This window comes from Halanaerobaculum tunisiense (assembly GCF_054657635.1).
On the sequence record NZ_BAAHYI010000010.1, the window covers coordinates 1 to 91109 of the forward strand.

At 35.5% G+C, this 91109-nt stretch carries 89 protein-coding genes, 8 tRNA genes, 2 pseudogenes and 2 riboswitches; of the genes and pseudogenes, 79 read left to right on the plus strand and 20 right to left on the minus strand.

Annotated elements, in window-relative coordinates:
- The first annotated feature begins 90 nt into the window (after nucleotides 1-90).
- From nikR to ACYQ3D_RS09270, 14 genes and pseudogenes are all read left to right on the plus strand, one after another.
- Complete coding sequence (gene nikR, locus ACYQ3D_RS09205) at nucleotides 91-504, plus strand: nickel-responsive transcriptional regulator NikR (RefSeq protein WP_459838032.1); 414 nt, start codon at nucleotides 91-93, stop codon at nucleotides 502-504.
- A gap of 25 nt (nucleotides 505-529) precedes the next feature.
- The gene (locus ACYQ3D_RS09210; RefSeq protein WP_459838033.1) at nucleotides 530-1612 is read left to right on the plus strand and encodes an iron ABC transporter substrate-binding protein; all 1083 of its coding nucleotides are present in this window, start codon (nucleotides 530-532) and stop codon (nucleotides 1610-1612) included.
- A gap of 9 nt (nucleotides 1613-1621) precedes the next feature.
- Nucleotides 1622-2680 (plus strand): FecCD family ABC transporter permease, encoded by a 1059-nt coding sequence (locus ACYQ3D_RS09215; protein WP_459838034.1) that lies wholly within the window; start codon nucleotides 1622-1624, stop codon nucleotides 2678-2680.
- A complete protein-coding gene (locus ACYQ3D_RS09220; RefSeq protein ID WP_459838036.1) occupies nucleotides 2677-3438 on the plus strand; it encodes an ABC transporter ATP-binding protein in 762 nt (253 codons plus the stop codon). The genes ACYQ3D_RS09215 and ACYQ3D_RS09220 overlap by 4 nt, the downstream gene beginning before the upstream one ends.
- 261 nt (nucleotides 3439-3699) lie before the next feature.
- Nucleotides 3700-4110 carry a tRNA (N6-threonylcarbamoyladenosine(37)-N6)-methyltransferase TrmO gene (tsaA, locus tag ACYQ3D_RS09225; protein WP_459838038.1) on the plus strand — a complete coding sequence of 137 codons (411 nt, stop codon included), beginning with the start codon at nucleotides 3700-3702 and terminating at the stop codon, nucleotides 4108-4110.
- A gap of 2 nt (nucleotides 4111-4112) precedes the next feature.
- Nucleotides 4113-4913 (plus strand): ATP-dependent sacrificial sulfur transferase LarE, encoded by an 801-nt coding sequence (gene larE / locus ACYQ3D_RS09230; RefSeq protein ID WP_459838040.1) that lies wholly within the window; start codon nucleotides 4113-4115, stop codon nucleotides 4911-4913.
- Nucleotides 4914-5361: 448 nt separating this feature from the next.
- Nucleotides 5362-6123, plus strand: coding sequence for a nickel pincer cofactor biosynthesis protein LarB (gene larB, locus ACYQ3D_RS09235; protein ID WP_459838041.1), 762 nt, complete (start codon nucleotides 5362-5364; stop codon nucleotides 6121-6123).
- 120 nt (nucleotides 6124-6243) lie between these two features.
- Nucleotides 6244-7442: pseudogene (gene larC / locus ACYQ3D_RS09240) on the plus strand (nickel pincer cofactor biosynthesis protein LarC).
- 119 nt (nucleotides 7443-7561) lie between these two features.
- Nucleotides 7562-7663, plus strand: a riboswitch (purine riboswitch).
- A gap of 105 nt (nucleotides 7664-7768) precedes the next feature.
- Nucleotides 7769-9319: a glutamine-hydrolyzing GMP synthase gene (gene guaA, locus ACYQ3D_RS09245; RefSeq protein WP_459838042.1), complete on the plus strand. Its 1551-nt coding sequence runs from the start codon at nucleotides 7769-7771 to the stop codon at nucleotides 9317-9319.
- Nucleotides 9320-9407: 88 nt separating this feature from the next.
- Nucleotides 9408-10715 carry an NCS2 family permease gene (locus ACYQ3D_RS09250; RefSeq protein ID WP_459838043.1) on the plus strand — a complete coding sequence of 436 codons (1308 nt, stop codon included), beginning with the start codon at nucleotides 9408-9410 and terminating at the stop codon, nucleotides 10713-10715.
- Nucleotides 10716-11561: 846 nt separating this feature from the next.
- A complete protein-coding gene (ltrA, locus tag ACYQ3D_RS09255) occupies nucleotides 11562-12668 on the plus strand; it encodes a group II intron reverse transcriptase/maturase (protein WP_459835761.1) in 1107 nt (368 codons plus the stop codon).
- Between the two features lie 337 nt (nucleotides 12669-13005).
- Nucleotides 13006-14583 (plus strand): alpha-glucoside-specific PTS transporter subunit IIBC, encoded by a 1578-nt coding sequence (locus ACYQ3D_RS09260; RefSeq protein WP_459838044.1) that lies wholly within the window; start codon nucleotides 13006-13008, stop codon nucleotides 14581-14583.
- A 39-nt stretch (nucleotides 14584-14622) separates the two neighbouring features.
- A complete protein-coding gene (locus tag ACYQ3D_RS09265; RefSeq protein ID WP_459838046.1) occupies nucleotides 14623-15117 on the plus strand; it encodes a PTS sugar transporter subunit IIA in 495 nt (164 codons plus the stop codon).
- Between the two features lie 30 nt (nucleotides 15118-15147).
- The gene (locus ACYQ3D_RS09270) at nucleotides 15148-16476 is read left to right on the plus strand and encodes a 6-phospho-alpha-glucosidase (protein WP_459838047.1); all 1329 of its coding nucleotides are present in this window, start codon (nucleotides 15148-15150) and stop codon (nucleotides 16474-16476) included.
- Nucleotides 16477-16533: 57 nt separating this feature from the next.
- Here ACYQ3D_RS09270 and ACYQ3D_RS09275 read toward each other — a convergent pair whose 3' ends face one another.
- Nucleotides 16534-17292, minus strand: coding sequence for a MurR/RpiR family transcriptional regulator (locus tag ACYQ3D_RS09275; protein ID WP_459838049.1), 759 nt, complete (start codon nucleotides 17290-17292; stop codon nucleotides 16534-16536).
- A gap of 178 nt (nucleotides 17293-17470) precedes the next feature.
- On the opposite strand from ACYQ3D_RS09275, the gene ACYQ3D_RS09280 reads away from it, so the two are divergent.
- From ACYQ3D_RS09280 to ACYQ3D_RS09315, 8 genes are all read left to right on the plus strand, one after another.
- Entirely contained in the window at nucleotides 17471-18046 is a 576-nt protein-coding gene (locus ACYQ3D_RS09280; RefSeq protein WP_459838051.1) for a TetR/AcrR family transcriptional regulator, read from the plus strand.
- A 291-nt stretch (nucleotides 18047-18337) separates the two neighbouring features.
- Nucleotides 18338-18595, plus strand: a complete 258-nt coding sequence (locus ACYQ3D_RS09285) for a hypothetical protein (protein WP_459838053.1) — start codon at nucleotides 18338-18340, stop codon at nucleotides 18593-18595.
- 137 nt (nucleotides 18596-18732) lie between these two features.
- On the plus strand, nucleotides 18733-19371 hold the full coding sequence (locus tag ACYQ3D_RS09290) for a flavodoxin family protein (RefSeq protein WP_459838055.1): 639 nt from the start codon (nucleotides 18733-18735) through the stop codon (nucleotides 19369-19371).
- A 255-nt stretch (nucleotides 19372-19626) separates the two neighbouring features.
- The gene (locus tag ACYQ3D_RS09295; protein WP_459838057.1) at nucleotides 19627-19932 is read left to right on the plus strand and encodes a YerC/YecD family TrpR-related protein; all 306 of its coding nucleotides are present in this window, start codon (nucleotides 19627-19629) and stop codon (nucleotides 19930-19932) included.
- Nucleotides 19925-20869, plus strand: a complete 945-nt coding sequence (locus ACYQ3D_RS09300) for a DUF4380 domain-containing protein (protein WP_459838058.1) — start codon at nucleotides 19925-19927, stop codon at nucleotides 20867-20869. Before ACYQ3D_RS09295 ends, ACYQ3D_RS09300 begins: the two co-directional genes overlap by 8 nt.
- A 187-nt stretch (nucleotides 20870-21056) precedes the next feature.
- Nucleotides 21057-22298 (plus strand): TIGR00341 family protein, encoded by a 1242-nt coding sequence (locus tag ACYQ3D_RS09305; protein ID WP_459838059.1) that lies wholly within the window; start codon nucleotides 21057-21059, stop codon nucleotides 22296-22298.
- Nucleotides 22299-22383: 85 nt separating this feature from the next.
- Complete coding sequence (gene cysK, locus ACYQ3D_RS09310) at nucleotides 22384-23304, plus strand: cysteine synthase A (protein ID WP_459838060.1); 921 nt, start codon at nucleotides 22384-22386, stop codon at nucleotides 23302-23304.
- A gap of 107 nt (nucleotides 23305-23411) precedes the next feature.
- Nucleotides 23412-23609: a DUF2061 domain-containing protein gene (locus tag ACYQ3D_RS09315; RefSeq protein ID WP_459838062.1), complete on the plus strand. Its 198-nt coding sequence runs from the start codon at nucleotides 23412-23414 to the stop codon at nucleotides 23607-23609.
- Nucleotides 23610-23617: 8 nt separating this feature from the next.
- On the opposite strand, the gene ACYQ3D_RS09320 is transcribed toward ACYQ3D_RS09315, so the two are convergent.
- Nucleotides 23618-24292, minus strand: a complete 675-nt coding sequence (locus ACYQ3D_RS09320; RefSeq protein WP_459838064.1) for a mechanosensitive ion channel family protein — start codon at nucleotides 24290-24292, stop codon at nucleotides 23618-23620.
- Between the two features lie 816 nt (nucleotides 24293-25108).
- On the opposite strand from ACYQ3D_RS09320, the gene thiS reads away from it, so the two are divergent.
- The 12 genes from thiS (at nucleotide 25109) to ACYQ3D_RS09380 (ending at nucleotide 37987) form a co-directional block, all read left to right on the plus strand.
- Nucleotides 25109-25321, plus strand: coding sequence for a sulfur carrier protein ThiS (gene thiS, locus ACYQ3D_RS09325; protein ID WP_459838066.1), 213 nt, complete (start codon nucleotides 25109-25111; stop codon nucleotides 25319-25321).
- Nucleotides 25275-26111: a HesA/MoeB/ThiF family protein gene (locus ACYQ3D_RS09330; RefSeq protein WP_459838067.1), complete on the plus strand. Its 837-nt coding sequence runs from the start codon at nucleotides 25275-25277 to the stop codon at nucleotides 26109-26111. Before thiS ends, ACYQ3D_RS09330 begins: the two co-directional genes overlap by 47 nt.
- Nucleotides 26111-26521 (plus strand): M67 family metallopeptidase, encoded by a 411-nt coding sequence (locus ACYQ3D_RS09335; protein WP_459838159.1) that lies wholly within the window; start codon nucleotides 26111-26113, stop codon nucleotides 26519-26521. The genes ACYQ3D_RS09330 and ACYQ3D_RS09335 overlap by 1 nt, the downstream gene beginning before the upstream one ends.
- Nucleotides 26522-26539: 18 nt before the next feature.
- On the plus strand, nucleotides 26540-28876 hold the full coding sequence (locus tag ACYQ3D_RS09340; protein ID WP_459838069.1) for a sulfurtransferase TusA family protein: 2337 nt from the start codon (nucleotides 26540-26542) through the stop codon (nucleotides 28874-28876).
- Between the two features lie 146 nt (nucleotides 28877-29022).
- Complete coding sequence (locus ACYQ3D_RS09345) at nucleotides 29023-30234, plus strand: O-acetylhomoserine aminocarboxypropyltransferase/cysteine synthase family protein (RefSeq protein WP_459838072.1); 1212 nt, start codon at nucleotides 29023-29025, stop codon at nucleotides 30232-30234.
- 149 nt (nucleotides 30235-30383) lie between these two features.
- Nucleotides 30384-32078, plus strand: a complete 1695-nt coding sequence (locus ACYQ3D_RS09350) for an adenylyl-sulfate reductase subunit alpha (protein ID WP_459838074.1) — start codon at nucleotides 30384-30386, stop codon at nucleotides 32076-32078.
- Complete coding sequence (locus ACYQ3D_RS09355; RefSeq protein ID WP_459838076.1) at nucleotides 32062-32397, plus strand: 4Fe-4S binding protein; 336 nt, start codon at nucleotides 32062-32064, stop codon at nucleotides 32395-32397. Before ACYQ3D_RS09350 ends, ACYQ3D_RS09355 begins: the two co-directional genes overlap by 17 nt.
- A 222-nt stretch (nucleotides 32398-32619) precedes the next feature.
- Nucleotides 32620-34752, plus strand: a complete 2133-nt coding sequence (locus tag ACYQ3D_RS09360) for a heavy metal translocating P-type ATPase (protein WP_459838077.1) — start codon at nucleotides 32620-32622, stop codon at nucleotides 34750-34752.
- 83 nt (nucleotides 34753-34835) lie between these two features.
- Nucleotides 34836-35078 (plus strand): TIGR03905 family TSCPD domain-containing protein, encoded by a 243-nt coding sequence (locus ACYQ3D_RS09365; RefSeq protein WP_459838080.1) that lies wholly within the window; start codon nucleotides 34836-34838, stop codon nucleotides 35076-35078.
- 93 nt (nucleotides 35079-35171) lie between these two features.
- Nucleotides 35172-35279, plus strand: a riboswitch (SAM riboswitch).
- Between the two features lie 95 nt (nucleotides 35280-35374).
- On the plus strand, nucleotides 35375-36427 hold the full coding sequence (locus ACYQ3D_RS09370) for a methionine ABC transporter ATP-binding protein (protein ID WP_459838083.1): 1053 nt from the start codon (nucleotides 35375-35377) through the stop codon (nucleotides 36425-36427).
- Between the two features lie 4 nt (nucleotides 36428-36431).
- Entirely contained in the window at nucleotides 36432-37070 is a 639-nt protein-coding gene (locus ACYQ3D_RS09375) for a methionine ABC transporter permease (protein WP_459838160.1), read from the plus strand.
- Nucleotides 37071-37174: 104 nt separating this feature from the next.
- The gene (locus ACYQ3D_RS09380) at nucleotides 37175-37987 is read left to right on the plus strand and encodes a MetQ/NlpA family ABC transporter substrate-binding protein (protein WP_459838086.1); all 813 of its coding nucleotides are present in this window, start codon (nucleotides 37175-37177) and stop codon (nucleotides 37985-37987) included.
- Nucleotides 37988-38048: 61 nt separating this feature from the next.
- On the opposite strand, the gene ACYQ3D_RS09385 is transcribed toward ACYQ3D_RS09380, so the two are convergent.
- Complete coding sequence (locus tag ACYQ3D_RS09385) at nucleotides 38049-38531, minus strand: cell wall hydrolase (RefSeq protein WP_459838089.1); 483 nt, start codon at nucleotides 38529-38531, stop codon at nucleotides 38049-38051.
- A 176-nt stretch (nucleotides 38532-38707) separates the two neighbouring features.
- Here ACYQ3D_RS09385 and ACYQ3D_RS09390 point away from each other — a divergent pair, with 176 nt between their 5' ends.
- The 6 genes from ACYQ3D_RS09390 to ACYQ3D_RS09415 all read left to right on the plus strand — a co-directional run bounded on the left by ACYQ3D_RS09390 (nucleotide 38708) and on the right by ACYQ3D_RS09415 (nucleotide 46843).
- A complete protein-coding gene (locus ACYQ3D_RS09390; protein WP_459838091.1) occupies nucleotides 38708-38992 on the plus strand; it encodes an ArsR/SmtB family transcription factor in 285 nt (94 codons plus the stop codon).
- Between the two features lie 101 nt (nucleotides 38993-39093).
- Nucleotides 39094-41595, plus strand: coding sequence for a CoA-disulfide reductase (locus ACYQ3D_RS09395; RefSeq protein WP_459838093.1), 2502 nt, complete (start codon nucleotides 39094-39096; stop codon nucleotides 41593-41595).
- Between the two features lie 231 nt (nucleotides 41596-41826).
- Nucleotides 41827-42063 (plus strand): glutathione S-transferase N-terminal domain-containing protein, encoded by a 237-nt coding sequence (locus ACYQ3D_RS09400; RefSeq protein WP_459838095.1) that lies wholly within the window; start codon nucleotides 41827-41829, stop codon nucleotides 42061-42063.
- 265 nt (nucleotides 42064-42328) lie between these two features.
- A complete protein-coding gene (gene glgP, locus ACYQ3D_RS09405; RefSeq protein ID WP_459838161.1) occupies nucleotides 42329-43993 on the plus strand; it encodes an alpha-glucan family phosphorylase in 1665 nt (554 codons plus the stop codon).
- A 33-nt stretch (nucleotides 43994-44026) separates the two neighbouring features.
- Nucleotides 44027-44212, plus strand: coding sequence for a chemotaxis protein CheW (locus tag ACYQ3D_RS09410; RefSeq protein ID WP_459838096.1), 186 nt, complete (start codon nucleotides 44027-44029; stop codon nucleotides 44210-44212).
- Between the two features lie 114 nt (nucleotides 44213-44326).
- Nucleotides 44327-46843, plus strand: a complete 2517-nt coding sequence (locus ACYQ3D_RS09415; protein WP_459838098.1) for a bifunctional aconitate hydratase 2/2-methylisocitrate dehydratase — start codon at nucleotides 44327-44329, stop codon at nucleotides 46841-46843.
- A gap of 58 nt (nucleotides 46844-46901) precedes the next feature.
- Here the strand turns inward: ACYQ3D_RS09415 and ACYQ3D_RS09420 are convergent, their stop codons facing one another.
- Nucleotides 46902-47843 carry a hypothetical protein gene (locus ACYQ3D_RS09420; RefSeq protein WP_459838099.1) on the minus strand — a complete coding sequence of 314 codons (942 nt, stop codon included), beginning with the start codon at nucleotides 47841-47843 and terminating at the stop codon, nucleotides 46902-46904.
- Nucleotides 47844-47949: 106 nt separating this feature from the next.
- Here ACYQ3D_RS09420 and ACYQ3D_RS09425 point away from each other — a divergent pair, with 106 nt between their 5' ends.
- The 3 genes from ACYQ3D_RS09425 (at nucleotide 47950) to ACYQ3D_RS09435 (ending at nucleotide 50596) form a co-directional block, all read left to right on the plus strand.
- Nucleotides 47950-48891: an AEC family transporter gene (locus ACYQ3D_RS09425; RefSeq protein ID WP_459838101.1), complete on the plus strand. Its 942-nt coding sequence runs from the start codon at nucleotides 47950-47952 to the stop codon at nucleotides 48889-48891.
- Nucleotides 48892-48936: 45 nt separating this feature from the next.
- The gene (locus tag ACYQ3D_RS09430) at nucleotides 48937-50094 is read left to right on the plus strand and encodes an MFS transporter (protein WP_459838102.1); all 1158 of its coding nucleotides are present in this window, start codon (nucleotides 48937-48939) and stop codon (nucleotides 50092-50094) included.
- 79 nt (nucleotides 50095-50173) lie between these two features.
- The gene (locus ACYQ3D_RS09435; RefSeq protein WP_459838104.1) at nucleotides 50174-50596 is read left to right on the plus strand and encodes a CBS domain-containing protein; all 423 of its coding nucleotides are present in this window, start codon (nucleotides 50174-50176) and stop codon (nucleotides 50594-50596) included.
- Between the two features lie 72 nt (nucleotides 50597-50668).
- Here ACYQ3D_RS09435 and ACYQ3D_RS09440 read toward each other — a convergent pair whose 3' ends face one another.
- Nucleotides 50669-52087 carry an aminotransferase class V-fold PLP-dependent enzyme gene (locus ACYQ3D_RS09440; protein WP_459838106.1) on the minus strand — a complete coding sequence of 473 codons (1419 nt, stop codon included), beginning with the start codon at nucleotides 52085-52087 and terminating at the stop codon, nucleotides 50669-50671.
- A 116-nt stretch (nucleotides 52088-52203) separates the two neighbouring features.
- On the opposite strand from ACYQ3D_RS09440, the gene ACYQ3D_RS09445 reads away from it, so the two are divergent.
- On the plus strand, nucleotides 52204-52389 hold the full coding sequence (locus tag ACYQ3D_RS09445; RefSeq protein WP_459838108.1) for a ferredoxin: 186 nt from the start codon (nucleotides 52204-52206) through the stop codon (nucleotides 52387-52389).
- A gap of 34 nt (nucleotides 52390-52423) precedes the next feature.
- On the opposite strand, the gene ACYQ3D_RS09450 is transcribed toward ACYQ3D_RS09445, so the two are convergent.
- Entirely contained in the window at nucleotides 52424-53578 is a 1155-nt protein-coding gene (locus ACYQ3D_RS09450) for a YecA family protein (RefSeq protein WP_459838109.1), read from the minus strand.
- A gap of 163 nt (nucleotides 53579-53741) precedes the next feature.
- Here ACYQ3D_RS09450 and queG point away from each other — a divergent pair, with 163 nt between their 5' ends.
- A complete protein-coding gene (gene queG, locus ACYQ3D_RS09455) occupies nucleotides 53742-54857 on the plus strand; it encodes a tRNA epoxyqueuosine(34) reductase QueG (RefSeq protein WP_459838111.1) in 1116 nt (371 codons plus the stop codon).
- Here queG and ACYQ3D_RS09460 read toward each other — a convergent pair.
- Nucleotides 54838-55134 (minus strand): hypothetical protein, encoded by a 297-nt coding sequence (locus ACYQ3D_RS09460; RefSeq protein ID WP_459838114.1) that lies wholly within the window; start codon nucleotides 55132-55134, stop codon nucleotides 54838-54840. The two genes, queG and ACYQ3D_RS09460, sit on opposite strands and share 20 nt — an antisense overlap.
- 456 nt (nucleotides 55135-55590) lie before the next feature.
- Between ACYQ3D_RS09460 and bioB the strand changes: the two genes are divergently transcribed.
- The 10 genes from bioB to ACYQ3D_RS09510 all read left to right on the plus strand — a co-directional run bounded on the left by bioB (nucleotide 55591) and on the right by ACYQ3D_RS09510 (nucleotide 64296).
- Entirely contained in the window at nucleotides 55591-56559 is a 969-nt protein-coding gene (gene bioB, locus ACYQ3D_RS09465; RefSeq protein WP_459838116.1) for a biotin synthase BioB, read from the plus strand.
- Between the two features lies 1 nt (nucleotide 56560).
- A complete protein-coding gene (locus ACYQ3D_RS09470; protein ID WP_459838117.1) occupies nucleotides 56561-57052 on the plus strand; it encodes a hypothetical protein in 492 nt (163 codons plus the stop codon).
- Nucleotides 57042-57884: a 6-carboxyhexanoate--CoA ligase gene (locus tag ACYQ3D_RS09475; RefSeq protein WP_459838119.1), complete on the plus strand. Its 843-nt coding sequence runs from the start codon at nucleotides 57042-57044 to the stop codon at nucleotides 57882-57884. The genes ACYQ3D_RS09470 and ACYQ3D_RS09475 overlap by 11 nt, the downstream gene beginning before the upstream one ends.
- On the plus strand, nucleotides 57884-59050 hold the full coding sequence (gene bioF, locus ACYQ3D_RS09480; protein ID WP_459838121.1) for an 8-amino-7-oxononanoate synthase: 1167 nt from the start codon (nucleotides 57884-57886) through the stop codon (nucleotides 59048-59050). The genes ACYQ3D_RS09475 and bioF overlap by 1 nt, the downstream gene beginning before the upstream one ends.
- 38 nt (nucleotides 59051-59088) lie before the next feature.
- Complete coding sequence (bioD, locus tag ACYQ3D_RS09485; protein WP_459838122.1) at nucleotides 59089-59808, plus strand: dethiobiotin synthase; 720 nt, start codon at nucleotides 59089-59091, stop codon at nucleotides 59806-59808.
- Nucleotides 59809-59929: 121 nt separating this feature from the next.
- Nucleotides 59930-61291, plus strand: coding sequence for an adenosylmethionine--8-amino-7-oxononanoate transaminase (gene bioA, locus ACYQ3D_RS09490; RefSeq protein ID WP_459838123.1), 1362 nt, complete (start codon nucleotides 59930-59932; stop codon nucleotides 61289-61291).
- Nucleotides 61292-61434: 143 nt separating this feature from the next.
- Complete coding sequence (locus ACYQ3D_RS09495; protein ID WP_459838125.1) at nucleotides 61435-61953, plus strand: nitroreductase family protein; 519 nt, start codon at nucleotides 61435-61437, stop codon at nucleotides 61951-61953.
- A 99-nt stretch (nucleotides 61954-62052) separates the two neighbouring features.
- Entirely contained in the window at nucleotides 62053-62244 is a 192-nt protein-coding gene (dmpI, locus tag ACYQ3D_RS09500; protein WP_459838126.1) for a 4-oxalocrotonate tautomerase DmpI, read from the plus strand.
- A 253-nt stretch (nucleotides 62245-62497) separates the two neighbouring features.
- The gene (locus ACYQ3D_RS09505) at nucleotides 62498-63607 is read left to right on the plus strand and encodes a DUF362 domain-containing protein (protein ID WP_459838127.1); all 1110 of its coding nucleotides are present in this window, start codon (nucleotides 62498-62500) and stop codon (nucleotides 63605-63607) included.
- 182 nt (nucleotides 63608-63789) lie between these two features.
- Nucleotides 63790-64296 carry a flavin reductase family protein gene (locus tag ACYQ3D_RS09510; protein WP_459838128.1) on the plus strand — a complete coding sequence of 169 codons (507 nt, stop codon included), beginning with the start codon at nucleotides 63790-63792 and terminating at the stop codon, nucleotides 64294-64296.
- A 44-nt stretch (nucleotides 64297-64340) separates the two neighbouring features.
- Here ACYQ3D_RS09510 and ACYQ3D_RS09515 read toward each other — a convergent pair whose 3' ends face one another.
- Together ACYQ3D_RS09515 and ACYQ3D_RS09520 are read right to left on the minus strand one after the other, a co-directional pair.
- Complete coding sequence (locus tag ACYQ3D_RS09515) at nucleotides 64341-64781, minus strand: MarR family winged helix-turn-helix transcriptional regulator (protein WP_459838129.1); 441 nt, start codon at nucleotides 64779-64781, stop codon at nucleotides 64341-64343.
- 88 nt (nucleotides 64782-64869) lie between these two features.
- A complete protein-coding gene (locus tag ACYQ3D_RS09520) occupies nucleotides 64870-65493 on the minus strand; it encodes a DUF4397 domain-containing protein (protein WP_459838130.1) in 624 nt (207 codons plus the stop codon).
- A 107-nt stretch (nucleotides 65494-65600) separates the two neighbouring features.
- Between ACYQ3D_RS09520 and ACYQ3D_RS09525 the strand changes: the two genes are divergently transcribed.
- From ACYQ3D_RS09525 to ACYQ3D_RS09540, 4 genes are all read left to right on the plus strand, one after another.
- Nucleotides 65601-66353, plus strand: coding sequence for a gamma-glutamyl-gamma-aminobutyrate hydrolase family protein (locus ACYQ3D_RS09525; protein WP_459838131.1), 753 nt, complete (start codon nucleotides 65601-65603; stop codon nucleotides 66351-66353).
- A gap of 36 nt (nucleotides 66354-66389) precedes the next feature.
- The gene (locus ACYQ3D_RS09530) at nucleotides 66390-67892 is read left to right on the plus strand and encodes a Na+/H+ antiporter NhaC family protein (protein ID WP_459838133.1); all 1503 of its coding nucleotides are present in this window, start codon (nucleotides 66390-66392) and stop codon (nucleotides 67890-67892) included.
- Nucleotides 67893-68069: 177 nt separating this feature from the next.
- Nucleotides 68070-69371, plus strand: coding sequence for a deoxyguanosinetriphosphate triphosphohydrolase family protein (locus tag ACYQ3D_RS09535; protein ID WP_459838135.1), 1302 nt, complete (start codon nucleotides 68070-68072; stop codon nucleotides 69369-69371).
- 16 nt (nucleotides 69372-69387) lie between these two features.
- The gene (locus ACYQ3D_RS09540; protein WP_459838138.1) at nucleotides 69388-70281 is read left to right on the plus strand and encodes an MBL fold metallo-hydrolase; all 894 of its coding nucleotides are present in this window, start codon (nucleotides 69388-69390) and stop codon (nucleotides 70279-70281) included.
- A gap of 79 nt (nucleotides 70282-70360) precedes the next feature.
- Here ACYQ3D_RS09540 and ACYQ3D_RS09545 read toward each other — a convergent pair.
- Nucleotides 70361-70437: transfer RNA gene (locus ACYQ3D_RS09545), tRNA-Ile, on the minus strand.
- 174 nt (nucleotides 70438-70611) lie between these two features.
- Here ACYQ3D_RS09545 and ACYQ3D_RS09550 point away from each other — a divergent pair.
- From ACYQ3D_RS09550 to ACYQ3D_RS09585, 8 genes are all read left to right on the plus strand, one after another.
- Complete coding sequence (locus ACYQ3D_RS09550; protein ID WP_459838139.1) at nucleotides 70612-71100, plus strand: superoxide dismutase family protein; 489 nt, start codon at nucleotides 70612-70614, stop codon at nucleotides 71098-71100.
- A gap of 87 nt (nucleotides 71101-71187) precedes the next feature.
- The gene (locus tag ACYQ3D_RS09555) at nucleotides 71188-72270 is read left to right on the plus strand and encodes an NADH:flavin oxidoreductase (protein ID WP_459838140.1); all 1083 of its coding nucleotides are present in this window, start codon (nucleotides 71188-71190) and stop codon (nucleotides 72268-72270) included.
- A gap of 265 nt (nucleotides 72271-72535) precedes the next feature.
- Nucleotides 72536-73408, plus strand: coding sequence for a DUF362 domain-containing protein (locus ACYQ3D_RS09560; protein ID WP_459838141.1), 873 nt, complete (start codon nucleotides 72536-72538; stop codon nucleotides 73406-73408).
- An 88-nt stretch (nucleotides 73409-73496) separates the two neighbouring features.
- Entirely contained in the window at nucleotides 73497-73844 is a 348-nt protein-coding gene (locus ACYQ3D_RS09565; RefSeq protein ID WP_459838142.1) for a hypothetical protein, read from the plus strand.
- A 60-nt stretch (nucleotides 73845-73904) separates the two neighbouring features.
- Nucleotides 73905-74372: a 2-thiouracil desulfurase family protein gene (locus ACYQ3D_RS09570; RefSeq protein WP_459838143.1), complete on the plus strand. Its 468-nt coding sequence runs from the start codon at nucleotides 73905-73907 to the stop codon at nucleotides 74370-74372.
- 4 nt (nucleotides 74373-74376) lie between these two features.
- On the plus strand, nucleotides 74377-74835 hold the full coding sequence (gene trmL / locus ACYQ3D_RS09575; RefSeq protein ID WP_459838144.1) for a tRNA (uridine(34)/cytosine(34)/5-carboxymethylaminomethyluridine(34)-2'-O)-methyltransferase TrmL: 459 nt from the start codon (nucleotides 74377-74379) through the stop codon (nucleotides 74833-74835).
- A 51-nt stretch (nucleotides 74836-74886) separates the two neighbouring features.
- On the plus strand, nucleotides 74887-75057 hold the full coding sequence (locus ACYQ3D_RS09580) for an aminotransferase class IV (protein WP_459838162.1): 171 nt from the start codon (nucleotides 74887-74889) through the stop codon (nucleotides 75055-75057).
- A gap of 218 nt (nucleotides 75058-75275) precedes the next feature.
- Entirely contained in the window at nucleotides 75276-75599 is a 324-nt protein-coding gene (locus tag ACYQ3D_RS09585; RefSeq protein WP_459838145.1) for a thioredoxin family protein, read from the plus strand.
- A gap of 43 nt (nucleotides 75600-75642) precedes the next feature.
- On the opposite strand, the gene ACYQ3D_RS09590 is transcribed toward ACYQ3D_RS09585, so the two are convergent.
- The 7 genes from ACYQ3D_RS09590 to ACYQ3D_RS09620 all read right to left on the minus strand — a co-directional run bounded on the left by ACYQ3D_RS09590 (nucleotide 75643) and on the right by ACYQ3D_RS09620 (nucleotide 76490).
- A tRNA-Tyr gene (locus ACYQ3D_RS09590) sits at nucleotides 75643-75729 on the minus strand.
- Between the two features lie 24 nt (nucleotides 75730-75753).
- Nucleotides 75754-75829, minus strand: a tRNA-Thr gene (locus ACYQ3D_RS09595).
- A gap of 4 nt (nucleotides 75830-75833) precedes the next feature.
- A tRNA-Asp gene (locus ACYQ3D_RS09600) sits at nucleotides 75834-75910 on the minus strand.
- A 233-nt stretch (nucleotides 75911-76143) separates the two neighbouring features.
- A tRNA-Glu gene (locus tag ACYQ3D_RS09605) sits at nucleotides 76144-76219 on the minus strand.
- Between the two features lie 4 nt (nucleotides 76220-76223).
- Nucleotides 76224-76299, minus strand: a tRNA-Lys gene (locus ACYQ3D_RS09610).
- A gap of 31 nt (nucleotides 76300-76330) precedes the next feature.
- Nucleotides 76331-76407, minus strand: a tRNA-Arg gene (locus ACYQ3D_RS09615).
- A gap of 6 nt (nucleotides 76408-76413) precedes the next feature.
- Nucleotides 76414-76490: transfer RNA gene (locus ACYQ3D_RS09620), tRNA-Pro, on the minus strand.
- A gap of 226 nt (nucleotides 76491-76716) precedes the next feature.
- Here ACYQ3D_RS09620 and ACYQ3D_RS09625 point away from each other — a divergent pair.
- Complete coding sequence (locus tag ACYQ3D_RS09625; protein WP_459838146.1) at nucleotides 76717-77328, plus strand: dimethylsulfonioproprionate lyase family protein; 612 nt, start codon at nucleotides 76717-76719, stop codon at nucleotides 77326-77328.
- A 36-nt stretch (nucleotides 77329-77364) separates the two neighbouring features.
- On the opposite strand, the gene ACYQ3D_RS09630 is transcribed toward ACYQ3D_RS09625, so the two are convergent.
- The gene (locus ACYQ3D_RS09630; RefSeq protein ID WP_459838147.1) at nucleotides 77365-78318 is read right to left on the minus strand and encodes an L-lactate dehydrogenase; all 954 of its coding nucleotides are present in this window, start codon (nucleotides 78316-78318) and stop codon (nucleotides 77365-77367) included.
- A gap of 156 nt (nucleotides 78319-78474) precedes the next feature.
- On the opposite strand from ACYQ3D_RS09630, the gene ACYQ3D_RS09635 reads away from it, so the two are divergent.
- From ACYQ3D_RS09635 to ACYQ3D_RS09675, 9 genes are all read left to right on the plus strand, one after another.
- Entirely contained in the window at nucleotides 78475-78918 is a 444-nt protein-coding gene (locus ACYQ3D_RS09635) for a Fur family transcriptional regulator (RefSeq protein WP_459838163.1), read from the plus strand.
- A 22-nt stretch (nucleotides 78919-78940) separates the two neighbouring features.
- Nucleotides 78941-79852 (plus strand): UV DNA damage repair endonuclease UvsE, encoded by a 912-nt coding sequence (uvsE, locus tag ACYQ3D_RS09640; RefSeq protein ID WP_459838148.1) that lies wholly within the window; start codon nucleotides 78941-78943, stop codon nucleotides 79850-79852.
- A 145-nt stretch (nucleotides 79853-79997) separates the two neighbouring features.
- Complete coding sequence (locus ACYQ3D_RS09645) at nucleotides 79998-80510, plus strand: NADH-quinone oxidoreductase subunit NuoE family protein (RefSeq protein ID WP_459838149.1); 513 nt, start codon at nucleotides 79998-80000, stop codon at nucleotides 80508-80510.
- Between the two features lie 14 nt (nucleotides 80511-80524).
- Complete coding sequence (locus ACYQ3D_RS09650) at nucleotides 80525-82327, plus strand: NADH-ubiquinone oxidoreductase-F iron-sulfur binding region domain-containing protein (RefSeq protein WP_459838150.1); 1803 nt, start codon at nucleotides 80525-80527, stop codon at nucleotides 82325-82327.
- Between the two features lie 32 nt (nucleotides 82328-82359).
- Entirely contained in the window at nucleotides 82360-84180 is a 1821-nt protein-coding gene (locus ACYQ3D_RS09655; RefSeq protein WP_459838151.1) for an NADH-dependent [FeFe] hydrogenase, group A6, read from the plus strand.
- A 264-nt stretch (nucleotides 84181-84444) separates the two neighbouring features.
- Entirely contained in the window at nucleotides 84445-84843 is a 399-nt protein-coding gene (locus ACYQ3D_RS09660; RefSeq protein ID WP_459838152.1) for a secondary thiamine-phosphate synthase enzyme YjbQ, read from the plus strand.
- A 104-nt stretch (nucleotides 84844-84947) separates the two neighbouring features.
- The gene (locus ACYQ3D_RS09665) at nucleotides 84948-85709 is read left to right on the plus strand and encodes a histidinol-phosphatase HisJ family protein (RefSeq protein WP_459838153.1); all 762 of its coding nucleotides are present in this window, start codon (nucleotides 84948-84950) and stop codon (nucleotides 85707-85709) included.
- A 90-nt stretch (nucleotides 85710-85799) separates the two neighbouring features.
- A complete protein-coding gene (gene typA, locus ACYQ3D_RS09670) occupies nucleotides 85800-87614 on the plus strand; it encodes a translational GTPase TypA (protein ID WP_459838154.1) in 1815 nt (604 codons plus the stop codon).
- A gap of 260 nt (nucleotides 87615-87874) precedes the next feature.
- Entirely contained in the window at nucleotides 87875-89056 is a 1182-nt protein-coding gene (locus ACYQ3D_RS09675) for a pyridoxal phosphate-dependent aminotransferase (RefSeq protein ID WP_459838155.1), read from the plus strand.
- Nucleotides 89057-89085: 29 nt separating this feature from the next.
- On the opposite strand, the gene ACYQ3D_RS09680 is transcribed toward ACYQ3D_RS09675, so the two are convergent.
- Both ACYQ3D_RS09680 and ACYQ3D_RS09685 read right to left on the minus strand, forming a co-directional pair.
- A complete protein-coding gene (locus tag ACYQ3D_RS09680) occupies nucleotides 89086-89562 on the minus strand; it encodes a sporulation membrane protein YtrI (RefSeq protein WP_459838156.1) in 477 nt (158 codons plus the stop codon).
- A gap of 1 nt (nucleotide 89563) precedes the next feature.
- Complete coding sequence (locus tag ACYQ3D_RS09685; protein ID WP_459838157.1) at nucleotides 89564-89875, minus strand: YtrH family sporulation protein; 312 nt, start codon at nucleotides 89873-89875, stop codon at nucleotides 89564-89566.
- Between the two features lie 591 nt (nucleotides 89876-90466).
- On the opposite strand from ACYQ3D_RS09685, the pseudogene coaD reads away from it, so the two are divergent.
- A pseudogene (gene coaD / locus ACYQ3D_RS09690) lies at nucleotides 90467-90630 on the plus strand (pantetheine-phosphate adenylyltransferase); the annotation flags it as partial.
- Nucleotides 90631-90667: 37 nt separating this feature from the next.
- The gene (locus ACYQ3D_RS09695) at nucleotides 90668-91090 is read left to right on the plus strand and encodes a MaoC family dehydratase (RefSeq protein WP_459838158.1); all 423 of its coding nucleotides are present in this window, start codon (nucleotides 90668-90670) and stop codon (nucleotides 91088-91090) included.
- Nucleotides 91091-91109 lie beyond the last annotated feature (19 nt).

Here is a 91109-nt window from a genome sequence, read left to right on the forward strand (position 1 = left end):
TTTGCAGGAGTTACTAATTACTTATAGAAAAATATGGTTAGTAACACAAAATTATTTTTTGTGTTACGAGAAATTTTAAGGAGGGCCAACATGTCAAATTTAAAACGGTTTGGGGTAGCAGTTGATGAAGAATTATTAGATGAGTTTGATCAACTGATTGAGGATAAATATATTAATCGTTCGGAAGCAATTAGAGATTTAATCAGGGCTAAAATTATTGCCGAAGAAGCAGAAAATAAGGATCAGGAAGTCATTGGCTCCTTAACTTTAATTTATAATCATCAGCAGCGGCAATTACCAGAGAAACTAGTAGAAATTGAAGATAATTATAATTGTCTATTTAAATCGAATCTTCATTTATATTTAGATGATAAACATTGTTTAGAAGTAATTGTTATGCAAGGGCCAACTCAAAAAATTCAAAAGGTAGCTAATAAGTTAGGGGGCTTAAGAGGAGTTAAACATCATAAATTAACTATGACTACTGTTATGAGTTGTGAGTAAAGGCTGAATATAGGGAGGATAAGTGATGAAGAAATCGATTGTTCTAATTTTAGTAGTAGGATTATGTTTAGTTGGAGCAGGCTGTGTTACAGAAAAAATTGAGCAAAGGGAAACAATTAAAGTTACAGACCTATTAGGTAGAGAAGTTAAAGTTCCTAAAGATGTAGAAGAAATTGTAGCAGTTGGGCCTGGAACTTTAAGATTAGTAACTCATCTCCAAGCTGTAGATAAAGTAGTAGGAGTAGAAGAAGCAGAAAAACGAAATGATTGGGGGGCAGCCTATAATTTAGCTCATTCTAAACTAAAAGAGTTGCCTACCATTGGGCCACGGCATGGTGGAGATGCTGAATTAATAGTAGCTCAGGATCCAGATCTGATCTTTTTTTATGGTGCTAAGGGGACAGCTAATGACTTACAGCAGAAGACAGGGATCCCAGTAGTAGGAGTTAAGTATATCGATGTTGGCCCGGAGAGAGAGAAATATCTGTATAAATCTTGGCAGTTAATTGGTAAGTTAGTAGATAAGCAGGATAGGGCTAAAGATTTAATCGATTATACAGAAAGTTTAATTGCTGATCTTAAGCAAAGGACGCAAGATATTTCTACTTCAGATAACAAGAAAGTGTATGCTGGCGGGATATCATATCAGGGAGCCCAGGGAATTGTATCGACTAAAGTTCCGTTCCCTCCATTTACATTTTTAGATGCTAATTATGTAGCTAATAAACTGAAGTATGAACAGGTTAATTCAATTATGGTTAGCCAAGAGAAACTATTAGATTGGGACCCTGAATTGATTTTTGTTGATGAAGCTAATTTAAATTTGATTAAGCAGGATTTAGAGAATCATCTGGAGTATAAATCTTTAACTGCTCTAAAAAATAATCAAGTTTATGGTTTATTACCGTATGCTTTTTACCATCGTAATGTAGCTACAGTATTAGCTAATTCTTATTATATTGGTAAGATTTTGTATCCTCAGCAATTTGACGATATAGCTGCTAAACAAAAAGCAAATCAAATTTATAATCAGTTTCTTGGTCAGCCAGTTTATGATGCTTTAGCTAATAAATATGGTGGATTTAAAAGACTAAATCAGTTAGATTAAGAGGTGGAAATGTTGGCTAAGAAAGAAATTATAAACGACTATCAAACATATAGTAACCACAAGTTATTATTGGGAATGATAATCCTGGTTTCTTTAGTAGGAGTAATTATTTATTCTATTGCAGTAGGAGCAGTTAAGATACCATTATCTCAGGTGATATCAATTTTAGCAGGCCAGAATATAGCAAAGTTTACAACAATCATTTGGAATATAAGGTTACCCCGGGTTTTAACAGCAATTATTGCAGGAATGGGCTTATCTATTTCCGGAGCAACAATGCAAAGTATTTTAAAGAATCCCTTAGGTTCCCCTTATACCTTAGGAATCTCTCAAGCAGCAGCTTTTGGGGCAGCCTTTTCTATAGTTGTTCTGGGAGCTGGTTCTAGCAGTGCAGATGCTGTAGTGCTTAATAGTCCGTATCTAACTACTATATCTGCTTTTGTAGCTGGTTTAGTATCGACTGGAGTAATTATTGCTTTAACTAAGTATAAAAATGCTACTTCTGAAACAATGATTCTAACAGGGGTGGCTCTTGGTTCATTATTTACAGCTGGAACAACAGCTTTACAATACTTTGCTAGTGATGTTGAAATTGCTTCTATTGTTTTTTGGACTTTTGGTGATGTAGGAAGAACTACTTGGAATAATTTAGTGCTGATGTTGGTAGCAGTAATTCCAGCTAGTATTTATTTTGTGTATCATAGTTGGGATTATAATGCACTAGACTCAGGGACTGAAACAGCAAAAAGTTTAGGGGTAGATGTAGAGAGAGTAAGATTAATCGGGATGGTGTTATCATCTTTGGTAACTGCCTTGCTAGTTTCATTTGTAGGAATTATAGGATTTGTGGGGTTAGTTGCTCCTCATATTGTGCGCAAATTAATTGGAGGAGAGGAAAGATTTTTAATTCCTTTTTCTGGCTTAGTTGGAGGTCTTTTATTATTGATATCTGATACTGTAGCGAGAACTATTATTGCTCCTATTGTTCTCCCAGTAGGAATTTTAACTTCTTTTTTAGGAGCTCCATTATTTATCTATTTAGTATTAAAAGGGAGGCAGTATTGGTGAGATTAAAAATTGAGGGAGTAGAATTTAATTATCAGAGTCAATCAGTTTTAAAAGGAATTAATTTAGAATTAAAGCAGGGAGAAATTTTAGGATTAGTTGGCCCTAATGGTTCAGGGAAAAGTACTTTATTAAAGTGTGTTAATCGGATTTTAGAACCACAAATTGGTAGTGTTTTAATTAATAAGACTGATCTTAAAAGTTATAGCAGCCAAGAATTGGCTAAATGTGTAGGTTATGTACCGCAAGAAGAGACTAAGAAGTTTCCAACTACTGTATTTGATACTATCTTGATGGGGCGTAAACCATATATTAATTGGAAGCCTAAAAATAATGACTTACAGGTTGTCTCAGAAATTATAGATACACTAAATTTAAATCAATTAGCCATGCAAGATATTAATCAACTAAGTGGGGGCCAACAACAGAAAGTATTAATCGGTAGAGCTTTAGCTCAAGACCCAGATATCTTACTGTTAGATGAGCCAACAAGTGATTTGGATTTAAAACATCAGTTAGAAATTTTAAATATTATTAAGGAGCAATCTAATCAGGGTATTTCTGCTGTCATAGCAATGCATGATTTAAGTTTAGCTGGGAGGTATAGTGATCAAATTGTAATGTTAGATGAAGGGGCTATTTTTGCTGCTGGGGGATTAGAAGTGTTGACTAGTAAGAATATCCAAGAAGTTTATCAGGTAGAGGTTAGTATTACTAAGCATAATGATAATCTTTTGATAGTCCCAGAAAAACCATTGTAATTTTTGTTTAAGGATAGGTAGGTTGTGTCGTCTTCCGGTATAATTTTTTGTTCATTACATTCTAATTAAAAAGGAATAAGCGAAATAAATGGTAGATTTCGCTTATTCAATTCCTTTTTAATTTCCATTTCATATTCGTGAACAAAAAATTATAAATGTCAGTTAACACAACCTATCTATCTAGAAAAATATATATTAAGTTAACGCGTATGATTGTCAATTGTACATTGTTAATTGGATTAATAAGGGGGAGGGATTTAGATGACTAATTTTGAGCAGATTGGAGTTATTAAAAGTAAATTTACAGAACCTGTTGGCCCAGAAGAAATGCAACAACAGGAAAGTACTATTGTAATTAATCCTGAGTATGAAGCTGGTTTATATAAGATTGAAGATGTTGATTACTTACAAGTGATTTTTAATTTACATCACGCTGAGGGATATACTCTACAAGGGCCTAGAAGATATGGAGAGGAAAGAGGAGTGTTTGCTTCGCGGAGTCCTAAACGACCAAATTCTATTGGCGTTACTACAGTAAAATTATTAAACAGAGATGATAATAAGTTACTAGTTACAGGTTTGGATGCTATTGATGGTACACCAGTACTTGATTTAAAACCTTATGCAGTAATGATGGATCAGGTTGATAGATTTTCTAATAAGGAGGAATGAAGATGAATTTAGAAGAAAAACATGACAAGTTACAGGAGATTATTGAGGATTTAGGTAGGATAGTAATTGGTTTTTCAGGTGGCGTAGATAGCACTTTATTAGCTAAGGTTAGTTATGATGTCTTAGGTAAGGATGCTTTAGCTGTAACTGCTGAAGCACCACTTTATGCTCAAAAAGAGATTGATCAGGCGAGAAAGATGGCTCAAGAGATCGGGATTAAGCATCAGGTAGTTAGTATTGATGATGAGTTGATGGGTTTAGTTAAGGATAATCCAACTGATAGATGTTATCATTGTAAGAGCAAAATATTTTCTCAGGTTAAAGAGTTTGCCGGTGAGCGGCCAGTAGCTGATGGAACTAATGTAGATGATTTAGGTGATTACCGGCCTGGATTAAGAGCTATTGACGAATTAGATGTGCGAAGCCCACTGAAAGAAGCAGGTTTAGGGAAGGAAGAAATCAGACAATTATCTAAAAAGTTAGATTTATCCAGTTGGGATGATCCGTCTTTAACTTGTTTGGCTACTAGATTTCCTTATGGCGAGGAAATTACTGAAGATAAGCTGGAGTTGTTAGAAGAAGCCGAAGTTTATTTAGATCAATTAGGCTTTGAGCAATTTCGAGTTAGGTATCATGGAGATTTGGCTAGAATAGAAGTTGGCCCTGAGGAGAGACTTAAGTTATTTGACTTAGGAAAAATGGATCAGATTAATGAGAAATTGCAAAGTTTAGGTTTTAATTATGTGACAATGGATCTAGGGGGCTATCAAACTGGTAATATGAATAAAACAATTGAGGAGTAATTGATATAATACTTCACTTTTTAATAAAAAGCTAGCAATAAAAATTCAACAGCTAGTTCGGAAAAGCTACAAAGTAGCTTTTTTCCGAGTAACTTTTATCAAAATATAAAAGTTACCAAAAAATTTCAAGGGTAGAACAATCAATGATTCTTACGGTTAAAGAGTTACTGGAGATATTAAAAGATACTGGAACATATATCACTCTCTTATTTTAACCACAAGTCGCGGATTGTTCTACTTAAATCAAACAGCACAATCTTTCGCAATTACTAAGTAAGAGTTTCACAACAATATTTAAATTTTTTAGTAACGAATCTTAGCGAGCTGGAGTAAAAATAAGGCTTGAATTATCTAATTTGCAGAACATTAAATTTTATTCAGTAATTTCAATTGTCAATTGTATATTGTTAATTGTAAATTATAAATTGATTGCTAGGGAGGGCCAACTTTGCAAAATAATGAGATAGAGCAATTACTAAAGGAAGTACAAGCTGGAAAAGTAGATGTTGAGCAAGCAATGGATAAATTACAAGATTTACCTTTTTCTGATTTAGGTTATGCTAAAGTTGACCATCATCGTAGTCTGCGTAATGGTTACCCAGAAGTAATTTATTGTGAAGGGAAAACCCATGAGGAAGTTAAGGGGATCACTGCTGAGATGTTGGAGAAAGGAAGTAATGTTTTAGCTACTAGAGCTAGCCAGGAGATATATGATGAATTAACAGACTTAACAGATCAAATTGAATACCATCAACGGGCCAATATCATTGTTATTCAACAACAAGAAATTGAATTAAGTGCCAGTCACATTTTAGTTGTTACTGGTGGTACTTCCGATATTCCAGTGGCCGAAGAAGCTGCTATTACAGCAGAAATGATGGGTAGTCAAGTGGAAAGGTTATATGATGTAGGAGTAGCAGGGATTCACCGGTTATTAGGCAATAGAGATCAACTTGAAGCAGCTAATGTAATTATTACAGTAGCTGGTATGGAAGGGGCCTTAGCTAGCGTAGTTAGTGGTTTAGTAGATCAGCCTGTTATTGCTGTTCCAACTAGTGTTGGTTATGGAGCTAACTTTGAAGGAGTAGCAGCTTTACTGGCGATGTTAAATAGTTGTGCTAGTGGTCTAGGAGTAGTTAATATTGATAATGGTTTTGGGGCTGGTTACTTAGCAAATACAATTATTCAACAGATAGAGCAGGCGAGATAGTCATGAGCTATGAGTCATGTGCTATTAGCTGTGAGGAATAAAAGCTAAGAGCAAGGTTAAGGTTGAGATTAAGTTTTAGTTTGAGTCTGAGTTTAAGAATAGTAAGTAAGGAGTGATAGAATGGATAGAATACTATATTTTGATTGCCTAGCAGGTATCAGTGGTGATATGACGATTGGTGCTTTGCTTGATTTAGGAGTTGATGAGGAAGTATTACAAGCAGAATTGGCTAAGTTAGAAATTACAGGTTATGAATTACAGATAGAAAAAAAACAGAAGCAAGGAGTGACTGGGACGGATTTTAAAGTCCAGATTGAAGATCACCACCATCATGACCAAGATGAGGAACACTATCATCCCCATCGGAATCTAGCTGATATAGAAGCAATAATAGAGACTAGCAACTTAAATCAACAGGTAAAAGAATTAAGTCAGAAGATGTTTAAGCTAGTAGCCCAGGCCGAGGCTAAAGTACATAATAAAGATCTTTCTGAGGTGCATTTTCATGAAGTAGGAGCAATTGATTCAATTGTTGATATTATTGGTGTAGCTATCTGTATCGATCAGTTAGACATTGATCAGATTTATGCTGCCCCCCTTCATGTAGGAACTGGTTTTGTAGATTGTGCTCATGGTAGGCTTCCTGTTCCTGCGCCAGCTACTCTAGAGATTTTAGAGGACGTTACAGTTTACTCTACAGGAGTAAGAAGTGAGTTAGTAACTCCTACTGGTGCTGCTATAGCTAAGACTTTAGCTGCTGAATTTAAGCCTGTTCCGGAGATGGAGATTGAACAAGTAGGTTATGGGTTAGGAGATAAAGACTTAGAGATTAGTAATTTATTACGAGTAGTAGTGGGTAAAAAAAAAGAACGACTAAACTAATGATGTTAGAAACGAATATTGATGATATGAATCCTGAAATTTATTCTTATTTGTATCCGAGATTATTTGAAGCAGGAGCCTTAGATGTTTACCTGACTGATATTATGATGAAGAAGAACCGACCAGGCAGTAAAGTTAATGTCTTGTGTCAGCCCGAGGATGTTTCCTCACTAGAAGAAATTCTATTTAGAGAAACAACTACTTTTGGGATTCGCAAGTATCAAGTAGAACGGAAGGCACTAGAACGTAAGTTCCAGCAATTAGAGACGAAATTTGGGGAGTTAACAGTCAAGTTAGCTTACTACCAAGGAGAATTAATTAAGTATGCTCCTGAATATAAGGAATGCCAAACACTAGCCCAAGAGTTAGCAATACCAGTTAGGCAGGTATATGATGAAGTAATGGCTACAGCCCAGGAAAAGTTAGCTAAGGAGTAGAATCATCTTGACAATAATCTTTTTTTAATTTATACTACTGACGTAAGTCGTTAATAAGTGTACCTTTAAATTAAGTATAAGTTCGTATTAATAGTCAATAAATTTTTAGTAGTAGATGAAACTTGATACTAGTACTATTTCGTATATCTTTGAGGATAGGGCTCGAAAGTATCTACCAGCTAGCCGCAAACTAGCTGACTACGAAATAGAATTCTGTAAGGGAAACTATTGTTAGTTGGCCCTATAGAATTCTATTTCCCAAGTATATTCCTATTCCAGGATATAACTTGGGGTTTTTTGTTTATAATAAGACTAGGAGGGACAAAATGGCATATAAAACAGATCATGAATTAATTTTAGTTTTAGATTTTGGCGGCCAATATAGTAAATTAATAGCTCGTAGAGTAAGAGAATGTAATGTTTACTCCGAAGTAGTACCCTATGATATTTCTATAGAACGGATTAAAGAACTGAATCCAGCGGGAATTATTTTTTCTGGTGGACCAGCTAGTGTTTATGGTGCAGATGCTCCTTATGTTGAAGAAGAAATTTTTAAGTTAGAGATTCCTATTTTAGGAATTTGTTATGGAATGCAGCTAATGAGTCATTTATTACCAGGTGGAAAAGTAGAGCAAGCAGATGAGCGAGAATATGGTCGAGCGATGTTAACAGTGAAGGAAGAATTAGATTTGCTATCTGATGTAGGACAAGAGCTAGAATGTTGGATGAGTCATGGAGATAGAGTGACTGAAATGCCAACAGGTTTTGAGATCATTGGTTATACAGCTAATTCTCCTGTGGCAGCAATTGGGAATCAATTGTTAGGTTTTTATGGAGTTCAATTTCACCCCGAAGTTGTACATACTCCCCAAGGGACAGAAATCATTAATAATTTCTTATATAATGTATGTGAGTGTAGTGGAGATTGGACTACTTCAAGCTTTATTGAAGAAACAGTAGCAGATATTAAAGAAGAAGTAGGCGATAAACAAGTGATTTGTGGTTTGTCAGGTGGTGTTGATTCTTCTGTTGCAGCTGCTTTGGTTCATGAGGCAATTGGAGATCAATTAACTTGTATTTTTGTTGATCATGGCTTATTAAGAAAGGATGAAGGAACAGAAGTAGAGGAAACATTTGGCCAAGAATTTGATATGAATTTAGTTTATGTTGAAGCTCAGGAGAGGTTTTTAGACAAGCTAAATGAGGTAGGAGATCCCGAAGAAAAACGAAAGATAATTGGTAATGAGTTTATTAGAGTTTTTGAAGAAGAAGCCGTTAAAGTTGGTGATGCTGGGTATTTAGTCCAAGGAACTATTTATTCTGATGTGATTGAGAGTGGTGGTAGTGATGCCTCAGCAACCATTAAGAGTCATCATAATGTTGGTGGTTTACCAGAAGATATGACTTTTAAATTAATTGAGCCATTACGAGAATTATTTAAGGATGAAGTACGAGAAGTAGGAGCAGAACTAGGTTTACCTGAGGAGATTGTCTGGCGGCAACCATTTCCGGGACCTGGTTTAGGAATTAGAGTTTTAGGAGAAGTCACTAAAGATAAATTAGAAGTGCTAAAAGAAGCTGATGCTGTTTTTAGAGAGGAAATTAAGGAAGCAGGATTACAGCGAGAAATCTGGCAGTATTTTGCTGTGCTACCTCCAATGAAGAGTGTAGGGGTGATGGGGGATGAAAGAACATATACACATACTATAGCTTTACGAGCAGTAAAAAGTAAAGATGCTATGACTGCTGACTGGGCTAGAATTCCTCATGATGTATTAGCAAATATTTCGCAACAGATTACTAATCAAGTTCCTGAAGTTAATCGAGTTGTCTATGATATTACTTCTAAACCTCCTGCTACCATTGAGTGGGAATAGAGAAATCTTTAATTTCTCTATTCCACGGAGAGTCCTGATTTTTAGGACTCGTAGGGACTAAAATTTTATACTTAAGAAAGGGATTTATATGTCTGATTTATTAAATACTGTATTTGCTTTAGAAGAACATAATACTGATGTTAGGACAGAAGTAATGGCTGGTTTAACTACTTTTATGACTATGGCGTATATTATCTTTGTTAATCCAGGAATTGTATCCGAAGCAGGAATGCCTTTTGAAGCAGTAATGATTGCCACAGCAATGTCGGCGGCTTTTGCTACATTATGTATGGCTTTCTTTGCTAATTATCCTTTTGCTTTAGCACCAGGGATGGGCTTAAATGCTTATTTCACTTATACTGTTGTGTTAGGTATGGGACTTAGTTGGCAGGAAGCTTTAGGAGCTGTCTTTATTTCGGGAATTATCTTTTTGATCTTAACTTTGACGAAGGTAAGACAGACAATCATTAATGCTATGCCGCAAACATTAAAATCATCAGTAAGTGCAGGTATTGGTTTGTTTATTGCTTTTATTGGCCTCCAAAATGCCGGGGTGGTAGTTAATAGTGATGCTACCTTAGTTACTTTAGGTAATTTAGCAGACCCTAGTTCTATCTTAGCTATTGTAGGGTTAATAATTACTGGTTTATTAATGGCTAAAGATGTGAAAGGAAGTATCTTAATTGGAATTATTGGTACTACTATATTAGGTATTCCGCTGGGAGTAACTAGTTTACCCTCAGCAATTTTTAAATTGCCTAGCTTTTCTGATTGGGCACCTGTTGTTTTTAAAGCTGATATTGCCGGAGCATTAGATGAAGGAATTTTAACGATTATCTTTGCTTTTCTATTTGTTGATTTATTTGATACTGCTGGTACTTTAGTAGGGGTTAGTCATCAGGCTGGTTTCTTAGATGAAGAAGGAAACTTACCTAAAGCAGATCGTGCTTTATTAGCTGATTCAATTGGAACAATTGGTGGTTCAATGATGGGAACACCGACAGTTACTACTTATGTTGAATCGGCTTCAGGAGTAGCTCAGGGAGGTAGAACTGGATTAACAGGTGTTACAATAGCTTTCTGCTTTATTTTATCTATCTTCTTTACTCCAGTAATTAAGATTGTGCCGGCAGCTGCTACAGCTCCAGCGTTAATTATTGTTGGTTCTATTATGTTAGAGAATGTAACTGAGATTAATTGGGATAATATTGCTGAATCATTACCTGGTTTTGTAACAGTTGTTGCTATGCCTTTTACTTATTCTATTGCTACTGGGATTTCTTTAGGCTTTATTTTATATCCAATTATGAAGTTCTTCCATGGTGAAGGTGAAGACGTACACTGGATTATTTATCTATTAGGAGCTTTATTTATAGTTAAATATATCTATTTATAAGTGTCAGTTAGGGCAGAACAGTAATGTTCTGTCTTTTTTTATGTGTTCTCTGTAGATTATGAAAATAGTAGATGAGAATTCTATCCATGCTGTTTTCGTCGTATCGGTGTGTGAAACCAATAGTAACAGGGTGTCTATCGTGAGATAGAATCTGAAGAGTTTGAGGTGAATAGTCAGCCTAAAACAATATGTGAACCGTCGGTGGCATTTAGTAGTGGCGATTCACCATAAAAATGAAGAAGTCCAATGTCGACTTGGGGGATGCAGGTGGCTCTGGATAAAAAGCGAGATAACGAGAGTGTCCATGTCGAATTACTAGGTGTGATTATGGTTGGGATGGCTATAATAGTTTTCGTAATTGACCAGAGGAGTCTCTAATATAGTTCTGTATAGAAATCTATAGAGATAAATGATGGTATAACCTAAAATGGGAAAGCCAGAGTGAGGATATATTAGAGTTCAGAAGCTATCATAGTAGCGAAAAAAATCAATGAAAGTTGATTACAGTGAAGGATAGTCAGGTTATTGAAGTTAAGAATAGACTGTCAATGATATCTTAATAAGAATGGTTTAGACGCTATTAAAGATAGTGAGCTCTAAAAGAAATATAGACAGGAAATAATAACTGAAAATATGATGAATTTAGGAAATACCATGACTTAAGTAGTAGTGAACTAAGAGGTGCGATTGGTGAGAGCCTAAAGACGTGCTTAGGAGTACTATGAAGATAAGGGTTAAGATATCGAGACAGGAAAGAAAGAACTGGTAAGTAGTGAAATTAGGATAGGTGAAAAAAATTTTCGAACCTTATACAGTCTGAAAGATTTAATCACAGATAAATGGCGAATGCATAAGGCAGGACAAAAAGTGCTGGCTAATGGTGGTTGTGGTGGAATTGATAATGTAAGTATCAATGAATATAGAAATAACTATAAACTGAATATGCAAGAATTATATAGGCAGTTAAGAGAGGATAGATATGAGCCACGACCAGTACTAAGAACGTATATCTCAAAAGAAAATGGAGAAAAGAGACCACTAGGGATTCCAGTAATTAAAGATAGGATTGCCCAACAAGCAGTCAAACAAATCTTAGAAATATACTTTGAGAGATTGTTTTGTGAATGTTCTTTTGGATTCAGACCTAACAGATCAACCCATGATGCAATAGAGAAAATAGAAGAATATAAACAGCAAGGTTACGATTGGGTAGTAGATGCAGATATAAAATCTTATTTTGATACTATAAACCATGATTTATTAATGGATTTTATAGTAGAATATATAAGTGATGGATGGGTATTAGACTTAATTAGATCGTGGCTAACTGCAGGAGTCATGACCGAAGAAGGAAGAAAAGAGACTAAAGAAGGAACACCTCAAGGAGGTGTGATCTCTCCTTTATTAGCTAATATCTATTTACATTACTTTGATAAGAAGATGACTCGAAGGGGATATAAACTAGTTCGCTTCGCTGATGATTTTGTAGTATTGACCAAAAGTAAAGATAAAGCCAAAAGAGCATTACAAGTAACTCGTCAGATAATAGAAAATGAATTAAAATTAAAACTCCATCCTGAGAAGACAGTGATAACAAACTTTTATGATGGGTTTAAATTTCTAGGATTTAGATTTCATCATTGGTATTATAAAAGTCCAAGAGATAGAGCAATAAATAACTTTAAAGATAGAATAAGAGATATAACTAGAAGAAATAGACCTCAGAAATTGGAAATAATAATTGATGAGTTAAATTTAGTACTAAAAGGCTGGGGACATTACTTTAAAATAGGCAATATCAAAACATTATATAGGAAATTAGATAAATGGATAAGAATGAGAATACGTTCTTTCATAGAAGGAAAGAAAGCGATAATTCATCAGAATTATCGCTTATCGAATAAGTTTTTAAGAGAAGAAGGACTAGATTCACTGCTTACTGATGTGCTGTAATCGAGAGTGAAATATACATCTATGGTAACATAGAGTCGCTGACTTACTCTCTGATATGGAGCACCAATAACCGAAAGCTGTATACGGGAAAACCGTTCGTGCAGTTTGATAAGGGGTCCCAGCTGTGAAGCTGGTCCTACTTTATTTTTTGAACTTTATAATAGAGGATTAGTAGCTTGAGGAAATACTTCTGTGAAATTTCACACCTTTTGTGAAACTGCACAGAAGGTGTGATTAGATACTAAAGCGTTTAATTATATTGTAAGGGATCAGTTTATCTGCTATCATATAACCAACAATTAAAGGATTCATAAAATTAATACAGGAGTGATACTTTATGAAAGAGAAGATCCAACGTTTTGGGGCTGCAATGTTTGTACCAGTCTTATTATTTCCCTTTGCCGGGATAACTGTTGGATTAGCTATTTTATTTATGAACCAGGAGATTATTGGTTCAATAGCTAACCCAGATGGTTTATGGTATCAGATCTGGTTTATTATTCAGGAAGGATCTTGGACTGTATTTCGTCAGTTACCTCTATTATTTGTGGTAGGGTTGCCAGTGGCTTTAGCTAAAAAAGCTCAGGGACGTGCTTGTCTAGAATCTTTGGTTTCTTATTTAACTTTTAATTATTTTGTTAATGCCATGCTTACTTTATGGGGTTCTAGTTTTGGGGTTAATTTTTCAGTTAGTGCTGGTGATAGTTTTGGTTTAGCTGAAGTTGCGGGGATTAAAACCTTAAATACAGGTATGATTGGAGCTATTTTGATTTCTGGGATTGTTGTTTATCTGCATAATAGATATTTTGATACAGAGCTACCAGAGTATCTAGGAATCTTTCAAGGATCTTCTTTTGTTGTAATTATTGGATTTTTCGTAATGCTTCCTGTTGCTTTAGCTACCTGTTTATTCTGGCCAAAAGTCCAAACTGGAATAGCTTCTTTACAAGGATTTTTAGCTAGTTCTGGTGTGATTGGAGTCTGGTTGTATACATTTTTAGAGAGAATTTTAATTCCTACAGGACTACATCACTTTATTTATGGACCTTTTATTTTCGGGCCAGCAGTAGTGGAAGGTGGGATTTATTCTTATTGGGCTCAGCATCTATCTGAATTTGCTCATGCTACTCAGTCACTTAGTGAAGTATTTCCAGAAGGTGGATTTGCTTTACATGGGATGTCTAAAGTCTTTGGCGCACCAGGAATTGCACTTGCATTGTATGCGACTGCTAAATCCCACAAGAAGAAAATGGTTGCTGGTTTATTAATTCCAGCTACTTTGACTGCAGTGCTAGCAGGAATTACAGAACCACTTGAATTTACTTTCTTATTTATTGCTCCTGCTTTATTTGCTGTTCATGCAGTTTTAGCAGCGACTTTAGCGGCTGTAACATTTGCTTTTGGAATTGCCGGTAACTTTGGTGGCGGATTGATTGAATGGCTAGCTCAAAACTGGCTACCATTATTTACGTATCACCCAGGAACTTATATAACTCAGATTATTATTGGTTTATCTTTTACAGCAATTTATTTCTTTGTCTTCCGGTATTTAATCTTGAAATTTGATCTTGCTACTCCAGGCCGTGAAGCAGAGGATGAAGAAACAAAGCTGTATACCAAAGAAGATTATAAAGAAAAACAAGATTCTTCGACAGAGGATGAAACTAATAATTCCAGCCGAGATAGCAAAGCCCAAGCTTTCTTAGAGGCATTAGGAGGCAGCGAAAATATTGCTGATGTTACGAATTGTGCTACCCGATTGCGGATTTCTGTCGAAGATGAGACTAAATTAGCGGATAATAGTGTCTTTAAAGATGCAGGAGCTCATGGAGTAGTTAGAGATGGGAAAGCAATCCAAATAATTGTTGGTTTATCTGTCTCTCAAGTGCGAGATAAATTTGAAGAATTGCTTTAACAGAAAAGTAATGTTGACCTAGAGAAGGAGGTAGGGGAGATGTTTAAAGAATTATTTTCATCTAAATCTGATGTTGTAGAGATCTGTGCCCCTTTAAGTGGAGATATTATAGATCTAGAAGAAGTACCTGATCCGGTGTTTGCAGAGAAAATGGTAGGGGATGGTTTTGCTATTATTCCCAATAGTGAAAAATTATTATCGCCAGTTAAAGGTAAGGTCAAAAAAGTATTTCCTAGTAAGCATGCTATCGGAATTGAAACTACAGAAGGGTTAGAAATTTTAATTCATGTAGGATTAGAAACTGTTGAATTAGAAGGAGAAGGTTTTGAAGTCATAGTTGATAGTGGAGATTTAGTAGAGGTAGGAGATCACTTATTGAATTTTGATATTAATTTTATAGAAGAAAATAATAAAGAAATCGTAACTCCAGTAGTAGTTACAAATTATGAGGATAAAGTAAGTAAATTGACTCTAGTTTCTAAGGCAGAAGTTACTAGTCAAGATTTAGTTTTAAAATGTGAATTAAATAAATAATTTAAGTTATTTAATAAGGAGGAGATAGTTATGAAGAAGAAATTTTCTATAGTGATTGCTGGTGGCGGAAGTACATTTACTCCAGGGATTATATTGATGTTATTGGATAATCTAGATAAATTTCCGATTCGTAAAATTAAATTTTATGATAATGATGCAGAACGACAGGCAACTATTGCTCAGGCTTGTGAAATTATTTTAGAAGAACAGGCCCCTGAGATTGAATTTTCAGCTACAGTGGATCCAGAAGAAGCTTTTACAGATGTGGACTTTGTGATGGCTCATATCCGAGTTGGGAAGTATCAAATGCGGGAGTTAGACGAAAAGATTCCTCTAAAGCATGATGTTGTCGGCCAAGAGACATGTGGGCCAGGAGGAATTGCCTACGGGATGCGTTCTATCGGGCCAATTTTAGAGATTATAGATTATATGGAGGAGTATTCTCCTGATGCTTGGATGTTAAATTATTCTAATCCAGCTGCTATTGTAGCAGAAGCAACTCGGAGATTACGTCCTGATTCTAAGATACTAAATATCTGTGATATGCCAGTGGGGATTGAGACTCGGATGGCTGAGATTGCCGGATTGGATTCTCGGAAGGAAATGAAGACTCGATATTATGGCTTAAATCACTTTGGTTGGTGGTCCAGTATTACTGACCAAGAAGGTAATGATTTAATGCCTCAGATCCAAGATCATGTGGCTGAGTATGGTTATACTACTCAGAATGGAGATATTCAACATGATGATGAGAGTTGGAATGATACTTTCCTTAAGGCGCGAGATGTCTATGCAGTAGATCCCACTACCTTACCAAATACGTATCTTAAGTATTATCTCTTCCCGGATTATGTTGTAGAGCACTCTGATAAAGAATATACTAGAGCCAACGAGGTAATGGATGGTCGAGAGGATTTTGTATTTGGTGAAGCTAAGAAGGTAATAGAAAATCAATCGACAGCAGGTTGTGAGCTAGAGATTGACGAACATGCTTCTTATATTGTTGATTTAGCGCGAGCTATTGCCTATAATACTCAGGAAAGAATGTTATTGATTGTAGAAAATCAAGGAGCAATTGAAAACTTTGATCCAACAGCAATGGTAGAGATTCCTTGCTTAGTAGGTAGTAATGGGCCAGAGCCACTTGCTATAGGAGAGATTCCTCGGTTCCAAAAAGGCTTGATGGAACAACAAGTAGCAGTAGAAAAATTAGTAGTAGAGGCCTGGGAAGAAGGATCTTACCAGAAATTATGGCAGGCAATTACTCTATCTAAAACAGTTCCTAGTGCAGAAGTTGCTAAGGATATCTTAGATGATTTAATCGAAGCTAATCAAGATTATTGGCCAGAATTAAAATAATTTATAATTGGTTAGTACGAAGCCAGGAATGTTCCTGGCTTCGTACTAGTTTTATGATTAATTACCTTCTTGTTCTTGGAGATAATTAATATACTGTCTAAATAGTACTTCAATAAGAATAAAAAACATAGAAAAAGAATGACTTTCCTTGTCTTTGTAATTCCAGGGCGAGGACATGACATACAGGTTATGGTCTGTCATTTGCGCGAGTTGATTGTTATTCAGCCTGGTAATCGAAATAGTATTAATCCCCTTCATAGTGATTTCATTAAGACAACTTTGGAAAGCGATTGTATTGCCGGAAAGAGAAATAAAGATGACTACATCTTCTTTAGTTATACTAGGAGTAATAACCTCTAGTTCTCGATGCCGATCAATAATATGAAAAAAATTATGGGTGATTAAAAAGGTGCGTTTTAATTCCTGAGCAATATTCATCTGAGCAGCCCCGGTACTATAGACAAAAACTCTTTCTGCTTGATAAAGTACTTCACAAATTTCTGTAAAGTCTCTTTCCTTGATTAGTTTAATAGTTTCTGTGATATCATTATAAAGATGTTGGGTATAATCTGTTTTTTCTTGCTCGTTTTCTTCCTCTTCCCACTTTAAGTAAAACTTAAATTCACTATATCCTTTAAATCCTAACTTTTTAGCTAACCGAAAAATAGTTGTCCGCGAGACATTACACTTATCAGCTAAAGGATTAATTCCTAGCTGAGAACATTCTTGCTTATGGTTGAGGATATACTCTAAGATATATAAGTCATTTTCATTTAATTGGTCATAATGATCATTAATTATTTCTTGTAATCTCATAATCTAATCTTCCTCCTTTTAGTTTAGTAACATTATATCATATAGTTTTAGACTTAAAAGGATAGCGTAAAAAAGAAATCTCGTAATTTAATGACGGAATGCGGAGAAGTGACATATAAAAAAATTTGACATTTAAGATGACCAGTCATATAATATTTTTATGGAGGTTATAATTACTATGAAAAAAAAGGAAACTAAAAAAAGAGAAATAATTGAAAACTCATCTCAGCTAATGCATTTGTATGGTTATAATGGGACCAGTGTCAAAGATGTAACTGATGTAGCAGGTATACCTAAGGGATCATTTTATAACTATTTTACTGGTAAAGAAGATTATGCTAAAGAAGTAATCCATTATTTTGCTGACCATGAAAAATATATTGAAATTTTAGATGATCAAAGTAAGCAACCTTTAGAGAGGATAGTTGCTTTATTTGAAAAGAAAATAAATGATTTTGAAAATGAGGGTTTTAAGTGTGGGTGTTTTGTTGGAAATTTAACTCAGGAGATGGGCGATGTAAGCGAGGTAATAGCCCAAGCAACAGAGGAGTTTTATCAAGAGTTAACTGAAAAAATTGGTCAGTGTTTAAAAGAAGCAGAAGAAGTTGGTGATTTTAATTCAAAATTAGAAAGTGAAACTATTGCTAATTTTATTGTTAATGCTTGGCAGGGAGTGTTATTACGGATGAAATCACAGCAAGGGAGAGAACCGTTAGATGGTTTTATGCAAGTTTTAAAGGAAATTTTGTTATAGTTAGTAATTAACCAGACTAGTTAATTAGCAGTTTTTCTTTATCATAAGCTGATGTATTTAAGGTCATAGGATTAGAAAAAAGCGGTGATTCTAATTATAGTGATCGTGAGATGAGCTAAGAGGAAGCTAAAAGATATTTAAATTCAGCTATAGTTTGATTAATTTTAGAACAAGGTATAGTAGAGGAAGAAGTTTATTTGTTTTAGGATTACCGTTGTTAGAAAAAATATTCTAATAATGAGCGCTATCAAAAATTTTAATTAAAAATTTAAAGGAAAAGGAGAGGATTGAATGAGTATTTTTGAAATTATTATGTTGGTTTGTTTTGGCGCAGCTTGGCCAATGTCTATTTATAAAGCTTATAATTCTAGGAATAATTCAGGTAAGAGTTTATGGTTTTTAATTATTATCTTTACAGGTTATATTTCAGGTGTAATACATAAGTTGTTATATAGTTTTGATTATGTAGTTTTCCTATATTTGTTGAATGGATTAATGGTTTTAGCAGATATGATATTATATTATAGAAATTGGAAACTGAATCATTAATAAATAAAAGTATGGTTTGACCACAAGGTTCTTTTTATAATTATTACTGGGGACTGGTTATTTAGTTAAAGTCGATGGCCAGTCGTTTATTTCATTTTTTAAGACGACTGGTCATATTAAATAGAAAGGGTGTTATTATGAAGGTAGTTGCATTTAATGGAAGTGGAAGAAAAACAGGTAATACTAATTATGCATTAGAAATAGTAGGAGATGAATTAGAAAAAGAAGGGATTGAGGTAGAATTTATTCAAGTTGGAAATAAAAATGTTAGAGGGTGTGCTTCTTGTTTTCATTGTATGGAGAATAAGACGGGCCAATGTGTAATAAAAGAAGATAAGGTAAATGAATGGATAGCAAAGATAAAGGAAGCAGATGGAATAATTTTAGGTTCTCCTACTTATTATGGGAATATTTCTGGGACTATGAAGAACTTTTTAGATAGAGCATTTTTTTCAATGGAGTATGGGTCTGAAGAACCAATTTTAAAGTATAAAGTTGGGGCTGCAGTGGTGGCTGTAAGACGTTCTGGAGGTTTTAATACTTATAATGCATTAAATGATTATTTTTTAGGTAGTGAAATGATAGTTCCTGGGTCGAGTTACTGGAATATTATTCATGGTATGATGCTTGGAGAGGCTAAAGAAGATGAGGAAGGAAAGCAAACTATGAGAGTTTTGGGACAAAACATGGCTTATCTGCTTAAGATGAAAGAGGCAGCTAAGGATCTAAAAGTTCCTGAACATGAATCTAAAAAAATGACAAACTTTATAAGGTAGAAAACTGGTAATCTAGGAAAAATTAAATAAAAATTATGTAAGGTTTTCCAACAACTCATTAGTTGATATAATCATATTGAGTTGCCTCCTTTGGTTTTGTTTTGTGTAGCTTACTTAACATGATACCAAATGGAGGCAACTTTTTATATTTTATTGGAGATTTTAGTTATTCAACTTAAATATTATTTTGAACAATGATTTTATGCCTTTAATGTGTTAAAATATAGTAGAAACAAGTAGTAGGAGGTGACTAAAATGAATAATAAATTTAAAGATGAAGCTACTGAAAGACTGTTTAAGGCTATTTTATCTTTGGAGAATAAAGAAGAATGCTATAAGTTTTTTGAAGATATATGTACTATTAAAGAGATTAAATCTATGGCACAGCGTTTAGAAGTGGCAAGAATGTTAAAGGAAAATGCTACCTATAATGAGATTGCTGATGAGACTGGAGCTAGCACTGCTACTATCAGTCGAGTTAAGAGATATTTAGATTATGGTGCTGATGGTTATCAATTAATTCTAGGGCGCTTGGATAAAGAAGATGATAATGATGAGTAAAGATTTAGAGCTTAAATCAATTACTTATCAAGGTTGGAATGCTTATGAGCTGAAAAATAAGTATTTAAGTATAAAAGTTGTTCCTCAAGTTGGAGGTAGGATTATTAGTTTCTCTAAAGGGGAAACAGAATTGTTATATACTATGCCTAAATTAAGAGGAAAAAAATTTGCCCTAGATGAAGTAGAGGATATTGAAAGTTATAGAGAGGATTTAGATTATTTACCTATAGGTGGCTATAAGACTTGGTTAGCTCCACAATCAAAGTGGGGTTGGCCTCCCTATCTTGATTTAGCTGTTGGTGAATATCAAATAGATTACTATCAATCAAATAATAAGATTGAGTTTAAGATGATCAGTCCAATTTGTAGAGAAAGTGGAATGCAATTAATTAGAAAGATTATTTTAAATAAAGATGATGATAATTTGAAGTTAAAACAAAAGATGAAGAATTGTCAAGCCGATAGTAAAGAATATGGATTATGGGATGTAACACAAGTTTTAGGCTCAGGAAAAGTAGTGTTTCCTATTTCTAATGAATATAAGTTAGAGAATTTAATGGAAACTAATGGGAAAGATTTTATGACTCTTATGAAGATTGATGGAGAGTTATATGCTATAATTGAATGTCCAGGTGAGGTAGAGTTTAAGTTAGGAACTTATTTCTCTGCTGGCTGGTTGTTATCTATAGTTGAAGATAAAGGGCAGAAGATTGGTTATTTAAAGCAATTCCCAGTTTTTTCTGGAGCTGAGTTTGGACATGGTTATGCCCTAGAAGTTTTTGATACATATAAGTTTGACTATTTTGAAGTTGAGGTTCATGGGCCAATGACTAGTTTAGCTTCCGAAGAAAGTGCTGGTTTTGCTGAGGAGTGGCAAATTTACACTTGGGAAGCGGATACTAGTCTAGAGGAGATGATTAGAGCAGTTAGTCTTTAGTCGTGTGTCGTTAGTTTTGAGTCGTGTGCTGTGTGCCATGTGCTATGAGCCAATTCAAAATCTAAAATAAAAGTTATTTGGTGCAGGCTGATAGCTATGGAATGAACAATATACTAGTAATATTTTAGCTCTTAGAGTGGTACACTAGAAGATAGCTAACTAAGTATCTTCTAGAAAGGAGCTAAGTATGCAGATTGTCCATGCTACTTTTGAACCAGGAGAAGGAACAGAAGCAGTAAAGACATTATCGAATCTAGGTGTTGATATTGAGGATTATAAATTAATCCAATCTCAGACAGGGGATTTATTGATTATTAATCTACTGTATGGAGATGCTGATAAGTTACTGGATAGATTAAAGAATAAATTTAATTTTTCCACTAACGAAAATCGAAGTTTGATTATTTTTACTCCTGATACTGTTATTCCTCGAAACGAAGAAAAGTTAAATAAATACGAGTATAGAGCAACTCGGGAGACAATTATTACTTATGCTAAAGAGAGTAGTCAAGTAGATCCGGAATTTATTATTTTGGCTATAGTGGCTTCCATTATTGCTTCGTTAGGTTTGATCTTGAATAACACCCCAGTAATAGTTGGTTCGATGATTATTGCTCCTGTATTTGGCCCGATTGCTGCGATGGCAATTGGGATTGTTTTAGGGGATTGGAAGTTGTTTAGTAAAGGAGCAGTTTCTGAAGGGCTCGTGATTGTTACTGCTATTGTGGTTGGTGGTATTTTTGGGTTATTAATTCCTAATGTAGCAGTTAATAAGGCTATAGAGATAAGAATGTTTCCTACTATTGCTGACTTATTAATTGCTTTTGCTGCAGGAGGAGCAGGAGCTTACTCGCTAGTGACTAATGTTAAGTCGCAACAATTAGTAGGAGTAGTTATTGCTGCTGCTTTGATACCAGTAATGGCTACTTTAGGAATTGGTGTTGCCTTATGGCATTTACCAATGGTCTTAGGTTCTAGTTTATTATTATTTGGGAATCTATTCAGCCTTTTGTTAGCAATTATAACTATTTTTTATATTAAAGGTTTAAAACCTCAGTGGTGGTATAAATCGACAGCTAAAAAGATGATTAAAAAGAGTCTGATTTTTTTGATTATTGCGGTAATTGTACTAACTATTCCTTTATCGCTAATTACCTATCAGCAATTGATCAAAGAACAGCCAGCTGATATAGTACGTAAGGTCTATCGCGATCATTTTAAAGACCAGTTAGAAGACAGATTAATTACTATAGATGTTGATGCGAGAAATAAGCAGGCTAAATTAGTCTTTTATGCTCCGACGGAAATGAAAGAGGAAGTACTGAATAGATTAGCTACTAAAATCAAGCACCGCTTAGGTAGTGATTATGAGATCAACTTTGAAGTGATACCTACTAGGTTGCTAGAGCCTCCCTTCGAGACATCTTGACAAGTGGAGAAAATATTGGTATACTAAAAATATCAATTAAACATATAAATTTACTAGGTTTTTAATAAATGAGGAGGTTATAAGCATGATTGTAGATGATATTACTGAATTAGTCGGTGAGACGCCATTAGTTAAATTAAATAGAGTTGTTCCTGAAGATGCTGCCGAGGTAGCAGTTAAATTGGAGTCTTTTAATCCGGGACATAGTGTTAAAGATAGAATTGCTTTGAGCATGATTGAATCAGGAGAGGAAGCAGAAAAATTGCAACCAGGTGGAACTATTGTCGAACCTACAAGTGGTAATACCGGAATCGGTTTAGCTTGGGTAGGAGCGGCTAAAGGATATAATGTAATCTTAACAATGCCGGATACAATGAGTAGGGAACGGAGAAAATTACTAAAAGCTTTTGGAGCTAAATTAGTGCTAACTCCTGGAGAGGATGGAATGCCGGGAGCAATTGATAAAGCTAAAGAATTGGTAGCAGATAATGATAATTACTTTATGCCTCAACAGTTTGAGAATCCAGCTAACCCGGAAGTTCATCGTGAGACAACTGCTCAAGAGATTTTAGCAGCTACTGAGGGAGAACTTGATGCTTTCGTAGCCGGAGTAGGAACTGGAGGTACTATTACTGGTATTGGGGAAGTTCTCAAGGAAGAGCTTTCTGAGGTAGAAATTATAGCAATTGAGCCGACTGGTTCAGCTGTTATCAGTGGTGATAATCCTGGGCCACATAAGATCCAAGGTATTGGGGCCGGATTTATTCCGGAAGTATTAGAAGTGGAAATTTTAGATGATGTAGTACAGATAGAGAATGAAGCAGCTATGGAGATGACTCGCCGATTAGCAGTTGAAGAAGGAATCCTTGTTGGTATTTCCTCTGGAGCTGCAGTAGCAGCAGCTATTAAAGTAGCCCAGAGATTAGATCAGGATCAACGAGTAGTAACTATTGCTCCTGATACGGGAGAAAGATACTTAAGTACCCCATTATTTAAAGAAGAATAGTTTTTAATTGAGGACACAAGTTATTGTGTCCTTTTTTTTATGGGCCATAATTTTAGTTAAGTAGCATATTATTTAGTAAGGAAGATTAGGTTTAGCTAAGGAGGGGATTGATAATCGGTAGTTTAAGAGTGATTTTAAAGACAGTAAGTTGGCGAATAACAGCTACCAGTAGCACTTTGTTAATTATATACTTATTGACAGGAGAGCTTAAAGTTGCTGGTTCAGTTGCTTTAGTTGAAGCTGTTGCTAAAACAGTTATTTATTTTGTTCATGAAAAGTTGTGGGATAAAATTAAAATTATTTGAATAAAATCCTATTGTAAATGGAGGTTATGTTGCGGATAAGGAATTTCTATATCATGTTTTTGAAAAGACTTCCAAATACCTAAGCGGATATTACTTTTAATATTATCTAATCCTTTCTCAGGATCTGTAATCCAAAATCTTAATTTTAAGTTAACAGAACTATCTCCAAATCCAGTTAATAAACAAGATGGATTTTGCAGCTCAGTAACCCGAGGGTTATTGTGGGCTACCTCTTCTACAAGTTTAATAGCTTGTTCTACGTTACTATCATAAGAAATCCCAATAGGTACTTCTAGTCTAATTAGTTTATCACTATAGGATAGGTTGACTACTTTTTTAGTAATAAAATCTTCATTAGGAATTAGATATTCTTCTCCTTTCAGAGTTCCTAGAGAGACAAATCTAGAGTTTAGTCTAGATACTATCCCATAGGTATTATCTATTTCAATTACATCACCTGGTTTAACTGAATTATCAATTAAAATAATAATTCCACTTATGAAATTTGAGACTATATTTTGTAGCCCAAAACCAATTCCTACCCCAATAGCTCCACTTAAAACTGTTAATGTAGTTAAGTCAATTCCAATGCTACTTAAAGAGGTAATTATTGCCAAACCAAATACAGTAAATCTAATGAATTTATTAATTAAAACCTGCAAAGAAGGGTTTAAATTAGACATACCTCTAATCTTTCCTTCTATAAATGAGGTTAGTTGTGATGCAAGCCACATAAATAATGATAAAAGTAAAAATCCTTGGATGACTAATAGTAAGGAGATTCTAAATTCGCCTGTATTTAAAGCGATACTATCCAATAAATTGATAGTACTATCATATATATTCATAATATTGAGAATAACTAGTGTAAGTATAAAAAAAGAAAATAGCCTAATTATAAATATATTCTTAAAAAAGGATGATATTAGCCGAATGATTAGCCAAGCAGTTATTATCTCTACTATGATATTTACTATTTGATAAGGCCAGGAAAAATTGATTGCTAGAAAGATATAAAACCAAAGAAGAATAGTATATCCAGTAGGAAGAGTTAATTTATTAATTAAATCATTAATTTTTTTATTTAAATTCCAATTTAATCTTTCTAATATAGTGGCTAATGCTTTTTTTATTTTAAGTTTGATTTTTTTATTTGTTAGAAGACACAAGGTGAATAATAGAATGATTATAAACAGTTGGATAATATTTTGGGTTGATCCAATATACTGCTGAAAAGAATTATTAAGCTGAGTAGTCATCTGATTAATAGAATTAAGGTTCAAATTTTAACCTCCTAGTAAAGTAATGCTAGTTAATTAAAGGAGTGATTTATATATAAAATATATGAATTGAAGAAGGAAAATTATACATATAATTCTGTTGGGATAAATACCTAGTAAATCTATTGACATTATAGTGATAATGTGATACTTTTTATAATAACACTTAATATCTATAAAATATATCAGAATACTAGATTTTAACTAGGAGGAGAGAATATGAAGATTACAATTAATGGTGAGCAGGTAGAATTAGAGCAAGAATTAACAGTAACGGAGTTATTAGAGCAAGAAGATGTAGAAATGCCAGATATGGTATCTGTTCAATTAAATGGTGAGATTTTAGATAGAGATGACTATGCTACTACAACTGTTGCGGAGAATGATGGAGTGGAGTTTTTATACTTTATGGGTGGTGGAAGACTTGTTTAGTGAAGAGCAGTTAGAGAGATATTCCCGTCATATTATTTTAGAAGATGTAGGTGTTGAAGGACAGCAGAAATTATTAAATTCTGCAGTATTAATTATTGGTACTGGTGGTTTAGGGACGCCAGCCGCTCAATTTTTAGCAGCTGCCGGAGTAGGCAAAATTGGGTTAGTCGATGCAGACCAAGTGGAATTATCTAATTTACAGCGCCAGGTGCTTCATCATACTCCAGATGTGGATAAACCAAAGGTAGAATCGGCTCAAGAGACTATCAACGAGATGAATCCTGATGTAGAGGTGGAGACTTATAAATATTACTTGCATTCGGGGAATATTAAAGATGTTATTCAGGACTATGACTTTATAATTGATGGCACTGATAATTTTCCAGCTAAGTTTTTAATCAATGATGCTTGTATAATGGAAGGTGTACCTTTTTCTCACGCAGGAATAATTAGATTTTCTGGTCAGACAATGACAGTTGTGCCAGGTGAGTCTTCTTGTTATAGATGCGCTTTTCCCGAACCACCTAAGCCCGGAGCTGTACCTTCCTGTAAAGAAGCTGGAGTTTTAGGGGTTATGGGAGGCGTGATTGGTACTATTCAAGCCACTGAAGCTATTAAATATTTACTTGATAAAGGCGAATTACTAACTGATACGTTATTAACATATGATGCTTTAGAAATGGAATTTAATAGACCTCAGCTTAAGAAGAGAGAAAATTGTGCTATTTGTAGTGATGATCCAGAGATTACTGAACTAATAGATTATGAACAAGAGGCTTGTGAGCTATGATTATAGAATTACCTAGCAAGTTATATGAAGAATTAGTAGACCATGCTCGAGAGGAGTTCCCCAAAGAATGTTGTGGGTTAGTAGCTGGCTTATTTACTGATGAGAAGTTAGAAGTTAAAGAAGTATTTCCCATGACTAACCTAGATGATTCGGCAGAACATTTTTCTATGGATCCAAAAGAACAATTTGAAGTTGTTAAAGAGATAAGAGGATCAGGTTATGAAATGATAGGTAACTATCATTCTCATCCTTTTACTCCTTCACGTCCTTCTGAAGAAGATAAGAAATTGGCTTATGACCAGGAGGCTATTTATTTTATTCTGTCTTTAGCAGGTGAAGAACCTGTTTTAAAGGCCTTTTCAATCAAAGAACAACAAACTGTGAGTGAAATAGAGATCGAGTTAATCTAGAAAGGAAGGGATAGATTAATGGTTACTCAACCTGTATTCAATATTCCGGAGACAATTAAAGAGGATACTAGACAATACGAATCAGAAGTAGAACGTTTTTTAGCTGGTGAACTTGATGCGGCTAGATTTAAAGGACGTAGAGTGCCGAAAGGAGTTTATAGTCAACGTGGTTATGAACCAGGAGAAGAAAGATATATGGTCCGGGTGAGGGCTCCTGGAGGTGTAGTTACCAAAGAACAACTAGAGACGCTAAATCAATTAAGTAAAGAATACGGCAGTGGTTATCTCCATGTAACTACTAGACAAGATATTCAAATTCACCAGATTAAGATAGAAGATACACCAGAAGTCTTATTTAAGTTATTAGAAGTTGGATTGAGTCCTCGTGGTGGAGGTGGGAATACTGTTAGGAACATTTTAAATGCTCCGCGAGCAGGTGTTAATCCTAACGAAGCTTTTGATACTACTCCTCATGCTTTAGCGTTAACTGAGTATTTAATTAAGACTCGTTCTTCATTTAATTTACCGCGGAAGTATAAGATTGCTTTTTCTCCTACCCACGAGGATAATGCCTTAGCGACAATCAATGATTTAGGTTTTATTGCCCAGGAAGTTAATGGCCAACAAGGGTTTAAGGTGTATGCTGCTGGAGGAATGGGTAATGCGCCAGAAGTTGGTCTAGTACTAGAGGAATTTATTACTACCGATAAGATTTTTCATGTAGCAGAGGCAATTAAGAGGTTCTTTGCTGATTATGGTGACCGGAGTAATAAACATCGGGCTAGATTAAGGTTTGTCAGAAAGAGATTAGGAGATGAGGAGTTTGTTAAGAAATATCAAGAGTATTTAGCAGAGGTACTAGAGGATGATTTAGCTACAGAAGAGATCAATTATTATCATGAAGTTAGAGAAGAAGTACCAGCAACAGATCTTGATTTAACCCCTGATTATATTTATCCTGAACAGAAATCTGGTTATTATTCTCTGGAATTAAAGCCAACTAATGGTGATCTCTATTATGAGGATGTAGAGCAGTTACTAGAATTAGTAACCAATTCAGAGATATCTCTGCGGACTACTTTAAAGCAAGGGCTCTTGCTTAGAGGAGTTAAAGGTAGTCAAGTAACAGAGTTGAAGAAACAGATTACTGCTATCAACTCAGAATTATTAGTTGCTAACAAAGCTACAGTGCCTGTTTCCTGTAAGGGAGCTTCTACTTGTAAATTAGGTTTATGTATTTCACCTAATTTGGCCCAGGAGATAAAAACAAGGTTAGATTCTGTAGCAGAGGAAGTACAAACTAGTTTACCGCAAATGTATATTAGCGGTTGTCCTAACGTCTGTGGTCAGCATTTAATTGGTAAATTAGGTTGGGAAGGTAAAGCCAAAAGATTCAATGATAAATTAGTACCTCATTATTCCTTGTTTCTAGGTGGTAATATCGAACAAGACAATAGTTATTACGCAGAGCGGACAATAGATATTCCAGCTAAAAGAATTCCGGACTTTTTAGTTGAGTTAGCAGAAGTTTTAATTGCTGATCCTGATTATGATAAAGAGCAATTTGATCACTATTTAGATCATGGTGGGCGAGAGAAAATAATTGCTTTAGCTGATGAATATACTATAGTACCTGCTTATGAAGAAGACCCTGCTATCTATAAGGACTGGGGCCAAGAAGAGGACTTTTCTTTAGCAGGTAGAGGACCAGGAGAATGTGGAGCTGGAGTAATGGATATTATCCAACTTGATCTAGATACAGCTAAAACAAATTATGAGTCAGGCACTACTAATCAGGATAGCGAAGAGTTATACGAAGCAATAGTCAATGCGACTCGAGCTTTATTAATTGTGCGCGGAGTAGATACAGATAAGGATCGGGTTATTTTAAAAGAGTTTAAATCGGAGTTTATCAATAGTGATTTAGTAGATAGTAGTTATGAAGAATTATTAGATGCTGCTTTTGATTATAAACTAGGGGATATCAATGATTTATTAGAGTATCAAGAACAATTAGCAGGATTGATTTCTCGGGTTGAAGAGTTATTTAACTCCTTAGATGCTAACTTGGAGTTCGATCTAGAGGAAGAAGGTACTAGTCAAGAGCAAGAAGTAACTAATGATAGTGAACAAGAAGAAGTAGCTGATTTCCGAGGGGTAGAGTGTCCAATGAACTTTGTGAAGGCTAAGGTAGCGATTAGTCCTTTAGAAGTAGGTGAAGTACTAGAGATTTATTTAGATGAGGGAGAACCAATAGCTAATGTACCGCAGAGTTTAGCAGAAGAAGGACACGAAATCTTAGCTAAGGAGAAAACAGAAGCAGGATATTATAGTTTACGAGTTAAGAAGCAATAGAATTAATAGTTAACAGTGGACGGTTGACAGTGGACAGTTGAAATTAAATTCTAATTTTTTTATGTATTAATTAATGTTTATTTTACGGATTTAACTGTAAATTGTAAACCGTAAACTGTACACTGATATAAAGAAAGGAGTAGATAATGGAGTTCACTACTAAGTTAGTTAATTTAGATACTAATGATCAGTACGGAGCAACTAATACCCCTGTCTATCTAAGTAATTCTTTTCAGCAACAACAGGCAGAAGATTTAGAGAAAATATTTAATAATAGAGCTCCTGGTTATGTATATACCCGGGTTAGTAATCCTTCAATTACTAATGTTGAACAGAAATTAGCCAATTTAGAGCAAGGTAAGAGTGCTATCTTAACTTCCTCAGGAATGGCAGCAATTGCTACTGCTACTTTGGCTATTTTAGAAGCTGGTGATGAATTTATAGCTACTAATTCTTTATTTGGTGGCACTTATAACTTATTTAAAAGCTATCAGGATTATGGAATTACACCTCGGTTTACTGACGGGGTTGAAACAGAAGATATAGCAGAGTTGATTACTGATCAAACTAAATTTGTCTTTTTAGAGACCTTAGGTAATCCTAAATTAGATATTCCTGATATTCCAGGTATAGCTGAGGTTTGTCAAGAGTATGGTGTGGCTTTAATAGTGGATAGTACAATGACTACTCCAGCTTTAATTAACCCACTGGAATTAGGAGCGAATATTGTAATCCATTCTTTATCTAAGTATATTAATGGTACAGCTAATGCTATAGGAGGGGCTATTATCGATGGTGGTAACTTTGAGTGGACTAGATTTTCTAATTTTGCTGACTATAGCAGATACGGTAAGTTAGCTTTTTCTGCTAAAGCAAGAGGAGAAACTTTTAGAAATCACGGGCCAACTGCCTCGCCAATGAATTCTTTCTTAAATGAACTAGGTCTTCCTACTTTATCATTACGGATGAAGCAACATTGTGAGAATGCCCAGAAGTTAGCTGAATTTTTAGTTGACCAACTTGCGGTAGAAGAAGTAACTTATCCTGGGTTGGCAGCTAATGAGTACCATCAACGAGCCCGAGAGCTGTTTGCAACTGGCTTTGGTGGGATGTTGACACTACGAGTAGGGAGTAAAGAGCAGGCTTTCCAGATCATCAATGATTTAGAATACTTTTATAACTTAGCTAATATTGGTGATGTTAAGTCACTAATTATCCATCCTGCCTCGACAATCTATGCTAATAATACGCCACAAGAGCGGCAAAAATTAGGTGTTACAGATGGATTGTTGCGAGTTAGTGTAGGAATTGAGGACCCCGAGGATCTCAAGGAGGACTTTAGGCAGGCGCTTAAGTAACATAGCTGTCAGTCGTGTGCTATGTGTCGTGTGCCAAAACATTTAAATTCAAAATTTAAAATCTTAACACGACTGTGTTAGGGAAAAGATTATCGATTTAATGATCTGATTATCTAATAAAGTGTAAATCAGAAGATAAGGTGGTAAATATGGAGCAGGTAGAAGTTGTCGAGTTAGAGACTGATCTGTTAATTATTGGTGGTGGAGCAGCTGGTTGTTACGCAGGAATTACCAGTAAGGAACAAGAACCAGCTAAAGATGTTTTAATTGTAGAAAAAGCTCATATAGATCGCAGTGGTTGTCTGGCAGCTGGGATTAATGCTTTAAATGCTTACTTAAATCCAGGGGTTACCCCGGAAGACTTTCTAGCCTATGTTAAAGAAGATTCAGAAGGATTAGTTAGAGATGATCTAGTTTATTCGCTAGCCCAGCGAGTAAACCAGGTGGCTGAGAAGTTAGAAAAATGGGGACTTCCTTTTTTAAAAGATGAGCAAGGTAATTACATCTCCAAAGGAACCCGTAGTGTCAAGATTAAGGGAGAAAGTATCAAACCTATTTTAGCTGATCAGGTACGAGCTAGTGGGGTAGATGTCTTAAATAGAGTTAATGTAACTAATTATTTAGTAGTTGATGGGCAAGTTCGAGGTGCTGTTGGTTTTTCTGTTCGCGAGAATAAATTTTATGTAATCCAGGCTAAGGCAGTTATCTGTGCTACAGGTGGGGCAGCAGGGCTTTATAAACCTAATAATCCAGGCCAAGCTCGTCATAAAATGTGGTATTCCCCTTTTAATACAGGAGCAGGCTATGCTATGGGAATTCGAGCTGGAGCAGAGATGACTACCTTTGAGATGAGATTTATTGCGCTAAGAGTTAAGGATGTCATCTCGCCTACAGGGACGTTGGCCCAAGGTTTTGGAGGGCACCAGGTTAACATTCAAGGTGAAGAGTACCAGCAAAATTACGAGAAGAATTCCACTCCTTTAAGGTTACATGCTACTATCCAGGAGAATAAAGAAGGTAGAGGGCCTTGCTTTCTGGATGTTACTCACTTAAGTGACCAAGAGAGTGAGAGACTAAAGAAAAAGTTTCTTAATATGTCACCCGGGATTATACTAGACTGGGCTGATAAGGATCTAGAACCTAATGAAAGTCCGATTGAAATCTATGGGACAGAACCTTATATAGTAGGGGGGCATTCGCAGTCCGGTTATTGGGTTGACAAAAATCGCCAGACAACATTAGCTGGTCTATATGCTGCTGGTGATGTAGTAGGAGGAGCCCCTAAGAAGTATGCTACTGGTTGTATGGCGGAAGGGGCAATAGCTGTTGAAGCTGCTTTAGAGTATATTAAAGAAGTTGATTTTATAGATCTGAGTGATGACTTGATAGAGCAGGAATTACAGCGGAGTATAAGTCCTTTACAACGAGAAACTGGCTTTACTCCTAGAGAGTTGGAAGAAAGACTGCAAAAGATTATGGATGAGTATGCAGGTGGCTTAAGTACTGATTATCAGCTGCAGGAGGAAAAGTTACTGACAGCTAGAAGGCTACTTAAGCAGTTAGCAGCTGATCTATCGACTGGTAAAGCAGATGATTTTCATCAGTTAATGAAGTTCCATGAAGTACTGGATCGAGTTGATGTGGCTCAAGTATTGGTAGAACATCTATTGCACCGCAAAGAAACGCGCTGGAGGGGATATCAAGAACGGATTGATTATCCAGAGCGGGATGATGAAAACTGGTTTAAGTTTGTTAATTCAGTTTATGACCAAACCGAAGATAGAATTAAAATAATTGAACGTGACCATATCAAGGTAGGTGGTTTAGATGACAGTCAAGATTAATAAGAAGTTATGTACTGGCTGTGGCACCTGTCAAGAATCGAATTGTATGCGAGTTTGTCCGGGAAATTTATTATATAAAAATGAGAATAATACAGCTCAGATTAGAGATAAAAGAGAATGCTGGGATTGTGCTTCTTGTGTGAAAGCTTGTCCCCAGCAGGCAATTGAGATGTATCTGCCAGCTGAAATCGGAGGGCGAGGCTCTACTCTTAAAGCTCAAAACTTAGGGGAAGAAATAGTTTGGACGCTACAACAGGTGGATGGTAGTAGACAAGAGTTTCGAATTCAAACTAAATTATTATTGCATCAGAATTTATAATTATTATTTATTTGCTTAGGGCAAGGATTAGGCTAAGGTGATTTTAGCCCTTGTCCTAATTTTAAGTTTCTCCTTCCTGTCAACTATTATTTCTGAGAAATTATTGACATTAAGCCCAGTTATGCATATAATGTTAGTAACATGAATGACTACTCATATATTTTTTGGCAAATATATGAGTAGTCATTCATGTTACTAATTTTGGTTATAGGAGGGAGACAGATGGGAACCCAAAGTTTAGTCCAAAAAGAATTTTGGTTAGAAGGTTTAGGCTGTGCTGATTGTGCTGCTCAAATGGAAAGAAAGATCAATCAATTAGAAGGAGTTACTGAAGCAGATTTAAATTTTGTTAATCAGAAGTTAGTGATTGAGGTTGTTGATACTCAAAATAGATCGCAAGTGGTTGCTTCAGCTAAGGAAATTATTCATAATATAGAGTCGGATGTGGTAGTGAAAGAAAATAGCAGTGATGACCAGCAGAATGATGAATTTTCAGATGTTAATGATGATTTGATACCTAAGTGGTTAAGATTAGGTAGTGGAGCATTATTCTTTCTAGTAGCTTTATTATTTAACTTTAGTTTTGGGACTGAATTAGTTTTATATAGTATAGCTTATATAATAGTTGGAGGACAAGTACTAGCTAAATCAGCCCGGAATATTTTGCAAGGGAAAGTATTTGATGAGAACTTTTTAATGACTATAGCCACTCTAGGGGCTTTTGCTATTCAGGAATTCCCTGAAGGGGTAGCAGTGATGTTATTTTATGAGGTAGGGGAATTATTCCAAGAGATAGCTGTTAACCGTTCTCGGCGTTCTATTGAATCTTTGTTAGATATTAGACCAGATTATGCTAATCTAAAACAAGAGGGAGAAGTGCAGCAAGTAGCTCCAGAGGAAGTACAGATAGGAGATGAGATTGTAGTTAAGCCAGGAGAGAAAGTTCCGTTAGATGGCGAAGTTATTGCTGGGGAATCTATGGTGGATACATCTGCTTTGACTGGTGAATCAGTTCCGCGTAGTATAACAGCAGGTGAAGAGATTTTAAGTGGTTTTATTAACCAGGAAGGATTACTGACAATTAAAGTTACCTCTGAGTTTGGCGAGTCAACTGTTAATAAAATATTGGACTTAGTGGAGAATGCAGCTAGTGAAAAAGCACCAACAGAGAATTTTATTACTAAGTTTGCTCGCTATTATACTCCAGTAGTAGTTTTTGGGGCTTTAGCTTTAGCTATAATTCCTCCCTTATTTATTTCCGGAGCAGTCTTTAGTGATTGGTTGTATCGGGCTTTAATCTTCTTAGTTGTTTCCTGTCCTTGTGCTTTAGTTGTCTCAATTCCTTTAGGATTCTTTGGAGGAATTGGTTCCGCTTCTCAACAAGGGGTATTAGTTAAAGGAGGTAATTATTTAGAAGCCTTAAATAATGTTCAGACAGTTGTGTTGGATAAGACAGGTACTCTAACAGAAGGTGTCTTTGCTGTGACTAAGTTGGTTCCAGAAGAAGGTTGGTCAGAGGAAGAACTGTTAGAATTAGCTGCTCAGGTAGAGACTAATTCTAATCATCCAATTGCTGAATCAATCTTAGAAGCTTATGATGGAGCAGAAATCAGTAGTGAAGATATAGATAGTTATCAAGAAATTGCTGGTCATGGTTTAGATGTGGTTGTAGAGGAGAAGGAAATTTTAGCTGGGAATCATAAATTAATGGAAGCAGAAGGAATTAGTTATTCTTCGCCAGAAGAATCAGGAACAGTAATTCATGTAGCTTGCGATAGGAGCTATGTAGGTTATATTCTGATTAATGACCGGATTAAAGAAGACTCTGCCGAAGCAATTGCTGGCTTAAAAGAGCTTGGTGTAAAAAAAATAGTTATGTTAACAGGAGATAATCAGCAAGTAGCTAGCAGTGTAGCTGAGCAGTTGGATTTAGATCAGTATTATGCTGAATTATTACCAGATGATAAGCTAGCTGAAGTAGAGAACTTGCTTACAGACCAAAGTGATAGTGATAAGTTAGTTTTTGTAGGAGATGGTATTAATGATGCTCCAGTGTTGGCTAGATCAGATATTGGTGTTGCTATGGGAGGTTTAGGCTCTGATGCTGCTATTGAAGCAGCTGATGTTGTGCTGATGAAGGATCAACCATCTAGTTTAGTAGATGCTATTAATGTAGCTAATTTCACTCGGAAGGTCGTCTGGCAGAATATTATTCTAGCTTTAGGGATTAAAGGTATAGTGTTACTTATGGGGGCTTTTGGGATGGCTAGTATGTGGCAGGCAGTTTTTGCTGATGTAGGTGTAGCAGTTTTGGCTGTTTTAAATGCTATGCGGATTACAAGATCTGAATTTTAGATGAGTTCATTGGTTATTATATTTGATTATTAGCTATAATTTTTATATACTAAAAAAAGAATTCTTAATTAGGGGGATTAATAATGAAGAAGACATTTAAACCAGATGGTGTATGTGCTCAAGAAATTAAGTTTGAAGTCAATGATAGTGGAATTATTGAGGAAGTAGAATTCATAGGTGGTTGTAGTGGCAATTCAACTGGTATAGCAGCTTTAGTAGAAGGAGCTAAGGTAGAAGAGGTAGCAGCTAGATTAGAAGGAATTACTTGTAGAAATCAGACTTCTTGTCCTGATCAATTGAGTCAAGCTTTACAAGAGGTATTCTAAAACAGCTTGACTAGATCTTCCCTTGGATAGCTCTTGACAAGTTAAGACTCAACTGTTATGATATTTATAACTTAATTGAAATTTAATAGAAATCTCTTATCGAGAGAGGTGGAGGGACTGGCCCGATGAAGCCCAGCAACCAGTACTTACTTTTATAAGTACCCGGTGCTAATTCCTGCAGTTATTCCTGATAGATAAGAGGGGAGTTAATTAACCTCTTCTCTTATGGGAAGGGGAATTTTTATTTTAAATATAAATTAGTTAAATTTAGTAAATTAGAAGGAGTAGATATAGCTATGATTGAAGTTCAGAATCTAGATAAGATATATCACAGTGAAGAAGGTCCAGTTACAGCTTTAGAAGGAATTGATTTAGAAGTTACAGCAGGAGAGATTTTTGGAGTGATTGGCCCGAGTGGGGCTGGAAAAAGTACTTTAATTCGTTGTCTGAACTTACTAGAACGGCCAACAAGTGGCCAAGTTATTGTCGACGGAGAGGATTTAACAGAATTAAGCACATCGCAATTACGAAAGGCACGAAAAGAGATAGGAATGATCTTCCAAAACTTTAATCTGTTACAGTCACGTACAGTGGCAGAGAATGTAGCTTTTTGTTTAGAGATTGCTGGTAAAGGAAAGAGAGAAATAAATCCTAAAGTAGAGGAGTTATTAGAGTTAGTAGGACTGGCAGATAAGGCTGATAACTATCCTAGTCAGCTAAGTGGTGGTCAACAACAGAGAGTAGGGATCGCCCGTGCTTTAGCTAATGATCCTAAGGTGTTGTTGTGTGATGAGGCGACATCTTCTTTGGATCCAGAGACGACTCATTCGATTTTAGAGTTACTCCAAGATATTAATCACCAGTTAGGGATTACTATTGTATTAATTACTCATGAGATGGAAGTGATCAAAGAAATCTGTACTCAGGTAGCAGTCATAGAAGAAGGGAAGATTGTAGAACAAGGTGATATCCTTAATATCTTTACAGCTCCTCAAGAACCAGTAACTAAGAATTTTTTACAACGAGTAGTTAATGCTAATGTTCCCGAGGAGTTATTATCAAGAGTAACTGTTAATAATCCTGATCAAGGAAGATTAATCAAGATCAGCTTTACTGGTGATTCAGCTGGGGAACCGATAGTCTCTGATTTTGTCCATACTCATCAAGTTAATGCTAATATCTTATACGGTAATATTGATAAAATTCAGGGAACTCCTTTTGGAACTTTAATTATCGAGTTAACAGGAGATAGAGAGCAGATTAAAACAGGAATTGAAGATCTTCAACAACAGGAAAAAGTTAAAATTGAGGTGATTGAAGGTGCAGAATCTATTAGTTTATCTAACTAAAAATATGGGCTTATTATGGGCAGGAATCCAAGAGACTATTTATATGGTTGGTGTATCTATGTGTGTAGCTGTCTTATTTGGTATTCCTTTAGGAGTAGGGGTAGTGGTTACAGATAAAGAACATATTCTGGAGAATAAGTATTTGAATCTAATTTTGACTACTATTATTAATATTACTCGGTCAATTCCTTTTATTGTTTTAATGGTAGCCTTGATTCCCTTCACCCGTTTAGTTGTAGGGACTTCAGTTGGTACTACAGCTGCTATTGTTCCCCTTACTATAGCTGCTATTCCTTTTGTAGGTAGAATTGTAGAGAACTCGTTAAAAGGGGTTGATAATGGAGTTATAGAAGCTGCTCAATCTATGGGAGCTACTCCCTGGCAGATTATTAGTAAGGTTTTATTACCAGAGTCTTTACCATCTTTAACTTTAGGATTAACTATTACAGGGATTACTCTGATTGGTTTTTCAGCTATTGCAGGAGCAATTGGAGCCGGTGGCTTAGGTGATATTGCAGTTCGGTATGGTTATCATCGGTTTCAGACTGATGTTATGATCAAGACGATTATTTTATTAATTATTCTAGTCCAGTCAGTCCAAAGTTTTGGTAATTGGTTAGCTCAAAGATTAGATCATAGTTAAAGTTAGTTAACAGTTTACAATTTACAGTTAGAATAATTAGTAAATTATAGGTTTTTAATTAAAAATTTCAAACTGTAAATTATATAAAATGAGGAGGAGAGAAGATGAGAAAAAGAATTATTTTAGCAGTAGCTGTTCTATTGATAGCGACATTAGTAGTAGGTTGTGGAGGAAGTCAGGAAGCAACCCAGGAAAAAGAAAAATTAGTAATCGGGGCTACGCCAGCTCCCCATGCAAAGATTCTAAAGCAGGTAGTTAAACCTTTATTGGCTGAAGAGGGAATTGAATTGGAAGTCAAAGAATTTACTGATTATGTGACACCTAATCTTGCTTTAGATGACGGAAGTATTGATGCTAACTACTTCCAACATGTGCCTTATCTGAATAACTTTAAAGAAGAGCGAGACTTAGATTTAACTTATTTAACTAAAGTTCATTTAGAACCAATGGGCCTTTATTCCGAAGAAATTAGTGATCTTAAGGAGTTAGAGCCAGGATCTACAATTGCTATTCCTAATGATGCAACTAATGAAGGAAGAGCTTTATTACTATTAGAATCTGCTGATTTAATTGAGTTAAGTGATGAAGCTGGGCTAAAGGCTACTCCAGTTGATATAGTGGAGAATCCTAAGGATCTCCAATTTGATGAATTAGCAGCAGCTCAATTACCTAGAGTTTTAGGGGATGTTACAGCAGTAATCATCAATACTAATTATGCTTTAGAAGGCGATTTAGTTCCTACTGAAGATGCAGTTATTATGGAAGGAAGCGATTCTCCATATGGAAATGTTTTAGCAGTTAGGAGCGAAGATAAGAATAATAAGTTACTTAAAAAATTAGCTGCTGCTCTTACTTCTCAAGAAGTAAAAGATTATATCCAAGAGGAATATGAGGGAGCAATTGTGTCAGTATTTTAACTTAGTTAAGCATGCCTTGCTACAAAGGCATGCTTTTTACTTTAGGTGATTGATGTAAATTCTACCTAGCAAAAACATGTTTACCAATTCTACGGACTACCTGTCTAGAATAGATCCAGCGGGAAGTAACTTTAGCAGGGTTATAGTAATAAATACAACCATAGGTTGGATCCCAACCCCGTAGGGCAGCTAAAGTAGCTCTGATAGTTCTTTCACTAGGGGAATGGCTCCAAATATATCCTCGGGCTACTGCTGTAAAGGCCCAGGGCTGATAAATTACCCCAGATGCTGTATTAGGAAATTTTGGATCTCGGACTCGGTTGAGGATTACAGCTCCTACTGCTACCTGTCCTACTAGCGATTCTCCTCTAGCTTCTGCGGAAATTGTTCTAGCCATCAATCTTGTTTTAGGTGCTAGTGACCAAAACCACCATGGAGTATATGCTTCACTTTGTTCTATGTTTTGCTGTGTCTGAGAGTAATAGACTGCAGCTCCTACACTAATAAGGGCTAATATTACAATAAAAATAATTCCTTTTTTCATAATATCCTCCTTTAGAAGCTTCTTGTTATTAGCTTGTACTTTGCTTTACTCTAATATTCAAATTAATAATAAATTATCTAGATACTAATAATTATTAATAGAACTAGAGGATTTAGCTTGACAATCGCTTCAAAATATCGTAATATATAAATATAATGGTATTGGAGGGAGATCAAGTGGAGAATATCAGAAAAGAAATGGAAGAGTTAACTGAAAAGGCTAAAATCCTCAAAGCACTTTCCCATCCTGTTAGATTATGTATTGTTAAAGGACTGATGAAAGAAGAAGGTTGTAATGTATCCAAGATGCAAGAATGTATTGAAATTCCCCAGTCGACTTTATCCCAACATTTAGCTAAACTAAGGAATCTTAATATTTTAGAAGGAAAACGGAATGGGGTTGAGGTTAATTATTATGTAGTTAATGAAGATGCTAAACAGATTATAAATGCTTTATTTTAATAATATAGTATTGGATTTAAATTTAAGTTTAAGTTAATAAAGACTAGAATTTAGAATTATTATTTATAAATCTGGATAATACGATAAAAGGAGGAGTAATGATGAGTAACAAGATACTGATTGTTGGTGGAGTAGCAGGTGGCGCTAGTACGGCAGCTCGCTTGCGGCGAATGGATGAAGAAGCTGAGATAGTTATTTTAGAGAAAGGACCTCATATTTCTTTTGCTAATTGTGGTTTACCTTATCATATTGGAGAGGTGATTGAAGAGCGAGAGAAGTTACTAGTTCAGACACCAGAAGCAATGGAAGCAAGATTTAATATTGATGTGCGCGTTAAAAATGAAGTAGTAGAGATTGATCGGGAAAATCAAGTCTTAAAGATTAAAGACTTAGAGTCTAATGAGACTTACCAGGAAGATTATGATTATGTTGTTTTATCACCTGGGGCTGAGCCGATTAAACCGCCGCTACCTGGAATTGATGGTGATAGAATCTTTACTTTACGTAATATTCCTGATACTGATCGGATTAAAGGTTATGTTGATGATAAGCAACCTGATGAGGCAGTGGTAGTAGGTGCTGGTTATATTGGAATAGAAATGGCAGAGAATTTACATGAGCGAGGTCTTGATGTAACAGTAGTAGAAATGGCACCTCAGGTATTACGACCGCTAGACCGGGAAATGGCTGCTCAAGTTCATAATCATTTACGAATGAAAGGAATAGAGCTTCATTTAGGGAATGGAGTAGCTGGTTTTGGTGATGTAGAAGGAAAAAAACAAGTTGAGTTACAAGATGGGACAGAATTAACAACAGATCTTGTTATTATGTCAGCTGGAGTTAGTCCGAATACTGAACTAGCAGCTGAGGCTGGATTAGAGATTGGTAAGACAGGGGCGATTAAAGTTAATGAGTACTTGCAGACTTCTGATGATAATATTTATGCTTTAGGAGATGCTATTGAAGTAACTAATATAGTAACAGGCCAACCAGCTCATATTCCCCTAGCTGGGCCAGCTAATAAGCAAGGGCGAATTGTAGCTAATAACTTAGTTGAGGAGCCTGAGAAGTTCAAAGGGAGTCAAGGGACTGCTATTGCTAAGGTATTTGATTTAGAAGTTGGTGCTACTGGAAGTAACGAGGAACAACTAGAAGAAGCAGGTATTGATTATCAAGTTTCTTATATTAATAAGAAAAATCATGCTGGTTACTATCCGGGTGCTGTGCCAATGATGTTAAAGGTTATCTTTACCCCAGAGGAAGGAAAGTTATTAGGAGCGCAGGCTATAGGTTATGATGGAGTAGATAAAAGAATTGATGTCTTAGCTACAGCAATTAGATTTGAAAAGGCAGTTTTTGATCTCCAAGATATTGATTTAGCTTATGCTCCACCTTTTGGATCAGCTAAAGACCCAGTGAATATGGCTGGCTTTACAGCGGGGAATATTCTGACTGGTAAGATGAATGTTATTCAATGGGATGAAGTTGATGACTTAGCAGAAGATACAATTTTGTTGGATGTTAGAGAAGAAGTAGAAGTTGAGTTAGGTAAGATAGAGGGAGCAATTAATATTCCGCTGAATAGTCTGCGTGATAGATTGGATGAATTAGAGAAGGATAAAGAAATAGTTATTTATTGTGCTATAGGATTGCGCGGGTATATTGGAGTTAGAATCTTAATGCAACATGGGTTCACAAATGTTAAGAACTTAGCAGGAGGATACAAGTTATACGATGCAGTTCAGAAGGATCACCAGGAGATAGTAGATGATACAACAACACCTGAAAAAGATAAATTAGCTAGTATTTCTAATCCGGAAGAAGGTCAACAAGCTAAGGAGGAAATAAAACAAGTTGCTAGTGAAGGAGAAAGAGTTGAATTAGATGCTTGTGGTTTACAGTGTCCAGGGCCAATTATGCAGGTCTCCCAAGAGATGGAGGAGCTTAACCAAGGTGACATTTTAGAGGTTACAGCTACTGACCCAGGGTTTACCTCTGATATTAAAGCTTGGTGTCAGAATACAGGTCATAGACTATTAGAGATTGGTCAAGAAGGCAACGAATTTACTGCTCAAATCAAGAAAGGAACAGGTCAACAAGCAGTGACTGATCAAAATTTAGCTACTCCTAACCAGAATGGAGTTACTATGGTTGTTTTTAACGGTAATTTAGATAAAGCTATAGCTTCCTTTATTATGTCTAATGGAGCTGCTTCAATGGGGAAAGATGTAACCTTATTCTTTACTTTCTGGGGCCTAAATGTCTTACGGAAAAATAAAGATGTTGATGTTGATAAAAGCCTTATGGATCAGATGTTTGGTAAGATGATGCCGCAAGGAAGCGAAAGTTTACCTTTATCTAATATGAATATGTTTGGGATGGGACCAAAGATGATTAGAAACTTAATGGAGAATAAAGGTGTTGATTCTCTAGAGGAGCTAATGCAACAGGCACAAGATAATGGAGTCCGTTTAGTTGCTTGCCAAATGACAATGGATTTATTAGGGATTACAAAAGAAGAGTTAATTGATGGAGTAGAAGTTGGTGGCGTAGCTACTTTCCTAAACTCTGCTGATCAATCTAATATGAGTTTGTTTATTTAGTTCTAATAATATATCCCTTAGCATTTAGCTAAGGGATATATTATTTTTTGTAAATAGTGAATTAGTATAGTTATTTATTAAATTATTGACTAGAATTTGTTAATAAAAATAAGTTTATCTAAATTTTACACCTTAATTGACATAATTAATTGAGTATTATACAATGCTGGTAACATATTTCAGATATTTTAAGTCTGGGAAAGATAAGGTCAAATAGAGGAGGAAGAGAAGATGATTAAATTATATGAATTTGCTACTTGTCCATTTTGTGCTAAAGTAAGAAGAAAACTAGATGAATTGGATGTGGAGTACGAAAAGATAGAAGTTCCTAAAGATAAGAGCAAACGAACGACTATTAAAGAATTATCAGGTCAGCTTAAGGTACCAGTCTTACAGGATAGTGATGGCACAGTAGTTAATGATTCTAGTAAGATTAATGATTATTTAGAAGAGACTTATGGTAATTAAAATTTGTTGAAAAGTTTAATCTTCACTTTAATTTTTATTGTAAATATGCTAATATATATAATGAATTGTAATTATAACCATAAATTAAATTAATAACAAACCAAAGGCAATATTATCTGAGTAAAAACCCCATGCTTAACTATATTATAGTTAAGCGGGGATTTATTTATATTAATTACCAAAATATTTTTTGCTGGCTTGGTTATTATAAATAATAGAGTTTATTTAATTTATGAAATCGTTTGAATAATTTTAAAGGAGGATGATTATGACGCAAAAACAACCGCGAGTTAGTTATTTTTGTATGGAGTATGGATTAGACACAGATTTTAATATTTATTCTGGTGGGCTAGGCATTTTAGCAGGTGATCATCTTAAAGCTGCTGAGGATCAAGATTATCCACTAGTTGGTGTAGGTATCCTATGGAAGCAAGGTTATCATAAGCAAGAGATTGGCGAAGATAATCAGCCTTATAATGCTTATCCAATCTATGAGTATGACTTTTTACAGGATACAGGAGTTAAAGTTAAAGTTGAGATTAGACAGCGTGATGTATACTGTAAAGTATGGAAGGTAGACTGCTTTGATAACGCTGATTTATACTTGCTTGATACTGATGTTGAAGAAAACAATGGAGCTGATAGATGGATTACTGGTCAGTTATATGGTTGGTTTGGTGAAGAAAGAATTGCCCAAGAGATGGTGTTAGGTATTGGTGGGGTCCGAGCTTTGGATAAATTAGGTATTAAGACGGATGTCTATCACTTTAATGAAGGGCATGCTGTATTTGCTGGTACTGAGTTGATTAGAGATAAGATGGAGCGGAATGGACTGGCTTTTGAGTCAGCACTAGAAGATACTCAACAAGAGATTGTATTTACTACTCATACTCCAATCAAACAGGGCAATGAAGAACATCCTCATCATAGATTAAGATATATGGGGGCTTATCAGAATCTAACTACAGAACAGATGGTTGATTTAGGAGGCGCTCCTTTTAATATGACAGTTGCTGCTCTGAAGTTGGCCCGGAATGCTAATGGTGTGGCTCAGTTACATAAAGAGACAGCACGCGAGATGTGGGCCCATGTAGATAAAGCTTCGCCTCAGATTAAAGGGATCACTAATGGTGTTCACCGATCTACTTGGGTCGATGATAGAATGGTTGATGCTTTTGAAGCTGGTGATGATGACCAAGTATGGCCGACTCACCAAGAGGTTAAGCAGGATTTAATTGATTATGTGGCAGAAAAGAATGGAGCTGAACTGGCCCCTGATAAATTATTAATTGGATTTGCTCGGCGGGCTGCTCCTTATAAGAGAAGTGATTTAATCTTTAGTAAGCCGAAGATAATTGATAAATACTTAGCAGATGGTAAGATTCAGATTATCTTCTCTGGTAAAGCCCATCCTCTAGATGATACAGGTAAAGAAATTGTTACCCGGCTGTTAGATATGGCAGATAAGTATCCTGAAAGTGTAGTCTTTATTGAAGACTATGATATGACGACTGGTAAGATGCTGACCCGGGGTTGTGATGTTTGGTTGAATAATCCTCGCCGGCCTAAAGAAGCTAGTGGTACTTCTGGGATGAAGGCTGCTATGAATGGAGTATTAAATGTAAGTATTTTAGATGGTTGGTGGCCTGAAGCTTGTCGTCATGGTGAGAATGGTTGGGCAATTGGGACTGAACCTAAGACTGCTCAAGACTTTACTGGTACCTTAGAGGAAAGAGTTGCTAAATTAGATGATTATGATCGAGAAAATCTGTATGATGTGTTACTAAATGAAGTAGTTCCTACTTATTATAACCAACAAGATAAGTGGATTAAGATGATGAAGGAAAGTCATAAGGATACCTATGAAAAGTTCTCTGCTAAAAGAATGTTTGAACATTATCAGGAATTAATGTATGCTCTAGAGAAGTAGAATTTATCCAGTTTAAAGCAATAGAGAAATGGTTTGCATAATTATTCTGATATAGTAAATATGTCCAAAATAGTAGATACAAATCAATTTATTGTATTTCAGATAGGAGAGCAAAAGTTTGCTATTAAAATTACGGAAGGGCAAGAGATTATTAAGCCCCAGGAGGTAACTGCTTTACCTAGAAGTGCTAAGTTTATTAAAGGAATTATTGAATGTTGAAGAGAATAACTAATTATTCAATCTTCCCTTTAGGGAAGATTTCTTCTTTGAGTTTGTAAAAATATAATATCTAATGTATAATTACTGGTAAACGAGAGATAGGAGGAGTAGAGAATGCAGCAGACAGAATTGATTGCTATGTTAGAGGATTATAAGCAAGCAGCTTTAGAACGTAAGTCATCTTATGGCTTACAGCCAAGACCATTAGCTGCTGAACAAGTGGATACTATCATACAGGGATTAACTTTATCTGAACTTGAATCAGAGACATTTACTATTTTTAGTGAGGAACGAATAGATCAGTTGTTACTCAGACTATTATCAGAGGAGGTAAGACGAGGTACCTTCCCTTCTTCTCATGCTAAGGCCAGAGGATTGGCTAAATTTGTAACTGGTGAGTTAGAGAGTGATTATTTAGCCCCTAATGAGGCTTTAGAATTATTAGGTAAGATGAGAGGGGGAGCAGCTACGCAAAGATTAATTGATTTAGTAGCTGCTGGCTATTTTGTAACTGAGATTATTTCTTTGCTCCAGGATACAGTTTTGGTTAATAAATCTGAATTTGAAGAATTAGCTTCTTTAAGTCACGAGCAAAAAGAACTACAAGAAGTGATTACAAGTTGGGCCAACCGCGAGTTTGCCGAGGACTGGCAGTTAGAGGATAACTACCAAGGGATATCAATTAAGGTAGGGGATAATCTGACTACTGGCCACTTAAGTCCTTCTAAAAATGCTGATAGTCGGACTGATCGTCCACTCCACGCTCAGTTTATTATGGATGGTCGGGAAGATGAAGAGGACTTTTTAGATCGCTTAGCAGACTTAAAGCAACAAGATGATAATGTCTTCTTTGTAGCTGGAGAGGCTCTAGGAGAAGGATCTTCTCGTAAATCAGCTACTTATACTATGTTACAAGTATTAGGAAAACCAGTAGCTGGTGAACCAGAGAAAAAGGCTGGCGGAGTAGTAATTGCTAAAAGTATAGCTCCTATCTTTGAAAAGTCTTTAATTGCTTCCGGGATTTTACCAATTAAATGTGATACTGCTACTATTAGTGAAGGAGATACTTTAGAAGTTGATTTAGCGAAGAAAGAGTTAATAGTTAATGAGACAGAACGAATTGCTATTGATTTACCAATTTCTTATCAATTGGATAAAGTAGCTGCCGGAGGAATGACTTATTTTGATGCTGGTAATCAACTCCAGCAGTACGCTGTTGAGTACTGTCAAGAACATGATATTTCTGTTGATCAGGATAAACTGCCTAGTAAAGCGCAAAAGAGAGATAAGCAACCACCGCAGACTTTGGCCCAAAAGATTGTAGGAATGAACCGGATAGATGGTAAAGATACTATTTTACCTGGCGAGACAGCAACAGTAGAGATTAGAGGAGCTTTCTCCCAGGATACAACAGGGCCAATGACTCTTGATGAATACCAGTCTATGGCAGGAGGAGATTTTGGAGCAGAATTTGTAGTCCAGTCTCTTTGTCATACAGGTGAATGTCCGTCTAGTGAGGCTCGAGATAAACATAAATTCATGCGAGAGTTTGTAACTGAGCGAGGCGGAGTCTGTCTTAAACCAGGGGAAGGAATCATTCATACCATTGGTAATCGCTTTGTACTACCTACAGATGTAATTGTTGGTGGAGATTCTCATACTAGAACGCCAACTGGAGTTTCTTTTCCTGCTGCTTCAGATATAGTTGCTGGAGTAATGAAGTATGGTAAGCAGGATCTGACAATGGATGAATCAGTTAGAGTTGTTTTCACCGGAGAACCTAAGGAAGGGATTACAGCTCGTGATCTTGTATCTACTCTAGTAGTTTATGCTGAGCAGACTGTAGGAAAAGATGTCTTTAACGGTCGGATTATTGAGATGGAAGGAGTAGAGTTTTTAGATCAGGATGAACGTTATATCCTGACTAATGCAGTAGCAGAACGGAGTGCTTCAGCGGGGATTGTTCCTGCCGATGAGGTAACTTTAGAGGCTATTGAGTCTAATTTAGCCTATTTAAAGTCTCGGCCTGATGCTGATACTAATCCTTCAGTTAAACGATCTATTACAGCTCTAGAGGAGTTTTTAGCTAATCCTGTTTTACCACAGGCTGATGAAGATGCCCAATATGCTGCTACAATTGAAATTCCTCTTGGGGAAGTAGACCAACCGCTAGTAGCTAAGCCCCATCATCCAGATAATGTGGCTCAGTTATCAGAAGTGGCTGGAGTCGAGTTTGATGAAGTCTTCATTGGTAGTTGTGTAGGAGGTAGTTTAAGTAGTATTCAAGCAGCAGCTGATATAGTAGCAGGTCAGCAGGTGGATCTAGATATCAATTTTGTAGTTAGTCCTGCTTCTTTGGATATTTATAATCAGTTAGCTGAAGATGGCAGTTTAGCCAAGCTGACTCAAGCAGGAGCTACTGTGATTATGCCTGGTTGTGGTTTATGTATGGGTAATAAACGCCGGATTGGCTCTGGTGCTACGGCCCTAACAACGACGACTCGTAACTATCAGTCGCGGATTGGCCCAGCTGATTCTGAGACTTATTTAGGAAGTGCTCGTGTAGCAGCTATGGCTGCTATTTTAGGCGAGATGCCTACAGTGGAAGAATACTTTAAATTATATCACTAATTTTTGGTTCCCTCTTGCTTAAAGCAGGAGGGAATTTTTTCTTTATCAACTTCAGTGGTTAAAAGGAAAGTAGATTTAACTGATTAGGTAGGTTCCGAAAATCAATAGTCAACTGAGGAGTCTGGTTGGTAGTGATTAATTGAGCTGTTAACTGGCAATCATTATTAAAGTTAGCTACTAGAGTTTCTTCTTCACAATCAGCCTGTACTTTAGTTGGTAAATTAAACTGAGTAAAATCGGCAATGATAATTTTAGGTTCGGCTATAATTAAATAGTAAGGCTTAAAACCAATTAACCATTTGAATAGTTTTTGGACAGTTCTTTTGTGATTGATTCTATTAAGTAGTTGCTCTAGTTTGTTAAGTAAAGCTTGGTGGTTTAGTTTGTTAATTTTAGTTTTGATTTCAGATAGATTTCCTAAATGTTTTTTTAGTTGAGTTAGATTGATCTTTTTGAGGTTATTAATCCGGTTAGCTATCTTAAGATTAAGATCGGATAATTGATTTCCTTTGTAAAAGGTTATTCGTAAATCAATCTGTTTTTCTTGGGGATTATTTTTTGGGATTCGATCAATGATTAATTTAGTTAATTTATTAGAGATATAATCTGCTTTAAGCCAGGTTAAAATTTTAGCAGCAAAGTTATAGTATTTATTTTTAACAACTTCAGGTAGTTTTGCAAATTTATTGTAGTTTTGTTGTTGTTCCAATTTACTTCGTTTGGTATACTGAAAAGTGAAGTTATTATTGGATTCTAGACTGAATTTTTCAATAGCTCTACAAATAACAAATTCTAGTAGGTCATTATTTGTAGTTGTGACCTCTTTTTGGAGAAAATCACTTAGTTTTTTGATCCCAGTTTTTTTTACTAGATATTGATTATCTTTATGATGGATTAGACCTTTGTTATGGGTTATAAACTCTTGGATCTGGTTTTGGATTTCAGTCTGGTTTAGATTAAAGAAGTTGGTTAGTTCTTGGATAGTAAAGCTGTTGTTCATAGGTCGCCCCTCCTTTATAATTATTATAGTGGTTAGCAGTTAAACGTCAAGTTTTTATTTTTTTCTGGAAAAATTACTTTAAATATAAAATCAAATTGGAGAAAGGATGATTCTAATTAATTTTTTAACAGTCTTTAATCAGATTTTAGTCTTATTTTCTTTATTAATGATTGGGGTTATAGTTAAGAGATTAGAATTAGTTGATAATAGTTTGAAGCAGAATTTAACTAATTTAATCATTTATGTTACTTTGCCTGCTTTATTAATTGATTCTATGAATTATGAATTCAGTTTAGAACGGTTAATTCAATTAGGTAATGTATTTATTATTTCTTTAGTTGTGTATGCTTTAATGATTGGGCTATCTTATTTAACAATTAAATTTTTAGTTGCTGAAGGATCTGCTCAGGATATCTACCAGTTTATTTTAATTTTTTCTAATGTAGGTTTTATGGGTTATCCAGTAATTAAAGTGATTTATGGTACATCGGAAGTTGTTTTTCTAGCTGCTATTTATAATCTAATCTTTAATATTCTAATCTGGAGTTTAGGAGTTATGATTATTAGCCGTAGTCAGGAGGATAATCCAGGATTCAGTTATGATAATTTAATCAATCCTGGTATTATTTCAATTGGGATTGGTTTTATCTTATTTTTATTGTCAATTAAATTACCACATTTTATTGAGCAGACGTTAGAGATTTTAGGGGAGACAACAACTCCGTTATCTATGATTGTGGTAGGTTCTATCTTGGCCCAAGTAAAGTTGCGTGAGATTTTTTCTAACTTTCGTTTGTGGTTAGTAGCTATCATTAGGTTAGTAGGTTTTCCTATTTTAACACTTTTGTTGTTGCGTAATTTTTCCTTGGATCCTTTAGTATTAGGAGTAGTAGTTATTTTGACAGCTATGCCAGCAGCAGCTAATACAGCTATTTTTGCTCAGGAATTTGGAGGAGATGAAGCTTTAGCTTCAGAAGGAGTCTTTTTAACTACGTTATTATCAGTAGTTACTATTCCATTAATTGTTCACTTGTTATTTGTTATTTAGGAGGGAGTCTGATCTTATTAGCTAGTTGTTAAAGGGGGGCTAAAAATGGAGAAGAGTAGGAATTATAAATTATTAGTAGTCTTGGCTTTTGGCATGATTTTAATCTTTGGGATTTTGATGAATTTACGAGGTACAATTAATCCTTTAATTCGGCAAGATTATGATATTAGTTACTCTCAGTTAGGATTAATCATGATGTTTTTTTCCGGAGGTAGCATTTTAGCTACTTCTTCTAGTGGTGTGTTAATTGAAAAATTTAGTTTAAAACAGGTACTGTGGGCTGGTTTATTAGTAGGCGCTGGTGGATTATTAGCTATTAGTTATACGGTTGATTATTACTTGTTAATTTTAGTTATGTTTATAGTAGGTATTGGATTAGGAGTACTCAATATTTCAGCTAATTCCCTTGCTTCGCAGATTTTTACAACTAATAAGGGTCGGAAGATGAATATCTTCCATCTATTTTTTGGGATTGGTAGTTTTATTGCTCCTGTTTATGCTGCCCAGTTATTTAAGTTAGACTTGGCTTGGGAAGCTACTTATTCTTGGGGAATTATACTACTAGTAGTTATCTTTTTATTTAGTTTAAGTTGTAAATTTCCAGCTGAAGATACAGAAGAGGATTCTTCGGAGATAGCAGTGACTGAGTTATTGACTGATACTAGAGTGCTTTTATTTGTAGTGATGTTTTTATGTCATGTAGGAACAGAATTAGGAATTAGTAGTTGGTTAGGTGTTTATCTTGATGATGTCTATAATAAAAGTAAAGTAGAGATTAGTTTTTATTTATCAACCTTCTTTGCTTTATTTACTATTGGTAGGCTATTAGCTAGTCTAATTGTAGAGCGAATTGGTTATTTACGATTAGTACTACTTAGTTCTGCTGGGGCCTTGGTTAGTATTGTCTTAGGATTAGTTGGCCCAGAGTCTTTTGCTATTGTGTTATCTATTTCAGGTCTATTTTTAGCAGTTAACTTTCCTACTATGCAGGCAGCTATGTTTGAAATTTTTGATGAGAATATATCTGCTATTTTAGGATTGACTTTAACTGCTGGGGGGATTGGTAATGTAATATTAGCTAACTGGTTTACTGGTTTATTAAATGATTTATTAGGGATTGGACTTGGTTTTGGTATTTTTATTATTTATCTCTTAGGTTTATTAGGAGCTACTTATTATTTGGAATATAGGTATTTAAAATAAAGTTTAATTTGGTTAAAAGTTCCAGTTTAGAACTTTAGCTAGTTGTATATCCTAGTTTTAGAAAGGAGGATATATAACTATGCAACTAAAGGATGTAATGACTGACCAAGTTTCGGCAGTGGAACCAGAAACTAAGGTAGATGAAGCAGCTCAAGTTATGAGAGATTTAGATGTAGGTTGCGTACCTGTCTGCCAACAAAATAAGGCAGTAGGAATCGTAACTGATAGAGATATTGCTATTCGTAATGTTGCTCAAGGTGATAATACTAGTAATAAAGTAGAAGAAGTAATGTCTAATGATTTAGTCTGTGGTACTCCTGAAATGAATGCAGATAAAGCTGCAGAGATAATGGGGGCCAACCAGATAAGAAGACTGCCTATTGTAGAGAATGAGGAGTTAGTAGGTATGGTCTCTTTAGGTGATTTAGCTGTTAGTAATAAATTAGAAATGGAAGCAGGTGATGCACTAACCTATATTTCGAGACCTAGTGAACCTAAATAATCTCTAGTTGTCCCTACCTAAGAAGGTAGGGATTTATTTTTAACTAGCAGAAGTAGTTTTGAGTTAACCTGATTATATTGTAAAATAATCCTGGTAGTTGAAATTTATTTGAGGTTCATATTCACCAGTAGTTGGATTAAAGTTATAGGGGTTTGTTAAGTCTTGGCCCTTCTTTTGGCGGTGAATTATTGATTTAATAACTTTAATTAATCTATTCACCTCAGCTAAAGTATTATAACAACCGAAACTGATTCTGACTAATCCAGGGTGCGAGGAAGAATAGTTATCTTGACTGATATTTTCTTTAAAGTTTTTAATCTCTTTGGAGCTTAAATCTAATAAGAAGTGGAGATAAGGATGAGCACAAAAACAGCCATTTCTGACTCCTATGCCCCCTTCATTAGCTAAAATACTGGCTATTAAGGCATGGGATAGTGATTTGATGTTAAAAGGAATGACTCCGACTTGTTTTCTAGCTGACCCAGTTGGCATATCACCATACAGTTGAACCTCTTCTATTTTTTGTAGTTCTTGTAAAGTATAGTTTAGGAGCTTAGTTTCATGTTTGATTATCTTAGACCAACCTATTTTATTCAAGAATTTAATACTAGCTCCTAAAGCTACAGCCCCAATTATGTTAGGTGTTCCGGCTTCTTCTTTATCGGGTAAGTTGGCCCAAGTAGTATCATCTAGGGTAACTGCTTTGATTGTTCCTCCGCCACTGTAGTCAGGACTTTGCTGGGTAAAAGTATCTTTAGGGCCAACTAATACTCCAGTTCCTAAAGGAGCATACATTTTATGAGCAGAAAAAGCTAAGTAATCAATATGTTCTGAGCTGTTATTTGGTTTGATATCAACTGGGCGATGAGGTACTAGTTGAGCTGCATCAACTAGTAATTGGCTATTATAGTCATGGACTAGCTGGGCTATTTTATGGATCGGATTAATATAGCCAGTTACATTAGAAGCGCCACTAACTGTTACTAATTTCACTTTAGACTTGTACTTGTTTAGTTTATGTTTTAAGTCTGCTAAATTTAGTCTACCAGTTTCATCTAATTGGACATATTCTACTTGAGCTTTATCTCGCCAGGGGAGAATGTTGGAGTGGTGTTCCATTAGAGTAGTGATTATAACATCGTCTTGTGATAAATTGAGACTAAAGGATAATTTATTGATTGCTTCAGTAGTATTCTTAACAAAAATGGTAGCATTTTTTTCTTTGTTGGCCCCTATAAAATCTGCTACTATGTTATGCACTTCTTCATAAATTTCAGTAGCAAGTTGTGATTTAAATCCGGCTCCACGGTGGACATTAGAATACCAGGGCAAAAACTTTTTTACTTGAGTGTAGACTTCTTTAGCTGCAGGGGTACTAGCAGCATTATCAAAGTTAATATACTTAGTATAATCACCAGTTATTAATGGGACCTTGGTGTTTAAGCCAATAAATTTGTGCCTAATCCAGTTGTCGAACTGTGGTTGAAACATAAAATCCCTCCTTAAATGATACTTTTAGTATATGAAGTGATTGAAGTTATTGTGTTTTAGTAGTATAAATAGTAGTTAACTGGTAATACTAAAGATGTATAAAAAGGAGGGAGATTATGGAAGTAAAAGTTGATAAGGATGCTTGTATAAGTTGTGGTTTATGTGTTAATAATGCTCCAGCAGTTTTTGAGTGGGATGGTGATAAGGCTACAGCAATAGAAGGACAAGTGCCGGAGAAGGTAGAAGCAGATGTGCAAGGATCACTAGAAGGTTGTCCTACTGATGCTATAAAAGAGGTTTAATATACAAGAGGGCGCTTTAAGCGCCCTTAATTAATTAGACTTCAATCTGTAATTGATTACTAATATCTTTATACTTGCGAGCTACAGTGGAAGCACTAACCTTGTATCTGTTAGCTACATCACCTTGGGTTAATCCGTCTTCAAGTAATCGATTAGTCAAGTATTCTAATCCTGCTGCCCAACTTGGAGCTTGGCCTCGGACAGAATCTATGCTTTCTTTGAATTTACGCCATAGAGCTATGCTGAATTGAACTTGTAGAGAGCTAAACTTTCTGTTCATAATTTCAGTTAAAGTCTCTTCTATTTCATCTGTCGCATCTAGGTTATTGAGTTTAAGATCGAGTTTGTTCTTAACTGATGCTAGTGAGTTATGTAAGTTATTAGATTCAATAGTTACTTCTTCTGTATTATCTGGAATATAATCAGCTAATAAATCAATGATTTGTTTATCGTAGTCTTCATCAGAATTATTTCTTAGCTTTAATTGTTTGATTTTACTAGGAATAATAGCTAAATAGAGACTATACTTAGATAAAAATTCTTTAGTCGTTGGTTGACTAGTCGTTGATTTATAGGCTGTTTGTAGATGATTGATAATATTCATAATTTGTTCTTTGAATTGATTGATTACTTTTCCTAAAGTTCCTACTATCTGATATTGGTCATTTATTTGAGCAACTCGAGTAAATATAATGTCATCTTCATTAGCCATTTCAGTTACCATATCTGTTTTAGCAACTAGATAACTTTCTTCTTGGATCAAATCTTGTAAGTGATAACCATCCTGGTTCACTGCTATTACTTCATAAACACTTAAATTAAGGTCAAGTAATTCCTGGAGTACTTTTTCTTCTCTCCGGCGGAGTTGTTCTTTATTAGTTGTAGCAAATAATTCCATTACAGTTTTATCTTTCTGAACTGGATAATCAAATAAAATAATATTAGTCAGGTTGGCTTGTTCACCTTGGGCCAACTCTTTACTGCGGCCATAATTCATTAACTTGCGATATTCTTTTTTTAGCTCTCGGGTCTCTTGTTTGAATTTTTTAGAGAAATTGATTGCTTCCCGAGTCAGTTTCTGCTTGGCATTATTATAGAGTCGTTGTGTTCTTTCCTGGGGGAGGCAACATTTTTTATATTTTTTGCCACTACCACAAGGACATGCGTCGTTTCTTCCAACTTTAGCCATAATTATCCCTCCATTTATCTTGATTTTAGCACAGTCATTGTATCATAGTTAGCTTATTTTGTCTAAATTTTTGGGATTTAGTTGGAATACAGGCTATTTGTATAATATAATAAGGAATTAGTAATTCTTGATAGATTTATTTAGATTAGAAAGGAGTTAAACTATGAGTTTGAAGCAGGAGATTAGAGATTATGCTTTTCAATTAGGAATAGATACACTGGGAATAACAACTGCTGATCAATTTGGAGAACTCAGAGATATTCTAGAAGAATTGCGAGAGCAAGGTTTATTATCTAAGTTTGTTAAAAATGATCTGGACTTAATTACTAATCCTCAAGAAGTACTCGCAGAAGCTAAATCAGTAATTGTAGTTGCTATATCTTATCAAGTAGCTGATGAATATATAAATTCTAGACAAGGATTAAGGGGTAAGTTATCTCGATTTGCTTGGGGCCAAGATTATCATCAGGTACTAGGTGATAAATTGGATCAGCTAGTTGAATTTTTAGAAACTAAAAAAAGTAATTTGAAAGCCGAAACTTTTGTTGATACTGGACCAACTATAGATCGAGCTTTAGCCAGAAGAGCTGGTGTGGGCTGGCAAGGGAAAAATTGTAGTATTATTAATCCTGATTATGGCTCGTGGATCTTTTTAGGCGGGATTATCACTAACTTAGATTTAGAGGCTGACCAGCCAGTAGAAGATAAATGTGGAGCTTGTACTAAGTGTTTAGAAGCTTGTCCAACTGGTGCTTTACAGGAGGAGTATACTCTAGATAGTAGCAAGTGTTTAGGTTATTTAACTTTGAAACGAGGTTATATAACTCCAGCTAATCGAAAGAAATTCGGGACTAGATTATGGGGCTGTGACACCTGCCAGGAAGTCTGTCCTCATAACCAAGATGTTAAGATAGGGGGTCATCCTCAATTTAGACCCCAAAAACTACCTGCTTATCCACAGTTAACTCCTTTATTGAGTTTAACTAAGAGTGAATACAGAGAAAAATTTGGCCCAACTCCTATGAACTGGCGAGGGAAGAGACCTATTCAGCGTAATGCAGCAATTATTTTAGGTAATCTAGGTTCTAAAGAGGCTATTCCTGATTTAGTCGCTACTTTAGAAGATCCTAAGCCAATAGTTAGAGCTCATGCAGCTTGGGCCCTAGCAGAAATAGGAGCTAATAGTGTAGTTGCTGATATAAATAAGACTTTAGCTACTGAACAAGATAAGCAAGTAAAAGAAGAGCTACAAGCAGCCCTTAATAGACTGCAGGATTAGCCTTAGTCTTAGCTGGTTCTTCAATGATCACTTTATAGCCTTCTTCTATAATCAAAATTATTTTTTGGCGTCCTAGAGCACTAAGCCAGTATTCAGCCTTGTTGATTTTTTTATTAAGGTAGTCAGTTATAGAATTTGGTTTTGTTTTAATTTTAGCTCCTTTTTTCTTTAAATCTATAATATCTTCTATGATCTTGGCCCGAGATTTTTTGAAATCAAATTCTTTATTATCTAGAATCATGTCTTTTCCGTAATAAACTGTTGCTATTGCTTCCATCTTATCCACTCCTTTCTTACCTTTAACTATATCAGTTAACTTTGATGAAAGTATGATGAAACCATAATTTTATTGTTAACCTTATAAATTAATGGTTGATAATAATGCTAATTTATTATAAAATTTAAATTAAGTTATTGTAAACCAAGTTATTAAGTTGTTTACATAGTAAAGTTTTATTTAATTGTTTTGTTGAATAATTGATATAAAGTGGCACTTTCGTGCCACAGCTATCAGCTATCTGCTATGTGCCGTGTGCTAATTCAAATTCAAAACCACAGATCCAGTTCAACCCCTTAAAACATAGTAATCTTAAAGGGTTAGATTTTGAATTTAAAGCTTTTGAATTGGCTGATAGCTCATAGCAGATAGCTGACGACTGTGTCACCGCAGGTGACACAATATATCAATTAGATTTCACTTTAATTAAGGGGAAACTTAAGAAAGGAGATTATTATGATAATTAATTTAAAGAAAAAAGTACTAGCCGGAGACCAGATTACTAAAGAGGAAGCAAGGGAGTTAGCTAGCTTAAATGATAGTAGAATAATGGAGTTATTGGCGGCAGCTAATAGCATTAAAAATCAGTTTATTGGTCAGGAAGTAGATTTGTGTTCAATCATTAATGCTAAATCAGGTAGTTGTTCTGAAGATTGTACCTTTTGTGCTCAATCTACTCACTATGATACTGAAGTAAGCAATTATGACTTATTAGACAAAGAGGAAATGTTAGCTAGAGCTAAAGAAATAGAAGCTAGTGGAGCTAAACATTTTGGAATTGTAACTAGTGGGCGGGGTGTAGTTAGCGACCAAGAATTTGCCCAGATTCTAGAAACTATAGAAATTATTAAACAAGAAACAGAATTGGAAGTTTGTGCTTCATTAGGAACTTTAGATCAAGCCCGGGCGGAAAAATTATCAGAGATAGGTTTGAAAAGATATAATCATAATTTAGAAACTTCTAAAAGTCATTTTCCTCAGATTTGTACTACTCATAACTATCAGGATAGAGTCAAGACTGTTAAGTTGTTAAAGGATAAAGGAATTGAAGTATGTTGTGGAGGAATTATAGGATTAGGAGAAAGTTTTATTGATCGAGTTGAATTAGCTTTTACTCTACAAGAGTTAGATGTTGATTCAATCCCAATTAATGTTTTAAATCCAGTAGCTGGCACTCCAGTGGCAGATAATGAGCCTGTACCACCAATGGAAGTATTAAAGACAGTAGCTATTTTTAGATTTATTTTACCGACTAAGGTACTTAAATTATGTGGAGGCAGAGAAAGCAACTTGCGTGATTTACAATCGTTAAGTCTGTTAGCAGGAGTTAATGGCTTATTAACTGGGAACTATTTAACTACCCAGGGTAGAGCTGTAGAAGATGATCTGCAAATGATTAGAGATTTGGGATTGAGTGAGGGATGATATGAGTTCTCAGACTATAAGGGTAACGAGAATAGCTTTACTAGCTGTTTTGATTACTGTTAGTGGTTTCTTTAAGATACCTGGTCCAGCTGGTAGTGATTTTCAATTATCTGCTCCAATGGCAGTGGCAATAGCTGCTGTCTTTGGTTTTAGACGATATATATTAGCAGGATTAATTTCTAGTGGAATTGGTTTTATTTTGGGAACCCAAACTTTAATTCATATTCTAATTGCTATGATCTTTAGAGGAGTAGCAGGTGGATTGATTGCTATTACCTGTGGTGCTATTTGGTCAATTGTAATTGCTGGCCCCCTGGGTTCAATTATAGCTAGATTGGTCTTGAGTAAATTATTAAATCAAGGCTTTATTCCCTTATTAGTATCAGCTGTACCAGGGTTTATCTTTACTGCTATAGTATCTTATCCTCTAGTAGTTATCTTAAAAAGAGTTATTCGCCAGGTGGATAAGGAGGTAATTGTTTATGTCGACTGAACTTTTTAGCTTGCGAATGAGGGCAGCTCAGGGAGGAAGCCATCAAGAAGGTGGAAGACATATTTCTGGTGCAGAAAGAATTATTACTGAAGCAGAGATAGATAAGCAAGTCAATAAACTAATTAAACGAGCTAGAACCCATACTCTAGGTAGTGCAGATTATATAAATTTAACTTTAGAATCATTAAATTCAAGGGATATTATTGAGATGTCCGTATTGCCGATTACTACAATAGATGTTAAAGATTATAAAAGAGGAAGAGAAGAAGCTGAAAGATTATTAATTGAACTAGGGATTAATAGAAGCATAGTAACTAAAGCAATAAAACTATTAACAGAAGGTGCTAATCCAGACGGAGATAATATGCGCGGTGCTATTATAATGGATGTAGATACAGGAGAAAGGTTAGAGCCTAATCAATATCGTGGCCTACGAGCTAGTAGAATGGATTATACTAGAGAGATTAAAGATAGATTAACTAACCTATTGAGTCAGAATAGTCTTAACCAAAGTCATTTGCCAGAGGCTTTAGCTTTAGCTACTAAAGTGGTTTCACATTCAGATATAGTAGCTGAATTATGTTGGTCAGATGATCCTAATTATACAGCTGGTTATGTAGCTAGCAAAGAATTTGGTTATTGTAGGTTTCCTTATCTTAAACCTAATGGTTTAGATAAAGGAGGACGTATTTTTTTCTTAAGATTGTCAACCAACTTAGAGAAATTGGTAACATACTTAGAAGAAAGACCAGTTTTAATTAATAAGTTAGATGAGAAAATGATTAGTTATAATTCAGTGGCTAAGTTTTTAAGGGCTAGAGGTGATAGTTAATGGAAGATTGGGTTAGAGAATTAGATAGATTAAAAGAAGCAGGTTTATATCGAGAGTTGAGAGTTTTAGAAGACGCTCAAGCACCACAAACAATAGTTGATGATCAAGAAATAATTATGTTAGCTTCAAATAATTATTTAGGGTTATCAGTAAATCCTAAAGTGAAGGATGAAGTTATTAAAATTGTAGAGGACTATGGAACAAGTTCAGGGGGGGCTAGATTAACGACGGGTAATTATGATTTACACCAAGAGTTAGAAGAGGAATTGGCTGATTTCAAGAAATCTGAAGCAGCGATAGTCTTTAATACAGGTTATATGACTAATTTAGGTGTTTTAACTACAGTAGTTGGTGAGGAAGATTTAATTATTAGCGATGAGTTAAATCATGCTAGTATTATTGATGCTTGTCGATTAAGTAAAGCTGAAGTAGCTATTTATCAACATGCTAACATAGATCATTTAAGAGCTAAATTAGAAGCAGGGCAGAGCTATAACCGGAGATTAATTGTTACAGATGGTGTCTTTAGTATGGATGGAGATCTAGCTCCTTTACCAGCAATTGTAGAATTGGCCCGAGAGTATAATGCTTTAGTAATGGTTGATGATGCTCATGGGACTGGTGTGTTAGGTAATAGGGGTGCTGGTAGTAGTGATTATTTTAATTTACAAGACGGAGTAGATATTCAGGTAGGTACTTTAAGTAAAGCTTTAGCTGCTGAAGGTGGTTTTGTAGCAGGAAGGCAAGAGTTAATTGATTTATTACGTAATAAAGCTAGATCGTTTATTTATTCGACAGCGCTAGCTCCAGGAACAATAGCAGCTAGTTTAGCATCTTTACAGTATTTACAAGATAATCCTCAAGTTTTAGAACGACTATGGAGAAATATTGAATTATTAAAGACTGGGTTACAGGACTTAGGATATCACTTATTACCAAGTAATAGTGCGATTATTCCTATTATGATTGGTGATCAAGAAGAAACTATGAAGTTGAGTCGTGGCTTGTTAGAAGAAGAGATATTGGCCCCAGGTATTAGGCCCCCAACAGTACCGAAGGGGACTAGCAGAATTAGAGTAACAGTAATGGCTAATCATCAAGTTCAGGATTTAGAAAAGGCTTTACAGGCATTTTCTAAGGTAGGTAGAAAGTTAGACCTGATTTAGTTTCAATAAGATAATAAATTTATTCTGGAGGTATAATTATGGGAGCAGGTATTTTTATTATAGGAACAGATACTGATATAGGTAAGACAGTAGTTACTGCTGGTTTAACTGCTGCTTTACGCCAGCAAAGTTATGACTTAGGAGTAATGAAGCCTTTTCAAAGTGGAGCTATTGAAGAAGGCAATAAGTTATTAGCACCTGATATTGAATTTGTATTAAAACATACATCATTAGATACAGATTATGATCTGCTGAATCCAATCCGATTGGAACCTCCTTTAGCTCCTAGTGTAGCTGCTAGAGAAGAAGGGGTAGAAATAGATCTTGATCAAGTTAAGTCAGCTTATCAGCAGTTACAAGAAAAATATCAAGGTCTAGTTGTTGAAGGAGCAGGAGGATTGATGGTTCCTTTAGCTAAAGATTTTTTAATTCCAGACTTAGTTACAATGCTAGATTTACCAGTCATTATAGTAGCTAGACCTAATTTAGGTACAATTAATCATACGGTCCTCACAGTCAAGTTGGCCCGCCAGTTAGGTATAGATGTATTAGGGGTAATTATTAATGGTTATCCACAAGAAGCGGGGGTTGCAGAAGAGACAAATCCAGATATAATTTCAGACTTAGCAGAAATTCCTATCTTAGGGATTGTGCCTTATATTGAAGATTTAGAAGAAGTAGATTTAGGCAAGGTAGTTGCAGATAATGTGGACTTAGAAAGAATAATTGACAATGTAGAATGTACAATTTACAATTAAATTCAAAATCAAAGTCAAAAGTTATATAATCCCTTATATACTATTGGTTTAAAAGAGGTTGAATTTATGGTTTCAATTGTCAATTCTCAATTGTAAATTATAAATGCAAGGAGGAGTTAATATGACAGAAGCAATGTCTTTGATAGAAAAAGATAAAGAATATGTCTGGCATCCTTTTACTCAAATGAAAGAATGGGTTGAAAAAGATGAGCAGTTGATTATTGAACGAGGTGAAGGAATCAAGTTATATGATACTGAGGGAAATGAGTATTATGATGGTGTTTCTTCTATCTGGCTTAATGTTCATGGCCATCAAAAAGAGGAATTAGATCAAGCTATTAAGGGTCAGTTAGGTAAAATAGCTCATTCCACGATGTTAGGCTTAGCTAATGAACCAGCTACAAATTTAGCAGAAAAGTTAGTTGAGATTAGTCCGCAAGGATTAAATAAAGTGTTTTATTCAGATAGTGGTTCTACAGCAGTAGAGATTGGGCTTAAGATGGCTTTTCAGTATTGGCAACAACTTGAGGAGGACTTTGGCCCTAAGGATAAGTTTATCAAGTTAACTAATGCTTATCATGGTGATACTATTGGTTCAGTCAGTGTAGGAGGTATTGATCTATTTCATGAGATTTATAAGCCAATGTTATTTAATAGCTTAAAGACTCCTTCCCCCTATTGTTATCGTTGTCCTTTTGATGAAGAAAGAGAAGAATGTAATTTCACTTGTATTAAAGAGTTAGAGAAGATGATGCAAGAACGTCATCAAGAAGTAGCAGCTTTAATTATTGAGCCATTAATGCAAGGTGCTGGAGGAATGATTGCTGCTCCTGAAGGTTATTTAGCTAAAGTTAGAGAACTATGTGATAAGTATAATATTTTATTGATTGCTGATGAAGTTGCTGTTGGATTTGGTCGTACAGGAAAGATGTTTGCTTGTGAGCAGGAAGATGTGAACCCTGATATTATGGCCGTAGCTAAAGGAATCAGTGGCGGATATTTACCTATTTCAGCTACCCTAACAACAGATAAAATCTATAATGCTTTTTATGATGATTATGAGACACAAAAGACTTTCTTTCATGGCCATTCTTATACTGGTAATCCATTAGCAGCAGCAGTTTCAGTAGCTAATTTAGAATTATTTGAAGAAGAAGACATCTTAGATCAGATGCCATCTAAGATTGAATCAGTAATAGATAAACTAGTAGAATTTGAAAATTTAGAACATGTAGGAGATATTCGCCAACAGGGATTAATGGTTGGTATTGAGTTAGTAGAGAATAAAGAGACTAAAGAACCTTATCCTTGGCAAGAAAAAATAGGAGTTCAAGTTTGTATGAAAGCTAGAGAAAAAGGAATGATTATTCGCCCCTTAGGTAATGTAGTAGTCTTTATGCCACCTTTATGTAGTACTCGGGAACAACTTGTAGATATGTTAGATATAATTTATGAATGTATTGAAGAGGTAACTATAAAATAAATTCCGCAGGCTCCTGAGAAGGAGTCTTTTTTATTTTAGTAATTAATAATTGAAAAATAATACCTGCTAATAGTTAAACTTGTTATTGGATCTATAATATGTTATGGTTTAGTTAGACGTCTAATTAAATCAGGAGGGATAAAATGAGTATTATCTTTGACCGGAGGAGTATTCGGAGTTATACCTCGCAATCAGTTTCTGAAGAGAAGATAGAATATCTATTACAAGCTGGCATGGCTGCTCCATCAGCAATGAATGAGCAACCTTGGGAGTTTGTAGTAGTAGATAAAAGAGAGATTCTAGATCAGATTCTAGAAGTTCATGATTATGCTCAGATGGTTCCAGAAGCTCCACTGGTAATTGCTATTTGTGGCAATCAAGATTATTTAAAAGCAAATGATGCGCAAGCAGCGCAAGAATATATGGTACAGGATTGTTCAGCAGCTACCCAAAATATTTTATTAGCTGCTCAAGAACAGGGACTTGGTTCGGTCTGGTTAGGAGTTTACCCTAGAGAAAAAAGGATTAAAGGTATTCAAAAGTTATTAGACTTACCAGAAGAAATCACACCTATTTCTTTGGTAGTTATTGGGCATACTAATCAGGACAAAGAAGCTAATGATCGGTATTTAGAAGATAGAGTACATAGAAATCAGTGGTAAGTGAATTGATAATTGATAATGGAGAATTGAGAGTTAAAATCTCTAAAATTATAAATTGTCAATTTTCAATTCTCAATTATATAAATTGGAGGGATTAAGATGCCAATTATTGATTTTAATGGTCCAGAATTAAGTAAAGAACAGAAACAAGAATTAGTTAAGAAGTTTACTGAGGCAGCTAGTGAAGTAGTAGAGTTACCTGAAGAAGCATTTATAGTTGAAATTAATGAAATTCCACTAGAGAATGTAGGAGTAGGAGGAGAACTATTATCTGAGCGAGAAGATAAGTAATATAGTCGTCAGTAGATTTATCATGAAGCGGTCGTAAGACCCGAAAGGTGTGCTATCTGCTGTGAGCCAAGTCAAATTCTTCAATTTAAAACCATAGATCCAGTTCAACCTTTTAAAATATAGCAATAATAGGGGGGTTAAAGGTTTTGAATTGACTAATAGCACATAGCACACAGCTCATGACTGTATCACCTGTGGTGACACACTTGCTGAAAGATATTTTTAATTTTTAACTACCCAAGGAGGTAATATAATGTCAAGTGATGTTTATTATTCCGATATCAGAAGTAATACTCAACAGAATAATTTAGTTAATAAATTATCTAAATTATTTAAGGAAGCTGGTTTTAATGATTTGATTGGAGAGGATGAGTTGTGGGCAATTAAGATGCACTTTGGTGAATTAGGTGGTAATGCTTTTATTCGGCCTATGTTTGCTCGGAGAATGGTAGAAGAAATTAAACAGAATAGTGGAAATCCTTTTTTAACAGATGCTAATACTTTATATTCGGGAGCACGTTCTAATGCAATTGATCACTTAAATACAGCAATTGCTAATGGATTTGGTTATTCTACTGTCTTAGCTCCTTTAGTTATTGCAGATGGACTTAAAGGTAAGAACTTTACTGAAGTAGAGATAGATGGAGATCACTTTGATTTTGTTAAACTTGGTTCGGAAGCTATGCAAGCTGATGGAATGATTAGTATGGCTCACTTTAAGGGGCATGAATTAACTGGTTTTGGAGGAGCAATTAAGAATGTTGGGATGGGACTTGGGAGTCGTAGTGGAAAGCAAATGATGCATGCTGTTGTAGAACCAGGAGTTAATATTGAAGATTGTGTTGCTTGTGGTGAATGTGCTAAATGGTGTAATCATGATGCAATTGCTGTTGATCAAGTAGCTAAGATTGATTTAGATACTTGTGTTGGCTGTGGGGAATGTTTAGTTAGCTGTCCTACTGATTCTATTTCTACTGAGGGTAAAGCAGATGCGCCAGTGGGAGTCCAAGAGAGAATGACAGAATTCACTTTAGGAGCAGTCCAAGATAAAGAAGATAAGATGTGCTATATTAACTTTGTGATGGATGTATCTCCTCTTTGTGATTGTACTCCTTGGTCAGATCAGCCAATTGTAAATGATATAGGAATTTTAGCTTCTGATGATCCTGTTGCTTTAGATCAGGCTTGTGCTGATCTTGTAAATCAACAACGAGGTAATAAAAATAGTGCTCTAAAAGATAATTTTGAGCCAGGAGAAGATAAGTTTAGAGGAGTTCATCCTGATGTAGATTGGGAAGCTCAGTTAGCTCATGGGGAAAAGATTGGTTTAGGAAGTAGAGATTATAATTTGATTGAGGTCTAGGCCAAGATCAAGGTTAAGGTTGAGTTTGAGATAAATCGTAATTTAAAGTTATAAAAGTAGATGCCTATACCATATAATTTTAGTGTATGATTATAGATAAATTGATAGTCATCAGAGTGGTTATCTATTATTTGATTTTAATTATCAATTGTCAATTCTAAATTATTATGGGGAGGGGTAAGATGCAGCAAGTTCCTTATGATGCTTATATGCAACAAGCGACTAGAGCTATTAGAGATGGTGCTTTTTTAACAGTTAAAAGTGGTGACGAAGTTAATACAATGACTATTGGCTGGGGTAGTATTGGTTACATCTGGGGCCAACCTTTCTTTTTAGTAATGGTCAGAGACTCTAGATATACATACGAGTTAATTGAGGAGGCAGATGAATTTACAGTTAGTATTCCTCTAGATGATAGCTTCCAAGAAGAATTAAGCTTTTGTGGGACTAAATCAGGTAGAAATTATGATAAATTTGCTGAGTGTGATTTAACTGCCTTATCTGGTAAGCAAGTAACTACCCCAGTAATTGGAGGCTGCGATCTACATTATGAATGTGAGATTAAGTTTGAACAGTTTATGGATCAAAGTAACTTAGATCCCGAAATCGACCAGCAATGGTATGCTGAGGAAGCTTATCATAAGCTTTACTTTGGTAAAATCGTAGGTTGTTATTTAGATGAAGAGTAATTAAGTAGAGCACTAAATTGAGGTTAACCTCAATTTAGTGCTCTTTAATAGTTATCAATCATTTTTTTAAGAGTATGAGCACAGTTTTTAATCTCTTCTTCGGTTAATCCAGTAAATAATTGTTGTTTGATTTTAGCTCCTACTTTCAAGAAAGTATCCAGTACTTTCTCTCCCGAGTCAGTTAACTTCAGTCTACTACATCGTTTATCTTGAGGACAATCCTTGCGGACTATATAGCCTTTTTCCTCTAACTTCTGGACTACTACAGTAACAGTTGGTTTAGTTAAGGAGAGATGGCTGGCTAAATCACTTAGTTTTAAATTTTTATTTTCCCGTAATAAAAATAAAGCTTTAGCTTGGGTAGGATGTAAGTTGGCTATATTTTGTTTTTTATTTTCTTTTTTTATCTCTTCAGTCAAGATTTTATTCAGTTGCGAGACAATAAGTACTATATCTATAGAACAAATAGAATGCATTGAATTCATATAACCCTCCTTTTTCTGCTGTGATCTTACTTTATTATATCATAAATCACATATAATTAAAAAAGATCAGGTTATATTATTTAACTAGTTAAAATTGGATATATGAGTTTCCATCTAGAGGGATTACTACTTGTAGAGGAGGAGAACCATCTACTACTCCAATAGCATATATAGTATAGAAGTTATTAGGTTGTAATGTCATATTAGGAACATAAAGAATTCTATCATCAGTACCTGTAGGAAATAATTCTATAGTGTAAGTTTTCGGGCTGACTGATATATAGTCAGTTACTTCTTTATAGCCTACATCTTTAAATAAGATTGGCCCGCCAGGTAAAGAAACATCTAGATTAGAAGCAGTAGGAGCTAAATTAGCAAACCGAAGAAAGGATTTACCAGGTTCAATAGGAATCCGAGGGTCTTCTACAGGTAATAATGAGACGTTAGGAGGTTGACCAATAGCAGCTACAGTAGTAATCGTTTGGGCAATAATTTCTAAAGAAGTATCGATTAAAGGATTAGTCTTATTACCAGTGGGAAAGACTTTAACTCTAACAGTTCCCGCTGGAATTGGTAAATAGTCTGTAAAATTGCGATAACTTAAATTACGAGCTACTAGATTATTATTAGCATAAATATCTACAGCGGGAGCATTAGGAGCTGCATGAAAGATTCTAATATAGGATTTGTCCTTATTAGTAGAGTGACTCATTTTTTCACCATCCTTTCTAGTTGTTGATCCTATAATAATTTATGTGTTATAATTTAAATAGTGATTAACTAATGGACATAATATAATAACTACAAGGAGAGATAGACATGAAACCTTTAATTGGGATAACTAATTATTATGTTGATAGTAATGAATTAGGAACTTTAGAAGATAGATCACGAGGATTTATTGGACAGGATATGGCAATGTGTACTATGGATTATCCCCGAGGAATAAAAGAAGCGGGGGGCGTTCCTGTACTGTTAAGTAATATAGTTGATGAAGAATATATAGCTAATCTTGTAGATCGGTGTGATGGTTTTTTGTTTAGTGGTGGGGCAGATCTTGATCCGTTATTATATGAGGCAGAACCAGCTCAGGATTGTGGGGCAATAACTCCTGCTAGAGACCAATTTGAGCTTAAATTATTAGATAAGGTAATCCAAGCAGGCAAACCAATCTTAGGCATCTGTCGTGGTCTGCAACTGATAAATGTCTATTATAATGGTACTTTATATCAGGATTTGGACCATTATCAAACTGAGACTAAACACCATCAAGCTTTGGAATTTCCTAAATGGTATCAAGTACATGAGGTAGAATTAAGAACAGATTCTCATTTGGCTCAAGCCTTTGGTAGAGAGCAGATTAGGACTAATAGTCTTCATCATCAAGTTATTAAAGAAGTAGGCGATAATTTAGAAGTTACAGCTATAGCTGCTGATGGAGTTATTGAAGCTATTGAACAACCAGGAGATTCTTTTCTAGTAGCAGTCCAGTGGCATCCGGAAATGATGTTTGAAGAGATAGCGGAGCAGACAAACTTATTTAAGTATTTTATAGATCAAGTTAAGAAGTAACTTGTACACTAAGTAGTGAGTAGAGGAGGATAGAATATGGAAATTGCTCATTATGGTTTGTTATCTTTGTTACCGACTATTATTGCTTTAGGATTGGCTATTTGGTCGAAGAGAGTAATTGAGTCTTTATTGGCAGGTTTATTGGCCGGATCGTTGATTATTGATAGTGCAACTAATGGACTTGGTCATGCTATTTTATACTCGATCCCTAACTTGTTTGATACAATTGTTGGCCATCCGGCTAATGAAGAAGCTGGTTTAGAAGGGATTGGGATTCTCGGCGGAGCTAGTCTAGCGAAGATATTTATAGTTGTCTTATTATTAGGTGCCTTTATTACTTTATTAGACAAGTCAGGTGGTGCATTAGCTTTTGGAGATTGGTTATCTGAAAAAGTTAAAGGTAGACAAGGTGCCCAGAATGCAACAGGGATTATGGGATGTTTGTTATTTACTAGCGCTTACTTTAGTTCTTTAGCTACAGGAACAGTCTTTAGACCGATCTATGATAAACTAAAGATCTCGCGGGAAAAGCTAGCTTTTCTGTTGGATTCTACATCAGCTCCGATTAATACTTTAGTTCCTGTTTCGGGCTGGGTAGCTTATATGTCAGTACTCCTAGAGGATAACATCCCTAGTGTGGAGAATGGAATAGTTGGTTTAGTGAAGACGATTCCTTATAATTTTTATAATATCTTTATGCTAGTATTTGTCTTTTTGCTAGCTAATAAAGTGATTAAGGATTATGGACCAATGAAAAAAGCAGAAGAGCAGGCCGTTGAGGGAGATACTGATTATACAGGAACTGAGACTGATTCTGCTGAGGAAGTTAAAGATGGTACTGTAGCCGATATGATGTGGCCTTTAGGAGTTTCTATAGTTTCACTTGTTACTTTAGGCTCCTGGAATTATACTTTTGCTAGTCTACCCTTTTTTAAAAGTTTAGGTGTTTCAAGTATTCCGTTAGGGAGTCGAGATATGTTACTGATTAGTTTTACCTTAGGATTACTTGTTGCCTTCATTAAGTATGTATCCAGTGGTTTAATGACAGCAGAAGAATTTTTAGATGAAGGATTAGAAGGAACTAAATCAGCTATTACTGGGGGGCTAATTATTATTTTGGCTGTTAGTTTAGGAGATATTCTCCAAGCCCCTGCTCCTGAAGGATTAGGTGCTGCTAAGTATATTGAAGCTATTGCCTCAGGTAATATTCCGCCAGCAATAGTTCCAGTAGCAACCTTTGTTCTCGGTTCTTTTATGGGCTTTTCGATGGGAACTTCCTTTGGAGTGTGGGCGATGATGATTCCAATAGCAATTCCTCTTGTTTTAGCTACAGGAGGGAATCCTTTTGTAGCAGCGGCAGCTGTCCTGTCTGGAGGAACTTTTGGTGATCATTGCTCTCCAATTTCTGATACAACAATTATGTCTTCTATTGGGGCTGGATGTGAGCATATGGATCATGTAAATACGCAACTACCTTATGCTTTAACTGTAGCTGGTTTTTCTGCTATAGCTTTTCTAGTAACAGGTTTTATATTTTAATTACTCAGGTGCTATGTTAAAATATAGCACCTCTTTTACTAATTAGGAGGGTTATTTTGAATAACTTTGGTAAAAAGATAGTATCCTTTTTAATGTAGCAGGATTATTATCTTATAGTTTAAGTATATATGTTTTTTATACTCATAATTCTCAGGCCAAATAAAAAGGAGGATAATTATGGAATCTGATCTAAAATTACAAGATAAAGTACAAGATTATAAGCAACAACTGAATCGAGATATTTTACAACAAAGATTTCATGATACTCAAGATAAACGACAGAGGAATCCTTTTCAGAGAGATTATGCTAGAATTTTATATTCTTCTTCCTTTAGAAGGTTACAAGGTAAAAGGCAGTTACTAGGAGTTAGTGAGGAACAATTCTTTCGGAATAGATTAACTCATAGTCTAGAAGTAGCTCAGATTTCTCGAGCTATAGCAGAAAGACTAGGCTATAAGCAACAGGAAATCTATGCTGTAGAAAGCTGTGCTTTGGCCCATGATATTGGGATTTCCCCCTTTGGCCACCACGGAGAAAAAGTATTAGATGATTTAAGCCAGGAGATTGGTGGTTTTGAGGGTAATGCCCAAAACTTAAGAGTGCTAATGGATTTAGAGAAGAAACGACCAGATGAAAGGGGACTAAATCTGACTTATAGGACGCTCTTAGGAGTGATTAAGTATTTTAAGCAAAGAGAGGGCCACGCTACTAAATTTATTTATGATAGTCACTATCACAAGTTTAAAGATTTACTTGAGAAGTATCACTTGCAAGTTAGGACCTTAGATGTTCAGATTATGGATCTGGCTGATGAAATAGCTTATGCAGCTCATGATGTAGAGGATGCCTTAAACTTAAAAATTTTTAATATAGATGAGGTGCTACATGAGTTTAGGATTAAATATGGTCCGCAGAGTGTAGCTCACAGAAAACTAAAGGATATCGTTAAAGAAGCTAGTGCAGTTGCCAAACAAGGGGAAATTTATAATTCTTCTGAGGAATATACCTTTTTATTTAATAAAGAATTAACATCTATTATAGTACATACCTTAGTCTCTGATCTTGATCTAGTAGAAGTTGCTAAGGAAGATAAAGAGCAGACTGGTACTCAGTATGATTATGAATTAGGTTTTAAGAGGCTCGGTGAGTTGGCCCAAGGTCTAAAAGATATTACTTTTGAGTGTATTAATCGGACTGATATAATTAAGAAGTATGAAAAATTAGGAGAAAAAGTAATTAGAGGTTTATACCAAGTATTTATGGATCAGGACTTTAATGCAGATAGTCGGTTTTTACCAGTTGAGTATAGAGTTAGTGAGGGAGCTAGTGATAGGCAGCGAAAAAGATTAGTAATAGATTATATTTCCGGCATGATGGATACCTATGCTATCTCTACCTACGAGAAGTTTTTTGGGGATAATAGCTTAGATAATATATACGATGAAGTTACTGAGGTAAATAGAGAGTTTAATTTTTAATCATAGGGAGGATAATATGGAATTACAACAGATTAAGGAAAATTTATATTATATTTCTAATCCAGCTAATATTGGGGTTATTAAAGCTGGGGAACAAGCTATTTTGATTGATAGTGGTTTGGATGATAGTACAGCTCGAAAAATATTAAATTTACTAGAGAAAGAGGGGTTATCTCTAGGGGCAATAATTAATACTCACTCACATGCTGATCATTGTGGCGGAAATGCTTACCTTGAGCAGGAGACAGAGGCTAAAATTTATGCGTCTCAATTAGAAGCTGGAATAGTTGAGAATCCTTATTTAGAACCGCTGTATCTTTTTTCCGGGGCCAAACCTCTGGCTGATTTAGAAAATAAATTTTTAAGGGCTAAGGATTCGCAAGTGGATACTATTATAGATGATCAACAAGAAAAGTTAGTAATTAATGGAATAGAAATAGAAATTATCACTTTACCCGGCCATACTCTCAACCAGATTGGTTTAGCAGTCAATGGGGTATTGTTTTGTGGTGATGCAGTATTTGCTAAAGGAGCCTTACGGAAACATAAAATTCTGTTTTGTACTGCTATTAGAGAGCAAAAGGAAACATTAAACTGGTTACAGGGGAGTGATTATAATTTTTATCTACCGGCTCATGGCAAATTAACTCAGGAGATTACAGAGTTAGCTAAGATTAATTTAGAGGTTATTGAAGATGTGGAGGACTATTTATTAAGTAGATTGACTAGTAAACAGACTACTGAAGATATTCTCCAGAAGCTATGTGTTGCTTATGAAGTTGAAATAACAACAACGCAACAGTATTATTTGATGAAAACAATAACTATGGCTTATTTAAGTTTTTTATCTAATACAGGAGCAGTAAAAACAGAGATCAAGAAAAATAAATTCTACTGGAAGACAGTTTAATTTAAATAAATAATAGATTATTAAAATAAATAACAAAGAGCTCCCTAATTAGGGAGCTCTTTGTTTCTAATATATAAAGTGGTGGACCCGGGAGGATTTGAACCCCCGACCGATCGGTTATGAGCCGACTGCTCTAGCCAGCTGAGCTACAGGTCCAAGAAATTTATTATTGTCTTCCTCTTTGCGACATTTACTAGTATATCGCAAAAAATTAAGCTTGTCAACAATAAATTAAGATTTTTAGTAAAAAATTATGTCTCAGACACACTAGGTGGCTGATTGGCATATTGATATTAATAAGTTTAGAGCAAACAAAAAGGAGGGCAGATTATGAGTTTTTTAAAGAGGTTATTTTTAGGCAAAGTAGGTTATGCTATAATTAAAGGAGGTCCGCTAGCACCTGAGATTAATGGTGTTGTTTACTTTAAAAAAGTAGCTCAAGGAACTAGAGTAGTAGTTAAAGTAACAGGTTTGCCAGCTTATCAACCAGGGCAGGAGGAACAAGCTCCTATTGGCCCGCATGGATTTCATATTCATCAGTTCGGAGATTGTACAGTTGGTGATCCAGAAGATCCTTTTCAAGCAGCTGGGGGCCATTATAATCCCGATAATAGTCCTCATGGCAATCATGCTGGTGATTTACCAGTTCTTTTTTCCAATGATGGAGTTGCTAGGATGAGTGTTTTTACCAATCGATTTCAGCCAGAAGATGTGGTAGGAAGATCAGTAATTATTCACCAACATCCTGATGATTTTCGCAGTCAACCAGCTGGAGCAGCAGGGAAGAGATTAGCCTGTGGAGTCATTGACTGGTATTAACTATTTGTAATTAGGAAGTAGATATGTTATTATTTAATCTAGCTCTAGAATTAGTTAGATATCTAATTATTTTAGGAGGTAATTAATATGTCTGAATTATTTGCTACAACTTTTGTGCAAGGTATGGAATTAGAGAATAGATTTATGCGGGGAGCAACTTGGGAAAACTTAGCTACTGCAGAGGGTTATTTAACAGATGATTTATTAGAGATCTATCGCGAACTAGCAGCTGGTGGAGTAGGAGCAATAATTACTGGTTACGCCTTTGTGATGGAGAATGAGCAGCCTAATCCGGGGATGATGGGCATTTATGATGATTCCTTTATTGAGGAATACCAAAAGTTAACTGAAGCGATACATAACCAGGGGAGTAATGCTATACTCCAGATAGCTTATGGCGGTTCGCAGACTCATTATCCACCAGAAGGTAGAGAAATCTGGGGTCCTTCAGCAGTAGAGAATCAGGCAACCGGGGTAACACCTACGAGAATGACTAAGGAGAATATTCAACAGTTGGTCAATAGTTTTGCTGAAGCTGGTTTGCGAGCTAAAAAAGCTGGTTTTGATGGAGTAGAAATCCATGGGGCCCATGGTTATTTATTGAGTCAGTTTTTAACTCCTTACTATAATAGAAGAGAAGATGAATACGGTGGCAGTATAGAGAATAGAGCTCGGATTATTTATGAAGTCTACGAAGCTATTAGAGAGAAAGTAGGTCTAGATTATCCTGTTCTTATCAAACTTAATTGTGCTGATTTTATAGAGCAAGGTTTAGAATTTGCTGACAGTAAGAAGGTAGCACAGGAGCTTGCTCAGAGAGGAATTGATGGGATTGAGATTAGTGGCGGTTGTGAATCTTCTCCTCGTGAGCAAGGAACTATTAGAAGTGGGATAGATGCTCCAGATAAGGAAGCTTACTTTCAAGACTATGCTGCTCAGATAGCTGAGGAAGTGGATGTGCCAGTTATTCTAATAGGCGGCAATAGGTCACTGGATGTCATGGAAGATGTCTTAAAGACTACTGAGATAGATTATTTTTCTTTAGCTAGACCATTGATTAGAGAACCGGACTTAATCAATAAGTTTCAATCCGGAGAGCAAGAAGAAGCAAAGTGTATTTCCTGTAATAAATGCTTTACTCAAGAGGGTCATAGATGTATTTTTAATTAGTTATCATAATTATTTTTAACTCCCTAGAGATAGGGAGTTTTTTTATTAGAGAGGATTATCGTGAGTGAGAAGAAAAAAGATAGAACTCAACTAGGGAATGATAATTCCATTTAGTGGTTAAAATAGATACTGAATAATTTTTAATTCTATTAACTATCAACTCTCAATTATCAATTCTAAATCAAAAAGGGGGAGGGATAGTATCTTACGTAACCGAAAAATCAAAGAATCTAGTGTAGTAGTAGGGGAAGGACTAGAAGGGGATGTGATTCAGTGGTCGCTAGATCAACTGCCTGTTGCTGAAGCAATTAGTAGCCAGGATACAGTAACGATTATTCCTAACTGGGTCAATACTAATGCACCTCAGACAGGAACGGTAGTTGGCCCGGATTCTTTACAACAATTGATCCAGTATATTAAAGGGTTAGCCCCAGCTAAGATTGTAATAGCAGCTGGTTCAGGAGGAGCAGAGACCAAACAAGTCTTCCAGCAGACAGGATATCAGGAAGTGATTGCAGCGGAAGAAGTGGAGTTTGTTGATTTGAATTATGGCCCTTATGAGGAGTTTACTCTGGATCATTCTCGGATAGATAAAATTAAGTTAAATAAATTATTAGTAGAGACTGATTTTATGATTTCTTATACTCAGATTAAGCATCACGAAGAAGCAACAGCTTCTTTAGGAATTAAGAATATTGCTCTTTCCTGGCCTCCAGCTGAGCTACATGGATTTCCTAAAGCAGATCAGGGCATTCATGAGGACTTACACAAATTTATTATTGCTATGGGAAAGTTAATTCCTATTGATCTTACTATTTTAAGTGGTGATCAAGGAATGGTAGGTACTGGGCCTTCAAATGGAAAGCCAGTTAATGCAGATTTAGTAGTGACAGGAACTGATCCAGTAGCAACTGATGTAGTAGGAGCTAGATTATTAGGGTTTAGACAACAGGCAGTCCATTATTTACATAATCTAATCAAATCTCAAGTAGGAGTAGGAAATGTTAAAGAGATTAATCTGCAAGGAATACCCCTTGACCAAGCGGAAGAGAAGTTCAGCCAGGCAGCTTATGATTATCCAATAGTAATTGATCAAGATCAATTACAGCCACTACATTTAAGAACTAAACAGCAATAATTATTATTGAGTAGTTAGTAGCTGCTCTTTTTTATTTTTTGCACAGAATTAATTATAGCTTAATAGAATATACTAGAGGAGGGATATAATGTATGATTTAGAAGTAAAAAAGGAATTTATAGTTATTAGAGGAAGTGATGTAATAGATGAAGTAGAAGCTACAAAGTTATGTGATCAGGTGGTTAATTTATTGGCTGATACTAAAGTGAATAAGCTATTATTAGATGTAACAGAGGTTAATTTAGAAAAAAGTAACTTTGATGTCTTTATTCAAGCTCTATCTAAACTAGAGTTGGATAAAATAGCTTTGATTTTAGAAGAGTTGATTTCTCAATTTAAATTTAATCTCTGGCGAAGAAAATATCATAAATATGTAACTATTGAACAATTTAGTCTTTTCACTTCTGCTCAGGAATGGTTAATGGGAAATGATTGAGAATGGACAATTTAGAATTTAATAATTGTAAATTGTAAATTACTATAAAGGAGTAATCATATGATTTTAGTTAGTGCCTGTTTATTAGGAGAGGATTGTAAGTATGATGGTGGTCATAATTATCACCCACAATTACAGGAATTATTAGTTGATAAAGATATTATTTCAGTTTGTCCGGAGAGAAAGAGTGGTTTGCCAACTCCTAGACCTCCAGCTGAGATCCAAGGAGGAACTGGAGTAGATGTGTTAGCTGGAAGGGCTAAAGTAGTTACTAAAGCAGGTAAAGATGTGACAACAGAATTTATTACCGGAGCCAAGTATACTTTGGAGTTGGCCCAAGAGAATGATTGTCAGTTAGCAATTTTAAAAGCGAGAAGCCCTTCTTGTGGTAGTAACTCGATTTATGATGGTAGTTTTACTGGTCAACACCAGCCAGGAAGAGGAGTAACTACTGCTTTGTTAGTCCAGGAAGGAATTAGGGTAATTAATGAAGAAGAAATAGATAGTAATTTAGAAATTAAGGAGTGATAATGTGCATATTGTTTTATATCAACCAGAGATACCTCCTAATACAGGTAATATTGCTCGAACTTGTGCTTGTACAGGAGTCAGTTTACATTTAATTAGACCTTTAGGTTTTTCTACTGATGAAAAAGCCGTTAGGAGAGCAGGACTTGATTACTGGGATAAAGTTGATATTGAATATCACGATAGTTTAGAAGAGTTATTTAGTGAATATTCTGCTAGTAATTTTTATTTTGCTACTAAATTTGCTAGTGATTATCACACAGAAGTAGATTATGAGTCAGATGATTTTTTAGTTTTTGGGCGAGAAACTGCTGGTTTACCTGATTATATTTTAGAGGATTATCCTGAGCAGTGTATTAGGATCCCTATGCGAGAGGATATTCGCTCACTTAATTTGGCTAATTCAGTTAGTATTATTTTATACGAGGCTTTAAGACAGACTGGTTTTGCTGAATTAATTTAAAGAGGAAGGGCTAATGGAGAATATACTACTTTAGAGCAGGGAACTGTTTCGATTCAAGATAGAGGTTTTTTATTTGAAGATGGATTCTATGAAGTAATTAAATTATACGGAGAGAAATTATTTAAATTAGAGGAACATTTGGAGCGTTTATTGGCTAGTACTAGTCAGATTAAGGTAGATTTGGATTATAGTTTGGCCGACTTAAAGGAGTTGTGCCGGTAAGTATTAGCTCGGAACCAAGGTAATCACCGGAGTAAAGAAGGTAGTCTTTATTTACAGATCACTCGCGGGACTGCTCCTTGGAGTCATAGTTTTTCTGCTGATCTTAAGCCGAATATAATCATTTATTTACTACCGGCTAAATCGCTGCCGACTAGTCTGTTTTTTTTATTAAGATAACATTAAATCTTTAAATTATTAGCGAAGGAGTAATAAATACAATGAAGAGATTTCCTTCAGTTACTGATGATAATTTTACAAAGGTTATTACGAAACATGAACTTGTACTGATTATTTTTTCTAGTCAAGATTGTGGGTATTGTCAATTAGCTAAAAGAAATCTAGAAGAAATTATTGATCAATTACCTGAATTACCAGTTTATGAGGGGGTAATTTCAGAATTATCAGAAGTTACAGAAGAATATAAAATTACTAGTGTACCAGTTTTTAAACTTTTTGAAAAAGGAGAGGTAGTTTATACTGGTTTTGGAATAAGAGAAAGTAAGGATTTATATTATCAATTAAATTCTTTTCTCTTGAAATGATAAACAAAAAATAAAAAAATCTGGCTGATTGCCAGAAGTAAAGTGGTGGAGGGGAGAGGATTCGAACCTCTGAAGGCATCGCCGGCAGATTTACAGTCTGCTCCCTTTGACCAGACTCGGGAACCCCTCCGCATTATTTAGTTTACAGTTAAAGTGGAGCTGACGACCGGACTTGAACCGGTAACCTGCTGATTACAAGTCAGCTGCTCTGCCAATTGAGCTACGTCAGCTTAATGGCGGGGACGACGAGATTCGAACTCGCGATCTCCGGCGTGACAGGCCGGCGTGTTAACCAACTACACCACGTCCCCATAATAATTGACAGTTTATAGTTTACAATTTACAGTTGGATTCAAAATCTAATTCAATAACAATAATTGATTTTTTAATTGTTAATTCTCAATTGTACATTGTGAACTGTTAATTAAAATTGGTACCCCTTTGAGTCTAAAACCCAAGACTCTCCGTGGATCTAAATAACTACAACTTCACTCAAAATATTACTTCTTAAATAAATCTCTTAAGTGTATTGATTAAATTATAGTGGTACCCCCAAGGGGATTCGAACCCCTGCCGCTGAGATGAAAACCCAGTATCCTAGGCCGCTAGACGATGGGGGCAGAATGGTGAGCCATGGAGGAGTCGAACCTCCGACACCCAGATTAAAAGTCTGGTGCTCTACCAGCTGAGCTAATGGCCCACGATAAAAGTAATTGTTAATTGTTTGTTATTGGCGCGCCCGGGAGGAGTCGAACCTCCAACCTCCAGATTCGAAGTCTGTAACTCTATCCAGTTGAGCTACGGGCGCAAATAATGGTCGGAGCAGCAGGATTTGAACCTGCGACCCCCTGGTCCCAAACCAGGTGCTCTGCCAAGCTGAGCCATGCTCCGTTATTTATGCTGTGTTTTTCAATTACAGCGACTACTATTATAAGTTATTTAGACTAAATTGTCAAGAGAGAAATGAAATAAATTTTATCTAAGTCGCTTTTGGGCAATCTTTTTTGCGACGACATCTAATAATATAACATTAGTTTTTTTGTTTGTCAATGACTTTTTTTAATTTTATCTCCAATCTGCTATAATAATTATAGTTATTAATTAGGAGGTAGAAAAGATGAAACGAACTCTATGGCGATCTCTACTAGAAGAATATTATAGGTTGTATAGCTCAGTTGAAATAACAGGTAGTGATTCTATTGCTCAGCACCAAAAGGAAGTACTAACTAGAATGGAAGTAGGTTTTGATCAGTTTAATTTGCAGACTAGAGAACCAGCAGTCAAGCCAGTGTGTGACTATTTACCTGAGATTATTACTAGATCTTCTTATCCATCTGTAGTAGATTTGATTGATTCTTTACAGTCTAATTTAACCTGGGAGTATGGGTATGATGAGTTACCAGAGGAGTTAGCAGAAAAATATGCTTATGCAGAGATAATGAGTCCCCAAGGGCCAATTATAAATTCCGATTTAACTTTAGGTTTAGTTTTACTAGGTCCTAATTGTACTTATCCTCAACATAGCCATGCTGATATAGCTGAGTCCTATATTTGTATTAGTGGCCAGGTAATTGTTAATGATCGAGGCGTTTTCCCACCTGGGGGCTTGATTTATAATTCTCCGGGAGAGCTTCATGAATTATCTACTGCTAGTAATGGTTGTTTACTTCTTTATGCTTGGGTGGCAGAAGAAGAGATCCTAGTGGAGAATACTATGGAATTTGATTAGGATATTAAAACAAGGGGATTAATTCCCCTGTTGGCTTTATAAATCCAACTCTTGAATTGTTTCTTGTAGTTTAGTAGCTGATTTTTGAAAGGCCTTTTTTTCTTTATCATTAAGAGGTAAGTTTAGCACTCTATCTACTCCTGAGCCATCAAGAACTGTAGGTAAACTTAAGCAGACATCATTGACGCCGTATTTATCTTCGATCAAACTAGAGATAGTTAAGATAGAGTTTTCATTTCGCAAAATACTGCGAGCAATGCGAGTTATCGCTAAGGCAATTGCGTAATAAGTTGCTCCTTTGCGTTCAATAATCTCATAAGCAGCATTTCTAACTTTATCAGCAATTTTTTGTCGGTTATTATTACTGCAGTCTTTGGTACAGATTGGACAGTAGTTATCTAGTTTAGTACCAGCAATATTAGTTAAACTCCAGACCGGAACTTCGCTATCGCCGTGTTCACCAATAATATAGCCATGGACATTATTAGCAGCTACTCCACAGTTTTTACTGATTAAAGATCTAAATCTCGAACTATCAAGTACTGTACCAGAACCAATAACTCTTTCTTTAGGGAAGCCAGATAATTTAAGTGATACATATGTTAAAATATCTACTGGATTACTAACAATTAATAGAATACCATCTTGATTATATTCAGTAATTGAAGGAATGATATCTTTGAATATTTCTGTATTTTTCTTGACTAAATCTAATCTAGTTTCATCTGGGGCTTGGTTAGCTCCAGCAGTAACAATTACAATATCAGCATTTTTACAGTCTGCATATTCACCAGCATAGACTTCAACTGGTTGAACAAAGGACGCACCATGGGTAATATCCATAGCTTCCCCTTCAGCTTTTTCTTTATCAATATCAATTAAAGCAATTTCAGAAGCTACTCCTCTAATCATTAGAGCATAAGCAGTAGTAGCTCCTACTCCTCCTGCTCCAATGATAGCTATTTTATTGATTTCTTTTTGTTGTTCCATAAATTGTCCCTCCTAAATGTAGTATGAACTAATATTTATCTTTCTATTATTAGTTATTTAATAATAGTTATTATTATCCTTGTTAAGAGTGGTTTTTTGACAGTTGTCTTGATTAATGGTATACTGAAGGAAAAAATAATTATTATCATTAAAGGGATGAGAAAAGTGAGCCACAAACAGCGTAGAATGACTAAGCAACGGAAGAAGATTTTGGAAGTTCTGAAGGGGACGACTTGTCATCCGACGGCTGATTGGATTTATAAAGAAGTGAAGAAAGAGATCCCGAATATTAGTTTAGGTACTATCTATCGGAATTTAAATGTACTTCAGGAAATGGGTAAGATCCAAGAATTGAATTATGGTAGTGATTATAGTCGGTTTGATGGTAACCCAGAAAATCATTATCACTTTACTTGTTTAGAATGTGGAGCAGTACTTGATGTTGAACTTGAAGTTGACCAATCTTTAAATCAGATGGTGGCTGACCGAATAGATGGCGAAGTAAAATATCACCGAACAGAGTTTTTTGGACATTGTGCGATTGTACAGCTGAATAAACATAAGCCTCCTGGGACACCCAGGAGGCTTATGTTTATCTAGAAAGGTAGGTTGAATCTTTAGTATGGAATTAGGTTATGCTTGTTTAAACTGTAGTCTGGAGGATTGTAAACCTAATCGGGGAACTACAGTAGGTTATCTAAAAAAGTTAGATCCCGAAGAAAAATTAGCTAAATTAAATTCTCTGTTAGAGGAGAATCTGGCTAATACTCTGCGCATTCTCCAATTTAATCTAGCAAAAGAGATTAAAGTATATCGTTTATCTTCAGATATTGTTCCCTTTGCTACTCATCCTGTGACTGATGGTTGGGATTATATTAGTGCAGGACAGGATAAACTAGCCGAGATCGGAGACTTTATTAAAGGTAATAACTTACGAGTTAGTATGCATCCTGGTCAATATACAGTACTAAATAGTAATAAGGAGGATGTAGTAGAAAGAGCAATTGCTGATTTGGAGTATCACTCGCAATTATTACAGGCTATGAATTTAGATCCTAGTTATAAGTTAGTTTTACATATTGGTGGGGTCTATGGTAATAAAGAAGAGGCTATAGTTAGATTTAAGGATAATTTTAGGCGATTGTCAACTGATATTCAGGATAGGTTAGTAATTGAGAATGATGATACTTCTTATCGTGCTGCGGAAGTTTTAGAAATTGCAGAGGACTTAGAGATTCCAATGGTCTTTGATATGCACCATTTTAATTGTAATCATAGTGAAGAGGAATCTTTAGCAGAGTTATTGCCCCGAATATTTGCTACTTGGCAAGGTGTGAAACCTAAACTACATTTTTCTTCGCCCCGAAGTGAAGAAAAATATACTAGTCATGCTGCTAATATCAATCCTCAAGATTTTAAAGAGTTTGTGACTAGAGTCAAGGAGATTACAGAGCAAGATTTCATTGTTATGTTAGAGTGTAAGAATAAAGACCAGGCGCTACTAAAGTTGCGGTCAGAATTGGAGAATATATAAGTTTCAGTTTCAAACTCAAACTTAATACTGCTTAAGAAGTTGATGGGATTAATTTCCCATCTTTTTTCTTTTTAGGGCATAAAAATAGTAGTTGGCACTAATAATAGTGATGAGTTTATAAATTATCTATAAATGAGGTGGCAGTATGACAACTACAGAAGTCCAGACTTCGGAAGATGAATTTGCTAGTCAGGAAGAAAGAGAGAATTATAGTAAATTACAGGATGTATTAGAGGAAGCAAGAGCAGAGAATGATCGAAATATAGTTAATATTCTTCATCAAGCGCAACAGATATTTGGTCATGTATCTCGAGATGTACAAGTTAGAATAGCAGAAGAATTAGGAATTCCTTTAAGCGAGATATATAGTGTAGTTAGTTTTTATTCTCTTTTTTCGACTACTGCGCGGGCAGATTATACAGTAGAAGTCTGTATGGGGACTGCTTGTTATGTGAAAGGAGCGCAGGAAGTTTTAGATAAGTTTGGGGCGGAGTTAGATATTGAGCCTGGGGAAGTAAGTGAAGATGGGGAGTTTGGTTTAGAGACTACTCGGTGTATAGGAGCTTGTGGTCGAGCTCCAGTAATTGTGGTTAACGAGGATATCCACGGTGGAGTTGAGGTAGAGGATATTCCTGATATACTACAGCAGTATCAATAAGAAGGTGGTGGAGTATGGAAAATAAATATAAATTATTAGTATGTGACGGGACAAGTTGTAATTCTTCAGTTGGCCCGGAGATTTATCGTTCCTTAATAGAGGAACTAGAAGCAGTTGATCTTGCTAGTCAGACTAGAGTAATTCAGACTGGTTGTTTTGGGTTTTGTGATCAAGGGCCAATTGTTGTAGTCTGTTCTGCAGATAACCAAGAAGAGATTTTTTACTGTCAAGTAGAGGTAGAAGATACTACTAAAATTGTTAATCAACACCTTAAAGATGGGGAAATTATAGAAGATCTATTATATGTAGATCCTAAGACAGAAGAAAAGATTGCGGAATACCAATCAATTGATTTTTATGAGTATCAAAACAGGATTGCTCTTCGTAATTGTGGGCAAATAGATCCGGTAGAGATTGCTGATTATAAATCTAATGATGGGTATGTAGCTTTAGAGAAGGTTTTAACGGAGATGGAACCGCAGGATGTAATTGCTGAGATTAAGAAATCTAAGCTACGTGGTCGAGGTGGAGGCGGTTTTCCTACCGGAGTGAAGTGGGAATTAACGGCTGAAAATCAAGAAACCCCAAAGTATATTATCTGTAATGCTGATGAAGGAGATCCAGGAGCTTTTATGGATCGGAGTATTTTAGAAGGGGATCCGTATAGTGTGATTGAAGGTTTAACTATTGGAGCTTATGCTATTGGAGCTAATCAAGGATATGCTTATGTCCGAGCTGAGTATCCTTTAGCTGTAGAGAGATTACAAGAAGCTATTAAAAATGCTAGAAAAGCAGGAATGTTAGGAGAGAATATTCTAGATAGTGGATTTGATTTTGATTTAGAGGTTAAGATTGGAGCAGGAGCTTTTGTCTGTGGGGAGGAAACAGCTTTAATTACTTCAGTAGAAGGATATCGGGGTGACCCGCAAGCTAAACCTCCTTTTCCCGCTCAGAGTGGATTATGGAGCCAACCAACATTAATTAATAATGTAGAAACGTTAGCTAATATTCCGATTATTATTGTTCAGGGAGGCGAGTGGTATAATCAATTTGGAACTGAGGATAGTGCGGGAACTAAAGTGTTTGCGCTAGCAGGAGATATCAATAATATAGGATTGATTGAAGTACCAATGGGGACTAGTTTGCGAGAATTAGTTTTTGATTTAGGAGGCGGTATTCCCGAGGGTAAGGAGTTTAAAGCGGCTCAAACTGGAGGACCATCAGGTGGTTGTTTACCGCCGGATAAGCTTGATATTTCTCTAGATTATGACACTTTAGTAGAAGAAGGTTCTATGATGGGGTCAGGGGGATTGATTATTCTCGACGAGACAAATTGTATGGTTGATGTAGCCCGATTTTATCTAGACTTTACTCAAGATGAAGCCTGTGGCAAATGTGCTCCTGGCAGAATTGGTACTAAGCGGATGTTAGAAATACTAAATAGGATTACAGCCGGAGAAGGAAGTAAGGCAGATTTGGATTTGTTAGAGGAGTTGGCCCAGCAAATTAAAAAGACAGCTTTATGTGGTCTTTGTAAATCTGCTCCTAATCCTGTTTTAAGTACACTGAAAAATTTCAGGGATGAGTATTTGGCCCATGTAGAGGATAAGTATTGTCCAACAGGAGTTTGTGACGGTTTAGCTAAATATGAAATTGATCAAGATACTTCTATAGCGTGTGGAAAATGTGCTGAGGTATGCCCTGTAGATGCTATTAGTGGAGATGAAGAGAAAGGGTATAGAATTGATCCAAAAACTTGTATAGCGTGTGGAAAATGTGCTGAAGTATGTCCTGTAGATGCTATTTCTCAAGCATAACTGGGGACCATTATTTTAAGGGAGGTTACGAGATGGTAACTGTAACAGTAGATGAACAGGAAGTTGAAGTAGAAGAGGGATCGAAGGTACTTGATGCTGCTAAAAAGTTAGGAATTGAGATTCCTACGTTATGTTATCTGGAAGGAGTTAATGAGCCAGCTGCTTGTCGAGTCTGTGTAGTAGATGTAGAAGGAGAAACTGGATTACAGCCTTCTTGCGAATACAAGGTAAAGGATGGTTTGGTAGTCAGAACTAATACACCTGAAGTTTTAAATGCTCGCAAGACTGCAGTAGAATTATTATTATCCGATCATCCTTTCGATTGTTTAACTTGTGAGGCTAATCAAAACTGTGAACTACAATCTATAGCAGATAGATTTGGGATTCGGGAAATACCTTTCCAAGGAGAAAAGAATGAATATCCAGTTGATGATTTATCTCCTGCTTTAGTTAGAGAACCTAGTAAATGTATTAATTGTAGAAGATGTATTAGAGTCTGTGATAATATCCAGGAAGTACATATCTATGATGTATTAGAGCGAGGTTTCCCAGCAGTTGCTGGTCCTGCTTTTAGTGATAGTCTATTAGATACTCCTTGTATTGCTTGTGGACAGTGTATTTTAGTTTGTCCAACTGGTGCTTTACATACTAAAGATAATAAACAGCAGGTTTGGAATGCTTTAAATGATCCAGACCAGCATGTTGTGATTCAGACAGCACCTGCTATTCGAGTAACTATTGGTGAATCATTTGGGATGGAGACTGGTAGCTTAGTAACTGGAGAGCTAGTAGCTGCTTTGAAGAGATTAGGATTTGATAAGGTATTTGATGATTGTTTTGGGGCTGATGTAGTGGTGATGGAAGAAGGTCATGAACTGTTAGAAAGATTAGAAAGTGATGAGCGATTACCGCAATTTACTTCTTGTTGTCCTGGTTGGGTTAAATTTTGTGAGAACTTCTATCCAGAGTTAATTCCTCATTTATCCTCCTGCAAATCACCTCAACAGGTATTTGGGGCTTTAGTAAAGACTTATTATGCTGAGCAAGCCGATATCGATCCGGAAAATATCTTTTCTGTTTCAGTGATGCCTTGTGTAGCTAAAAAATATGAAGCAGCTCGCCCAGAAATGAATGATAGTGGACAGGATAGAGATGTGGATCTTAATCTTACTACTCGTGAATTGGCTGAGATGATTAAAGAAGCAGGATTGGATCTAAAGAATATGCCTCAAGAAGAATATGATGAACCAATGGGTTATGCTTCGGGAGCAGGAGTTATCTTTGGTTCTACAGGGGGAGTTTGTGAAGCTACGTTACGTACAGTTTACGAAAAGATAACGGGAGAAGAGCTAGATAAAGTAGAACTAGAAGAAGTGCGTGGTAAAGACTTTAAAGAAGGTGAGATTGAGTTAGATGATGGGCGAGTAATCAAAGCAGCAGTTGCTAGAGGAACTGGTAATGCTAGACGTTTAATCCATAGATTACAGAATGGAGAACGAGAATATGATTTTGTAGAGGTAATGGCTTGTCCTAATGGCGGTTGTGTTGGTGGAGGTGGCCAACCAGTTTATGCTGGATATGATAGTTGGAGTCGGATGGGAGAAGATTATGTTAAACGAGCAGAAGGATTATTCCAAGCTGATGAAGATAAAGAACATAGAAGATCCCATACAAATCCTTATGTAGAACAGCTCTATGATCAATTTTTAGGTAAGCCACATGGAGAGAAATCACAGCAATTACTCCATACTGAGTATGTAGATCGTAAATTATATACTAGAGATAGATTACATGGTAGTAAACAATGTGACGAAGAAGAAATCCCTGATTGTAGACCAGGAGAGCAGACTTAATAGGTCAAGGTTAAGGTTGAGGCCAAGGTCGAGACTGAGGTTAAGGGCAAGATCGAGGGAAAAGGTCAAGGGTAAAAAGTACAGGAAGGAGACTTTCTTCTTCCTGTAACCTATATCCTACAGCTAGGAGGGAAGGATATGTATCTAAGTGTTATGTTATTAGGAGCAGCGTTATTTGTATCCTTGGTTTTAATTATTAAAAGCTAATTTGTCAAGCAGGAATTACTTATTTAAGTTAGAATATCTAATAGTTGAGGTGATACCATGTTACGAGAGTATAGGATACAGACTGACCAACAGGCTCAACTAATTGATATTACATCTCGAATGCAAAAAAATATTAATCAAGCTGGAGTGGAGACTGGGGTTTGTACAGTCTTTATTCCGCATACTACAGCAGCAGTAACAATTAATGAGAATGCTGATCCAACAGTTCAACAAGATATGCTAGCTAAGTTGGCTGATTTGATTCCTTGGCAGGATAATTATCAACATTTAGAAGGGAATTCAGCTGCTCACTTAAAAGCAAGTTTATTAGGTAGTTCCGAACAGGTGATTATTAATGATGGTCAATTAGATTTAGGAACTTGGCAAGGGATTTATTTGGCTGAATTTGATGGGCCAAGAACTCGCCAAGTCAAGGTTAAATTAATTGATGATTGAGAATTGAGAATTGAGAATTAAAAGACAAAATCAAAATTAATTATTATTTGAACTTAACTGTCAACTGTTAATTGTTAATTTTAAATTAGTTGAGGAGTGAAAAGATGTTAGTAGATTATCATACTCATTTATTAGGGCATCAGGATCGAACTGGGAGAGCTGAGGAAATTAGAGAGTTTTTGGAGCAGGCAGTAGCTAATAATCTAACCGAGCTAGGTTTTACTGATCATAATCGTTATTATGAAGAATTTGATTTTGAATTGGTTACAGATGTAGCCCAAGAATTTCCAGAACTTAAAGTCAAAAGAGGGATTGAGATGGATTATACTCCTGGCCAAGAGGAGGAAATTGCTGATTTTTTAAGTCAGTTTGAGTTGGATTATGTGATTGGTTCTATTCATTATTTAGATGATTGGATGTTTGATCATCCTGATTATCAGGAGTACTATTACAATTGGGATTTAACTGAGCTATATAAAAAGTATTTTTCTTATGTTGCCCAGGCTGCTGAATCTGGCTTATATCAAATCTTAGGTCACTTAGATTTAATTAAAGTTTTTGGTTATAGGCCTGAAACTGATGTTTTAGAGATTGTTAGGCCGGTACTAAAGACGATAGCTGAACAAGATTTAGTAATTGAAGTGAATACTAATGGACTCAATAAGCCAGTAGAAGAGATATATCCTAGTCGTAAAATCTTAGAAGCAGCTTATGAAGTAGGAGTTAAGGTAACTTTAGGGTCTGATGCTCATAGTGCAGAGCGAGTAGGAGAGAATTTAGCTCTGGTAAGAGATTTATTATTAGAAATAGGATATACAGAGATTGCTACTTTTACTGAGCAAAAGCGGAAATTAGTTAAATTATAAAATAATCTCTTTTTGGAATCATAATTGACAAGAGCTATAATATGTTATAATCTTAATTTGGAATTTTGTTATAAAATAAGGAGGAAATATATGATAGTTAGAGATGATATTCGGAATATAGCAATTATTGCTCACGTAGACCATGGTAAGACAACTTTAGTAGATGGGATGTTAAAACAGAGTGATGTTTTTCATTCTAAGCAACAAGTTCAAGAGAGAGTAATGGATACTAATGATTTAGAACGAGAACGAGGAATTACTATTTTATCAAAGAATACAGCTGTTAATTATAATGATACTAAGATAAATATTGTTGATACGCCAGGCCATGCTGATTTTGGTGGGGAAGTAGAACGTATTTTGAAGATGGTTGATGGTGTATTACTAGTAGTGGATGCTTTTGAAGGGCCAATGCCCCAGACTAAATTTGTTTTGACTAAAGCTTTGGAGTTGGATTTAAAACCGGTAGTAGTAGTTAATAAGATTGATCGAGAAGAAGCTAGACCAGCGGAGGTAGTGGATCAGGTACTGGATCTATTTATTGATTTAGGAGCTACAGAAGAACAGATAGAATTTCCAGTAGTTTATGCTTCTGCTCTAGAGGGTTATGCTAGAGAGGAGTTAACTTCTGATAATGATAATTTAGAACCTTTATTTAAGAAGATTGTAGAAGAAATCCCTGCTCCCCAGGGAGAAGTAGATCAGCCTTTACAAACAGTAGTGACTACTATTGAATATAATGATTATGTAGGCCGGATGGCTTTAGGAAAGATCAATCGTGGCCAACTACAAACAGGAGAGGAAGTAACTATTTGTAAAAGAGATGGTTCCCAAGAACAACGAAGGATTAGTAAAATGTATTCCTATCAGGGCTTAGGTAGAAAAGAGATTGAATCAGCTAAAGTAGGAGATATTGTAGCTATTGCTGGGATGGAAGGAATCGATATTGGGGAGACAATTGCTGATCCAGAAAATCCAGAGCCACTGCCCTTTATTGAAATAGAAGAACCAACAGTAAGCATGAACTTCCTGACTAATGATAGTCCAATGTCTGGCCAGGAAGGAGATTTTGTAACTTCTAGACAGTTAAAAGATAGATTAATGAAAGAATTAGAAAAAAATGTAGCTTTAAGAGTAGATGAATTAGACTCCGATACCTTTAAAGTCTCTGGTCGAGGAGAGTTACACCTAGCCATTTTAATTGAGACGATGCGGCGAGAAGGTTATGAATTCCAAGTTTCTAAACCAGAAGTAATCTTTAAAGAAGAAGCAGGAACTACCCTAGAACCAATTGAAGAAGCAATTATCGATATTCCTGAAGACTTTATGGGGGTAGTAATGGAGCAATTAGGAGAGAGAAAAGGCGAAATGAAGAATATGATCCATTTAAGTCAGAGTCGATTACGCCTTACTTTTGAGGTGCCTTCCCGAGGTTTGATTGGTTTTAGATCTCAATTTGTAACACAGACTAAAGGAGAAGGAGTACTCAATCACAGTTTCTCTCATTATGCTGCTTATTGTGGTGATCTGCCGGAAACTAATACTGGGTCTATAGTAGCAGATAGAGCCGGAGAAGTAACTCGCTATGGTATTTTTACCGCTCAAGAAAGAGGAGATATTTTTGTTGAGCCGGGAACTAAAGTTTATGAAGGGATGATTGTAGGTTCTAATGCTCGAGATCAGGATTTAGACATTAATATTTGTAAAAACAAGAAGTTAGATAATATGAGAGCTTCTGGTTCAGATGAAGCTATGGTCTTAACTCCAGCTATTGATCTAAGTTTAGAGGATTCTCTGGAGTATATATCCAGTGATGAGTTAGTAGAAGTAACTCCCGAAAACATTAGATTAAGAAAGAAAACATTAAATAAGAAGACTAGAATTAAGGAAGATAAAAGTAATTGATATAATGTGTCAGTGACACATTATATCAATAGTCGTGAGCTATGAGTTATGAGTCATGAGCAAATTCAAAATCATAAACACAGTTCAACTTCTTTAAATTAAATATAATAATTATAAGAGGCTAGATTTTGAATTTAAAGATTTTGAATTAGCAGATAGCTCATAGCACACCTTTCGGGTCTCACGACCACTTCATGATAAATCTACTCATGACTGTGTCACCTGTGATGACACAAACTAATAAGAAAGGAGTTAGCAAGATGGAGATATCATCGAGAGTGAGTCAGATTGATGCTTCGCCTACATTAGGGATTAGTGCGCAGGCTAAAGAGTTAGCTCAACAGGGCCAAGATGTAATCAGCTTAGGAGCTGGGGAGCCTGATTTTGATACTCCTGTACATATCAAAGAGGCAGCCCAGGAAGCTATTAGGGCGGGATTTACCAATTATACAGCTACAGTCGGGACTAAGGAGCTAAGAACTGCTGTAGTTGATAAATTCAAAAGCCAAAAGCAAGTTAGCTATACTAACGACCAGGTAATAGTTTCTCCTGGAGCTAAGTACGCTTTATTTTTAGCTTTACAGACTTTAGTAGATGAAGGAGATGAGGTTATCCTACCAGCTCCTTACTGGGTTAGTTATCCCCAACAGATTAAATCAGCAGGGGGCCAGACTAAAGCAGTGGAGACTAAAGAGGAAAATAATTTTAAGTTGACTGGGCAGGATTTTAAGAAGGCTATTACTCCGCAGACTAAAGTATTAATTCTGAATACTCCTAGTAATCCAACTGGTGCTATTTATAGTCAACAGGAATTAGCTGAGATAGCTGAGATAGCTGTCAAAGAGGAGATTATGATTATTGCTGATGAGATTTATCAGCAGATTAGTTATGAAGAAAAAGCAGTTAGTATTGCTTCTTTAGACGAAGAAATCAAACAACAGACAGTTATTATTGATGGAGTTTCTAAGGCTTATGCGATGACAGGTTGGCGGATAGGTTTTGCAGTTGGCCCGCAAGAGGTAATTGACGCAATGGCTTGTTTACAGAGTCATAGTACATCTAGTGCTAACTCAATTGCTCAACAGGCTAGTGTAGCTGCTTTATCTGGCCCGCAAGATGCTACAGAAAAGATGCGACAGTCCTTCCAGCAGCGAAGGAATTTAATTGTAGATAGGATAAATCAGATTCCTGGTTTTAAAGCTCAGAAGCCAGCTGGAGCTTTTTATCTCTTTGTGAATGTTAAGGAAGCTTTAAAACAAGAATTAGCTGGGCAAGAGGTAACGACTGATCAGGAATTAGCTAATCTGTTACTCCAAGAAGCAGGGGTAGCTACTATTCCCGGCTCTTTCTTTGGCAAAGAGGGGTACTTGAGAATGTCTTATGCAACTAGTGAAGAGGAAATTAAACAGGCAGTAGGGAAAATAAAAGACTTTGTAGGATAAAGATTAGGGCAGCTTAGGCTGCCTTATTTTTAATTATCTTTTTCTTTAGCTTGGACGGTAACTATTGATTGGGGTTGAATAACTAACCAGGTTACTTGGATTTGGTAACTTTTTTCTTCACTGATAATAACTCTGTCGTTAATAGTTTCAGCAATTAGCTGCCCATCTATTTGGGAGATGTTTCTACCTAGCAAACTATTGAGGATCCCAAAGAGTTTTTCTTTGAGTTCTTGTTTGGTATGTTTATCTAGCTCAGTCTGGATATTAATTTTTAGTTCCTGGACTACTGTTCTTTTTTCTTCTTGTAAACTTTCTTTTAGTTGTTTTAATTCAGTTTCTTGGGTGTTAATTGTAGCAATTAACTGTTTCTTCTCGTAAATTAACTGATCTAGTTGACTACCAATCCAGAAATTGATTAGACTCCCTCCGACAATTAATCCCAATAAAAAGCTAGCTAGCAGACGTACTAACTCTTTTTTAGTTAAGGCTAAAAAATTAACTTGCATTTTAATTGCCTCCAGTCAGCACAGTGATTAACCAAAGCCCTAATTGGGCTCCTAAAAAAGCTGTGGTAAGTAAGATGAATTGTTTAATGATTAGTAAGAATCTACCCTCTAGTAATCCACCTCCAAAGAGCTTTAAGTTAGGAAAAGTACCGCCAATAGCAGTTACAACTGCCCATAATTTTATTTCTTTTGCTAGTTCTAACATAATTTTAAGAGGAGGTTGATTACTTAAAGTACCTCCTAGACTACCAATGATTGCTCCACCTAAAACTACTCCTAATGAGGTAAAGAATATAATTAGTAATCTTTCCATTGCTATCACCTACAAAAAACTAAGAATCTATTTTTTAATTAATATATTTATTACAAATAGTTTTTGATTATTCTTATTCTGAGAATATTAATTTGTTTTTACTTTAAATTATCGGTTATGTATAAATAAATATACACTATAGATCAATGTATGTGAAATTATACACTTGTTATCAATCCCCATTATAAAAGGAAAGAGAGGTTCAAATAGTTTTTATGATCAGATATTATTTTAAAAATGTAGATTATCTTATACAAAATCAGGATTATAAATCAATTTAAGCTTAAATAAAAGGAAAAAAGAAGGATGAGTTTGCTAATTAGTAGTAATTTAGTAGTAATTATGGACTTTTTATGGGGTATTATACTATTTGGCATGATAGTTGCATTCATAGATAAGTGAAAAGTGAAAAAGATATCAATCTTTAAAGAAAGGGGGCACAATAGATAGAATAATAACTTTTAGAGGGAGGGTAGTTTAATGGAAAAAAAGCAGTTTATCCGGGAACATTTGACCCACCTACTAAAGGTTATATAGATATAATTAAGCGTAGTAATAAATTTGTTAATGATGAAAAGTGAGATCCAAAATTTATCTAATGTTAAAGTTGAGCTGCAGAAGGGGTATTAGTTGATTTTTTAAAGAAAAAAGAAACTAAATTAATTATTAGAGGATTACGTACTACATCTGACTTTGAGGAAGAATTTCAAATGGCTTTAATGAATAAAAAACTTGATCAAAGCATTAAAACTATTATGAAAGTATAGTTGAAAATTAGAAAGGAGAATAAAAATGTTAACAGGTAAAACTATTGATCAGTTAGAGGTGGGTCAAAAGGATAGCTTTACTAAAACAATTACTGAAGCAGATGTAGTTAATTATGCAGGAATAACAGGTGATTTTAATCCTGCTCATATTAATGAAGACTTTGCTCAAGATACAATGTTTGAAGGTAGAATTGCTCATGGAATGTTAGGGGCAGGATTGATTTCTGCTGCCTTAGGGACTAAATTACCTGGTCCAGGTGCTATTTATTTGTCTCAAAACTTGAATTTTGTAGCTCCTGTTGAATTAGGAGATACAATTACAGCTACTGTAGAAGTAAAAGAGAAACAGGAACAAAAAAATAGAATAATTATGCAAACAATATGTGTTAATCAAAATGGAAAAGAAGTTATTACTGGAGAAGCAACCTTAATGCCACCTAAAGAATAAATATAATAATTGATTTTAT

Coding starts and splice junctions, on each gene's coding strand:
- ACYQ3D_RS09425 (WP_459838101.1), top strand. CDS start 47,950: ATGATTCTAATTAATTTTTTAACAGTCTTTAATCAGATTTTAGTCTTA.
- ACYQ3D_RS09635 (WP_459838163.1), top strand. CDS start 78,475: ATGAGAAAAGTGAGCCACAAACAGCGTAGAATGACTAAGCAACGGAAG.
- ACYQ3D_RS09420 (WP_459838099.1), bottom strand. CDS start 47,843: ATGAACAACAGCTTTACTATCCAAGAACTAACCAACTTCTTTAATCTA.
- ACYQ3D_RS09380 (WP_459838086.1), top strand. CDS start 37,175: ATGAGAAAAAGAATTATTTTAGCAGTAGCTGTTCTATTGATAGCGACA.
- ACYQ3D_RS09355 (WP_459838076.1), top strand. CDS start 32,062: ATGACAGTCAAGATTAATAAGAAGTTATGTACTGGCTGTGGCACCTGT.
- ACYQ3D_RS09510 (WP_459838128.1), top strand. CDS start 63,790: ATGCAGCAAGTTCCTTATGATGCTTATATGCAACAAGCGACTAGAGCT.
- ACYQ3D_RS09275 (WP_459838049.1), bottom strand. CDS start 17,292: ATGAGATTACAAGAAATAATTAATGATCATTATGACCAATTAAATGAA.
- ACYQ3D_RS09505 (WP_459838127.1), top strand. CDS start 62,498: ATGTCAAGTGATGTTTATTATTCCGATATCAGAAGTAATACTCAACAG.
- ACYQ3D_RS09210 (WP_459838033.1), top strand. CDS start 530: ATGAAGAAATCGATTGTTCTAATTTTAGTAGTAGGATTATGTTTAGTT.
- ACYQ3D_RS09350 (WP_459838074.1), top strand. CDS start 30,384: ATGGAGCAGGTAGAAGTTGTCGAGTTAGAGACTGATCTGTTAATTATT.
- ACYQ3D_RS09520 (WP_459838130.1), bottom strand. CDS start 65,493: ATGAGTCACTCTACTAATAAGGACAAATCCTATATTAGAATCTTTCAT.
- ACYQ3D_RS09415 (WP_459838098.1), top strand. CDS start 44,327: ATGCAGCAGACAGAATTGATTGCTATGTTAGAGGATTATAAGCAAGCA.
- ACYQ3D_RS09675 (WP_459838155.1), top strand. CDS start 87,875: ATGGAGATATCATCGAGAGTGAGTCAGATTGATGCTTCGCCTACATTA.
- dmpI (WP_459838126.1), top strand. CDS start 62,053: ATGCCAATTATTGATTTTAATGGTCCAGAATTAAGTAAAGAACAGAAA.
- ACYQ3D_RS09660 (WP_459838152.1), top strand. CDS start 84,445: ATGTTACGAGAGTATAGGATACAGACTGACCAACAGGCTCAACTAATT.
- ACYQ3D_RS09475 (WP_459838119.1), top strand. CDS start 57,042: ATGTCGACTGAACTTTTTAGCTTGCGAATGAGGGCAGCTCAGGGAGGA.
- ACYQ3D_RS09565 (WP_459838142.1), top strand. CDS start 73,497: ATGTATGATTTAGAAGTAAAAAAGGAATTTATAGTTATTAGAGGAAGT.
- ACYQ3D_RS09305 (WP_459838059.1), top strand. CDS start 21,057: ATGCAGATTGTCCATGCTACTTTTGAACCAGGAGAAGGAACAGAAGCA.
- ACYQ3D_RS09530 (WP_459838133.1), top strand. CDS start 66,390: ATGGAAATTGCTCATTATGGTTTGTTATCTTTGTTACCGACTATTATT.
- ACYQ3D_RS09370 (WP_459838083.1), top strand. CDS start 35,375: ATGATTGAAGTTCAGAATCTAGATAAGATATATCACAGTGAAGAAGGT.
- ACYQ3D_RS09395 (WP_459838093.1), top strand. CDS start 39,094: ATGAGTAACAAGATACTGATTGTTGGTGGAGTAGCAGGTGGCGCTAGT.
- typA (WP_459838154.1), top strand. CDS start 85,800: ATGATAGTTAGAGATGATATTCGGAATATAGCAATTATTGCTCACGTA.
- nikR (WP_459838032.1), top strand. CDS start 91: ATGTCAAATTTAAAACGGTTTGGGGTAGCAGTTGATGAAGAATTATTA.
- ACYQ3D_RS09655 (WP_459838151.1), top strand. CDS start 82,360: ATGGTAACTGTAACAGTAGATGAACAGGAAGTTGAAGTAGAAGAGGGA.
- ACYQ3D_RS09680 (WP_459838156.1), bottom strand. CDS start 89,562: ATGCAAGTTAATTTTTTAGCCTTAACTAAAAAAGAGTTAGTACGTCTG.
- ACYQ3D_RS09470 (WP_459838117.1), top strand. CDS start 56,561: ATGAGTTCTCAGACTATAAGGGTAACGAGAATAGCTTTACTAGCTGTT.
- ACYQ3D_RS09215 (WP_459838034.1), top strand. CDS start 1,622: ATGTTGGCTAAGAAAGAAATTATAAACGACTATCAAACATATAGTAAC.
- ACYQ3D_RS09685 (WP_459838157.1), bottom strand. CDS start 89,875: ATGGAAAGATTACTAATTATATTCTTTACCTCATTAGGAGTAGTTTTA.
- ACYQ3D_RS09695 (WP_459838158.1), top strand. CDS start 90,668: ATGTTAACAGGTAAAACTATTGATCAGTTAGAGGTGGGTCAAAAGGAT.
- ACYQ3D_RS09280 (WP_459838051.1), top strand. CDS start 17,471: ATGAAAAAAAAGGAAACTAAAAAAAGAGAAATAATTGAAAACTCATCT.
- ACYQ3D_RS09260 (WP_459838044.1), top strand. CDS start 13,006: ATGAAAGAGAAGATCCAACGTTTTGGGGCTGCAATGTTTGTACCAGTC.
- ACYQ3D_RS09270 (WP_459838047.1), top strand. CDS start 15,148: ATGAAGAAGAAATTTTCTATAGTGATTGCTGGTGGCGGAAGTACATTT.
- ACYQ3D_RS09450 (WP_459838109.1), bottom strand. CDS start 53,578: ATGGCTAAAGTTGGAAGAAACGACGCATGTCCTTGTGGTAGTGGCAAA.
- thiS (WP_459838066.1), top strand. CDS start 25,109: ATGAAGATTACAATTAATGGTGAGCAGGTAGAATTAGAGCAAGAATTA.
- ACYQ3D_RS09290 (WP_459838055.1), top strand. CDS start 18,733: ATGAAGGTAGTTGCATTTAATGGAAGTGGAAGAAAAACAGGTAATACT.
- guaA (WP_459838042.1), top strand. CDS start 7,769: ATGGCATATAAAACAGATCATGAATTAATTTTAGTTTTAGATTTTGGC.
- ACYQ3D_RS09320 (WP_459838064.1), bottom strand. CDS start 24,292: ATGTCTAATTTAAACCCTTCTTTGCAGGTTTTAATTAATAAATTCATT.
- ACYQ3D_RS09340 (WP_459838069.1), top strand. CDS start 26,540: ATGGTTACTCAACCTGTATTCAATATTCCGGAGACAATTAAAGAGGAT.
- bioA (WP_459838123.1), top strand. CDS start 59,930: ATGACAGAAGCAATGTCTTTGATAGAAAAAGATAAAGAATATGTCTGG.
- ACYQ3D_RS09555 (WP_459838140.1), top strand. CDS start 71,188: ATGTCTGAATTATTTGCTACAACTTTTGTGCAAGGTATGGAATTAGAG.
- ACYQ3D_RS09300 (WP_459838058.1), top strand. CDS start 19,925: ATGAGTAAAGATTTAGAGCTTAAATCAATTACTTATCAAGGTTGGAAT.
- ACYQ3D_RS09285 (WP_459838053.1), top strand. CDS start 18,338: ATGAGTATTTTTGAAATTATTATGTTGGTTTGTTTTGGCGCAGCTTGG.
- cysK (WP_459838060.1), top strand. CDS start 22,384: ATGATTGTAGATGATATTACTGAATTAGTCGGTGAGACGCCATTAGTT.
- bioF (WP_459838121.1), top strand. CDS start 57,884: ATGGAAGATTGGGTTAGAGAATTAGATAGATTAAAAGAAGCAGGTTTA.
- ACYQ3D_RS09460 (WP_459838114.1), bottom strand. CDS start 55,134: ATGGAAGCAATAGCAACAGTTTATTACGGAAAAGACATGATTCTAGAT.
- larE (WP_459838040.1), top strand. CDS start 4,113: ATGAATTTAGAAGAAAAACATGACAAGTTACAGGAGATTATTGAGGAT.
- ACYQ3D_RS09535 (WP_459838135.1), top strand. CDS start 68,070: ATGGAATCTGATCTAAAATTACAAGATAAAGTACAAGATTATAAGCAA.
- ACYQ3D_RS09345 (WP_459838072.1), top strand. CDS start 29,023: ATGGAGTTCACTACTAAGTTAGTTAATTTAGATACTAATGATCAGTAC.
- ACYQ3D_RS09435 (WP_459838104.1), top strand. CDS start 50,174: ATGCAACTAAAGGATGTAATGACTGACCAAGTTTCGGCAGTGGAACCA.
- ACYQ3D_RS09665 (WP_459838153.1), top strand. CDS start 84,948: ATGTTAGTAGATTATCATACTCATTTATTAGGGCATCAGGATCGAACT.
- ACYQ3D_RS09445 (WP_459838108.1), top strand. CDS start 52,204: ATGGAAGTAAAAGTTGATAAGGATGCTTGTATAAGTTGTGGTTTATGT.
- ltrA (WP_459835761.1), top strand. CDS start 11,562: ATGCATAAGGCAGGACAAAAAGTGCTGGCTAATGGTGGTTGTGGTGGA.
- ACYQ3D_RS09495 (WP_459838125.1), top strand. CDS start 61,435: ATGAGTATTATCTTTGACCGGAGGAGTATTCGGAGTTATACCTCGCAA.
- ACYQ3D_RS09650 (WP_459838150.1), top strand. CDS start 80,525: ATGGAAAATAAATATAAATTATTAGTATGTGACGGGACAAGTTGTAAT.
- ACYQ3D_RS09330 (WP_459838067.1), top strand. CDS start 25,275: ATGGAGTGGAGTTTTTATACTTTATGGGTGGTGGAAGACTTGTTTAGT.
- ACYQ3D_RS09540 (WP_459838138.1), top strand. CDS start 69,388: ATGGAATTACAACAGATTAAGGAAAATTTATATTATATTTCTAATCCA.
- ACYQ3D_RS09625 (WP_459838146.1), top strand. CDS start 76,717: ATGAAACGAACTCTATGGCGATCTCTACTAGAAGAATATTATAGGTTG.
- bioD (WP_459838122.1), top strand. CDS start 59,089: ATGGGAGCAGGTATTTTTATTATAGGAACAGATACTGATATAGGTAAG.
- queG (WP_459838111.1), top strand. CDS start 53,742: ATGAGTTTGAAGCAGGAGATTAGAGATTATGCTTTTCAATTAGGAATA.
- ACYQ3D_RS09385 (WP_459838089.1), bottom strand. CDS start 38,531: ATGAAAAAAGGAATTATTTTTATTGTAATATTAGCCCTTATTAGTGTA.
- tsaA (WP_459838038.1), top strand. CDS start 3,700: ATGACTAATTTTGAGCAGATTGGAGTTATTAAAAGTAAATTTACAGAA.
- ACYQ3D_RS09430 (WP_459838102.1), top strand. CDS start 48,937: ATGGAGAAGAGTAGGAATTATAAATTATTAGTAGTCTTGGCTTTTGGC.
- ACYQ3D_RS09265 (WP_459838046.1), top strand. CDS start 14,623: ATGTTTAAAGAATTATTTTCATCTAAATCTGATGTTGTAGAGATCTGT.
- ACYQ3D_RS09515 (WP_459838129.1), bottom strand. CDS start 64,781: ATGAATTCAATGCATTCTATTTGTTCTATAGATATAGTACTTATTGTC.
- ACYQ3D_RS09365 (WP_459838080.1), top strand. CDS start 34,836: ATGAAGAAGACATTTAAACCAGATGGTGTATGTGCTCAAGAAATTAAG.
- ACYQ3D_RS09360 (WP_459838077.1), top strand. CDS start 32,620: ATGGGAACCCAAAGTTTAGTCCAAAAAGAATTTTGGTTAGAAGGTTTA.
- ACYQ3D_RS09630 (WP_459838147.1), bottom strand. CDS start 78,318: ATGGAACAACAAAAAGAAATCAATAAAATAGCTATCATTGGAGCAGGA.
- ACYQ3D_RS09645 (WP_459838149.1), top strand. CDS start 79,998: ATGACAACTACAGAAGTCCAGACTTCGGAAGATGAATTTGCTAGTCAG.
- ACYQ3D_RS09400 (WP_459838095.1), top strand. CDS start 41,827: ATGATTAAATTATATGAATTTGCTACTTGTCCATTTTGTGCTAAAGTA.
- bioB (WP_459838116.1), top strand. CDS start 55,591: ATGATAATTAATTTAAAGAAAAAAGTACTAGCCGGAGACCAGATTACT.
- ACYQ3D_RS09440 (WP_459838106.1), bottom strand. CDS start 52,087: ATGTTTCAACCACAGTTCGACAACTGGATTAGGCACAAATTTATTGGC.
- ACYQ3D_RS09295 (WP_459838057.1), top strand. CDS start 19,627: ATGAATAATAAATTTAAAGATGAAGCTACTGAAAGACTGTTTAAGGCT.
- ACYQ3D_RS09525 (WP_459838131.1), top strand. CDS start 65,601: ATGAAACCTTTAATTGGGATAACTAATTATTATGTTGATAGTAATGAA.
- ACYQ3D_RS09250 (WP_459838043.1), top strand. CDS start 9,408: ATGTCTGATTTATTAAATACTGTATTTGCTTTAGAAGAACATAATACT.
- ACYQ3D_RS09585 (WP_459838145.1), top strand. CDS start 75,276: ATGAAGAGATTTCCTTCAGTTACTGATGATAATTTTACAAAGGTTATT.
- ACYQ3D_RS09375 (WP_459838160.1), top strand. CDS start 36,432: ATGGGCTTATTATGGGCAGGAATCCAAGAGACTATTTATATGGTTGGT.
- ACYQ3D_RS09550 (WP_459838139.1), top strand. CDS start 70,612: ATGAGTTTTTTAAAGAGGTTATTTTTAGGCAAAGTAGGTTATGCTATA.
- uvsE (WP_459838148.1), top strand. CDS start 78,941: ATGGAATTAGGTTATGCTTGTTTAAACTGTAGTCTGGAGGATTGTAAA.
- ACYQ3D_RS09570 (WP_459838143.1), top strand. CDS start 73,905: ATGATTTTAGTTAGTGCCTGTTTATTAGGAGAGGATTGTAAGTATGAT.